Raw genomic sequence first — 98,704 nt, 5'->3', positions numbered from 1 at the left:
ATGGCGGAGAAGGAGGGATTCGAACCCTCGATGGGAGATAAAGCCCATACTCCCTTAGCAGGGGAGCGCCTTCGGCCACTCGGCCACCTCTCCGTTTTCTTGGCGCACATATTACTGTTTGAAGAAAATAAGTCAAACCATTTCTCCTAAACAAATTCTGTTTGAGCTGTTTTTAAGCAGTTATCCCTATTTCCCCTAAGCGCCTGTATGCTATGTCGCCGTTATGGTTAAAAAGCTGTCAGCCAAAAACAAAAAAGCCAGCAAACTTGCTGACTCTTATAGTGTAACGCCGGTTAAATCTATCGCTTAAAAATTGCCGCCTTCAGAAGAGCTACCTGACTTTTCAGACTGAATACGCTGATAAATCTCTTCACGATGAACTGAAACTTCTTTTGGTGCATTAACACCAATACGAACTTGATTACCCTTTACGCCTAAAACGGTGACAGTAACTTCATCACCAATCATCAGTGTTTCACCAACACGACGAGTCAATATCAGCATTTTTTGCTCCTTTAGTTCCTAATTCTGCTTATACGGCATTATTCCGTTATGACCTTATTATACGGTCAGCTTAGTACAAATTAATAGTGTTCTGATAAAAAACACCCTTTTATTGCATGTTAATTCGTTTAAATGTGCCGCACATCGCTGATTTATCGGGATCAGGCATGACAGATAACCAAGATAGTAATGGCAGTCAGTTAAACCAGCATTAAATTTAACACTTTAAACTGTACCTCAGCTTAAGCTTCAATCAATATGGCACAAAAAAAGCGCTCATGGAGCGCTTTTTTCTATTGAGGTAACTTAGGCCAAACGTTCTGACAACCAAGGGATAACAGAATCCAGTGCGCCTGCTAACTTCTCGGGCTCACTGCCACCGGCCTGGGCCATGTCTGGGCGTCCACCGCCCTTACCGCCCACCTGAGCGGCCACCATAGCCACCAGCTCACCGGCCTTGACCTTACCGGTCAAGTCTTTGGTTACGCCGGCAATCAGGTTCACTTTAGCGTCGCCAGCGATGCCAAGCACAACTATGCCAGATTGCAGCTTCTGCTTAAGCTCATCCTGCAGGCCACGCAGTGCACCGGCCTCAACACCTTCCAGCAGCTTAACCAGTACCTTAACACCGGCAAGCTCCTGAGCCTCACCGGCCAGATCGGCGCTGGTCGCGGCCGCGAGCTTGTCTTTAAGCTGAGACAGCTCTTTCTCAAGCTGCTTAGTCTTATCCAGCTGGGCTTTGAGCTTAGCCACTACCGAGGCGCTGTCGCCCTTAAGTAGCGCGGCAGCTTGTTCAAGCTGCGCCTGCTGCTCACCCACAAAGGCGATTGCTGCAGCTCCTGTGACCGCCTCGATACGACGGATACCGGCTGCGATACCGCCTTCAGAGGTGATCTTAAACAGACCGATATCGCCTGTGCGGCCTACGTGAGTACCACCACACAGCTCGATAGAGAAGTCACCCATGGTTACCACACGAACCTGTGAGTCATATTTCTCACCAAACAAGGCCATGGCGCCTTTCTCTTTCGCCTGGTCGATATCCATAACCTCGGCCTTCAGCTCGTGGTTGCGACGGATCTGAGTGTTAACCAGATCTTCGACCTGCTTAAGCTCTTCACGCTTAACTGCCTCGAAGTGAGAGAAGTCGAAACGCAGACGCTCAGGCTCAACCAGAGAGCCCTTCTGGCTCACGTGAGTGCCCAGCACCTGACGCAGCGCGGCGTGCAGCAAGTGAGTCACAGAGTGGTTCAACTCGGTGCGATGTCTGAGCTTCTTGTCTACTGCAGCGTTAAGGGTTTGACCCATAGCGATACTGCCGGCCTTAACCAGACCTATATGACCCATTGCCTGACCATATTTTTGCGTGTCCTTCACCTCGAACTCGACACCTTCTGCGCTCAGCTGGCCCTTGTCACCACACTGGCCACCAGATTCGCCATAGAATGGCGTGCTATCGAGCACCACCACACCTTGGTCGCCTTCGGCTAGCGCGTCGACCGCCTGACCATCGACATAGAGGCCGATGACCTTGGCTTCGCCATTAAGATCGCTATAACCGCAGAACTCGGTCTCGGCATCGATCTTCAGGCTGTCGTTGTAATCCGTATCGAACTGACCCGCCGCCTGGGCGCGACTGCGCTGCTCGGCCATGGCCGCTTCGAAGCCAGCTTCATTGACCGTGATGTCACGCTCGCGGCAGACGTCAGCCGTCAAATCAACCGGGAAACCATAGGTGTCGTACAGCTTAAAGGCGGTCTCGCCATCAAGCTCCTTACCCTCTAGCTGGCTCAGGGCATTGTCGAGAATACCAAGACCACGTTCGAGCGTACGAGCAAACTGCTCCTCTTCCGCCTTCAGCGCCTTTTCGACGATCGCCTGGGTTGCCACTAGCTCTTTAGCCGCATCGCCCATCACTTCGATCAGTGTAGGCACCAGCTTGTAGAAGAAGGCCTCGGTAGCACCTAGCTTGTTACCATGACGCACGGCGCGGCGGATGATGCGGCGCAATACGTAACCACGGCCCTCGTTTGATGGCATCACGCCATCGGCCACTAAGAAGGCGCAAGAGCGGATATGGTCGGCGACAACACGCAGCGACTTGTTCTCCAGATCGGTCACGCCGAGGATCTCGGCGGTCTTCTTGATCAGTGACTGGAAGATATCGATCTCATAGTTTGAGTGCACACCCTGCATGATAGCAGCGATACGCTCGATGCCCATGCCGGTATCGACAGAAGGCTTAGGGAGTGGATCCATGGTGCCGTCGGCTTGACGGTTATACTGCATGAAGACTATGTTCCAGATCTCGATAAAGCGGTCACCATCTTCTTCCGGCGTACCGGGACGGCCGCCCCAGATGTGTTCGCCGTGATCGTAAAAGATCTCGGTACAAGGACCGCAAGGACCGGTGTCGCCCATCTGCCAGAAGTTATCAGAAGCGTATGCCGCCCCCTTGTTATCGCCGATGCGGATGATGTTCTCGGCCGCGACGCCAATCTCTTTGTTCCAGATCTCGAAGGCTTCATCGTCTGTCTCATAGACGGTGACACACAGGCGCTCTTTTGGCAGCTTGAGTTCTTCGGTCAGGAAGGTCCAGGCGAAGCGAATCGCATCTTGCTTGAAATAATCACCGAAGCTGAAGTTACCCAGCATTTCGAAGAAAGTGTGATGACGTGCGGTGTAACCGACATTATCCAGGTCGTTGTGCTTACCACCGGCGCGCACGCAGCGCTGTGCCGTGGTGGCGCGGCTGTAGTCGCGCTTGTCTTCCCCAAGGAAAACATCTTTAAATTGGTTCATCCCTGCGTTGGTAAATAGCAAGGTGGGATCATTGCCAGGTACCAGTGAACTGCTGTCCACAACCTGGTGACCGTTTCTGCGGAAAAACTCCAAGAAAGCACTTCTCAGCGCTGCAGTGGTTTGATACATGAAATCATCCTGAATTTGATTATTTTAGCGATGAAAGCAAAAGGCTCACCGACGATGCTCAGTTAGTCCAGCATTATAAGCAGTCTATGGATGAACAACCAGTGGTTTAGCCGAGGATCCCCAAAGAAAGCGTAAAAAGCCTGAGTTTCAATTGGGTCTTATAGAGGCTGAGTACTAATGGAGATAAAACGAGATCAGGATAGTGAACTAGAGCCCAGTATTACTCCTGGTAAAGATGAGGATATTAGTCGAAGTCTGGATCTACCTCTAAGGCATAGGCGACCTGATCGAAGCCAAAACCTTGGGAGAGAAGATAACGCACTCGTTTGGCGCGCTCTTTCTGATCTTCGATGGGGCCGCTAGTGGCATATTTCTTAGCAGCCTTCTGTCTCGCCAGCTCGAACCAGTCGCAGTCGCTCTGATTGAGGCTAGACTCGATAATCTCTTTGGCCAGTCCCTTCTGGGACATAGATTGGCGTATCTTGTTCTGACCATGGCCTTTAGCGATATGAGAGCTCAGCAAGAGCCCGGCAAACCTGGCATCATCGAGATATCCCTGGCTTTCACATTGACCAAGGACAGCCTCTATCTCGCCGTCCAGAAAACCTTTCTGGTTCAGCTTACTCTTTATCTGATAGCGGGAATAATCGCGGCGAGCCAGCAGGCCCACCGCGACTTGCATCGCCGACATAGTCATTGAGAAACCATAGTCATAACAAAATCATTGTCATTACAAAGCCAGAGTCTTAAGGCAAGGCTTAGTTGACTCGGCGAGCTTAAAATACTTCACCGGTTTCCAGGTCGACGTTCTCATCGCCTGTGGCCGACTGAGCCACCGCTTGACCACCGCCCAGCAACATGGCGCGTAACGCCTGGTCGATTTCGGCGCCAATCTCTGGGTTCTCAACCAGGTATTTACCGGCATTGGCACGGCCCTGGCCAATCTTGTCACCCTTGTAGCTGTACCAAGCACCTGACTTTTCAATCAACTTGTGCATCACACCAAGGTCTACCAACTCACCGGTACGGTTAATACCTTCACCATAAAGGATCTGGAACTCTGCCTGTTTGAATGGCGCGGCAATCTTGTTCTTCACCACCTTAACGCGAGTCTCGTTACCAATGACCTCTTCACGATCCTTGATGGCGCCGGTGCGACGAATATCCAGACGAACAGAGGCGTAGAACTTAAGTGCGTTACCACCGGTAGTGGTCTCAGGGTTACCGAACATCACGCCTATCTTCATACGGATCTGGTTGATGAAGATCAGCAAGGTGTTAGATTGCTTGAGGTTACCCGCTAGCTTACGCATCGCCTGGCTCATCATACGCGCCGCAAGGCCCATGTGAGAATCACCGATCTCACCCTCAATTTCCGCCTTAGGCGTAAGGGCCGCAACCGAGTCGACGATGATCACGTCGACGGCACCAGAACGAGTCAGGGCGTCACAGATCTCAAGCGCCTGTTCACCGGTATCAGGCTGAGAACACAGCAGGTTATCGATATCCACACCGAGTTTTTGTGCATAGATAGGATCCAGTGCGTGCTCGGCGTCGATGAAGGCACAAACCTTACCTTCGCGCTGGGCCGCGGCAATCACTTCCAGTGTAAGGGTGGTCTTACCCGAAGATTCAGGACCATAGATCTCAACGATACGACCCAGTGGCAGACCGCCTGCGCCCAATGCAACGTCAAGCGACAGAGAACCCGTTGAGATAGTCTCAACATCCATAGAGCGGTTTTCACCTAACTTCATGATAGAGCCTTTACCAAACTGCTTCTCAATCTGCCCAAGGACCGCGCTCAGGGCTTTCTCTTTATTCGCATCAATCTTCATTCTGCTTTCCTCTCAATCACAGACGCTGCGCTGTGGGGTATCCGTTAAGTTAAAGCCCGCTGACCGTTTCCGCATCGCTTTAGGCTGTCTCAATATGCAACCTAGTATACTGTACAATCATACAGTATCAAGTACTGTATGCGATTATTTTTACCTAAGCTCAGACAAAGTCGGCTTACCAGCCCCAGTCGCATTAGCGCTAAATTTATCCAAACAGACAGGATAAATGCGCAACCTCCATCAATTTATTGTTAGTATTGTGGCCATTCATTCTGTGCTGGCCGCGGGGCTATGACAGACATTTTTGTAGCAGGATACCTTGGTTAATTCATGAACGCCGTCGATACTCAACATCTTGAAAAGCACACCCCCATGATGCGTCAATATCTGACGCTGAAAGCCGAAACACCCGATATGTTGCTTTTTTATCGTATGGGAGATTTTTACGAGCTCTTCTACGACGATGCTAAGCGGGCCTCAGAACTGCTGGGGATCTCCCTCACGGCGCGTGGCAAGAGTGGCGGCGATCCTATCCCCATGGCAGGCATCCCCTACCATGCGGTGGAAGGCTACCTGGCAAAGCTGGTGCAGCTCAGGGTATCTGTGGCGATCTGCGAGCAGATAGGCGATCCCGCCACCACCAAGGGGCCGGTAGAACGTAAGATTGTTCGCATCGTCACTCCGGGTACGCTTACAGATGAGGCCCTGCTGCAGGAGCGGCAGGACAACCTGCTGGCCGCCGTCTATCACGGCAAGGTGGGTTTTGGTTACGCGACCCTGGATGTCTCATCCGGCCGCTTCGTGGTCACCGAACTGGCCAGCAAAGAGGCGCTGGAAGCCGAGCTGCAACGCACCAATCCAGCGGAGCTGCTCTACAGCGAAGATTTCAGCGAGCCGGCTTTGATCGCCTCACTGTCGGGTAAGCGTCGCCGCCCCGAATGGGAGTTCGACTACGACACCAGCTACAAGCTACTGCTGGAACAGTTCGGCACCAAAGATCTCTATGGCTTTGGCCTGGGGGAAGTCAGGCTATCGCTACAGGCGGCCGGCTGTCTTATCCAGTATGTGAAAGATACCCAACGCACCGCCCTGCCCCATATCAACGCTATCACCCGCTTCAATCAGTGCGACAGCATAGTACTGGACGCGGCCACCCGTAAGAATCTGGAGCTGACCCGCAACCTGCAAGGCGGTAGCGACAACACCCTGGCCTCGGTACTGGATAACACGGCGACCCCCATGGGCAGCCGTATGTTGCAGCGCTGGATCCATGAGCCGCTGCGCAACCATAACATCATCCGCGCCCGTCATGATGCCATTGACGAGCTTCTGGACAACGGCTATCACGAAAACCTGCATGAACAGCTAAAAGCCCTGGGCGACATAGAACGTATCACGGCGCGTCTGGCCATTCGTAGTGCCCGCCCGCGTGACTTTGCCCGTCTGCGTCAGGCACTAGCCCTGCTGCCCGAGATACAGCAGCAGCTGGTAGACTGCAACAGCCAGCACCTCAAGGCGCTCTCGAGTCACCTGGGCGACTTCCCCGAGGAGCATGCCTTGCTCAGCCGCGCCATAGTTGATAATCCGCCTATGCTGATCCGCGACGGCGGCGTGATCAAAGAGGGCTATCACAGCGAGCTGGATGAATGGCGCAAACTCAGCCAGGGAGCGACCGACTACCTCGCCGAGCTGGAAGCCCGGGAGAAGGCTGCCACCGGCGCCTCGACTCTGAAGGTGGGCTACAACCGGGTGCACGGCTACTACATAGAGGTGAGTCGCCGCGAGTCTGATCTTGTGCCTATGAGCTACCAGCGCAGACAAACCTTAAAAAATACCGAGCGTTATATCGTCGCCGAGCTTAAAGAACATGAGGAGAAGGTACTCTCCAGTCAGGGCAAGGCGCTGGCGTTGGAGAAACAGCTATGGGAAGAACTGTTCGATCTATTAATGCCCCGCCTGCACGAGCTACAGGCCTTCGCCCGCGCCGCCGCCGAGCTTGATGTGATCACCAACTTTGCCGAGCGTGCCGAGCAGCTGGACTATCACAGGCCAGAACTCACGGCCCAGAGCGGCATACATATCGAGGCGGGAAGACACCCAGTGGTCGAGCGCGTCAGTCAGACGCCATTTATCGCCAACCCTGTCAGCCTCAACCCGGCGAGGCGCATGCTGATCGTCACCGGTCCTAACATGGGCGGTAAGTCGACCTATATGCGCCAGGTGGCTCTGATCACCCTTATGGCCCATATAGGTAGCTTCGTGCCGGCCCAGAAGGCCGCCATCGGCCCTGTGGATCGTATCTTTACCCGTATCGGCGCCGCGGACGATCTCGCCTCCGGCCGCTCGACCTTCATGGTTGAGATGACGGAAACCGCCAACATACTGCATAACGCGACGCCCGAGAGCCTGGTATTGATGGATGAGATTGGCCGCGGTACCTCGACCTATGATGGCTTGTCGCTAGCCTGGTCCGCCGCCGAGCATCTGGCGCAGAACTTAAAATCTATGACCCTGTTTGCCACCCACTATTTCGAGCTTACCCAACTGCCTGATCAGATGAAAAATGTGGCCAACGTGCACCTCGATGCCATAGAGCATGACGACACCATCGCCTTCATGCACGCGGTGCAGGAGGGGGCGGCGAGTAAGAGTTATGGCCTTCAAGTCGCGGCGCTGGCTGGTGTTCCGGCCAAGGTAGTTCAGGCCGCCAAGCACAAGCTGCATCATCTTGAGAGCCGGGATAGAGAGGAGGGGCTCCCCGAACTGAGACAGGCCCAGCTGAGTCTGACCATGCCGGAGACCTCAAAGGCGCTGGACAGGTTAGATACCATAGATCCCGACAGCCTGACGCCAAGACAGGCGCTTGATCTTCTCTATGAGCTCAAGCAGCTACGCTAAGCTTTCGAGCACTTATAAGCTAAGCTATTTGAGCTCTTAAAAGTCAATAGAACTACGACGAGTAACAAAACCTAGACAGCAAAAAAGCGCACCTTTTTGGATGCGCTTTTTTTAATTCTGGGGTCGGCCCTTCAAGACACAGGTTTACACCTTAAGGCGCTTTCCGCGAGTTTCTCCATAAGACGCTAGCATTGTTATCAACCTTTCAGTCTCTACCGACTGCTCACAAAGGCGATAACAAGAAAGCCGCGGTAATCCTTAGCCTACACCCCGATACACTTTTTATACTCTGAAGATAGCTTCTACCGATAATCCTTGAGCACTGAGCAGATCTCTAAGCCGCTTCAGGGCTTCCACCTGTATTTGGCGTACTCTCTCTCGGGTCAGGCCTATCTCTTTACCGACATTTTCGAGGGTCGATGGCTCATAACCAAGTAGACCGAAACGACGGGCAAGTACTTCTCTCTGCTTGCTGTTCAGCTCGTCTAGCCAACGCACAACAGACTTAGACATATCATCATCTTGCACCTTGTAATCCGGACCCACACAATCGTCATCGGCTAATACGTCAAGCAGTGCCTTATCGTTGTCACCACCCAGTGGGGTATCGACCGAGGTGATACGCTCGTTAAGCTTGAGCATCTTACTAACATCGCTGCTTGGCAGGTCTAACTGCTCGGCGATCTCTTCTGCGGTTGGCTCATGATCTAGCTTGTGCGCGAGTTCCCTGGCGGTACGAAGGTAAACATTCAGCTCCTTCACCACATGAATAGGCAGGCGAATGGTACGGGTTTGGTTCATGATGGCACGTTCTATGGTCTGGCGGATCCACCAGGTGGCATAGGTTGAGAAACGGAAGCCGCGTTCGGGATCGAACTTTTCGACGGCGCGGATCAAACCTAAGTTACCTTCTTCAATCAGATCCAGTAAGGCTAAACCACGATTGTTATAACGACGTGCAATTTTTACGACGAGTCTGAGATTACTCTCAATCATACGGTTGCGAGATTTTTCACAGCCTTTTAGGGCCTTACGTGAGAAATAAACCTCCTCTTCCGCACTCAATAGGGGGGAAAATCCAATTTCACTTAAATACAGCTGAGTGGCATCTAAGTTCTTTTGTAAGTCATCTTGTACTTGCTGTTCTAGTTCTGCGTCTTTCAAAACCTCCTTGCTGTTGGTCACTGATAGATCAGACTCATTCTTAGACAAGTCCACTAAGGGCTCCGCCACGGCGGTAGATTGTTTACGACCCATAATATGCTCTCCCAAATTTTACATGCTAATTTACTGCACTTTACTGTCCTCCAATTGCCAAAATGGCGCCTATAAAATTATGATTTAGGCAAAAATTTAAGTGGGTCGACGGATTTGCCGTGATACCGTATCTCGAAATGCAGCATCACCCTATTGGTACCCGTCTGTCCCATTTTCGCCACCGTTTGTCCCGCGGTAACGAACTGCTTCTCTTTTACTAAGATCTTATCGGCATGAGCATAAGCACTGAGATAGTCATCGCTATGCTTAATGATCACCAGATTGCCGTATCCCCTTAGCGCATTTCCTGCATACACCACTCGCCCATCGGCGGCTGCCTGAATGCGATCGCCTCGGGATCCTGCGATCTTAATCCCTTTATTACCTTGTTCCTTGGTAGAGAATGTGCCGATCAACTTGCCTTTAACGGGCCAATGCCAGCGCTGGACCTTCTTTGGTAGGGTGCTACTGGGCTTATGGATAACGCCGTTAACATTTTGTTGATCAGTTGTTACAGCGTACGCAGATTTATCGCCCCGATCAAGCGATTTTTTCGCCGGTGCCATTTTACTGACGCTAGCCTGCTGACTAGAATTAACTGTTTGTTTAGGTTGATTTTTAGCTGTATTTTGTTGCGTTTTTTTACTCAATACCTGAGTGCTACGCTGGGTCTTGCTATTTGTAACAGCGTTTGTCGATTTAAGCTTTAAAACCTGCCCTGGATAGATGGTATAGGGCTTGCGAAGCCCGTTATATCGGGCAATTTCGGAAAAATCTTTGTTGGCCGCCCAGGCGATCGAATAGAGGGTATCGCCGCGCTTGACCTTGTAGTGGTCGGAGGTGAGGCCTCCCTTTTTATAGGCTTTCTTCACCGGCGAGTTGACGTTCACCACGGGAGCGGGAGTATGGGCCTGAAAACTACAGCCGCTCAGTAGACAGCTAAGCATTAAGGCACACAGTATGCCTACTGGCTTTTGACAAATCCTCAACCGACTCGGGGCGCTTAGCATAGCGGCTCCCCTATTCCCTTAACGTCGGCGCACCAGATGACAGCCACCACTAGGCAAGTTCACCATTGACCAAAGGCACAAACTTCACCATCTCTATGGTCTGGGAATGAAATTGACCGCCCTTACGAACCACACGCATCAGTTGCTGTGTCTCCTCGCCGACAGGGATCACCAGCACGCCACCATCGGCCAGCTGTTGCAGTAGCGCCTGTGGCACACTGCTGGCCGCCGCCGTCACCATGATGGCGTCGAAGGGCCCCTTGTTGGCCCACCCTTTCCAGCCGTCGCCATACTTAAAGGAGACATTATGCAGATCGAGCCGCTTGAGACGCTGTCGCGCCTGGATCTGCAGACTCTTGATCCGCTCAACCGTGCATAGCTCATCCACCAGCTGCGCCAAGATAGCCGCCTGATAGCCTGAGCCTGTGCCTATCTCCAGCACCCTTTTGGGACGCGACTCTAACAGGAGTTCTGTCATGCGCGCCACGATATAAGGCTGAGAGATGGTTTGCCCCTGTCCTATGGGCAGAGCAGTATTTTCATAGGCCTTATGGCCCAGGGCCGCATCGAGAAATAGTTCTCTTGGCGTTTTCGCCACCACTGCTAAGACATCGGCATTAGCGATTCCCGCCCCCTGAAGGTGACGTGCCAGATTCAATGCCGCCGTAGTGGCTACCCCATTCATAATTGCTCTATCCATTGCTTTATCTTTGATACTTGTTCAAACGCGGTCAGATCCACCGTTAAGGGGGTCACCGACACATAGCCGTTGGCCACGGCATGAAAATCTGTGCCTTCGCTGGCGTCTTGCTCTTCACCCGGCGGGCCGAGCCAGAATATCTCCCGTCCGGCCGGGTCTTGCATACGCACCATGCCTTCGGCTTTGTGTCTGGCGCCCAGACGGGTCACTCTAATGCCCTTGATCTCATCGAGCGGCAGATCCGGCACATTCACATTTAAGATCTGATCCGACGCGATAGGGCTATCGATCAGACCCGCCACTATCTTACAGGCATAGTAAGCCGCCGTGTCATAGTGCTTTAGCTCTCGGCCCACCAGAGAGATGGCAATCGCCGGCAAGCCCAGAAAACGCCCCTCCATCGCCGCCGCAACCGTGCCGGAATAAAGGGTATCATCCCCCATGTTCGCACCGGCGTTGATGCCAGAAACCACGATATCCGGTTCATGGGCATAAAACTCGCGAATCGCCAGATGCACGCAATCGGTCGGCGTGCCACTGACGGAAATATAACCATTATCTAACTTATTAATTCGCAAAGGGTTAGTCAAGGTTAACGAGTTACTGGCACCCGAACAGTTGCGATCAGGACCGACCGTCATCACCTCATAGTGCTTCGCCAGGGCATTGGACAGCGCCGCGATCCCCGGCGCCGTGATGCCATCGTCATTGCTTACCAATATCTTAATCATGGGCTTGCTCGCTCGCTGCGGCCTTTCTGGCCTGATATTCCCGCTCTTTGACATCTTGATAATTCACCAGTTCCCGCAGCACAGAGGTGGCAAAGCTACCGGCAGGCAGGGCGAACTTAATCACTAAGGTGTCTTCCTGGATCTCATAGCTCAGCTGCTGCGGCACGAGAAGCAGCGGACGGCGCTCTTGATTGAGCCCCGCCTGCTCGAGGCCAGCAAGATCTTCAGGATACTGACCGCAAACGCCCTGCTCGAAGGCTAACGCCTCGGCCTCACTCAATGCCTGGCCCCGACCCCACATGGGCGCCGAGAGTTGAATATCGTTTTCCGCCAGACGAGCATAAAGCGCTTCATCCCAGGGATTGGCCACGAAGTAGCTCTTGCTGCCGGCCAACATCACACAGTCACCATCGAGTGTATTGAGCTGGTGTAGACGAAGTCGCTCACTCACTACCTGATTAAAGAGATGAGAGCGCACCGCCGAGAGGTAGATGCTACGCTTATTTCTGTCTTTCACCTTCTTTTTGCCCGAGAGCATCTGACGACCGAAAATCAGGTTCTTTCCGTCATGGCCGAAACGCTGCTCGCCAAAATAGTTAGGCACGCCTGTGGCTTTAATCAGCTCGATGCGCCGCACCAGAGCGTCCATATCAGACACGGCCCTTAAAGTCAGGATAAAGCGGTTACCGGCCAGGGCGCCGGTGCGCAGCTTCTTACCATGACGGGCGCTTGATAGCACCGTGAGCTGCTCGCTATTGAGCGACTCCCAGTCTGGCATGCTCTTGCCGGGAATACGCACCCCAAACCACTGCTCTGTAATCGCGTGTCTGTCTTTCTGGCCGGCAAAGGTCACCTCTTTTGGGTGCACGCCGGCAAAGCTTGAGAGCATGCGCGCCACATCGGCGGTATTTAACCCCTCCTTGCGGATGTGCAGCATGTGATGCTCGCCCTCGCCCGTAGGAAGAAATGGCAAGATCTCCTGCACGATAAAATCGCTGTTGAAGGTTCTTAAGTCGGCGCTCGCCTCAGGCTGGCCATGCAAATAATGTAGTGGGGTCATAACTCTCTCTTATCTCGGGGCGGTGCACATCAGCACCACGGCTTCCACCGCTATCCCCTCTTTGCGTCCGGTAAAGCCAAGCTTCTCTGTGGTGGTGGCCTTGACGTTGATCGCCTCTATGTCGCTTTCAAGATCCTTGCTCAGACACTCGCGTATCGCCTGAATGTGTGGCAGCATCTTAGGGGCCTGGGCAATTATGGTGACATCCAGGTTACCCAGCCTATAGCCCTTATCCAGCGCCAGCTGGTAGCAATGACGTAGCAGCACGCGGCTGTCGGCCCCCTTAAAGTCTGGGTCGGTATCGGGGAAATGTTTACCTATATCTCCAAGCGCCATGGCGCCGAGAATCGCATCTGAGATGGCATGCAGCACCACATCACCGTCCGAATGGGCCACCAAGCCAGTGTCATAGGGGACTTCAACGCCGCCTAAGATCAGCGGCAACTCGCCGCCAAATTTATGCACATCGAAACCATGGCCGATACGTATATTCATCTGTCATTCACCTGTACTGGAATTGGGGTCACTGGCGGCCGCCTGTAGATAGAGCGCCGCCAGTTGCAGATCCTCTGGATGGGTCACCTTGATGTTATCGAAACGCCCGCTTACCAACAGCGGCTGGCCACCGGCCCACTCCATCGCCGAGGCCTCATCGGTAATGGCGACCTGCGCCGCCAGGGCATCAAACAGATTCTGCTTAAGGCTGGTCACGGGAAACAGCTGGGGAGTGAGCGCATGCCAGAGATTCTCCCGGCATACCGTCTCTTGTATCGCGCCGCCTTTACCTGAACGCTTCATGGTGTCGCGTACCGGCATGGCGAGGATGGCGCCCTGCTCATGGCCTTCTTCTGTCTCACAGGCGGCGATCAGCTTATCGATATCGGCCGCACTTAAGCAGGGACGGGCCGCGTCATGCACAAGCGCCCAGGCAGATTGAGATGCAACCTTGAGGGCGCTTAGCACAGAATCGGCGCGCTCTTTGCCGCCAATAACAGTCGTCAATTTAGGGTGGTTCGCCTGACTCAGCTTGGCGAAATGGGTATCTTCTGGGCTTAGGGCAAGGATCACCTTGTCGATGCGTGGATGTTCCAGCAGGCGATCTAGGGTGTGCGCCAGGATAGCTTGATGATTTAACATCAGATATTGCTTGGGGATCTCGGCGCCCATTCGCGCGCCGATCCCGGCGGCGGGCACAATAGCAACCAGCTCTTGTATGCGACTAATCATAGATGTTAACTCGTGTCACTTTTTAGGCGAAACCGGCTGAGCCTACTGCTCGCCAATCTCGGCTTTACGCTGAGGCTCACCCACTACACGAAAGAAGGTCTCTCCCTGTTTCACCATCCCCAGCTCGTTACGGGCGCGTTCTTCCAGCGCCTCGGTACCGCGTCTAAGGTCGAGAATCTCTTCTTTGAGTACCTGATTTCGTTCGATGAGTTTGGCGTTACTCTCGCGCTGCAACTTGATCTGTTCCTGCAGCTGAAAAGATTCGGGAAGGCTATTTTGTCCCCACCAGAGTCGATACTGGAGCAGACCAAGCAGCACAAACATGGCGATAAGAAGTCGCTTCATCCTTAATGGGCTTTATCTCTGTTAAAAGGCTGAACTGATATTACAACAAAAAAGGCCACCTAGTGGTGGCCTTTTACCAAATTAACCGTAAAAACTCGGTTATGCTTGGCCTTTGATCTCGCTACGACCCTTGTAAGGTGCTTTTTCACCTAACTGCTCTTCGATACGTAGCAGTTGGTTGTACTTAGCAACACGGTCACTACGGCACAGAGAACCCGTCTTGATTTGGCCAGCCGCAGTCGCTACTGCCAGATCAGCGATGGTCGCATCTTCGGTCTCGCCGCTACGGTGAGAGATAACCACAGTGTAACCAGCGTCTTTCGCCATGCGGATTGCCGCCAGGGTCTCGGTCAGAGAACCAATTTGGTTGAACTTGATCAGGATAGAGTTCGCGATCTTGTTCTCGATACCACGGCTCAGGATCTTAGTGTTGGTTACGAACAGATCGTCACCCACTAGTTGGATCTTGTCGCCCAGGATTTGAGTCTGGTAAGCCCAGCCATCCCAATCTGATTCGTCGAGACCATCTTCGATAGACACGATTGGGTACTCTTCGGTCAGAGACTTCAGGAAGTCAGAGAAACCGTTTGAGTCAAATACCTTGCCTTCGCCAGACAGGTCATATTGACCGTCTTTGTAGAATTCAGAGGCTGCACAGTCAAGGGCCAGTGTCACGTCTTCACCCAGCTTGTAACCGGCTTTTTCTACCGCAACTTTGATAACCGCCAGTGCATCGGCGTTAGACGCTAAGTTAGGCGCGAAACCACCTTCATCACCCACTGCAGTGTTAAGACCCTTCTCTTGCAGAACCTTCTTCAGGTTGTGGAAGATCTCGGCGCCCATGCGTAGCGCTTCACGGAAGCTCTTAGCACCAACAGGCTGAACCATGAACTCTTGGATATCAACGTTGTTGTCGGCGTGCTCACCACCGTTAAGGATGTTCATCATAGGCACAGGCATAGAGTACTGGCCAGGAGTACCGTTTAGCTCGGCGATGTGCGCGTACAGCGGCATGCCTTTGAAGGCAGCAGCGGCTTTAGCAGCAGCCAGAGACACGGCTAAGATAGCGTTAGCGCCCAGCTTGTCTTTGTTTTCAGTGCCATCCAGGTCGATCATGATCTGATCCAGCTCGGCTTGCGCCGTCGCATCTTTACCCATTAGGGCATCACGGATCTGACCATTGATGTTAGCCACAGCGGTCAAAACGCCTTTACCCATGTAACGGCTCTTGTCACCATCACGCAGCTCTAGTGCTTCGCGGCTACCGGTAGATGCACCAGATGGAGCAGCTGCCATGCCTACGAAACCGCCATCTAGATGCACTTCCGCTTCAACCGTTGGGTTACCGCGTGAATCCATGATCTCGCGACCAATGACATTGATAATTTTAGCCATAATTTCCTCGACTTTAAGTTTAAGATTTAAGTTTAAAAGTTAATGCAAAACTAAAATTCTTATCGCTAAATTTACATCATCTGAAACAAAAAAGCCGCCTCCGAGAGTCGGAAGCGGCCCTTGTATAAAGATTAGCCTAAATCGCGTTTTTGGTACGCAACGGCTGCAGCAACGAAACCTTGGAACAATGGCTGACCATCGCGAGGCGTTGATGTAAATTCAGGGTGGAACTGACCCGCCACGAACCATGGGTGGTTAGGGAGTTCAATCATTTCAACCAGCTGACGATCTGTCGACAGACCGCTGAATACCAAGCCGGCTTTCTCTAAACGTTCTCTGTATGTGTTGTTCACTTCGTAACGATGACGGTGACGCTCTACACAGGTCAGTCCCTTGTAGGCTTCCGCCGCCTTAGTACCTTCGATCAGATGACACAGCTGCGCGCCTAGACGCATGGTGCCACCGAGATCTGATTCTTCATGACGTTGCTCGATATTACCTTTTTCGTCAATCCATTCTGTGATCAAGCCCACAACTGGATGCGGCGTGTCTTTGTTGAACTCGGTTGAATGCGCATTTTCTAAACCAGCCACGTGGCGCGCAAACTCGATCAGCGCAACCTGCATACCCAGACAGATACCGAAGTAAGGTAGGTTGTTCTCACGGGCGTACTGGGCCGCCATGATCTTACCTTCGACGCCGCGCTCACCGAAACCGCCCGGAACCAAGATACCGTCAAGGCCTTCCAGCACTTCAGTGCCCTTGGCTTCGATGTTTTGTGAATCGATATACTTGATGTTGACCGACACGCGGTTGAATAGGCCGGCATGTTTCAGCGCTTCGTTCACCGACTTGTATGCATCTGGCAGTTCGGTGTACTTGCCCACCATACCGATAGTGACTTCACCGGTTGGGTTGGCTTCTTGATAGATAACATTTTCCCACTCAGACAGATCGGCTTCTCTGCACTCAAGGCCGAAACGCTTGGTGACCAGATCGTCCAGACCTTGCGCCTTCAGCAGTGCAGGGATCTTGTAGATGCTATCGACATCTTTCAGGGAGATCACCGCGCGCTCTTCAACGTTACAGAATAGCGAGATCTTCGCCTTCTCGTTAGACGGAATCGCACGGTCACCACGGCAAACCAGTACGTCTGGCGCGATACCGATCGAACGCAGCTCTTTCACCGAGTGTTGTGTCGGCTTGGTCTTCACTTCGCCCGCCGCGCCCAGGAAAGGCACCAGGGTCAAATGCATAAACAGAGTACGATCACGGCCAAGTTCTACGCCCAACTGACGAATAGACTCAAGGAAAGGCAATGACTCGATATCACCTACGGTGCCGCCGATCTCAACGATCGCCACGTCGTGCCCTTCTCCGCCCTCAAGCACTTTCTCTTTAATCGCATTGGTGATGTGTGGGATCACCTGAATGGTGGCCCCTAGGTAGTCGCCACGACGCTCTTTGCGCAGCACTTCCTCATAGATACGACCCGTGGTGAAGTTGTTACGACGGTTCATCTTGGTACGGATGAAACGTTCGTAGTGACCCAGGTCGAGGTCAGTTTCAGCGCCATCTTCGGTGACAAATACTTCACCGTGCTGGGTTGGGCTCATGGTACCCGGATCCAAGTTAATATAAGGATCCAACTTCATAATGGTTACGTTAAGGCCTCTAGCCTCTAAAATTGCCGCCAATGATGCTGCTGCAATGCCTTTACCTAGTGATGAAACCACGCCACCAGTAACGAAGATATACCTTGTAGTCATGCTGAACCTGAGAAAATGAGTTGGAAATATGTGCTTGTAAGAAAGCACTAGGACGGGGCGTTATTATATCAAAGCCCTTTGGATTCGACAAATAGGTAACGGCAACTATTTTAGCCTTTTAGGGGATCATTTCGCTTGACTTGCTCCCAATAGGCATCCAGTTCAGTGAGGCTATGCTCCTGCATCGCTTTACCTGACTGGGCCGCTAAGGTCTCGACGCCGCGAAAGCGATGTTCGAACTTATTGGTCGCCCGGCGCAGCGCCTGCTCTGGGTCCAGCTTGAGGTGTCTGGCCAGATTCACCACGGCAAACAGCAGGTCTCCCAGCTCATCTTCCATCTTGTCTCTGTCCTGGGCGGCAACCTCCACCATCACCTCGTCAATCTCCTCATGGATCTTGGCCACCACAGGCCCTAAGTCATTCCAGTCAAAGCCCACGGTCGCCACTCGGCGTTGCACCTTGGCGGCGCGGGTCAGGGCCGGCAGTGAGCGCGGAATATCATCAAGCACCGAATGTAGCGAGCGCCCGGCGCGCTCCTTGGCCTTGATGCTCTCCCAAGTTTCACGTACCGACTCGCTGGATGCCTGAGTCATCTCGCCAAACACATGGGGATGACGCTCAGTGAGCTTAGTACAGATCTTGTCCACCACCAGGTCGAAGTCGAACCTGCCCTGCTCCTTGCCCAGCTGACAATAGAAGATCACCTGAAACAGCAGGTCTCCAAGCTCACCGGGCAGTTCATCCAGGGCGCCGCGCTCTATGGTGTCGGCTACCTCGAAGGCCTCTTCCAGGGTAAAGGGCACTATGGTCTGATAGCTCTGGGCCTTGTCCCAGGGGCAACCCGTCTGCGGATCTCTGAGCCGCTCCATGATGGTCAGCAGCCTTTGGATATCTGATTTACTCTGCATCGCTTACCTCATCAAAAAGGCGGCCTGGGCCGCCTCTTACTCTTATCATCTGTGAACTTTGTGATTTCTATCTGCGCTTAGATATTCGGGCTCACCAAGCCACTAAAGACGTCGCGCCTCGATGACGCCGCTCACCTGAGACAGCTTGGCAATCACTCTGGATAGACCTTCCAGGTTATACAGCTCAAGTTCCAGCTCGATAGCCGCCGTCTGGGTCTTCACATCCGACGATGAGCTCATGGCCAACACGTTGGATTTCTCCGCCGCCAGCACAGAGGTGAGGTCTCTCAGCAGACCGCTACGGTCATTGGCCAGCACCTTGAGCTTAAGTTTATAGCCACCTGAGTAGTTCTCACCCCAGACCACATCGACGCTGCGCTCTGGGTGCACCCGCATCAGTTCTTTAACCTGCTCACAGTCGGCCCTGTGCACAGAGATCCCCCTGCCTTTGGTGATAAAGCCGAAGATCTCATCCCCAGGTACCGGCTGGCAACACTTGGCGATATGGCTGAGCAGGTTACCGACACCGTTGACCTCGACTTGGCCCTTGCCTTTTCCGGTTGAGCGCGCCTGGTTTTTCTTCAGCAGATCTTCCAGCGCCTCCTCTTCGGAGACCTCGTTGACCCGCATGCGGCTCTGTACGTGGTTGACCACCTGGTTGAGGCGAACGTCTCCGCCGCCGATACCGGCCAGTAGGTCATCCATCCCCACCATATTGAAACGCTCCACGGCGCTGTGGGCATCTTTCAGGGTCAATCCAGAACGTGCCAGCTCGGCCTCGAGCATCTCGCGCCCGGCGACGATATTCTTGTCCCTGTCTTGCTGTTTGAACCAGTGCTGGATCTTAGAGCGTGTACGCGACGCCTTGATATATCCCAGGTTAGGATTGAGCCAATCCCGCTTAGGGTTAGGGTGCTTGGAAGTGATGATCTCGACCCGCTCGCCGGTCTCCACCTGGTAGGTGAAGGGCACGATGCGACCGTCCACCTTGGCGCCGATACACTTATGGCCTACCTGTGAGTGAATATAATAGGCGAAATCCAGCACGGTGGAGCCCATGGGCAGATCCACCACGTCGCCGTTCGGGGTGAAGACATAGGCTCTGTCTTCAAACACCTGACTGCGAACCTCATCCACCAGGTTGCCACTCTCGGCCACATCTTCCTGCCACTGCAGGATCTTACGCAGCCAGTTGATCTTCTCTTCGTAGCCGCTCTGCTTACCCGTAGTGCCCTCTTTATACTTCCAGTGGGCGGCCACCCCCAGCTCGGCATCTTCATGCATCTGCTCGGTGCGGATCTGGATCTCCACCGTCTTGCCCTCTGGGCCCACCACTATGGTGTGAATCGACTGATAACCATTGGGTTTAGGGTTGGCGACATAGTCGTCGAACTCTTTTGGAATATGGTGCCAAAGGGTATGCACCACACCCAGGGCGCCGTAACAGTCCTGCAGGCGCTCGGTGACGATACGCACGGCGCGCACGTCAAACAGCTCATCGAAAGTGAGATCTTTGCCACGCATCTTCTTCCAGATGCTGTAAATATGTTTAGGCCTGCCATAGACCTTGGCGCGGATCTGCTCCTCGTCCAGACGCTGCTGCAACTGATTGACGAAGTTCTCTATGTAGATCTCACGGTCCATCCGCTTACCATCGAGCTGCTTGGCAATCTCTTTATAGGTATCAGGATGCAGATAACGGAAGGAGATATCTTCCAGCTCCCACTTGAGCTGACCTATGCCCAGGCGGTTGGCCAACGGCGCATAGATGTCCGCAATCTCCCGCGCCAGCAGCACACGGGTCTCTTCGTCGGCATTTTTCACTTCCCGCAGCAGGCAGATACGCTCGGCCAATTTGATCACCACGGCGCGGACATCTTCCACCATGGCCAGCAGCATCTTACGTATGTTGTCTATCTGGGGCTCCGCGTTGCGGCTCTGCTCGTTGACCTTGAGGGCGCCGATGGCGTCCATGGTCACCACACTGTTCACTAGCGTGGTGAGCTTGTCGCCAAACAGCTCCAGCATCTGCTCCTCAGTCAAGAGGCCGGCATCGAACACCACGAAGATCACCGCCGCCTGCAGGGTCTCGATATCCATGTTGAGCGGCGCGAGGATCTCAATCAGCTCGCGGGCGCGGCCGATCAGCAGGGTATCGTTAGCATCATGTTTCGCCACCAGGGCCTCTACCTGCTTTATTAGCGCAAGTAAGGTGCTGGCGTCATCGGCGTCACTCAGATAACGATTAACCCATTCGGTCAATTGAAAATCTGTGTCTTTAAAATGTGCTTCTCTAACAGATACCATCTACTGCATGTCCTTAAACTTAAGTGCTTGCCCCTAAATATTGCTCGACCTGTTACGTCACCCAAACCACGCTGGCTGACATCGCCAATACCAAACTCACTATCTTGGGGATTCCCCCGCCAATGTCAATTGATATGCGTCGACTATTTGGCCGCTTAATCGACTTATTTCTCCAACTCAAACAAGGCCATGGCCTCGATGTGATGGGTCTGAGGGAACATATCGATGAGTCCCAGGCGACTAAGCTGATAACCCTGTGCCAGCAGCGGCTCACAATCTCTGGCCAGACTCACAGGATTACAGGAGATATAGACGATCGCCTTGGGCTTCATCTTCTTTAACCATTGTAGACTCTCATAAGCGCCGGCTCTGGCAGGATCCAGCAGTAACTTGTCGATGCGGCCAAGCCAAGGGGCAGCGGAGAGATCTGCGCTGAGGTCACCGTGGTAGAACTCGGCCCCCTCGACACCGCTCACGGTCACATTGCGTCTTGCCTGCACCACCATGGCCTCGACCCCCTCGACGCCCACTACCTGGGCGCCCGCCTTGGCCAATGGCAGGGTAAAGTTGCCCACCCCGCAGAAGAGATCCAGCACCCGCTCGCCCGGCTGAATCTGTAGCCAGTCGATCGCCTGGGTCACCATCTGTTGATTGATCTCGCCATTGACCTGAATGAAGTTGCCCGGCGAGAAGCCAAGCTGACTGCCATCCTCCAGAGTATAGAAGGGCAGGCCCTCATCCCCCCAGAGGGTCTCAAGCTTGCCGTCATCATCGAGTAAGACAAGCCTCACCTTATGCTGCTCGCCAAATGTAGCTAGCAGAGCCTTATCTTTATCGTTCAGGGGGCTGGTGATACGTAGCACCACGCATGGGCCAGAGTCCACAGACAACAGCTCCACATGGCCCAGGCTGCGCTTGGCACTGAGGCGATTGAGGCATTGATTCAGCGGCGCGATAAGCTCAGACAATGATTTTGCCAGCACAGGGCAGACGTCGATATTAACCACCTCGCTGCTGGCCAGGGCGCGAAACCCCAGATTGAGCTGCTTTGTATCACGCAGGTACTGAGTCGCCAGACGGGCGCGGCGGCGATAATGCCAGCCTTCGCCGCTTAGCGGCTGGCTCATGGCCTGAGGCTGGGTGCGGCCCATCTTGTTGATCAGGTTCTCAAGCGCAGCCTGTTTGGCATCGCGCTGGGCAGAAAGCTCAAGATGCTGCAGGTCACAGCCGCCGCAGCGACCATAGTATGGGCAGCTTGGTTCTATTCGCGCGGCGCTGGCGCTCTCGACCTTAATCAGCTTGGCCTTGGCATGACGCTTCTTCTGCTCGACTATCTGCGCGGTCACGGTTTCATCCGGCAGCGCGCCGGGAATAAAGACGATTTTTCCCTGATGTTCTGCTATCCCCGCCCCCAGATGATCCAGCTGGCTAACATGGAAACTTTGCTTGGCCTGGGTTTGTTGTGTCTTGCGGGGTTTAGCTTTATAAAATTGTGCCATTTAGGCCTCTAAAACAATAAAAATACTAGTAAAGACTGCACAAAGTCTGGCAGTCTAATGTAACCTATATCCATCGTAGATAAATAATACCAACTCAATGAATAGTGCAGACAATATGACTAAATACAGCCTGAGAGCCTGGGTTCTCGTGCTGGCCTTAGCGCCCACTATTTTGGTTGGTATTTTACTTGGCAGCTATTTTACCATAAATCGTTTCTATGAGCTGGAAGAAAGCTTAATCGAACGAGGCGGCAATATCATTGAGCCGCTGGCCATCTCCGCCGAGATAGGCCTGGAAACTAAAAACTTCGAGACCACCAAACGCCTGATCACCTCGGTGCAGCTCAATAAATCCAACCTGGTGCAGTTTATTGCCATCTTCGACACTAACAACCGGGTGATAGTGACCTCGCATCACTATAAGAGCCACGAGTTTATGCGCTACAACGAGCCCATCGACTCGCTGCAGACCACAGAGGTGGAGCAGTTTGGCGACAGCATCATCATGCGTAGCCCCATCTTCTCCAGTCAGCGCGAACTTGTGGTCAGCCCCTACGACAGCAACTCCATGGCCCAGCAGGTCAACTCCGCCAAGCTCGGCTATATCGCCGTGCTGCTCAACAAGGAGAACGCCCTGCTGGAGCAGCACAGGGCCGCGGTGGCCGCCTTCATTATTGTGCTGATCGGGGTGCAGCTGAACCTACTGTTTACCTTCCGCTTGGTGAAAAACGTCACCCACCCCATTACCGAGATGGTGCGGGTGGTGGCCAAGATCCGCGAAGGCAAGCTTGACACTAGGGTTGATGGCAACCTTATCGGTGAGCTTGACCTGCTCAAGCGGGGTATCAATGCCATGGCGGGCTCCTTATCGGAATACCATGAGGAGATGCAGCAAAATATTGATCAGGCGACCTCAGATCTGCGCGAGACCCTGGAGCAGATCGAGATCCAGAACGTCGAGCTGGATCTCGCCAAGAAGCGCGCCCTGGAGGCCAGCCGCATCAAATCAGAGTTCTTGGCCAACATGTCCCACGAGCTGCGCACGCCGCTCAACGGGGTGATCGGCTTCGCCAAACAGCTATTGAAGACGCCGCTACACGCCAGTCAGCAGGACTACATCAAGACTATCGAGAAGAGCGCCACCAACCTCTTAGGGATCATCAACGACATCCTCGACTTCTCTAAGCTGGAGGCGGGCAAGATGGAGCTGGAAAACATGCCCTTTGCCCTGCGTGAGGTGATCGACGACACCATCTCTCTTCTGGCCAACAGCGCCAAGGAGAAAGATCTCGAGCTGGTGGTAGATATCGAACCTAGCATCAACGACAACGTCTCAGGCGATGCCCTGCGGGTCAGCCAGGTGATCACAAACCTGGTGGGCAACGCCATCAAGTTTACCGACAGCGGCAGCGTGCACCTCAAGATGCGCCTGACCAGCGAAGAGGCCGAGAAGGTCAACGTGCGCTGCGAGATCACCGACACTGGCATAGGCATAGACAAGCCCCACCAGGCCCAGCTGTTCCAGGCCTTCGGCCAGGCAGACTCCTCTATCTCGCGTCGCTTCGGCGGTACAGGCCTGGGGCTTATCATCACCAAGCGTCTGATCAACCGCATGGGCGGTCAAATTGGCTGTATCTCGGCGCCGGGTAAGGGCTCGACCTTCTGGTTCACCCTGCCGTTGAAGCTGAGTCCCTACCCCATCAGTCAGCCGCTGGAAACCGACAACCTCATCGACAAGACGGTACTCTTGTTCGAGCCGCGGGACCTGTCACGCAAAGTCCATGAAAGCCTGCTTAGCCACTGGGGCATGCAGAGTGTCAGCATAACGACCCCGGAAGATCTGGCCAGGGTGGCGGGCGAAGAGGGCCGCCACTTCGACTATGCCATCATCAGCTGCAACGATTTGGCCAGCAGCCCTAACCTGTTAAACGTGCTCAATAAGATAGCCAAGATCAGCGACTACACCCTTTACCTGTGTAGCAGCACAGACAGCGCCGCCAAGATGAGCCTGATCCAGCCCAACGTGGATAAGGTGATGCAGGCGCCGGTGGGCGAGCGCGCCCTGGCCGTCACCCTGATCAATCCCCACCGCGCCCAATATGAGGCCATGCCTTTCCAGGAAGCGGTCAAAGAAACCCAGGAGCGCGAACCCATGAGCGTGCTGGCGGTAGACGATAACCCCGCCAACCTCAAGCTGATTAAGACCCTGCTCAAGGAGCTGGTTACTCAGGTGATGGTCACAGACAACGGCCAAGAGGCGGTAGAGATCGCCAAGGCCAAGAGCTTCGATCTCATCTTCATGGATATTCAGATGCCGGGCACCGACGGCTTTAGCGCCACCAAGCAGATACGTGAGCAATCACTTAATCGCAATACGCCGATTGTCGCCGTGACCGCCCACGCCATCGCCGAGGAGCGCGAGCGCATCGATCAGAGCGGCATGGATGGTTACCTGCCTAAGCCAATCGATGAGGCGGCGCTGAAGAGCGTCATCAGTCGCTGGAAGACCCGGCCGCAGTTTACCCATTTCGACCAGCACACCCTCAATTGGGATCTCTGTCTGACCCAGGCCAACCAGAAAACCAGTCTGGCGCTGGAGATGCTGCAGATGCTGGTCGACTCCCTGCCCGAGACCCGTGAGCACATCTCAGGCGCCCTCGAGCGTCAGGACGGCCAGGCCATGGTCAGCCATGTGCACAAGCTCCACGGCGCCAGCTGCTACTGCGGCGTGCCGACCACTCAGCGACTCTGTCGAGAGATTGAACAGTCACTCAAGCAAAATGCCAGCGTCGATCTGGTGGAGCCTGAAATACTTGAGTTACTTGACGAGCTTTCTAAGGTAGAATCGGCCGCAAATCAAGTAATAGCCCAGTTATCTATGGATGTGATCGATGAGTAATAAACCCGGGTTTTTCAAGCGCCTCAAGGCCCTCGAACCAGAACAGAAGAAGCTGTTCGCCATCGCCCTTTGCCAACGCATGTACCCTAACTACCAGCTGTTCAGCGAGGTCTGCGAATTTGGTGACCCACAGGTGCTCGATACCGTGCTCAACCTGCTATGGCAATCCATGTACGATCAGAAGCTGAAACTAAATATCGATCTCTACCTCGAGCGGCTGGATCTCAACACGCCCGAGCCGAGCGATTTCGACGTCTACGGCGTCTATCCGGCCATGGACGCCGCCGTCGCCCTCACCTCACTGCTTAGCGCCATTCAGAGCAAGGTGGAAGACGACATCACCAACATCAGCAAGCTCTCTTCTGCTACTGTGGCTAACTATATCGAGGCCACACTCGAGGAGGAGATGGATGAAGAAGCACTGGATGATCATATCTTCAATCACGAGGTGATGCAGGAAGAGAAGGCACTTCAGGCATCCTTGCTGGAGATTATCGAAGAGAACCCTAAGATCACCGCCGACTTCGTCAAGGCGCTGCGCAAGGAGTTAGTGCAGGCAGGCGTATCTAACATAGGGATATCGGCGGGCGCCTAATGCGCAAACTTATTTACCAGGGATTTGTGCTCACCAACCCAGATGGGTTAACAAATACCTGGTGCCTCACCCTAGGGGAGCAGCGACGCATCGGCTCCCTGTTTGAGCTCAGGCGCCAGATCCATTTCTACCAGGAGCTGGGGATATTGCCGCCACCTAAGCCATTCCATCGGCGCTCCAGCCCCAAGCATTAGACTTTAGCGTTATAGGGACGCGGCGGGCAAAGTGATACCCTAACGGCGTATTCGGTTTATCACCGCTCGGATCCAAGCCAAGGAAGTCGCCTCCCTATGTTAACCACTCTCTCGCCACTCTTTGTCGTGTTTGGCATCATGGTCACCGGCTTTATCGTGCAAAAGGCGCGGCTACTGCCCGAGGGCAGCGACAACGTCCTCAATCAGTATGTCTATTACATCGCCTTTCCGGCGATCATGATGATAGTGCTGGCCGAGACCCCGATCGAAGAGATTGCCAACTGGGGATTTATTGGCGGCTACAGCCTGGCCATGACACTTATCTATCTGCTAACCGGCCTGCTGTCACTCTGGTTACAGCCCAAGGATAAGCCCCTCGCGGCCATTCGCGCCCTCAACACCACCTTTGGTAACACCTCCTTCATCGGCATTCCGCTGATGATGATGCTGTTTCCCGGCGATCAACTGGCGTTGGCCGCAGCCGCCTTGGCTAGCCTTTTATCGGTAACCGTATTTGCCATAGTGCTGGCCCAGCTGGCGCTGTTTCAGGGACAGACAGATAGCGCACTCAAGACAGTATTTTTCGCCCTCATTCAAAACCCCATCATACTGGGAAGCCTGGCTGGCGTAGCGATATCCGCCGCCCATATAGAGCTTTATCGCCCCATCGCCGAGATCATCAGGCAGTTCGGCATGACCTCCAGCCCCTGCGCCCTGTTCGCCATCGGCATGGTGCTGTGCAAGGCCAATCAGGGGGGCAGAAACGCCGCCGGCATACAGTCACGCCTTGCCGAGCTGGCCATGCTCAACCTGAGTAAGCTGCTACTACAGCCGCTGCTGGCCTATCTGCTGCTGGGCGCCTTAGGGGTTAGCGGACAACTGCTGCAGATGGGGGTGATTCTGGCCGCCCTGCCCACCGCCGCCAGCGTCTACCTGCTGGCCCACAGATTCAACGTCGGCGCCACCAGTAGCGCCCAGACCATCAGTCTGGGGATAGTGATCAGCTTTGCCACCATTCCGCTACTGCACCATTGGCTGGACTCGGGCAGCGCAAGCTTTTTATAACGGATAGGCTTGTTCTAACGAACAGGCTTGTTTTGTCGGACTGCAGAGCCTAAAACTTATTTTCATGGGTAAAAAGCACACAGGTATTTACTGTATAAAAATTCAGTATATACTGTGCATGAATACAGTACTTTGTAAAAGGATGTCATCATGCTTTGTCAGCTCAGCATCAATAACTTTGCCATTGTCCGCTTTTTAGAACTCGACTTTAAGTCTGGGATGACCAGTATCACAGGCGAAACCGGCGCGGGGAAGTCGATTGCCATCGATGCCTTAGGCTTATGCCTGGGCAATCGCGCCGATGCCAATACCGTCAGACCGGGCGCCAGCAAGGCCGAAGTCAGTGCCCGCTTCGCCCTCGACGATATCCCGCTGGCCAAACGTTGGTTAGAAGACAATGACCTTGAGCTAGACGACGAATGTATCCTGCGCCGCACCATAGGCAGCGACGGTCGCTCACGCGCCTACATCAACGGTAACCCTGTACCCCTCAATCAGATGCGCGCCCTGGGCCAGCTGCTTATCGGCGTTCACGGCCAACATGCCCACCACGCTATGTTAAAGAGTGAGCATCAACTTACTCTGCTCGACAGCTATGCCAACCACAAGATGTTGCTCGAGGCCTGCAGTGCCAGCTACCAGCGCTTCAAGCTGATCCAAAAGGAGCTGAGCCAGCTACAGCAGTCGCAACATGAGCGCATCGCCCGCAAGCAGCTGCTGCAATATCAGGTCGAAGAGTTGGACGAATTCGCCCTGGGCGAAGAAGAGTTTGACGAGATAGAGGCCGAGCATAAGAAACTGGCCAATGGCACTGCCCTGATCCAGGCCTGCCAGCGCACCCTCTACCTGCTGCAGGATAACGAAGAGGGCGCCATAGAGTCGCTGCTCAACATGAGTCTAGATCAGGCCCAGGAGCTCGAAAGTTACGATCCTGAGCTTAAAGGGGTGGGCAACATGCTTAACGATGCCCTGATCCAGGTACAGGAGAGCAGCAGCGAGCTGCAACGCTACCTAGATAAGTTAGAGCTGGACCCGGATCATTTTGCCGCCCTGGAGCAGCGCCTGTCGAAGATCATGATGCTAGCACGTAAGCACCATGTGAACGCCAAAGATCTCTATCAGCATCACCAGGCGCTAAGCCAGGAGCTGAGCGAGCTGGACTCGGATGAGGAGAAGCTCGATGAGATCGCCCAGCAACTCGAGAGTTGCCGCGAGAGCTTCATCGCGCATGCCCAGAAGCTCAGCCAGAGCCGCCAGCGTTACGCCAAGGAGCTTGACAAGCAGGTTACCCGCTCTATCCATGAGCTCAGCATGCCCAAGGGCAAGTTTATCATCGACGTGCAGTTCAACCCCGAGATGATGTCACCCAACGGTTGCGACACTGTGGAGTTTCAGGTGACCACCAACCCAGGTCAGCCGCTACAACCCATCGCCAAGGTAGCTTCGGGCGGCGAGCTGTCGCGTATCGGTCTGGGCATCCAGGTGATCACCGCCAAGAAGGTCGCCACCCCGACCCTCATCTTCGACGAGGTCGACGTGGGGATCTCAGGCCCGACCGCCGCCGTGGTGGGCAAGATGCTGCGCGCCCTGGGCGAGTCCACCCAGGTACTCTGTGTCACCCACCTGCCTCAGGTCGCCGGCAATGGTCATCAGCATATGTTCGTTAACAAGCAGAGCAAGGCGGGACAAACCGAGACCTCTATGGTGCCGCTGGACAAGGGACAGCGTATCGAAGAGCTGGCGCGCCTGCTTGGTGGTGACGTCATCACCAACAACACTCTGGCCAACGCCAAGGAGTTACTGCAGGGCTAAGCCAGATAGATTAAAAAATTGGCGATCATTAGGCAGGTTAGCGAACGCAAGCGCGGCAAGATTCAAGCCGCGCTTTTCATTTCATAAGCACCTCTGAGGCGTGCCTATTGCGCCGCTAATGTAGCGCTGTTGCACCGCTAAGAGACTCTGATAAACTGAGGCCTTTGCCGTCGACACTAAGTTACAAGCCACAAGGATCTGAAATGCGACACTTTTTTCGTGCCCTGAAATGGATTTTATTTACCCTGCTACTCATTCCCGTCGGCGGCTATCTCATCTTGCTGCTAATTAATCTGCAAGATAGCGCGCCATCAGCGCAGGCCAGCGCCTTTCTTGAGCAGGTAAATGCCGAAGAGGCCGCCTTGAGTCAGCATCTTGAAAACAACCCTTATCTTTACGCCTTTGGCTTTGATGCGCCGAAAGATGATGACCCCATGGCGATCGGGCTTGAACGCTATCAAGTGCTCAGACAACTGGAGGCTATGCAAAGGCCATCACAGACGGCACATGAAAAATTCGAGCGCCCCGAATGGGCTATTCCCACTTGCCTCAAACAAGAAGACTATCTCGATGAGTGTGCTCCCCTATTGGCCGAACCAGAAACCCTTAAGGCCACACTCGATGACTATGCCTGGCTAATTGAGCGCTATCGCGCCCTGCTCTCTTTCGGCAAATGGCAGGATGATACCCGCTTCAACATGTATAGCGATCTGCTACCTATGCAACATTTGATCGCCGCACAGCAGCTGTTTCTTGTCGAGGCCTACTTCAATGGCACGGATTCAGCCTCTCTCATCGCCGCCATAGACAAGGATATGCAGTTCTGGCAGCTGGCAGCGATGCAGATCAACATGCTAGGCAATAAATTCCTCGCCATCTCGGCGCTCAAACAAAACATGAAACTGGGTGAACTGCTCATCAGTCAAATGCCAACAGAGGGTGAGGATACTAGCTTACCTAGCCTCTGGCTGGCCCCTATTCCAGGAGAGGTGCTAGCACTTGATCGAGCCAAACGTGGTGAGTGGCACTTCCTGACTAAGATGACACAATCTTTTGAGGCGGGTGAAAAGGCCGATTTTACCACTAAGATTACCGAAACCCTGCTCATGCCCCTGTTAAAGCAACAGGATACTGCTAACCGTTATGCAGATATCTTAACCGGCGAGGCAAACATCAAGCAGTGCCCTAACGATCTCTCGCTATCAACCCTAAAAGCCTATGCCTATAATCCCATGGGGAAATTTATCCTCTGCTCTGGCATCTCCTCATTCGAGAGTTACCAGGCAACGGCTAACAAGGTGGAATTGCTGCGCGCCGAGCTTGTTACCCGCTTAACGACTCCTGCCATCTCAGCAGAGATGGTGACAGAGGTTAGTGAAGAGAAACCTAGGGAGAGCTCACCAGAATAACGAGCCTACAGTTTCTTTTTCCTTCATCACAGCGGATCCCCTGATCAGCTTCAGGGGATACTAAATGCCAAAAATTTTCAGCGCTAAAATGCTATTCCGGTAGACGATCGAAACCGGGCACAAATGAGAGCTCCTTCCCCCAATTTGCCCGCTCTGCCATAAACAGCTTTGCCGTCGGCGCAATGGGCACCTCGACATCCAGACAGCCTGCAGGCACCACGACCAGATTTAACGCCTCCAGCCGATAAGGCATAGGCGAGCCACACACCTTACAGAAGCAGCGCCTATGACGACTGTTCGGCACCTTAAAGGTTTGCAGCAACGCCTCGCCACGCCGCCAGTCAAGGGCCAAATGATTGGAAAACAGATTGGCCCCATGCAGCGAGCCTGTGCCTTTTTGACAGCGGTTACAGTGACACAAATAAAATGCATCGAAATGACCCACTAAGCTAAAGGCCACGCCTCCACAAAGACAGCTGCCACTGAACTCAACGTCCGACCTGTTTTGATTAGGGCTCTCATCATCCATAACCTGTCTCCTCTTGCCTGAAAGCAACTAAAAGTTAAAACTGAGCATGCAGCCAGCGCAGCAACAAATCAAATCATTGCTGGTGTGTTAAAAACAAAAATCCCGACTGTCTTGACGCTGTGGCCTTCGACACTCGGGACTTAATTTGATCTAAATTTGAACTAAATTTGAACTTAACTTGAACTCAATTTGAACTTAACGACAGTTGGACAAGCCAATTACTATCCCGCCAGATAGACAATTCCCTGCAGGCACAAAAACGCAAACACGCCGGCGAGCACGTCATCTATCATGATGCCGATACCACCATGCACCTTGGCATCCAGTACCTTGATGGGCCAGGGCTTGAGGATATCGAAGAAGCGAAAGAGCCCGAAGCCAACCGCCACCCAGAGCCAACCCGCAGGGGCGGCGATCAGGGTAATAAGCAGGCCCGCCACCTCATCCCAAACAATAGCGCCATGGTCGTGCACCCCCATATCCTTAGAGGCCTTGTCGCAGATATAGAAACCCACAAGCACGCTAAGGAGCGTCAGTCCCAGATACCAGCCCAGGGGCAGCCCGGCCATGAGTAGATAAAGCGGAATTGCCGCCAGGGTGCCGAAGGTGCCAGGCGCCTTAGCGGCGAGGCCTGAGCCAAAGCCCAGGGCCAGGAAATGAACAGGGTTTGCTAGAGAAAGCTTTTTAAGAACCGGATCGGTGGACCATAACTGCATGTTTAAAAGTGCTCGAAACCAAATTGAGTCGGTGTGTAGGGCTCGCCATCCTTGATGAGACGCAGCTTATCGCCAGTGCCGATCTGGCCAACCTGTGTAAAACTCACGCCGGCATGGGCCAGGGCCGTCTCCAGTGCGCCGCGCTGAGCCTCGGGGACGGTAAACAGCAGCTCGTAATCCTCACCACCAGTTAGGGCATAACCCAGGGCCTCGGTCTCAGCCAAAGATTCACGCATCTGAGCCGACAAGGGCAGACGATCCACATCCACCACGGCGCCGACAGCCGAGCGCTTGAGGATATGACCGATATCCGAGACAAAACCATCGGAAAGATCGATGGCGCTCGAGGCCAATCCTCTAAGCGACTGACCCGCAAGCACTCTTGGAGTTGGGAAATAGTGGCGCTGAATAAAATACTCCCTCGCCTCCCCGTCGATATTGAGCTTATCGCCCAGAATCGCCAAGCCCACGGCCGAATCGCCGAGGGAGCCGGTCACATAAATCCAGTCGCCATTCTTGGCGCCCCCCCTCGTATGGGCCTTGCCCTCTGGCACCTGGCCATTGATGGTAATAGTGATCGACTTGGGGCCGCGGGTAGTATCACCGCCCACCAGGGCAACGCCGTAGTACTGCGCCGCCTCATTCAGTCCCTGACTAAATTCCTCCAGCCAGGCCTCATCTACCTCAGGTAGGGTAAGGGCAAGCGTCATCCAGGCGGGCTCGGCGCCCATGGCGGCGAGATCCGACAGGTTAACCGCCAGCGCCTTGTAACCCAGGGCCTTAGCCGGCATGTCGGCGTAGAAGTGTACATTTTCAACCAGGGTGTCGCAGGAGATGGCAATCACCTTGTTCTCGGCGGGCTGGACCAGGGCGCAGTCGTCGCCGATCCCCAGGTGCACATCGCGGCGGGTCTGGCCAAGGTTAGCAAAGAAATGATCGATTAATTTAAACTCTTTCACAGTCTTAAGAACCATAGTAAGGGTTAATCAGCTAGCACACTTTTAAGCGAAGACTACATCGAGCGAACGAAGGCGACGTCGAGGTTAAACCTGAATATAAAAAACGGCATCCTGGGACGCCGTTAATTGTATCACTTTTTAGCGACTATCTTGTCGAGAATGCCGTTGACGAACTTGTGACCATCTTCGGCGCCGAAGGCCTTGGCCAGCTCGATAGCCTCGTTGATGGCTACCTTGTAAGGCACATCCTTACGGAAGGTCAGCTCGTAGGTCGCGATGCGTAGCACCGCCTTTTCGATAGGCGAAACCTCATCGAACGGGCGCTCGAGGTGAGGCATAATCAACTCATCCAACTGAGCCGACTTGGTCGTGGTGCCTGATAGCAATTCACGGAAATAGCTAACGTCGACGCCATCGATCTTCTGCTCGGTGAGAAATTCATGCTCCACGTCGGCAACATTATTGCCGCTTAACTGCCATGAATAGATAGCTTGTACCGCTAGACGACGGGCTTTACGGCGCTCTGAAGGTTTCATCTTGGTTCCTAATCTTACAACTGCTGTTCTAGTTCTTGCAGAACATTGACCATCTCTAGCAGACCAAGTGCCGCTTCGCCGCCCTTGTTACCCGCCTTAGTACCAGAACGCTCGATAGCTTGTTCAATGGTATCTGTGGTCAATACACCGAATGACACAGGAAGGTCGAACTCAAGCGCTATTTGAGCCAGCCCCTTGTTACACTCGCCTGCAACAAAATCAAAGTGTGGCGTACCACCACGGATCACGGCGCCCAGCGCTATGATGCCGTCAAATTTACCACTTGCCGCCACACGACGGGCTGCCAGTGGCAGCTCTACGGCACCCGGTACGCGGACAACGGTAATGTTGTCGTCGGCGACCTGACCGAAGCGCTTCAATGTATCCACCGCGCCTTCTAGCAGGCTTTCAACCACGAAGCTGTTAAAACGTGAAACCACTATGGCCACTTTGGCGTTTTTCGACTCGATATTACCTTGAACTACGTTCATTTATCTTACCTAAATTAGCTTAACAAACCCGGCACGGGAAAAAAGAGGCGGTATGATACCACAGCCCACCGCGTTGATCCCCATGCAATTTAACTCAATTCGATGAATTACAAGCAGACTAGCTTATTCTGCAATGTATTCAGTCACTTCTAAACCGAAACCCGACAGCGAATGGTAACGTTTAGGCGAGCTGAGCAGACGCATGCTGGTCACGCCCACATCGGCCAGGATCTGCGAGCCCACGCCGACTTGACGTGAGGTGCCTTGCCACTGTGCCGGTGCGCCGACTTCGCCCTTGTCTTCCGCCTCGAAGGCCTTGACCTTGGCCACCAACTCTTCGTTGCTCTGCTGATGACCCAGCACCACCAAGACGCCGCCTTCATCGGCGATACGCGCCATGGCTTTTTCCAGCGGCCAGCTGCGCTTCTCATCGCGCTCTGAGTGCAGCAGGTCATTGAAGGTGTTTTGCAGATGCACGCGTACCAGAGCGTTAGGCTGAACTTCACCCTTCACCAGCACATAATGCAATTGGTTATCTATGGTGTCGCGGTAGGTGATCATGTCGAACTCGCCGAAACGGGTCGGCAGCTTGCACTTGGCCTCGCGCACCACGGTCGTTTCCTTGGTGTTACGGTATTCGATGAGATCGGCGATGGTGCCTATCTTAAGGCCATGCTTCTCGGCAAACACCTCAAGATCTGGACGACGCGCCATGGTGCCATCTTCGTTGAGGATCTCAACAATCACCGCCGACGGCTCATGGCCAGCCAGACGGGCCAGGTCGCAACCCGCCTCGGTATGACCGGCGCGGATCAGCACCCCGCCCTCTTGGGCCATCAACGGGAAGATATGGCCTGGCTGCACAATATCCGACGGCTTGGCGTCACGGGCCACGGCGGCCTGCACGGTAACAGCTCTGTCATAGGCCGAGATACCTGTGGTCACCCCTTCGGCCGCCTCGATAGACACGGTGAAGTTGGTAGAGAACTGAGCATTGTTGTTGCTCACCATCAGCGGCAGGTTGAGCTGCTCGCAGCGCGCCTTGGTCATGGTCTGACAGATGAGGCCACGGCCATAGGTGGCCATGAAGTTGATCGCCTCGGGCGTCACTAGGTTTGCGGCCATGATCAGGTCGCCTTCATTCTCTCTGTCTTCGTCATCCATCAAGATAACCATCTTACCCAGACGGATATCTTCGATAATCGCTTCTATGCTGTGTAGTGCCATTGTTAGACCTTGATTTATTAGAGCTTGAAATATTCTTATAGTAAGAGTTATTTAATCTGCTATTGGCTGGGATTGCCAGCGTCTATCTTAAAAAGCCGGAGCGAGCTAACAGATCCATGGTGACCTCTGAGCCTTTGGCTGGATTTTCCTCTGCCGCCTGAAAACTCAGTAGGCGCTCCAGATGCCGGGCGATGAGATCCACCTCAATATTGACCCTGTCACCCGCCTTAAGATCGATAAGCGTAGTTTCGCTGGCGGTATGAGGCACTATGGTCAGACGAAAACGCTCGCCATCCACCTCGTTTACCGTCAGGCTGACACCATCTATGGTGATAGAGCCTTTGTGGGCGATATAGCGCGCCAGCCCCTTGGGCGGCGTCAGCCAAAATTCGATCGCCTTGCCGCGATACTGTCTGTCATCCACGCTGGCCACACCGTCGACGTGACCGCTCACCATATGACCGCCGAGGCGGGTCGTGGGCGTCACCGCCTTTTCCAGATTGACCTTCTGTCCCACCTGATAATGGGCAAAGCCGGTAAGGGCCACGGTTTCGGCTGAGATATCGGCCACATAGCCATCGGCCATCTGCTCCACCACGGTCAGACACACGCCATTGGTGGCGATACTGTCACCGAGTTTGACGTCACTTAAGTCCAGCTTGCCGCTAGCCACCGTCAGGCGAATATCATCGCCGCGACGCTCAATTTTTCTCAGGCTGCCAACAGCCTCGATGATCCCAGTAAACATGACTAACTACTCTTTATCGCTCGGTAAATGATTGTGACTCAATTGAAAGGTGAGGCGTCTGTCGGCCCCGATAGCACGCTCGTCGCAAAGCTTGAGGCTAGGCAGCTGTGCCATCTCAGTATAGTCCGGCAATGCCAGCAGGTTACGGCCATGGCCGCCTAAGATTTTCGGCGCCTGATACAGCACCAGCTCGTCCGCCAGCCCTTGCGCCATGAAGGCGCCGGCCAGGGTCGCCCCGGCCTCGACCATCACGCTGTTAAGCTGAGATCCCAGATGTTCCAGCAGCGCCTTTAGCGGCACCTGCCCATTGTCGCTTGGCAGTTGCAACTGACTCACCTGCTCGGGCCAGGCGCTCGCCACGGCCTCGGGATAGGGCTGACAGCTCACCAGCAGCACGGGGGATTGTGTCTCAAACAGCTTGGCCTTGGCGCCGAGGCGCGCACGGGAGTCGAGCACCACGCGAAGTGGCTGACGAATATCCGCCTCGGTTAACTGCTCGCCCAGGCTACCTAGCTCCTGATGACGTACATTCAGGCTAGGGTCGTCGGCCAGAACCGTCTCTATGCCGGTCACGACGGCATCGAAACGGGCACGCATACGCTGCACGTCACGGCGCGCCTCTGGGCCTGTGATCCACTTAGAGACGCCGTTAGCGAGCGCCGTCTTGCCATCCAGGCTCGCAGCCAGCTTGATGCCGACCCAAGGCAGGCCGGTACGCATCCGCTTCATGAAGCCTGGGTTGAGGGCGGCGGCCTCTTCCTGGTGAAGGCCAACCTCGACCTGAATGCCGGTATCTTGGAGCATCTTGATGCCACGGCCAGAAACTTGTGGGTTGGGATCGGCTACCGCCACCACCACGCGGGCCACTTGAGCCTTGATCAGCGCCTCGGCGCAGGGCGGTGTTCGCCCATAATGGCTGCAAGGCTCCAGGGTCACATAAGCGGTAGCGCCTTTGGCCTTATCGCCGGCCATGCGCAGGGCATGCACCTCGGCGTGAGGGCCACCGGCGGCGATATGAAAACCTTCACCAACCAGGGTTTCCCCTTGGACTATTACACAGCCGACATTCGGATTGGGACGGGTGGTGTACTGGCCCTTGCGGGCCAACTGGATGGCGCGCGCCATCATCTGGGAATCAAATTTGGACCAGGCCATGCTCGTCGCCATCTCTTGAGAATAATTGGGGAAGCCCGATACACATCGATTACGACTTGCCCGCTTTGCTCTTATCGTTTTGCAACTTGGCAATCGCCTCGCCAAATTCGGAAACATCTTCGAAGGCGCGGTACACCGAGGCGAAGCGGATATAGGCCACCTTGTCGAGGTTGACCAGGTGATCCATCATCAGGTTACCTATCATCTTAGAAGTCACTTCACGCTCGCCCGTGGCTCTTAGGGTCGATTTGATCTTGCTGAGCGCCTGCTCTATTTGGTCCATCGACACAGGGCGCTTCTCTACCGCCCTCAGCATACCGCCACGCAGCTTGTCTTCGTCGAAGGGTTGGCGGCTACCATCTTGTTTAACCACACGCGGCATCACCAGTTCGGCGCCTTCGAAGGTGGTAAATCTCTCGTGGCAAAGCAGACACTCGCGGCGACGACGCACCTGATGACCATCGGCCACCAGACGAGAATCGATCACCTTAGTGTCTGTTGCGCTGCAAAACGGACAATGCATTGAGCCTCCAGCAAATGCTAATCGGTATCTTGGGGAGCTTTCCCTTGAAATAGATACAAAAATGGCCGCTACCAATGTTAAATCAGTAGCGGCCATCGGAGTTTACCCGATTTACCCCTTAAGGTTAACCGTAAACAGGGAACTTAGCGCACAATTCAAGCACCTGGTTCTTCACGCGTTCGATAGTGGCTTCGTTGTTGATGTCATCTAACACATCACAGATCCAGTTGGTCAGCTCAACCGCTTCGGCTTCTTTGAAGCCACGACGTGTGATGGCTGGAGAACCGATACGCAGACCCGAGGTCACGAAAGGTGAACGTGGGTCGTTAGGTACTGAGTTCTTATTTACCGTGATGTTGGCACGGCCCAGCGCCGCATCGGCATCTTTACCTGTGATATCTTTAGCGATCAGATCCAGCAGGAACAGGTGGTTTTCGGTGCCGCCAGAAACCACATCGAAACCGCGCTCGATGAAGGTGTTAGCCATCGCCTTAGCGTTAACCACTACCTGCTGTTGATATTCTTTGAACTCAGGAGATAGTGCTTCCTTGAAGGCTACCGCCTTACCGGCGATAACGTGCATCAATGGGCCCCCCTGACCACCTGGGAATACCGCAGAGTTCAGCTTCTTGTACAGGTCTTCATCGTTCGCCGCAGACAGGATAATACCGCCGCGAGGACCGGCTAGGGTCTTATGAGTAGTAGAAGTCACCACGTGTGCGTGTGGCACTGGGTTAGGATAGACACCGGCAGCGATAAGGCCTGCAACGTGCGCCATATCGACAAACAGGTAAGCGCCAATCTTGTCGGCGATTTCACGCATGCGCGCCCAGTCGACGATACCAGAATAGGCAGAGAAACCACCGATCATCATCTTAGGCTTGTGCTCTACAGCCAGACGCTCCATCTCGTCGTAGTCGATCTTGCCAGACTCGTCGATACCGTAAGGCACTATGTTGTATAGCTTGCCAGAGAAGTTTACTGGAGAGCCGTGCGTCAGGTGACCGCCGTGAGCCAGGTTCATACCCAGTACGGTATCGCCTGGTTGCAGTAGCGCCATGTAGACTGCGCTGTTAGCCTGTGAGCCGGAGTGAGGCTGAACGTTAGCATAGGTCGCACCAAAGAGTTCCTTGGCGCGTTCGATGGCCAGGTTCTCAACGATGTCGACATGTTCACAACCACCGTAGTAACGCTTGCCAGGATAGCCTTCGGCGTACTTGTTAGTCAGCTGAGAACCTTGAGCCTCCATCACGCGAGGAGAGGTGTAGTTCTCCGATGCGATTAGCTCGATGTGCTCTTCTTGACGACGAGTCTCTTCCTGGATCGCTTGAAACAGTTGCGGATCAAAGTCAGCGATGTTCATCTCTTTTTTCAGCATTGGTCACTCCAGCTGTGAAAGTCTTATAAGGTAGGGTTGCGCGGTATTCTACAGTGCATTCGATCACAATCCCAGCATTTGCGACATGAAATTAGTTGCGATTCAGGCTGAGAAATGTTCATCAAAATCCGCCTTAGGACAAAAGTGGGGCTAAGGTGGCCTGATTTGCCAAGACTCCTTTTTTGCAAGGGACAAAATGGCTGGTTTACAGTCTTTTGAACGAAAACACTGTTTTAATTACCCAACAAAAATGACGGCTCTGGGCCGTCATTTTGCATTAGTAATGGTAATCAGCAATCGTAATCAGTAATGGTAATCAGCAACCGTGATCAGTCATGGTACTCAGTAGTAGTATTCGAGTTGCAGCCAGCTGCGCTGCTCACTGTCATCGAGGCGGCTGTAGATCCCCGGATTGTCTATACCATGGATCTCACCGCTGCGGTCGATCCGCTCGTGGTGCAGGCTCAGGGTCAGATCCTTGCTGATGCCATAGCTGAGATAGATCTCATATCTGTCTCTGGCATCATCGAAGTCCAGATCGCTGTTGTTAGGGTTCCACTGGGGCGCACGCTCGTTCTCTTTGTCGTTGATAGAGCTCCAGCGCTGGGACTTAAGCTTCATACCTAATAGGAGGTTGCGATAACTGGCCTCCAGCGACAGATTAAAGGTATGGCCCCAGGCATAGCCATATTCCCCCTCCCACAGCACCGCCTTAGTGCCCCAGAAGTAACGTCCCTGGGAGAGATAATCTTTGGTGGCGAAAGGTTTCACCATGGCAAAGTCACCAAAGAGATCGCCGCGCAGGTCGATACAGATATCTTGATTGGACCAGTTGGCCCCCATCGACAACCCCAGCAGGTTGACCACGGCGTAGAAGTCTTCATCCAGCTCCAGCCCCAAGCTGGTGTATTCCATGCCGGTCGACGGACCAACATAGAAGCTATGGGACCAGTCGCTGGCGAGCCCGTTACCTTTATGCTTACGACCATAGCTTGCCAGCAGCAGTTGGGTGGCCATCTGCCACTCCTCCACGCCTTCCTGGGAGACCGCGGTCTCCATCATCATCTCCACCCGGCTGGGGGTGCCGCTGAGGGTGTCATATTTCCCCTCGCGACTGTCGATGGCCGCACGCATCCCCAGCATCGCCATGGTACTGCTAACATCCGCCTTGTCTTTGCTGGCGTAGCGCACGCCGGTATAGACGGAGAAGCTGTCTTGAGTCTGGCTGCGATCGAACCTGTTGGGGCTCGGGTAACCAAACCAGCCCCGCAGCGTGCGCGACGGGTTAAACAGGTAACTCAGGCCGGTTGGCAACCAGCCCTCTTTGGCGGCCAACATCTCAGAAAACTGAAACAGGCTCTCCCCCAGCACGGCGCCGCCCCAGGTGGTGACTATCTGATCATTGATGCTCACGACCTCCTTATACTCGGCAAACACCTCCCAGATAGTGGAGGCGGCAAAGGTGCCCAGGGTCGACTCGTAGTAGTTGAAACCGTGGTTTCGAAATGCCTGATAATAGAGGGCGCCGGCGTAGGCGTGGCCCCAGTTCATACCGATATCGTTATCGTCATACTTCCAGGAAGCCCCCGTAGTCAGCCTGTCGTAGAAAAACTCCGCCGCATTGCCGTCGATCTCATAATCGAAATCATCTTCCATGGCCTGTGAGCCTGTCTTGTAGAGCAGCTCGCCAAGCACCAGCACGGTAGAGAGCTCCAGTGTCGCGCCCCACCAATCCTTCTCGCTGGGTGAAAGTGGCAAGTCTATGGTCTCTACCGGCGCAATCTGCGCAGGCTTATCCGCTGGCGGCTGCACTTGAGACGCAGAGGCTAAGGCATACGCCAATTGGCCTTGAGCTGGCGCTTTTTGAACAGGCTTGGCCTGTGCTGGCTCGGCATGTGCGACAAGTGGCAATAACAAGCTGGCACCACCTAACAGGTAGGCGGCAATAACTGGTGATGTGGCTTTCAAGATCAATCCCTTATCTTTATCGTTATTCTTATTCTTGTGTTCTTTCTTCAACGCTTGAGGTCAAAGCTTCTGTTCGATGCTTTTTTATCAGAAACTCTGTTCATCCGCTCAATTCATGGCGCCTAGCGTTTAGCTATGCCCCCTTGAGCGGCTCAGGATGTTAACAATTTTTACAAGATGTCACAAAACAAAAACTTCTCATCGCAGAACTTGGCGGCGAGGCCAGCGAAAAGGGACCGAAAATCCGATTTAAGTTCTAAGGCGATTACAGTAGAATTGCCCCCATTGTTTCGTCAGTGAGTAAACTTTTTTATGGCTCAGTTTGTATACAGCATGCTACGCGTGGGCAAGATAGTCCCGCCGAAGAAGCAGATCCTCAAAGATATTTCCCTAAGCTTTTTCCCCGGCGCCAAGATTGGCGTATTAGGTCTTAACGGTTCGGGTAAGTCCACCCTGCTGCGCATCATGGCCGGTATCGATACCGAGATCGAGGGTGAAGCGCGTCCGATGCAGGATCTTAAGATAGGTTACCTGCCCCAGGAGCCTAAGCTAGATCCCCAGCAGACAGTGCGCGAAGCGATCGAAGAAGCGGTAAGTGAGGCCAAGAACGCCCTGACCCGTCTCGATGAGGTTTACGCCCTGTACGCCGAGCCAGATGCCGACTTCGACGCCCTGGCCAAGGAGCAGGGTGAGCTGGAAGCCATCATCCAGGCCCAGGATGCCCACAACCTGGACAACATTCTCGAGCGCGCCGCCAACGCCCTGCGTCTGCCGGACTGGGACGAGAAGATTGAGGTACTGTCAGGGGGTGAGCGTCGCCGTGTGGCCATCTGTCGCCTGCTGCTGGAAAAGCCAGATATGTTGCTGCTGGACGAACCGACCAACCACTTGGACGCCGAGTCTGTCGCCTGGTTAGAGCGCTTCCTGCAGGAATACACGGGTACCGTTGTGGCCATTACCCACGATAGATACTTCCTCGACAACGCCGCCGGCTGGATCTTAGAACTCGACCGTGGCGAGGGTATTCCTTGGGAAGGCAACTACTCTTCCTGGCTAGAGCAGAAAGAGGCCCGTCTGAAGCAGGAATCAGCTGCCGAGAGCGCTCGCCAGAAGACCATCGCCAAGGAACTCGAGTGGGTTCGCCAGGGTGCTAAGGGCCGTCAGTCTAAGGGCAAGGCCCGTATGGCGCGCTTCGAAGAGCTGAACACCAACGATTACCAGAAACGTAACGAGACCAACGAGCTGTTTATTCCGCCAGGACCACGCCTGGGTGACAAGGTGATCGAGGTGAACAACCTGACCAAGTCTTATGGCGACCGCGTGCTGATCGACAACCTGAGCTTCAGCGTACCCAAGGGTGCCATCGTGGGCATTATCGGTGCGAACGGTGCCGGTAAATCGACCCTGTTTAAGATGATCAGCGGCGCCGAGCAGCCAGACAGCGGCAGCATCGAAGTCGGTGATACGGTTCAGATCGCCTCGGTGGAGCAGTTCCGCGATGCCATGAACGACAAGGCGACCGTATGGGAGGAGATCTCCGGCGGTCAAGATATCATGCGTATCAACAACACAGAGATCCCGAGCCGCGCCTATGTGGGCCGCTTCAACTTCCGCGGCGGCGATCAGCAGAAGATCATCGGCACCCTGTCCGGTGGTGAGCGTAACCGTGTGCACCTGGCCAAGCTGCTCCAGGCGGGCGGCAACGTGCTGCTTCTCGATGAGCCCACCAACGATCTCGACGTCGAAACCCTGCGCGCCCTGGAAGAAGCCCTGCTGGAATTCCCAGGCTGTGCCATGGTGATCTCGCACGACCGTTGGTTCCTCGACAGAATCGCCACCCATATCCTGGACTACCGCGACGAGGGTCAGGTGAACTTCTACGAGGGTAACTACACTGAATATTCGACCTGGCTGAAAGAGACTCTGGGTACGGATGTGATTGAGCCGCACCGTCTCAAGTACAAGCGCATGAGCTAACGCGCGCATCTCGCACTCTCTAGTAATTTCAGTAGCACAAAGCACATACAAACGGAGGCAGCAGCCTCCGTTTTTTTATCTTCTCTTCCCAACGCCTGCTCCCCTCTTTAAAAGGGGCTAACACGGAAACAAAAGCGTGCTAGGATTGAACGCCTATCCGCCAACAACATCAGAATAATAAAAGGATTTGTCTTGAATAGATCACTCTGGCTAATGCCCCTAGACTCAGCGATTAAGGCGGCCAGCTTATGCCTGGCCGGTTTACTGCCCCTACAGGTTTTAGCCGTTCAGGCGCAAACTCAGCAAGAGACTAAGGCAGTGACTCAAGCCAGTACCAATTCAGGCATTAGTGACGGCCCCTATCTATTTCTCCAGCCACAGGCCGAGATAGCCGATTGGATCTGCGAAGGCGAGCATAAACAGACCCGAGTAAATCAAGGTAAGCTGAGTCGCCCCGAACATTGCGCTCAGCTCCCTGAGCCCAGCCTAAATCCGCAGGCTAAAGAGGTGCTGGCAGACAGCTATCAAGGGGTGGATAAGATAGTGGCGCTCAGCGACGTTCATGGTCAATATGAGGTGCTGCTGCAGCTGCTGCGCCGCCATAAGATCATCGACCAGAATGACAACTGGGCCTTCGGCGAGGGCCATATGGTGATGACGGGCGATATGTTCGACCGCGGCCCTCAGGTCAACGAGGTACTCTGGTTCATGTATAAGCTCGACAAACAGGCCAAGGCCGCTGGCGGCCAGCTGCACCTGTTGATGGGCAACCACGAACAGATGGTGATGCGCGGCGATCTACGCTACGTCAACGACAAGTACCAGACCGCCAGCAAGCTGCTTGATCGCAGCTATGATGAGCTGTACGGACAGGACAGCGAACTCGGCCAATGGCTCAGAAGCAAGCACACTATCGTTAAGATCAACGACACCCTCTTCCTTCACGGCGGCATCAGTCAGGAGTGGGTCGACCGCGGCCTGACACTGGCCAGGGCCAACAGCCTCTACCGGGAAAATATCGACAAGAGTAAGGCTAAGCTAAAGCAAGATGAGCTGCTCAACTTTCTCTTCTTCGGCAACGGCCCCACCTGGTATCGCGGCTACTTCAAGCCCGACTTCGATACCCAGGAGCTGGCCAACATCCTGGACTACTTCAAGGTCAAGCGCATCGTTGTGGGCCATACCTCACAGACTCGGGTACTAGGCCTGTTCGACAACCGGGTTATCGCCATCGACAGCAGCATTAAAAAAGGCCTGTCTGGTGAACTGCTCCTCATAGAGAAAGACCAGCTGATCCGTGGCCAATATGACGGCAGCCAAACACCGCTATGATATCCGCCGCCTGGCTAAGCGACTAATCGACTAGCTAGGCGACTTCTTAACTTAGCCATGCAGGGACTTGGCTAGGCTCTTGCCTTTCAGCAAGCTCTACACAACCTCTGAAAACAGCGTCTAAAAAGAGCCTAAAAACAGAGGCTTAAATCGAGAGCCTCACGCCTTGGCACCCTTCCTTTTCCACCTGTTCTACTGTCACCTCTTTCGCCTTTCACCAGACGCATTCACCAACTGTTTTTAGCCAACTGTTTCTAGCCAAAGTGTGACCCATTTCCATATGCCACAAGTTGAGAATGAAATTAATTCTCATTAGTGTTAAGCTGCGATTTTTATTCTTCTGCCCTGCCGCTCACACAGCGTGGAGCATGGCAATGGCGCCATAACGAAAGGTAATAATCTAATGCGTCGTCTCCTATGGAAATGGCATGGCTGGCTCGGACTCTTCGCCGCCCTGCCGCTATTTATCATCGCCCTGACCGGCAGTGTGCTGGTGTTTAAGAGCGAGCTCGAACACCTATTGATGCCGGAAAAGGTGCTCGCCGCCAACGAGACCCGCCTGAGTTTCACCCAGCTACTGAGGTCGGCAGACGAGGCGTTGCCGCAACATGAAATTCTTGGCTGGCAGTTTGCGTCTAACGCCGGCGAGGCAGACAAGCTCTATGTCGCCAAGCAAGGTACCTACGACTGGCAACTCCTGTTTGTCGACCCTAGCCAAGGCAGCTTACTGAGCCAACCGGTCGGCCTGAGTCACTACCTGCTGGACTGGCTGCTGGAGCTGCACTACACCCTGCTTGCGGATCATCTGGGATTGGCAGTTACCGCGATAGTATCTATCTTGCTGATCTTACTCTCCTTATCTGGGTTTATATTACACCGTCAGTTTTGGCGAACCTTCTTCACCCTTAGATGGGGCAAGAGTCTGCGACTGTTTCTCAGCGATAGCCACAAGATGCTGGGGATCATAGGTGCGCCACTGTTCCTGATCCTGGGCTTCACCGGTGCCTGGTGGAACATAGAGCACATCATCGAGGAGTGGCACGAACCCGACCCCAAGACCCTAATCATCACCCAGAGTTATTACAACAAGCAGCTGGATGTGGATGCACTTCTAACACAGGCGACTCAGGTGATCCCAGGCTTTCAGACCCACTATGTGCGCTTCCCCGACAAGAGCTATGCCGGCATCCACCTTTTTGGCGCCGCCCAAGATCGCGCCGCGCTTCGCAGCGACTATGGCTCTATCGTCAGTTTCGATGATAAATCCGGTCAGCTCAGTGCCAGTGTCGATGCCACCAAGGCCGGCACGCTTTATCAATTTGTCGATAGTTTCCGTCCGCTGCATTACGGCAACTTCGGCGGACTGGTCAGCAAAATCCTCTGGTGTGTAGTGGGCTTCTTACCTAGCCTGATGGCCCTTTCCGGTTACCTGATGTGGCGGGCGCGGCGTAAACCGCAAACACAGCACCGCGCAAAACAAACGATCGAGAGTCCTAGCAAACGAGACGCTAAAGAAGGCTTAGCCAAGGCCTGATATTTGAAAAGTCGCACTTGATAGATGTAAAAAGCCGGGTAATAACCCGGCTTTTTTTATGACGCCTCGATAGCGCTCTCAATGACACTCTTGACGGCACTCTCGATGACACTCTTAGTGGCAACTAACCTTCCATGGGCCAATTGTGCTCTAGCATGCGGCCCTGACTGGTACTAAACGCGTCTTCTCTCTTGGCACACTCATAGACACGCTTCACCGTCATGGGCTTACCGTCCGTGTGCGGCAACGCGGGCAGCTGACTACCGACGAGCTGCTTTTTGTATTGTGACGCCTTGCTGGGCTGCCAGGAGAAACGCACCAGCACCTGCCCCTTATTGGTGTCGATGAAACACTTGTAGTCTTCTCTAGGCTCGGCCTTGAGCGGCCCGGCCATTGCAAAACCAGCAACTAACGCCAGCAAAGTTAATTTATTCACGCTAATTCTCTCAATCATTCTCTTTATCATCTCATGCCTCGGCATCTCTTGCTCGAACAGCATCACCTACTCGAACTGCATCCCTTACTCACCAACTGCATCAACTACTCGCTATAGTAGTAGAGCTTTTTGGCTCGCAGACGACCACCTATGCAGCGGTTATCCCCGGCTGGACAATCGTCATCGGGTGCAACCTTCTCCATCTTCTCGGCGGCGTTACCTATGCCAATAAGATACATGTAGGCATCACCATCCTTTCCTTGTCCCCCCTTGTTGTCGGCAGGTATCACCAGCTGTGGCGTGTCTAATACCAAGTTACCCGCTTCGAGCTTAGTTGAGGTGTAGGTACTAGTACCATATTGAAGATTAAAGCTTCTTACATAGCCCTTACCTGAGCTCAAACACTGATTAGTATTCTTGGAATTTCCAGGAACGAAAGTGGTAAACAACACCTTACCCTTGATAATGGTCGCCGGTGACAGGTTCTTCTCACCTTTATCGGGAAATTTGAAATACCAACCCAGTTTCTTACCAATAGCCAGCTTATCGGGCGTGATCTTCGATCCCGACTCAGTATTTTCATAGAGATCGCCGATAGTCAAAGCCGCTGGCGCCTTAGGCCTGCCTGTACCGCCAAAGGTCTGAGACACCACGTTTCTGTCTTGCAGGACGAAGAGGATATCCTCTCGGGAAGTATCCGACGGCGCCGCCCTGTGACCACTGCCCACCACCACGGCATCGTAAGGCACATTCTGACTCGTGGTCACCTTTGTGGTCTTGCCATTGACCGTATGATCAACCACAGAGACGTTATTAATCAAGGTCTGCGCCACAGCAGGGGCCGAGTAGAAGCGACGATTCTGTGGCAGCGACTTGCCACCCAGATCGGCAAACTTAAAGGCAGACCAGCTGGCCTTATCCGCTTTTGGCAGATCCATGCGCCAGACGCTACCGCCGGTATCGACCGCATAGATACGGTCGGTATTGCCATCTCCGTCGGCATCGAGTACCGCCACACCGCTGGGGATGCTGTCCTGTACCCCTGGCAATGCAGTACCGCCACCGGCGCCAAACTGATGGATAAGTTTGCCGGTATCGGCATCGACGATAAACACGCCGCGTCCCTTATTGTCATTGGTTCCTACACTCTTGCTATCCTTGCCTGCTGGCGAGTAACCGGCACCGAAGATGAGCACGGGCTTATCCGTGCCGCTGGCGCTACGAATCGTGGTCACTACCGGCGTCGACCAGGATTGTCCCAGCTCACTCAGGCCCGGAGAGCTCGCATCGATACGCCACTTGAAGCTTGGTGAATCAGGATTGCTGATATCCAGGGCATAGTAACTACCACCACCACGGCGCATGCCAAAATAGAGCCAGGCTTTTTCTATGCCTGAGGCGCCATTTTTCACATAGGCCACTGGTGACCCATCGACACCATAGACGGAATGCACGCCCGTCGGCACATTGTTTCTCAGGGTCTGAATATTTGGCAGCAGTTCATAAGGCATGAAGGCCCAGCTCTCGCTAACCTCATTGGCAGTGGTGTCATCCTTGAACATATGCATGAAACCATGGTTGGTGCCAACCAGGATACGTATATCCGGGCTGGACTTACTGCCGAAGTTCAATGCCAGAGGCTTAGAGTGCAGGGCATCGCCCATGATGTCACTGCGCCAATTCTTGGTGGGATTGGCAATGCTAGACTGATTCTTCTCGTTGTCCACATCCAGTCCCTTGGTCCAGTCGAAGAGTTCCTTGAGCTGACTCTTATCCACCCCCATGAAATTGGCGAGGTCATCCTTACCACCAGCCTTACTGGCCGCCGCCGATAGACTGAGCTTGTCCATGCCGCCCCCCAGATTACTGTAGAGGGTTCGGCTATCTGCGCTCTGCATGGCCGACAAAACACCGCCCTTGCGAACATCGTTGCCATCGCCGCAAAGCTTCTTAGGCGTCCAATAGGAGCAAGCGCTATCTTTAATATTACCGTCTTTACCGATCGCCAGATTACCCTCGGCGTCGAGCACCTCGCCTTCAGAGTCGACTCTAAACTTCTTAATATTCCCCGTCCAGCGCGGACCTCTGTCCGGCAGGAACATGGAGTAATAGGCATAGTTAAAGGTCTGGGTACGATTAAAGTTGTTGCTGGCCACAGAAGGCGAGGTAAAGCTGGCGCTGTTGGCCAACACCTCATTCACCGCCTGTTGAATCGAGCCCTGCAGCTTAGTCGCGTCGGTGGCATCGAAATAGCTTCCGCCCCCCTTGCTCGCCACCTTCTTCAGCAGATCTTCGGCCTTTTTCGCCCCCTCACTGAAGCCAATGGTGTGGGTGATCACATGTTGATCACCATCCACTTTATCATTCACATCTTTGCGATACATCCAACTCGACAGCGCGCTCATGTAACTGGTGCTGTGCTTGTCGACACCTCTGGTCAACTGCTTTACATATCCGTCAGCGGCACTGTCTAGGGTCGGTTCACCATCTGTAATATAGACAATATAAGCATTATTCTGACACTTCTTGAAAGGACTTTGATAGGTATTCGTGTTCTCTTTGAGCGCATCGGAGTCAAAGCTAGGGTTGTCATTGACGTCATACCACCATTGGTAGTTTTTATCTTGATTGCCAAAGAGCATAGGCTTTCCAGCGAAGTAGAGATATGCCTCGTAGAGGGTTTCACACAGGGGGGTATTCCAGCCATACGCGATTTTCTTAACACCGTCTAACAGAGTCTTTTTTTCTGCGCTCGATAGGGTCTTAATCGCCTTGATGATACGGCCACCGTTACGGCCATTCAATAATGTATCGTCCGGGCCATTCATGTTAAAAATCGCCAGGCCGAAATCCACTCCTGGCGTGGTTAAGATAACGTTTTTTATTGCATTTTTGGCCAAATCCATTCGAGTCATATTTTTCGTTGCCTTCTTACTGTGATACCAACGAAGGTAATCCGCGGTATACACAGTCAGCACCCGCCCGGTACCAAAGCCTGTGAGCTGCGACAACTCTTTGGCTCTCTCCTTGACACTCTCATCAGAACCCTCGCTGGCTGGGGTATACATGATTGGCGTGGTGGGAGAGCCTTGGCTGTCGATCGGCAGCCCCTTAGTTAGCCCACTGGCGTTGAGATACTTGCCATCTTGAATGTCTTCATAGCAATCCACCGCCTTGGCATTCAGACCGTTGTTGTCGCCAAACTCACGCCAGGCACCATTGGCGCCGCTGTAGGTATACTTACGGAAGAAACCAGTAAAGATGCCATAGTCGTTCAGCAACTCCCAAGAGCTCTCGCAGCCGTTAATGGACGCGGAAAATTTACGCCGCTCGTTAGGATCATCTGGATTGGGCAACTTATTCTTACCCTGATCACCTTTTACGTAATAGAGCATCCCTTGCTGGCCATTATTAACACTGGAACTACCACCAGCCCCCGGCTTATAAGGCACATCCACATCATAGACTGTGGTGCCCATACTGCCTGAGTTATCGAAGATGATCAGGATCTGAGGCCTGGCCCCAGTACGGGCGCTCGCCTCATAGACATATAACTCGGTATCGTCGGCCCACGAAGAAGCCGAGAGAAGACTCATGATGGCAGTCAATAGAGCAACAAAGCTTTTCACAAGCTCTCCCTTTCGCTGCATTATGATATTTGCCAGAGCAGACTGACCAGCGCGCAAAATATCCATTTCACTAAACCTATTACTTCAAATTTTTTTAATTTTTTAAATGACCCCCTACCCCACTCCCACGGCTCAACTCTCAATCCTAGATGACAAAGGCTATCAACCAAAGACAGACTTTCAGACAAGAGAACACTAGCCGGAAGCATGAATTTGGCAATACAAGATGAGACAAAAGTGCGATAGAAAGCGGATTTAACACGCCATTGATACAAAATGCAACATTTTTAACCAAATTGAATCATGCAAACAGGAGGAACATCGAATTTTGAATGAATAGCGGACTTAGCCAGCAGGAGTGCTATTTTATTGACACTGGCATGACCAGTTTAATAAACAAACAATTCCAAACTAAAGCAAAAACTCCAACATAAATTAAACAACTGAGAAAAAAGGATTTATTAGAAAGCAGGTGGCGTTAATTAAACAACTAGCCAGATGAAAACAAGATAGAGTCAGCCGTCGTATTAATGACACTCGCTCCATCTCAGTTATTATGGTGAATATTTAATCAACAAAACCTGTGAAATATTCACTTTTTCTTTAAGATGTAAATTTTTCAACTTAATGGCTATTTAGGCCAAACATAGAAACATGAAATTAATCTAATGAATTGTTTGAGGTAATCATCTCTTATGACAATCACATTTTATGACAATCATCTTTAAGACAACAAATTTAGAAACGATTATCAATGTGAAATAATAAGTAAAAGATAATCCAACGCCTCAATTTTATCGGCAATTCGTCAGCTCCATCTTTAAATCTGCTCTTCCTAACTAATGCCTTTGAATAACACTCTCTGTATTTAAGGAAACAAGTTAGCAAGCCAAGAGTTGGCAACTTACAGGGTCAACCGGCTCAACATCGACCTCGACAGCATTGGCACTGAGACAAGTTCTCTGTGAAAGGCATTTTACCTTTACCCCCTAAGGATCAGATGAAACACAGCGAAGGTCTTGTCTCTGTCTTTTCTCTGTCTTGCCCCTATCTCACACAGAGGCAAGACAGGAGCGTCACTCTTGCATCGAGTCGTCTAATCTAACAATCAGCCACTCAGGCGCCGCTTGACTGCTGTTTGGCGATGGCGGTCTCAAGCTGGGCGGCGACGAAACCCGGTGAGCGGGTGCGACCCGAGATCAGCCGATACATGGCAGGGATCACCAACAGGGTCACCAGGGTGGCGAACGCCATGCCGAAGAACACCACTGTGCCCACGGCGATCCGGCTCTCAGAACCGGCGCCGCTCGATAGAATCAAGGGCACGGCACCGACCAAGGTGGTGAAGGCCGTCATCAGGATGGGGCGCAGGCGACGCGCCGAGGCGTCCAGTATCGCCTGATCCAGCGAGGCGCCCCTGTCCCTGAGCTGATTGGCAAACTCGACGATTAAGATGCCATTCTTAGTCACCATGCCGATCAGCATGATCATCCCGATCTGGCTATAGATGTTGAGCCCGAGCCCCATCAGATAGAGACCGATGAATCCACCGAAAATCCCCATGGGAACCGTCAGCATTACCACCAGCGGGTTGATGAAGCTCTCGAACTGGGCCGCCAACACCAGGTAAGCCACCAGCAGCGCTAAACCGAAGACCAGCATGACGCTGCTCTGATTTTCCTTAAACTCTTTCGACTCCCCCGTGTAGCTGATGCTGATATCGCCGGGTAAGATCTCGATAGCCTTGGCATCGAGGAAGTCCAGCGCCTCACCTAAGGTATAGCCCTCACCGAGGTTGGCCTTGAGGGTTATCGACTTCTGCTTATTGGTATGGCTTAGCTTATGGGCCGAGGCGACCTCTTCGATATGGGTGATGGCATCTAAGGTGATCAGCTCACCGTTGGCGGCGCGCATATAGATCTGACTCAGGTCCGCCATGCTGTTAAAGCTCTCCTCCTTGCCCCGCAGATATACGTCATACTCTTCGCCGCGCTCGATAAAGCTGGTCTCGCTGCGTCCACCTAGCATCACCTCCAGAGTCTGGGACACCTGAGCAACACTTATTCCCAGCTCCGCGGCGCGCTGCCTGTCCACGCTCACCACCAGCTCTGGGGTGGTCTCGGCATAGTCAAGATCGGCCCCCGTGACGATTGACGAGGCATCGGCGATCGCCTTAAGCTCGCTCGCCCACTTGAACAGCTCATCATAGTCACTGCCGCCCAGCACAAATTGCACCGGCTCGCTGGACTTGCCCCTAAAGCCGGGCAACATGGGCCGCACCATCACATCTGGGATCCCCTTAAGCGCCTTAGCCACCACAGCCAGCGCCTGCTGCGCATTGATATCGCGGGCCTGCCAATCCTCTAGCTGCATGATCACAAAGCCGGTTTGATCACCTGCCCGTCCCCCGAACGCCGGCGCCTGTACGCTAAAGGATTTGATCACTCCCTGACTGAGCAGCGGCATCAGGCGCTGCTCGACGATATCCATATTGGCCGTCATCCGGTTGTAGCTGGTGCCCTCCGCCCCCTTGACGAAGGCGAAGATCACGCCTCTGTCTTCCTGGGGCGCCAGCTGCGCAGGCACCTGGTTCATCAGCAGACCGCTACCTATGACACAGGCGACAATCACCACAGGCGCCGCCAGGCGGTAACGCACCGCCCAGGCCACGGCGCGGCGATACCAGGCTTCGAGTCGGGCGAAACCGCTGTCCATCAGACGATTAAGGGCATTGGGCCTGTGTTTGCGCTTGAGGAGCTTACTACCAAGCACTGGGGTCAGGGTTAGGGCGATAACCGAAGAGAAGATCACCGCCATGGCCAGCATCACGGCAAACTCGGTAAAGAGACGCCCCACCATGCCATCCATAAAGGAGATAGGCAGAAACACCATCACCAACACGGCGGTGGTGGCCACCACGGCAAACCCCACCTCTCTGGCCCCCTTATAGGCCGCCAGAATCGCAGGTTCACCCCGCTCGATATGGTGAAAGATGTTCTCAACCACCACGATGGCATCATCCACCACCAAGCCGATAGCCAGGATGAGCGCCATCAGGGTCAGTAGATTGATAGAGTAACCCAGGTAGTTTGCGGCGATGAAGGCCGAGATCAGCGACACTGGTACGGTCACCGCGGGGATCAGCGTTGCCCTCGCCTGACCGATAAACAGATAGAGCACCAAGACCACCAAGGCCCCGGTGATATAGAGGGTGTTGTACACCTCGCCGATAGACTGGTCGATAAAGACGGTCGAGTCATAATCCACAGACAGCTGAGTGCCCTCAGGCAGGAATTTCTGTAGCTTATCCACCTCCTCGCGCACCCGCTGCGCCACCTGCAAAGGATTGGCGTCCGACTGCGCCACAATTCCTAAGCTGAGGTTAGGCACACCGTCACTCTTGAAGGTGGAGTTTTCATTCTCGGCGCCGATAAACACCCGCGCCACGTCCTTAAGATAGATGGGGCTGCCGTCGCTGGCGGTTCGCACCACCAAGTAATCGAAGTCTTCAGGGTGCAGGTATAGTCTGGCGGTGCGTACCGTCATCACAGTCGTGTCGTTGCGCACCTCACCGCCTGGGCTCTCCACGTTCTCGCTGCGCAGCGCATCGGTAATATCTGTGGTGGTCACCCCGCGCCCGGCCATCAACTTAGGATCCAGCTGCACATACATCACCTTATAGAGACCGCCGGAGATATTGACCGAGCTCACCCCGGTGATCAGGCTAAACCTGTCCTCAAGCACTCGCTGGGCATAATCGGTCAGCTGAGTCCTGTCCATAGTGCTGGAGCTGAGGTTGATGTAAACGGAAGGCTCGCCCGACCCATTGTCCTTGGAGACGATAGGCTCATCGGCCTCGTCCGGCAGACGACGCTGGGCGCGGGCCACGGCGTCGCGCACATCGCTCACCCCTTCGGTTAGGTTCCAGTCCAGATCGAAGCTGATTGTGATGCGTGACATGCCGTTGCGGGTCACAGAGGTGATCTCGTCGATGCCGCTGATCCCCGTAAGCTCATCCTCGAGCACTGTGGTGATCTGACTCTCCATGATGCTGGCCGAGGCGCCGCTGTAACTGGTCATCACAGTCACCACGGGGCTCTCCACATCCGGCATCTCTCGCACCGCCAGCTTGGAGAAACTCACCAGACCAAATACACACAGCAGCAAGCTTAAGACGACCGCCACCACGGGGCGTTTTACCGACACATCCGACAGCAACATTAGCTCTGCCCCCGCGCGGTGTCAGTCTCGCCCGTCTGAATCTGGGCCTGAGTCAAACGCCTGCCTCCCGGCCCCTCGGCGAGCTGGCCGGTTTCAACATCTTCCACCTTGATGCCATCACGCATGTTGACCAGTCCCTTGACCACGATTCTGTCGCCCAAGGATAAGCCATCATCGATCAGCACCTGATCGTCGATACGCGCCCCCAGAGTCACCTGAGTGCGGCGCGCGATATTATCGGTGTCGATCACATAGATGAAACGTTTGGTGCCTGAGTACTCCAGCGCCTGAACCGGCACTACCGCCTGGGTCACAGGAGCAAAATTAAGCCGCGCCGAGATCAACATGCCGGGCCTGAGCTGAAGGCTGGGGTTATCAAAATTCACCCTCACCTTAAGATTAAGGGTCTCGGGATTGATCCGCGGCGCCATGGCCACCACCTGACCATGAAACTCGGCGCCGGGCCAGGCGCTGCTGCTGGCCACCACAGGCATGCCTAAGTAGATCTGCGACAGATAACGTTCGGGGATCTGCAGATCCAGACGCATGCTGGAGAGATCGTCCAGGCTGACCAGCTCGCTGCCCACGCTCACCAGCTTGCCCAGACTAAAGTCCACCAGCCCGATCACACCGTCGAAGGGCGCCTTGAGGGTGTGATAATCTAAGTCAGCCTGGGCGGCCTGGAGCCTGGCCTCGGCAATATCGACGCTGGCCAGCTGAGCATCTATCTCTGTCTGGGTAATGGCGTGCTGTTCTATGAGCCGCTTGTACTCGCCTAACTTGCGCCGCTCATCGTTCAGATAAGCCTTGGCCTCTGCAAGATTCGCCTTGGCCTTGGCATCTTCAAGATGTACCAATACCTGCCCCTGAGACACCGCCTGATTGTCGCTTAAGTTGATCGCCTGCACCTTACCCGATACCTCGGCAGCTATCTGTACCGAGCGATTGGCGGCAAGCTTGCCCACCAATGAGAGATGCTGAGCCACTTCATGGGACTCGACCCGGGCACTGGCAATCGGCACGGCTCTGGCCTCAGCTTTGGCATGAGAGGGTTTGCCATTTATAGCTTGGGCCGAAGAATTAGGGGACTGACTCTTAGCCTGATTGGCATTAACGGCAAAGGTGAGCAAGGCGGCTAGCGCCAGCATGCCAAGGGGAATGTACAGGTATTTTTTATCCATTGGGGTGGTATCTTATCCATGGGCTTTTCGACAGCCCCTATTGTAAAATGGCGCCGCCCTTAGGTGGGTAAAGCAATGTAAAGCTGCGCAAAGCGTCACATTCATTGAAGCGTAAGAGTGCAAACAGATGTGTCGGCTAGCCTTTACCTATCGCCAAAACTCATTCAGACGCCCAGACTTCACTTTTGTTGAACCCTGCGCATCCCCTCTTCCAGAGCCATAACTTGGAACGGCCAAACGAGCCGCCCACTTGAGTTTTTCTGCAATAACATTAAAGTAAAGCCACCATAACAATATCAAAACACCCTACAGAAGGTGGCGCTGTTGCATCAATCCTGTTTCGATAGACCCATTATCATCATCTCGGCGCCGCGATCCGGCAGCACCCTGCTTTTTGAACTCTTAAGCCATAGCGAATCACTCTGGACCATTGGTGGCGAGAGCCACGCAGTAATAGAAAAGCATAGGCAGCTCAATATCACCGCTAAGGGATTTGCCTCCAACGCGCTGGATATCAGCGACTGGGATGCGGACATTGACCAGCAGCTCAAGGCAGATTTTGAGGCCGCACTAAGAGATCATCAGGGTAAGGCCTACCAGAAGAGCTTAGGACCGATCCGCTTTCTGGAGAAAACCCCAAAGAACAGCCTGCGTATCGACTTTCTCGCTAAGCTCTTTCCCGACGCCCGATTCATCTATCTGGTCCGGGATCCCAAGGAAAATGTTGCCAGCATAATGCAGGCCTGGCGCAGCGGCCGTTTTCGCACCTACCCTGGCCTGCCCGGCTGGGGCGGCGACTGGTCACTCCTGCTGCCTCCGGGTTGGCAGGCGCTCAGAGGAAAGCCACTAGAACAGGTCGCCTGCTTCCAGTGGTGTCAGGCCAACGAGCACATCATGGCCTCGCTGGACAAGCTGCCCCAAGAGCGCTGGCACTTAGTCAGCTATCATGATCTGGTTGCCGATCCTAAGGGCACCACCCAGAAGATAGTCGAGTTCTGCCAGCTTCCTTTAGACGCCTCATTGGCCGAGCGCTGCGAAGGCAAGCTGCTTCACTCACGCTACACAGTCTCGGCTCCTAAGGCCGATAAATGGCTGGCCAACTATGCGGCCATCGCCACCATCTGGCCACAAACACAGGCTTGCCTGCATAAGGTAAATCAGCGACTGGCATCACGAGACATCTTGCCTTTTGCGACAAATCTGCCCTCGCCACCAGAGGACCAACAAACGCCAGCGTCAACTCCCCCTTATAAGGTAGAGACCAAACCCGAGCAAGCGAATGCCCTGTCAACCGAGGGTTCGCGCACTCGCTACCCAAATACCGCCCGCAATGCCCCTTGCCCCTGTGGCTCTGGGCTGAGATACAAGGCCTGTCACGGCAAACTGCAATAGGGATAAAAGAGAGATTATGAAGTTAGCAAAAGAGTTCTACCGTCTGCCCCTAAGCTTTGATGTCGAGCGCCTGCAACAGGAGCTGTCGGTCTTCACCGAGGAAGACTGGCGCGCCCATCATGAAAGCTTTAAAGGCAATTCGGCCATCGCCCTCATCTCGGTCGGCGGCAGCTTTAACAACGAGTTTAAGGGCCCCATGAGTCCCACTCCGGCGCTGCTGCAGAGCCCCTATCTTCAGCAGGTTATCGCCTCCTTCGGTGAGGTAATTGGCCGCTCTCGTCTGATGCGCCTGGCCCCCGGCTGCGAGGTGCCGCTGCACAGCGACATCAACTACCATTGGCACAACCGGGTACGCATCCATATTCCCATCGTCACAGACGACGCCGTGCAATTTCACTGTGACGATAAGCAGGTACACATGGGTGAAGGCGAATGCTGGATCTTCGACTCCTGGAAATATCATAAGGTAGTGAACGACAGCGACAAGATGCGGGTGCATCTGGTTATCGACACCATGGGCTCGAGTCGTTTTTGGCAGATGGTCAACGAGGCATCGCTAGCCTATGGCAACCTAGAAGACCCAGACTTTAAGCCTAAACACCTGAGTTACACTCCAGAGAAATCTACAGAGATCATCACAGAGAAAGTGAACTTCCCCTTGGTGATGCCCCCCAGCGAGGTACGTCTGCTAACCCAGGAGCTCTGTGCTCAGATCCAAAGCGCAACGGGAAATAGCTCAGTGGCAAGCCAAGCCTTTATCAAGTTACTCAATGACTTCGCGCTAGATTGGCAGGCACTCTGGTCACAGTTTGGCGATGATAAGGCCGGCTGGGACGTCTTCCATCGACTGCGGCAACAAACTTTGGCGCAGGCGGCGCCGCTAGAGCAGCAGGTGATGGTGGACAGTCAGACATCGGCAATGAAGATACTGGTGCATCTGATCATGGGGCCGGCCATGAGCCCAGAGTTGGCTCAGGTAAATACAGCCGCACCTCAACCTGTGCCGACACCCAGCGCCCCCATATCTTCACAAACAAGACCCGCACCATCGTCGCAAGCCGCTAGCACTATGAAGAAACCGCAACCCGAGCCTGGACTGACTCGCAACAGCCCCTGCCCCTGCGGCTCTGGCAAGAAATATAAGCAGTGCCACGGTCAGCTTAACTAACCCCTAGCCGTTCGTAATGGCCGTTAGCGATGGCCGTTAGCGATGGCCGTTCGCATTAGCCAATCGGCTTCAGCCATACAACAAAGGGCGACACACTTGTGTCGCCCTTTTTTACTGTGTCAGCGCTTACTTAAGACACCTAATTCAAGACATCTAATTCAAGACATCTAATTCAAGACATCTAATCCAAGACATCTAATCCAAGATAGCTTAGGTTATCGCCCCATCAACTCAAGAAGGTCTTTTGAGCCCTATCGGCAATCTCGGTCAGGGTACGATAGGCATTGGGAATGAATGCCGCGTAGGCCTCACTCTGACCTATCGCCTTAACATTCATCGGCCTTCTTACCTGACTGGCACTAGGGGTCAGCACGCTGCGCTTTGACTCATAGAACTTAAGACAGGCAGGCTCGAGTGCCAAACCGACATAGTCCACCATGGCCGGGATCTGCTGATCCGGCGCCTTTACCAACTGCTCGAAACAGAGGTGATACAGGCTATCGCCATAGGTCTGCTGCCAATGGGCCATCAACTCCAGATATAGCTGCCAATAGTGGCATATATCATCCAGATGGTAGGAGTAGTCATGACCATGGCTAAAGTGCTGCTTATAGACCCCCATGGCGTTGTCTCTGGCATCGCGGATCACATTGATGATCTTGGCCTCAGGAAACAGTGTCTTGATGAGACCAATATGGATGAAATTGTTGGGGTTCTTGTCTATCACTAAGCTTGGCACCAGGCTTGGCGACACTTCTCCTTGGGACTGGAGATATTGATTCACCTGCTCGATATACTGCTGACGCATCTGGGCTATCTGCTCATCTGACAGCCGGGGCAACATGGCGCCATAGCCTCCCTTCATCTCCAGACTCAATGCCAGACGCTCCATGAAGGGCAGCTCATCAGTCGCGGCAACTTGAGAGTGGCTGGCAAGGATCTGCTCGCACAGGGTGGTGCCCGAGCGCGGCATGCCGACAATAAAGATAGGTGTCCAAGGCCCGCTAGTCTCTGCACCGCGCGGCTTCACCTCAACCGACTTGAGGCTATCGACCAAGCGGGTAAAGGCCTCTCTCTTAAAGGGGCGTAGTGGACGCATCAGCTGGTTGGCCATTCGCACTGCATCGAAGGCCTGCTCACCCTGCTTGCGCTGCTCATAGACACGATTCAGGGCGAAATGAAACAGCGACTGACTCGCCTGAGAGAACTCCTCGGCAGCAATATTGGCCTTAAGGGCGGCTTCATCTTGCTCGGTGAACCGATAGTTTTTCAGATCCGCCAGACTCCAGTAGGCGGTCGCCTGCTGACTGGGCGCCAAACGAATATAATCATGGTAGAAGGCTGCGGCCTTATCTGTGTCCCCCTTGGCCTTGTAGACATGCCCAAGGTTGAGGCTTGCCTGCGCCGCCTGCTCATCACCCGCTAACCCAGCAAGTAGCGCCGACTCGGCCGTCGCCATATCGCCGGTGCGGCTGGCGTTTATCCCCAGGCGAAGCTGCAGGCTTAGATCTTGCGGCGTTTCTTTAACCAGCTCCCTGAGTAAGTTGACGGCATCGAAGAAGGCCTCGCGGCACTCATGCAGGGTCACCAGATTTAAGCGCAGTTCTTGATCTTGAAATCCAGCCGCTTGGGCCTTTAGGTAGCAGCTCAAGGCTTCTTGATGCTCACTACTTCGAAAAGCGAGGTGGCCCAATAGCGCCTGCGCCTCACCATTACTGGGTTCTCTGCGAATCACCTTACGGGCATAGATGCCGGCAGAGGAGAATTTTCCACTCTGATAAAAGCCTCTGGCTTCCTCTAAATAGCGCGCTTCTCGACTCAAGTCATACTCCTGTTGTTATCGTTATTATTTAAGTGACTGCGACTGTGATCTTGGTTTGCAGGCCTATTCTAAACATCGCCCCCAGACAAAAGCAACGAAGTGTTAACAAAGCCTATTTATTCCCCTGCCCCTTCCCCTCATCAAGCCACTAAGTTAAGGTCAAGCCATGACTCAACAAGCTAAGCTGTCAAATTGAAACGGATCGCCCTCTTTGTCGATGTACAAAACATCTATTACACCTGCCGCCAGGCCTATGGTCGTCAGTTTAACTACCACGCGCTGTGGCAGAGACTTAATGAGCAGGGGGAGATAGTTACGGCGTTAGCCTATGCCATCGACCGGGGCGATGATGGTCAGATAAAGTTTCAGGACGCGCTAAAACATATCGGCTTCGAGGTCAAGTTGAAGCCCTTTATCCAGCGCAGTGACGGCAGCGCCAAGGGCGACTGGGACGTGGGGATCACCATAGATATCATGGAACACGCCCCTGAGGTGGATACTGTCATCTTGCTCTCGGGCGATGGCGACTTCGCGTTGCTGCTCGAACATATCGGCCGCAAGTATCCCCTAGAGACAGAGGTTTATGGCGTGCCTGAGCTCAGTGCCAAGGCGCTGATGGACGCAGTCACCCAGTTTCATCCCATAGAAGGTGAACTGCTACGCTAGTCGAGCATCTCGGGAGCTAGCTGCTCAAGCTAGCCCCTGACGTTAACCCATCACGATAGCCCCTCACATTAGCCCCTGACGTTAACCACTCAAGTTAGTCCCTCAAGGTCAGTCATTATCGCCAGAGGCTTACAGGCAGTAGAGGTGCTGACAGTAACGCTTTGCCGAGGCGCCCCAGCTGAAACGCTTCTGACTGGCATTGTCACAGATAACATGCCAGGCCTCCTTGCCGATGAGCGGCAAGGTCTGCGCCAGCACCTCCAGCAAGGCACTCGCCTGCTCCGCCAAGCTATCGCCGTAGAAGACGAAACCGTCTTCGCCATGACTCACCGTATCTTTGAGGCCCCCGACGCCATGAACCAGACAGGGCTGAGCGGCCCGCATCGCCAGCATTTGGCTAATGCCGCAGGGCTCGAAGGAGCTGGGCATGATAAACAGGTTACCGCACTCGTACAGGGTGTCAGACAATGGCAAGTCGAAGCCGTTGACAAAGAGCAGGTTCTGATAGCGCCCGGCAAGCTTTGCCAGTTGCGCCTCTATCGCCTGATCGCCGCTACCCAGGATAGCCATCAGGCCGTTAGGGGCGTGATCAGCCAAGAGCTTTAGCAGATATTCTAGGGTGCTGATACCCTGCTCATCACGATAGCAGAGGATCGCCATCTTCTGATCCGTCAGGCGCCCTACAGAGGTCAGCAGCAGCCTAGGGGCATCCTGAAACTCCGATTGTCGCCTCAGCCGGGCAAGGGTCATCAGCGCCTGCTGATCCACGCTGCGCACCCAAGGTGTCTGGCATAACCAACCTTGTATCGCCCGCTCGGCGCTATCGATGAGCGGCAACAGCTTGTCGGTGTTGCCCCTGAGCAGCGCCTGACGTTTGCTGAGCTGACCCGAACGTTTCAACTTACTCGGATACTCGCAGCCGTTTAAGATGCCATGCAGCGCGCCCGCTTGCTGCTTCTGCTGAAGGTCCGCCTCCAGCCCTTCGCCGCCAATAAACCCCTTGTCGGGCGATGAGGGACGCAGCACCTCCTGGGCATAGCTGGGGGACACCAGATGCACGCGATCGCTCAGCACTATGGCGGCGCGCAGTGGATTGAAACATTGGGGATACCTGGGATCTGTCACCTGATTGAGCGCATCACTGCCAAGCGAGGCAAACAGACTCGGCAACCAGGCCTGCAAGGAGGAGTGCTCCTGAGTTAAGGGGCGCGCCCCCTGAATCGCCAGATTGTGGATAGACAGCACACAGGGGATCGCCTGCAGCGCTGCATACTCGGGGGCAAAGGCCCGCAGCAGCGCCAGCACGCCGCAGTGCCAGTCGTGCAGATGCAGATGGTCCGGCCGAGGCATCAAGCCGGACAACACCGCCTTGGCGACCCCGAGGCAGAACAGGGCGAACTTGTTGGCGTCCTCGGCGAAAGGGCGATCGCTCGCCCCCGGGGTGTAGATCTTACCGCCCTGATCGAACAGCGGGTGATCCAACAAGAAGAGGTTCACCTCAGGCAGACTGGGATGCGCCGCGCGGTAGAGGGTCAGCCAGTGGGGCTGACCATAGAAGTCGACCACCAGTTCACCCAGCGGCTCGGCTTTCTGCTGACGATGCAGAAAACCATAGCTTGGCATGATCACATCGCTACACACACCCAGCGGATAGAGGGCGCCCGGCAGGTCACGGATCACATCGGCCATGCCGCCCACCTTGGCGCCCTTGAGCGCGCCATTTTCGGCGGCGACCATCAACACGCGCTTCATGGCGCTCTCCCCTTGCGTCTTACTCATAACCCACCGGTAGCCCCAACATGTCACGGGTCACCAGGGTGATCCCACCTTCCGAGACCCTAAAGCCCCGCGCCCTGTCGTGATCATGGTCATGGCCAATTACCGTACCCTCGGGGATGATGCAGCCTCTGTCTAAGATGGCGTTCTTGATCTGGCAGTGACGCAGCACCACCACATCGGGCAGCACCACAGCGTTTTCCACCGTAGAGTAGGAGCAGACCTGCACCTCGTTGAACAGCACGCTGCGTCTCACGGTCGAGCCCGAGATGATGCAGCCACCGGAGACGATGGAGTCCACCGCCATGCCGCGGCGCTCGTCGTCATCGAAGACAAACTTGGCCGGCGGCAGCTGCTCCTGGAAGGTCCAGATGGGCCACTTGGCATCATAGAGATTCAGCGCCGGGGTGGGCGATAGCAGCTCCATGTTAGCCTGCCAGAAGGAATCCAGGGTACCCACGTCGCGCCAGTAGGCCTCCTCATCGGTGAAGCCGCTTCTGAACGGGTGGGCGTAGACCTCGTGGCCCTCGATGATCGATGGGATGATATCCTTGCCAAAGTCGCGATCCGAATTCTCGTTCATGGCATCTTTCTTGAGCTGCTCGAACAGGAATTCAGTGTTAAACACATAGTTCCCCATAGACGCCAGACACATCTCGGGATTTTCCGGCAGATGCTTGGGCAGCTCAGGTTTCTCTTCGAAACCGAGGATCTTGTTGCGCTCATCCACCTCGACCACCCCAAAGGCGCCCGCGGCCTCGGCCACAGGTACCTCGAGGCAGGAGACCGTCATATCGGCGCCCGACTCGGCATGGGCGGCCAGCAGGCCCGCATAGTCCATGCGATAGACGTGATCGCCCGAGAGGATCATCACATACTTAGGCAACTCGTGGCGTATGATGTCGATATTCTGAAATACCGCATCGGCCGTGCCCTTATACCAGCTCTCGGAATAACGCTGAGAGGCGGGCAGGATCTCCACCGACTCACCCAGCTCCTTCTTGAAGTGGCCCCAGCCGCGCATCACGTGGCGGATCAGCGAATGCGACTTGTACTGGGTCACCACGCCGATGCGGCGAATGCCCGAGTTGATGCAGTTCGACAGCGGGAAGTCTATGATGCGGAACTTGCCCCCGAAATAGAGCGACGGCTTGGCGCGCCAATCGGTCAATTCATGCAGACGTGAACCTCGCCCCCCGGCCAAGATTAATGCATAGGTTTCTCGGGTTAAATTACTGATATAACGTGGGCTAGGATTCATGTTAGGCATAGGTACTCACTCCTTGAGATAAAAAACACACCAGTTGCTTGGGCGCCGCGGCGACCCGACTTAGCTCGATAAACGTCATTAGGCTATCCCCCAGATCTCGTCTCGATATTGACCAATGGTGACATCGCTGGAGAAGCGACCACTGGCGGCGGTATTGCGTATGCTCATCTGTGTCCAATGGTGGGGATCCCGGTAGGCCTTGGCCGCCTGCACCTGAGCGAGCCGGTAAGACTCGAAATCGGCGGCGGTCATCCAAGGGTCCCGAGGACAACGTATGCTGTTAATGATGGGATCGAATATCCCAGGCTCAAGCAGATTAAAGTGGCCACTCTCCAGCAGGCTCATCACCTCGGTCAGCGCCTGCGACTTGGCGATAAAATGCTGGGGATCGTAGTGGGGTCTCAAAGCCTCCACCTCGTCGGCCCTCAGGCCGAAAAGGAAGAAATTATCCTCACCCACCTCTTCGAGCATCTCGATATTGGCGCCATCAAGGGTGCCTATAGTGAGGGCGCCGTTCATCATAAACTTCATGTTGCCGGTGCCCGAGGCCTCCTTGCCGGCGGTAGAGATCTGCTCGGAGAGATCCGTCGCCGGGCAGATACGCTCCATGGCGCTGACGTTATAGTTGGGGTAGAAGGCAAAACGCAGATAAGGGGTCACCAGAGGGTCTGAGTTGACCATATGGGCCACATTATTAGCGAGCTTGATCAACAGCTTGGCCATGGCATAGCCAGGGGCCGCCTTGCCGCCGATCAGCACGCACCTAGGGGTGATATCCGTGAGTTTGCCCTGCTGGATCTGGTGATACAGGTGGATCACATGCAGGATATTGAGCAGCTGACGCTTATATTCGTGAATGCGTTTCACCTGCACATCGAACATCATCTTAGGGTCGAAGCGAACATCGCACTCCTGCTCCACCAGCTCGGCCAGCTGCTGCTTGTTGCCATGCTTGACCTCCTGCCAGGCCTTGAGCAGCCCCTCGTCATCGGTGAAGGCGTTGAGGGCGCTGAGACGGCTAAGATCTTTCACCCAGCCTTCGCCTAATCGCTTGCCCAGCAGCTCGGCCAGCGCGGGATTACTCTGGGCCAGCCAGCGTCTCGGCGTCACACCGTTGGTCTTGTTGTTGAACTTCTCGGGCCAGAGGGCATAGAAGTCCTTAAACAGGCCAGAGGTTAACAGCTGAGTGTGCAGCCCGGCGACACCGTTCACCGAGAAGCTGGCGACAATCGCCAAGTAAGCCATGCGGATATGGGGCTCATCGCCCTCTTCGATGATCGACATGGCTCGCAGCTTGTCGCCATCGCCCGGCCAATGGTGAGCTACCATGTCCAGGTAGCGGGCGTTGATCTCATAGATGATATCCAGCAGCCTGGGCAGCATGTGGGCGAACATGCGCACCGGCCAGCGCTCCAGCGCCTCGGGCAGCAGGGTGTGGTTGGTGTAGGCCATGGTCTGGCTGGTGATCTCCCAGGCCTGATCCCAGGAGAGACCATACTTGTCCATCAAGAGGCGCATCAGTTCGGGGATCGCCACACTGGGGTGAGTGTCGTTAAGCTGCATCACATGCTGGCGGGCAAAATCCCTAAAGTCGGGACCGCGCTGGCTCACCCAGGTATTGAGCAGATCCTGCAGGCTGGCAGAAGAAAGAAAATATTGCTGGCGCAGCCTCAACTCCTTACCGTTCTCGCTGGCGTCATTGGGATAGAGCACCATGGTGATCTGCTCCGCCAGGTTCTTACGGGCCACCGCCTCCGTGTAATCCCCCTGGTTAAACTCCTCGAGATCGAAATCGTCGGTGGCCTCAGACTTCCACAGTCTGAGGGTGTTTATCCGCTCGTTACGATAGCCGGGCACAGGGATATCATAGGCCACCGCCAGCACATCCTGAGTCTCCACCCAGGTGTATTGACGCTTACCGTCACGGTCGATATAGGACTCGGTATGGCCGAAGAAAGGCACAGTCACGTTGTGGCTTGGCACCCTCACCTCCCAGGGATTACCGTCCCTGAGCCAGCGGTCGGGGCGCTCCACCTGATAGCCGTCACACAGCTTCTGGGCGAACATGCCGTACTCATACCTTATGCCGTAGCCGGTGACATTGAGATCCAGGCTGGCGCAGCTGTCGAGGAAGCAAGCCGCCAGGCGTCCCAGGCCGCCGTTGCCCAGCCCGGCGTCATGCTCCTGAGCCTCCAGAGTCTCCAGCGCCACCGCATAGTCTTTCAATACTTGGGCGCTCTCGTTGTTCATATCCAGATTCAGCAGCGCATTGCCAAGGGCCCGCCCCATGAGGAACTCCAGCGAAAGATAGGCGACCTTCTTGTTGCCCGTCTCACGATCCAGCTGGCGGGTGGCGCGCCACTTGGGCAGCATCTGATCTTTCACGCTCATGGCGAAGGCGTAAAACAGCGCCTGCTCGTCGCGCTCCTTGGGGGTCAGGCTCTTGTCGATATGACGCTCGAAACAGGCCCCCAGGGTCTCACAGGGATCGCAGATAAGGCTGTCGACCTTGGCTTCAACCTTTACCACAGGCTTGCTGCTAGTCTTACTCGTTTTAGTGGACTTCACCGGCTTAGCTGTCGAACTCATCTAGACTCTCCTTTGGCTGAAGGCTCTTTTAGCGCTGAGGGCTCTTCTCTCGCTGAGGGCTCTCCCGTCACCAAAGGCGCCGAGGTAAATTGGGCGTAATAGATCATCAGGCTGCGGTCCTGCAGCACCAGGCTGGCGCCCTGTAGCAGGGCCTGATAGGTGGCGGACTCGCCATACTGGGGACTGTCCTGGGTACTGAGCAGACACTGCCACTGCACAATCCCCTCGAGGCTAGGGAGGGTGAATTGTTGGGGCCTGTTGTCGGCGTTAAACATCAGCAGCAGCGCCTGACGGCAACCGGCCTGGGCCTCCAACTCGCCGCTGATCACCAGGCTCAGGGTGCGGGTCTGCGCCTCGCCCCAGTGGGCCTTGGTCATGGGCTCGCCCTGCCTACAGAACCAGTCCAGCCCAGGCGAGGTATGGTTGGCACTCTCGTGGATATAGTCTCTGTGGCATAGCATGGGGAAGCGGCGGCGCAGCTTGATGAGGTTAGTGGTGAAACTCAGCAGTTCGTCGCTATCGATATCCTTGCGCCAATTGAGCCAGCTAGCGGGATTGTCCTGGCAATAGGCGTTGTTGTTGCCCAGCTGGCTATGGCCCACCTCATCGCCGGCAAGCAGCATGGGCACACCCTGAGACATAAACAGAGTGGTGAGCATGTTGCGGCACTGGCGGGCACGCAGTGCGGTGAGCGCCAGCTCGTCGCTCTGTCCCTCAAGGCCATAGTTGTCGCTGTAGTTCTCGTTGTGGCCGTCGCGATTCTGCTCGCCGTTGGCCTGATTATGCTTGTGGCGATAGCTCACCAGATCCATCAGGGTAAAGCCATCATGGCTGGTGATAAAATTGATGCTGGCGGCGGGCTTGCGGCCGGCGTGTTCGAACAGATCGCTGGAGCCATGAAAGCGGGTGGCGAACTCGGGCAACATGCCGGCATCGCCGCGCCAGAAACGGCGCACCGTATCACGATACCTGTCGTTCCACTCGCTCCAGCCAATGGGGAACTGCCCCAGCTGATAGCCACCTGGGCCTATGTCCCAGGGCTCGGCGATAAGACGCACCCGGCTAAGCACAGGATCTTGGCTGATGGCATCGAAGAAGCCGGAGCCCACATCGAAGCCGTGATCCTCACGCCCCAAGGTACTGGCCAGATCGAACCTGAAGCCGTCGACCCCCATCACCTCGACCCAGTAGCGCAGCGAGTCCATCACCAGCTGTAACACCCTGGGATGGGACAGGTTGAGGGTGTTGCCGCAGCCGGTGTCATTGATGTAGTAGCGCGGCTCGCTGGGGTGCAGACGGTAGTAGCTGAGGTTATCTATCCCCTTGAAGCTATAGGTGGGCCCGAGACGATTGCCCTCGGCGCTATGGTTGTAGACCACATCCAGGATCACCTCTATGCCAGCGCCGTGCAGGGCGCTGACCATGTCGCGAAACTCCTCTATCGCTCCATCGCCCTCAGACTCGCTTATTGACTCGCTTAGGTAGGCCTGATGGGGCGCGAAATAGCCTATGGTGTTGTAACCCCAGTAGTTCGTCAGCCCCTTCTGCTGTAGGAAGGCCTCGGTGACAAACTGCTGCACGGGCAGAAGCTCGACGGCGGTGACCCCAAGGCTTTTCAGGTGTTGTAGGCTGGCAGGGTCGCCGAGGCCAGCGAAGCGGCCACGACGCTCACTGGCCACCTCGGGATTTTGCTGACTAAAGCCCTTCACATGCAGCTCGTAGATCACGCTGCGGCGCAGGGACAGCGGGCTATCACCCTGATCGAAGGGATTCACCAGGGGCGTTATGGGCTTGAGGTTTTCGAGATCTACCACCACACACTTGGGCATCCGCTCGGCGTTATCCAGCTCGCAGAAGCTTAAGTCTTCCTGCTCGTGACCAAACTGATAGCCGTAGTGGGATTTATGATCTTCGATGGCGCCGCTCAGGCGCCTGGCGTAGGGGTCGAGCAGCAGCTTGTTGACGTTAAATCTGTGGCCAATCAAGGGCTGATAGGGGCCATCGACCCGATAGCCGTAGCGGCAACCCGCCCTGAGCCCAGACACATGGCCGTGCCAGATCTGCTGGGACTGACGCTCGAGACGCAGCCTGGCCACTTCCCTATCCTCCTCGTCAAACAGACAGAGGTAGACGGCAGTGGCATGGGCGGAAAACAGCGCGAAGTTCACCCCCTCGCTATCTAAGGTTGCCCCCAAGGGATAAGGCTTGCCGTGGGTCAGTCGCATGACGTACTCTCGTCCAGTTCCAGCACCAGACAGGCTAGCGGCGGCACACTGATGCAGGCACTCTGGGCCTGACCCTGATAGGTCTCCTGCTCGGTGTGGATGACGCCCTGATTGCCCACGTCGCTGCCGCCATAGTAGTGGCTGTCGCTGTTGAGGCGCTCATGGTAGCGACCAGGCTGCGGCAGGCCGATGCGAAACTCGCGGTAGACCTCTGGGGTCATGTTAACGATAAAGATCAGCTGCTTGTCACCGCTCTGGCGGATAAAACTCAGCACGCCGGCGCTGGCGTTATCGCAGTCGAGCCAGCTAAAGCCCTCGCCGTGGTGATCGTCGCCATAGAGGGCCACGCTCTGACGATAGAGGCTGTTGAGATCTTTCACCCAGCGCTGCATCCCCTGGTGGGGCTCGAACGCCAGCAGGTGCCAGTCCAGGCTATGCTGATGGTCCCACTCGTCGCGCTGGGCAAAATCCGCGCCCATGAAGAGCAGTTTCTTGCCCGGATGGCCCCACATGAAGCCCAGATAGGCCCGCAGGGTGGCAAACTTCTGCCAGTCATCGCCGGGGATCTTATGCAGCAAGGAGCCCTTGCCGTGCACCACCTCGTCATGGCTCAGCGACAGGATGAACTGCTCGGTAAAGCAGTACATCAGGCTGAAGGTCAGCTCGTTATGATGATGGCTGCGATGGATGGGGTCCCGGCCAATATAGCTCAGGCTGTCGTTCATCCAGCCCATGTTCCATTTGAAGCCGAAGCCCAGGCCGCCCTCATCGACCCGCTTGGTAACGCCGGGCCAGGCGGTGGACTCTTCGGCGATCATCATGATGCCGGGAAAGCCTTGGTAGAGGCGGGTGTTGAGATCCTGCAAGAAGGCGATGGCATCCAGATTCTCGCGCCCACCATGGGAGTTAGGCAGCCACTGATGGGGCTCGCGGCTGTAGTCGAGATAGAGCATGGAGGAGACGGCATCCAGGCGCAGACCATCTAAATGAAACTCCTGCAACCAGTAGTGGGCGTTGCTGAGCAGATAGCTCTGCACCTCGCCGCGGCCGTAGTTGTAGATAAGGGTGTCCCAATCTGGATGCTCTCCCTGACGGGGATCCTCATGCTCATAGAGGCAGGAGCCGTCGAAGCGGGTCAGCCCATGGGGATCCTTGGGGAAATGCGCCGCGACCCAATCGAGGATCACCCCTATGCCGGCCTGATGACAGGCATCGACGAAGGCCTTGAGTTCGTGAGGCTGGCCGAATCTGTGGGTCGGCGCAAACAGGCCGACCGGTTGATAGCCCCAGGAGCCGTCGAAGGGATATTCGCACAGGGGCATCAGTTGCAGATGGGTGTAGCCCATCTCGACCACATAGGGGATCAGCTGATCGATAAGCTGGCTATAGCTGAGGTACTGCTCGCCGTTTTCCCCCTGGCGACGCCAGGATCCAAGATGCACCTCATAGATGGAGATGGGCTGATCGTGCCAGCTCTGCTTAGCCCGCTTCGCCAGCCAGCGCTTATCCTGCCAGGCATAGTCGAGCTGGGGCGGTACGATTGAAGCGTTGCCCGGTGCGCCCTGCATGGCGCGGCCGAAGGGATCGGCCTTGAGCAGTCGCTCTCCCTCCTGGGTGACAATCTCATATTTATAGTGAGTCAACGCCTTCATCGAGGGGATGAAGATCTCCCACACGCCATTGGCCGGATGGTGGCGCATCACCTGACGGCGACCGTCCCAGTCGATGGCATCGTGCACCAGGGAGACCCGCTTGGCATTGGGCGCCCAGACACAAAACTGCACGCCGCTCACCCCATCGACCTCACGCCAGTTGGCGCCCATGAAACGATAGGCCTGCTCCTGACGTCCCTCGCTGAAGAGGTACAGCGCCTCATCACTCAGCAGGCTGGCATATTGGTAAGGGTCGTTTAACTCCTCGACGCTAAAGGGATAATGCACCCGCAAGCGATACTCGAAGGGGTTGATGCGCCGCCCGGCGAGTCCGGCGAAGATCCCCTCATCGTGGCACTTGTCCAGCTCGGCCACCTTACGGCCATCCTGCTTGGCGATCAGCTCGACGCGCTCGGCCCCCGGCAGAAAACAGCGCACCACCAGGCGTTTGACCAGGCTTACCGCCTTAGCCTCCTTGACGCCCTTACCCGCTTTAGTCGCCGGGGCCATCTCGATGGCGTGCATCCCCAACAAGGCGAAGATATCCACGTAATCGGCAGCCAGCAGGGCTTCAATTTCACTTGGCGCTATCAGTGGTGTCGGCGCAATCACTGGTGTCTGCGCAGGTCTCTGCACTGGTATCTGCTTAGTCATCTGGTTATCCCTTTGCTTGTCTGTTTCATAGGAGTGTCATAGCTGTGTCATCGGCTGAAAACAGGCTGACGAAGGCGATCGCCTGCCCGGCAAAATTGCTCGCTGGCCTCGGCCGAGCTGCGTCCCTCGACGATGCGGCGTAGCAGGCGCTTTATCGAGGGCGACTGTCTCAGGCTGGTCAGGCTATAGGGCAGCCGTCGCTGCCAGTTGGCATATTCCTGCCAGGTGCCGGGGATGTTGACCCCGTGCCGCTCGCAGCAGAGATCCGCCAGTTGCACGCTAAACAGGCGCGAATGAGAACGCGCCGCCACCGTCACCCAGGCGCTGAGCAGAAGCAGATAGTCTTCCTCCAGCGAGGCCGTTTCACCGTTGGCCTCGAGCCAGGCCAGCAGCTGCTGGCGCTCGCCGTCGCGTCGCGCAAGGGCATGCTCTAGCGCCTGGTCACTTTCAAGAAGTTCCAGTTGACGCTTAAGATGCAGGTCACTCTGAGACCACCAGGCCAGTAGCGTAGGCACGTCATGGTTGGCCAGCATCATCAGGCTGTCGGCCCTGTGATCTTGTGGCGACTTGAAGGCCTCGCCCTGCCTGCAGAAATAGAAGAGTTCGTTGGCATAGATGCCACCATCGCTGAGCTTGGCGCGCACCTCGTCCGGCACTATGCCGAGATCTTCGCCTATCACCACACAGTTGCTGCGCATGCTCTCAAGGCGCACGATCGCTAGCAGGGTGTCTATGGGGTAGTACACATAGGCCCCGGGAGCCTCTTTGGGCTCACTCGGCCACCACCAGAGACGCAGCAGCGCCATCACATGATCTAGCCTGAGGGCGCCGTAGTAGCGCATGTTGCTGCGGATAAGGGCAATAAAATGGCTAAAGCCCGACTGGGCCATGGCGATAGGATCCGGCGGCGTCAGCCCCCAGTTCTGCCCCTTGGGGGCAAAATCATCCGGCGGCGCACCTATGCTGGCCTGCTGGCAATAGGCATCTCGATTGTGATGCACCTCGGCGCCATCGCCGCGCACGCCAACCGCCATGTCGCCGATAAGGCCAATGCTCATGCCCGCCGCCAGTGCCTGATGCTGACAGGCGATTAGCTGCTCGTGGGCGACAAACTGTAAGTAACGATGCAACTGGGGATCTGCGGCCATTTGCTCTCCCTGGGCCGAGGCCTTGTCAGCCTCCAGCTGGCAGAAACTGCTCAGCGCCTCCCCTTCCTGGGCCACAAACTGCATGAAGGCCTGCTCGCGCGCCCCACCACTGCCCAGCACATCGCGGCTAAACACCTGATAGAGGGCGATAAAGAGGCGATACTTGAGCTGGGTGAGCTTGGGGTAATCGAGCCAGTTGTCGCGGTTGAGACGCTCGCGATCCAGGGCGAGAGTTTGCAGCAGCGGCGCTATCTCATTGGCCTCGGGGACTTGCTCGATATGAATATAGAGGGGATTGAGCCTGCGTCTGTCGCTCGGGCTGTAGGGGCTGATATAGGCCTCTTCCAGATTGAAGGAATCCCCCAGGGCATGGAGCGGATTGAGCTGAATAAAGTCGCAGCCATAGCCCCCGAGCCAGGCGATCAAGGCCCCCAGATCGCCAAAGTCCCCTATGCCCCACTGACTGTCGCTGCGCAGGCTATAGAGGGCAATACTCACCCCCCAGGGTTTATCCGTCTCCCGTAGCTGTTTAGCCTTGGGCGGCGCCAGTAGCCAAGTGCCGTGATGGCCCTCGGTTTGCCAATCTAAAACACTGGCATCAACGGCGGCTTTACTGAAAATCACCTGCAGCTTGTGATAGCCCATGGGCAGGGATTGCCCCTGAGTCAGGTAAGGCGCGATGGATACCTTATAGCGGTAATAGAGGTGAGGTTCACAATAATAGTCGCCCACCCGCTCCAGCGCCGCAAAAGGTATGCTCATCTCGAGTTGAGTACCGCCTTCGGTGAGGATGTGCACCCTAAGATCGCCCTGCATCTCGGCCGGCAGCGATAAGATAAAGCTTGGCTCAGTCAGACAGGCAAATTGAAAGACCGCCAGGGGGCGCTGCCAGGGCGCGACGTCGAGGTCGAAATTACGTTCTTCAATCGCCTCACCATTGGCGGCGACGAAACCATCTGGGCTGAGATCATCCAGATGAAACTTGGGCTGAGTACAGTTAGCCAGCAGACAGGCGAGAAGCCCTAAGCGCTCGGCCTGGCTATGGTGCACCACGCGGCCCGAGTAGTCGCTATAGCTGGCGCCTACGCCCTGCAAATAGAGTAACTTTTCTAAGCCCATCGCCCATTTCCCTGCTAGTCAGTCAAACTGCCCTATTTCCTTGAGCAGTAAACATGCCAAGCACAGGTAACAGCTTGACGACAGATTTATGTCAATCCGATGAACTCTTTTTAAGCATAATAATCAACAATTTATAAAACTAGCTTTTTGGGTAAGGCTGATGAGGTGACTGGACGATCGGGCGTTTGATGAAAATCAGCCTGCACAAATATTGTGCAAGCGACCTAATTAGATGCACAGAAAATAAACAGCTAATTATCGGGTGCTTTGGCCGCAATGAGTCAATTTCAACTTATGAAAGTTAACGTGATAGATTTTCGAAATTGAAAATCAGTCAAATTTCGTATTTGTCATAAATTTACAAATTTAGTCGTATTGATCTAAGTTTTTGCCATGCTTTCGACTGGATAACCGCTATTTATGAGGAAGATCACACCTTTGCGATAACCGCGTTGGTACTTTAGTTACCAGAAAAGATAACAACTTTTAACTTTAAGCATAAAAAAGGTGATTTTATGGCTGCTAAATTTTTTATCCCATCAGTCAACGTATTAGGACAAAATGCTGTTGACGACGCAATTGGTGATATTAAAACCTTAGGCTTTCAGCGCGCGCTGATCGTCACCGACAAGCCACTGGTAGAGATCGGCCTTGTGGGTCAGATCGTCGAGAAGTTTGGCGCGGCGGGTATCACATCGACTATCTTCGATGGCGTGCAACCTAACCCAACAGTAGGCAATGTCGAGGCGGGTCTGGCGCTACTCAAGGCAAATGACTGTGACTTCGTGGTATCTCTGGGCGGCGGCTCACCACACGACTGCGCCAAGGGTATCGCCCTGGTTGCCACCAACGGCGGCAACATCAAGGACTATGAAGGCCTGGATATGTCGGCCAAGCCGCAACTGCCGCTGGTCGCCATCAACACCACAGCCGGTACCGCCAGTGAGATGACTCGTTTCTGCATCATCACAGACGAAGCCCGTCACATCAAGATGGCAATCGTCGACAAGCACACCACGCCTATCCTGTCGGTAAACGATCCCGAACTGATGCTGCTCAAGCCTGCTGGCCTGACCGCCGCAACCGGTATGGACGCCCTGACACACGCCATCGAGGCCTATGTCTCTATCGCCGCCAACCCTATCACAGATGCCTGCGCTATCAAGGCGATCGAGCTTATCAAAGATAACCTGGTAGAAGCGGTTGAGAATGGTAAGAGCCTTGAAGCACGCGATCAGATGGCTTACGCTCAATTCCTGGCAGGTATGGCCTTTAACAACGCCAGCCTGGGTTATGTTCATGCCATGGCGCACCAGTTAGGCGGTTTCTATGACCTGCCACACGGCGTCTGTAACGCCCTGTTGCTACCACACGTTCAGGCCTACAACGCACAGGTTGCCGCGCCGCGTCTTAAAGATGTTGCCAAGGCAATGGGTGTCGATGTCAGCGCCATGACAGACGAGCAAGGCGCAACGGCCGCAATCGATGCGATCAAGGCGCTGTCTGTTGCGGTGAAGATCCCTGAGAACCTCACCAAGCTGGGCGTGAAGGCAGAAGATATTCCAACGCTTGCCGACAACGCATTGAAAGATGCCTGCGGTCTAACTAACCCTAAACAGGCGACCCACGAAGAGATCTGTCAGATCTTCACCAACGCGCTATAGGCTAGCCTAGCAAGTTTCGAATTTCTCCCTGCAAGTAGAAATTCCCCAAGGCCCACCTCTGGTGGGCCTTTTTAATCACCGCACAGCTATTCCTTCTCTTTCAGCCAAAACTGCTTTCTCTCGATCAGTTTTTTATCATCAGGTGTACTGGCTGGTTAAAATTTACCCCACTCGAGTGAGGTCACTCTTATCGAGCTTCCCGAGTCAAAGCCTCGGCAAACGGCCGAGATACAAACAAAATCACTCATCTAGCAATGAAACACCCGGCTTTTCGAAGTTTTTATCATAAAAATCCAGCACTAATAGCTAAATACTCTTTTCATGTCACACTTTTGGACTAGTCCCTTCGGATACATGTGTTATAAAATGGTGTTAGCTCGCTTTTTCCCTGCAAAGATTCAGCTAGCTAAAAGGCTCGTCGGCAACTATTGCCGGCGAGCCTTTTTCTTCTCCCTGATGTTCCGCACTATCACTCAGCCACAACAAATGACAAAGAGAGACCTAAAGTACCCGAGAGGCAGTAACTTTTTTTATTACCATAAGCCCATGAAAGCACTGCCATATAAATTTTGCGCAACAGGTATCCTCCATGATGGCGAAAATAAACCCTAGGTAAATGGCTAAAGTGTGTTATCTTAGTCGGGCTCTGTTGTTCAGGGTTATTAGTTTAAAGTATCAAGTAAAAGTCAAAACCTTAGTCAAATCTTCACCATTTTTGTCCTCAGTTTTCCCTTAGCTTCATCGTAATACTCAATAATTCAACGGCTCGGCATACCGCAACGTCGCGGATTTTTTAAATGAATTGAATAAGGGACAAATATGTCTAATACAACTGGTACCGTTAAGTGGTTTAACGAAGATAAAGGTTTTGGTTTCATCGAGCAGGCAAATGGCGGCGCTGATGTGTTCGTGCATTTCCGCGCTATCGTATCTGACGGATATAAGACGCTAGCCGAAGGCCAAAAGGTCACCTTCGATGTTGAGCAAGGTCAAAAAGGCTTGCAAGCTGCGAACGTAGTTCCGGCTTAATCGAACGATTCGATAAAAAAAGGCGACTTCAAGTCGCCTTTTTTGTGCCCAGATTTTAAGGTTTAACTCAAGTTTTAACTATTGGCTCGTTGCGCCTTCACCCTTCATGCGCTCACGCAGCTTCTGCATGATGACGTAAAACACAGGCACTAACAGGGTGCCCACCAGGGTCGCCGCCATCATACCGCCAAAGACGGAATAACCCAGGGCGCGACGACTACCGGCACCGGCGCCTGTGGCAATCACCAAGGGTAATACCCCCAGCAGGAAAGAGAAGGCGGTCATGAGTACGGCGCGAAAACGCAAACGCGCAGCGGTTTCTGCCGCATCCAGAATACTCTTGCCCTCCTCCCTGAGCTGTTTGGCAAACTCGACGATCAGGATAGCATTCTTACAAGCCAAACCTATCAAGAGCACCAGGCCTATCTGGGCGTAGAGGTTGAGCTCGCTTCCCACCAACAAGATGTTGAGGAAGGCCCCCAAGATGGCGATCGGCACCGCCAGCATGACCGCGAAGGGAATGCTCCAACTCTCATACTGGGCCACCAGGAACAGATAGGTAAACACCAGGGCCAGGGCGAAGATCAGCGGCGCCAGGTTGCCCACCTTGATCTCTTGGTAGGTCTGCCCCGTCCACTCAAACTTGTAGCCTGCCGGCAAGGTTTCAGCTGCCGCCCTTTCCATTGCCGCAATGGCATCTCCCGAGCTAAAGCCTGGGGCCGGGAAGCCGTTGATGGTAGTCGAGCTGAACATGTTATAGGCGTTCATCACATCCGGCCCCAGGATAGGCGTCACCTTCACCAATGTGCTCAGGGGCACCATCTCGCCACTCGCCGAGCGGACATAGAAGCTCGCAATGTCTTTGTCGGAATTTCTAAACTCGCCTTCGGCCTGGAGTATCACCCGGAACACCTTACCAAAGCGGTTGAAATCGTTGACATACATAGAGCCGAGCATGGTCTGCATGGTGGAGAAGATCTCATTTAAGGAGATCCCCAGCGCCTTGGCCTTGTCTCTGTCCACATCCACATACATCTGTGGCACGTCGGCGCGGAAGTTACTAAAGGCCATGGCGATTTCACTCTGCTCGTTGGCCTTCATGATAAGCGCCCGCATCACAGAGGCTAACTCCTGGGGCGAACGCCCTTGGGTATCCTGCAACACAAACTCGAAGCCGCCGACACTCCCCACACCCGGGATAGGTGGCAGCGAGAAGGCCATCGCCTTCACCGACGGATTGGCGGCGTACTTGGCCTGTAACCTGGCGACGATCGCCTCCTCCACCATGTCGGGCGAGTCTCGCTCCTCCCAGCTCGACAGGGTCACGATCATCAGGCCGCCGTTAGAGGAAACAGAACCGGTCAGGATGCTAAAGCCACTGGCATGGATCACATTCTCCACGCCAGGCTCAGCCAGCGTCAGCGTCACCAGCTCACGCATCACCTCTTCGGTGCGATTGAGTGAGGCACCATCGGGCAACTGAATATCCACCATGAAGGCCTTCTTATCTTCCATGGGCACGAAGCCCGATGGCAACACCTTGGCGATACCGCCGGTGACGCCGATCAAACAGGCGTAGGCCACCCCCACCAGCACCAGCTTACGCACCAGTGAGGAAACCAGCTTCATATAGCCGCCGGTAAAGCGCTCAAAATAGGTGTTAAACAGGTAGTGGAAGCCATGGGTGTGTTTCTTGGGTGGCTTCAACAGGGAGGCGCACAGTGCCGGACTCAGGGTCAGGGCGTTGACCGAGGAGATGAGCACAGAGATACAGATGGTCACAGAGAACTGGGCATACATCTGCCCTGTGATCCCCGGCATCACAGCCGTGGGGGCAAACACCGCCAGCAGCACTAAGGTGGTGGCGATAACGGGGCCCGTCACCTCTTTCATCGCCTTGGAGGTCGCCTCGGTGGGCGACAGCCCCTCATCTTCCATCAGGCGGGTGACGTTCTCCACCACCACAATGGCATCATCCACCACGATACCGATCGCCAAGATAAGCGCGAACAGAGAGACGGTATTGATACTCATGCCGAAGGCCAACAGGAAGGCGAAGGTACCTATCAAAGAGACGGGAATGGCGATCCCAGGCACTAGGGTCGAGCGCGCATCCTGCAGGAAGATATAGACCACAAACACCACCAGGGCGACCGAGATAAACAGGGTCTGCACCACCTCGGTTATCGAGGTCTCGACAAATTCTGTGGTGTCATAGAGCACCTTGTACTCGAGGTCGTCCGGGAAGCGGCTGGCGAGGGTCTCCATCTCGGCCTTTATCGCATCGGCGACCTCCAGGGCGTTGGCGTCCGGCGCCTGATAGATGGCGATGATGGCAGAGGGTTTGTTGTTAAGCTTACCCTGGGCATCATAGGTCTGAGAGCCCAGCTCGACCCGGGCGACATCTGAGACGATCACCTTAGAGCCATCGGGATTAGCGCGTATCATCACCCGGCCAAACTCCTCGGGATCTTTCAGGCGTCCCTTGGTCTGCAGGGTATATTGAAACTGCTGCTGGGGGTCCACAGGCGCGGCGCCGATACGACCGGCGGCCACCTGAATATTTTGCTCTCTCAGGGCGGCAATCACATCGCTGGCGGTCACGCCGAAGCTGGCCATCTGGTTGGGATCGAGCCAGATACGTATGGCGTAGTCCAGGGCACCTATCACCTGCACCTTAGAGACCCCCTTCTGCCGCGCCAGGGCGTCTTTGACGTTCAGGCCAGCGTAGTTGGTGATAAACAGGGAATCGAAGGTCTCGTTGGGGCTAACCAGGTTTACCACCATGAGGATGTTGGGGCTCTGCTTCTCAACCTTAACCCCCTGACGTTTCACCTCCTCGGGCAGTCTGGGCATCGCCTGCTGCACCCGGTTTTGCACCTTCACCTGGGCCATGTCGGCATCTGTGCCCACATCGAAGGTGACGTTGAGGGAGTAGCTACCGTCGTTGGCGCTCTTGGACTGCATGTAGAGCATCCCCTCGACGCCGTTGACCTCCGCCTCTATGGGCTGGGCTATTGTGTCTTTGACTATGTCGGCGCTGGCCCCGGAATAGCTGGTGCTGACGCTCACCTGTGGCGGCGCAATTTCGGGGAACTCGGCCACCGACAAGATGGGGATGGAGATCAAGCCCACCAGAGTCAGCACGGTTGAGATCACGAAGGCAAATTTCGGCCTATGAATAAAAAACTCACTGATCATAATGACCCCCGATTAGGCATCGTTAGCTTCTTGGAAAGGCACCGCCTGCTGCTCGACAGCCTTCACCTCGATACCCGGACGGATCTTCTGCAGACCATCCACCACAATACGTTCGCCCTCGTTGAGGCCACTGAGCACACGCCAGTCGACACCGAACCTGTCACCCAGCTCGACCACCCGCTTCTGCACCTTGTTGTCACCATCCAGCACCATGACGAAACGTCCCTGCTGATCTTCCTGCACCGCCGCCTGTGGAATTAAGATGGCCTGCTCGCTAATGGGCGACTCGATAACCAGAGTCACAAACAGCCCGGGCAGCATCAGCTTACTCTCATTGTTGAAGGTGGCCCTCAGTTCTAGGGTACCGGTGGCGGCGTCGACTCGGTTGCTGACAAAGTCGATATGCCCAGTCTCGTCAAACATGGTGCCGTTGGGCAGGCGCAGACGTATCACGATATCCGAGAGCTTCACCTCATGTTTGGCGGCCTTGGAAAAGTTCTGTTTGGCGGAGATGATGGTCTTCTCGGCGACTTGGAAGTTGACCCACATGGGCTGCAACTGCACCAGGCTGGCCAGCTCAGACTGAGGCGTGATGATATCCCCCTGGCTCACCTTGGCGCCGCTGATACGGCCAGAGATGGGCGCGTAAACCTTGGTATAGCTCAGCTGCAACTCGGCGGCCTTCACTGCCGCTTCGGCCTGCACCACCCCCGCCGCCGTGGTCAGCTTACGACTGGTAAGCTCATCCATATCCTGGGCGCTGATCATGCCATCGGGTAGCAGGCGACGGCCACGCTCCCAGTTCATCACTGCCACATCGCGCGAGGCGATCGCCTGCTTGAGCACCGCCTGTTGCTGCGCCAACTCGGCCTCGAAGGTGGAGGGGTCTATCTCAAACAGCAGCTCGCCCGCATCTATGTCATCACCCTCGACAAAGGTGCGCTTAAGCAGCTGTCCCTGGATCTGCGACTTGATCACCACATCTTCCGATGCCCGGGTGCGACCGACGATCTCCGTCTTGGCGCGGATCTCCTTCACCTGGGCGGTGTTGACCACCACGCTGGGCATAACCGCAGGCCCGGGGGCCGGCGCCTTGCCACAGGCCGCGAGCAGCAGCGCCGAGCTAAACAGGGTGAGTATAGAAAGAGGTGAAGCGTTTCTACCAAGCATTAGGGCCTCCAGAGCGCCAAGCGACAATTCATGGATAACTTTCATCAGACGGCAGACAGATGAGAATGACGGGCAGCGTCATTTACAACTGCTTATCATATTAGTAACAAGCTAATGCTTTCACCAGGAATAGCAAGGCCAATTAACTGACTCATTTGGCATTTTTTAAATTTTTCATCTTGGATTAGCGGCGCGGGTCAGTGGATTTTTCTGAGCGTGAGTTTGAACAAAATAGGCCGATTCGGGTTAAAAACGTCTATTAGCTGATGCTTTATTAAGCAGATGGCAAAATGGGCTTAAAAATGAGACACAGCACAAGGTTATGGCCAATCCTATCGTGCTACAACAGGTCAAGGGTCTTCTCCCATGGCCGGGTAAATCGGCAAATACAGGACGAATAGTTGTTGACCCTAAAGAAATGCAGTGCCTATGATGGCCCTTGTATCCATAATCAGGAAGGTAATTTATGACAGCCATTTCTCATGTCTATAACTATACAGTCAGATGCCCGCACATTAAGGATCCCGCTCACCCAACTACATGGCAAAACCATATTGAATTCAATCAGTCATGCGAAATCGGTCTGAATCGCATCACCAAGTGGCACGACAGATCCGGCCACCGTATCTTCGAACAAGATGGCTTTATCGTCAGAGAAGCCGATGGTGAGAGTGCCTACTTCTCGATGCAGAGTGATCGCCTGAAAAATGATGGTCACATCTTAGTGACCTTTAAGATCTTCATGGACGATGCCACCAAAGACAGCTCGGTGCAGGAAATCATGGCGCATCTGATCAAAGACTATCACCAGAGATTATCTAAGCTCGACTCTGCCGCGTAGCCATCCCCCTGAGCCAGATCACACACAAGATCTGGCTCACATTTTTCTGCTCACAAAACAATCTAGATCACATTTACGCCGCACCAAAATGTGACAAACACTAGATAAAATCTCAAAAAATAGAAACAACATCACTTGCAAAACAATTTGTTATATACAAAACCGCTATTTTTACCCGCTTAATCACGCCAATTTAGGCTAATTGCCAAAACATCACCTCAAGCTTACACTTTTCTCGATTCAAGACAATTTTGCTGGCAGAACAATGCCGGTCAATCATCAACTTAAGCTGAATATAGGAGCAATAGCCTCATGGGTGCAGTGGCCAATATCGTCATCGTTGGCGGTGGTGCGGGTGGGATGGAGATAGCGACCAAGCTGGGTCGTAAACTGGGACGTAAGGGCAAGGCCAAGATCACCCTTATCGACTGCGCCGACAGCCATATCTGGAAACCCCTGCTGCACGAGGTCGCCACTGGGGCGCTGGATATCGGCATAGACGCCATCAGCTACCGAGGTCATGCCGCCGCCCACGGCTACCATTTTCAGCAGGGGGCGATGACAGATATCGACCGCGAGCACAAGCAAGCGATCCTGGCGCCCATCCTAGACGAAAAGGACAATGAACTCCTGCCCGCCAGGCGCATAGACTACGACTATCTGGTGCTGGCCATCGGCAGCATCGCCAACGACTTCAAGATCCCTGGGGTCAGGGAGCACTGCGTCTTCCTCGACAATACCCAACAGGCGATGCAGATCCGCACCATGCTGCTCAACAAATTTATGCGTTATGCCAGCCACCACCAGCTGGACGACAAGATCAAAATCGCCGTGGTCGGCGCTGGAGCGACCGGAGTCGAGATGTCGGCCGAGATGCACCATGCGGTGGAGCAGCTCAGTGGCTTCGGCTACAAGATAGATACCAGCCTATTAGAGGTCACGCTGATCGAGGCAGACTCGCGCATCCTGCCCAAGGTGGAGAAGCAGGAGATCTCCCAGGCGGTAACGGATCAGCTCAATCAGATAGGCGTTCGGGTCATGACCAATACTCGCATCGACCGGGTGGATGAGACTGCGCTGCATACCTGCGACGGCCAGACCATCGCCAGCGACATGACTATCTGGTCCACCGGGGTGAAGGCCCCCGACTTCATGCGTGAAATTGGCGGCCTGGAAAGCAATCAGATCAATCAGGTGATGGTTAAGCCCAATATGCAGACCACCCGGGATCCCCACATCTTCGCCATCGGCGACTGCGCCGCCTGCCCGCAGCCAGACGGCTCCTGGGTGCCGCCGAGAGGCCAGTCGGCGCGGCAGATGGCGCTGATGACGGCGGACAACATCAGCCTGATGCTAGCCGGGCAGCCTCCCAGAAAGGAGTACCTCTATAAAGATCTCGGCTCCCTGGTAAACCTGTCCAAGTTCCATACCGTGGGCAACCTGATGTCCTTCATCGGCGGTGGCGTATTGGTGGAAGGCAAGATAGCCAGGTTCGTCTATACCTCACTCTATCGGCGCCATCTAATTGAACTACATGGGATATTTAAAGGCACCCTGTTGATGTTCGCCAAGGGGATAAGCCGTATCATCCACCCTCACCTCAAGCTGCACTAAGACGTTAACCAAGTGACAATCGAGGTGCACGTCGAGCGCCATTCGAATGCCTAGGCCTGCTTATTACTAGCCTCCCTTTTGGGGAGGCTTTCGCTCGATGGGCTAACAGGTTAAAATGTGACAACTTTCGTCAATTTGAGATCATTATGAAAAAAATTATTAGCGCAGTTATGATCCTTGGCGCCCTCAGCGCCTGCGCCGACCTTAAGCATGCTGGTCGCTCAATAGGTCACACCACCAAAGAAGTGACCACAGATATCGGTCACGCCACCCGTGACACCACCAAGGCGATAGGTCATGCCTCGCGCGATGCGGTCAAATCGGTCAAAGAAGACCTGAGCAAAGAAAATTAAATCGGCTTAGGCCTTAGTGGCTTTAAGTTAAAGATAAAGAGGGCATGTCTGCCCTCTTTTTTATTGGCTATTTCTAACTCAGCTTTAGACTCTATTAAGCAGCAACTAAGTAGCTCTATTAGGCAGCATTAGCCCGCATACCATGAGGCTTGGGCAGGCCGTTCTCATCCACGTTAACGAAGATCATCTTATCTATTGTCACCACAGGCAACCGAGTCGCCTTGTTACGCACCTCGCAGCAAACGGTGATGGAGCTGACCCCGGCGCTGATGAGCGCTAAGCCGAACTCAATCACATCCCCCTGGCGCGCCGGCGTCATAAAGTTGATCTCTGAGATGATCTTGGTGACTATGCTCTGGCTATTCATCTGACAAGCCGCGAAGATGGCCGCCTCCTCATCTATCCAGCTTAATAACTGTCCGCCGAACAATGCATTAGCCGGATTTAAATGTTCGGGTTTAATAAAGCGTCGACTGTAATATTTCATTTGGGCTCTCCCTGATAGACTCAGACGAAAGCGTTACAAGAAACAGACCAAGAATTAAACGCAAATAAAAACAATAGGTTAAATTTACACCTTCGGCACTTATCTCACTGTTTTAGTGCCCTTTGCACCAAGTTAACTCAGGCATAAAAAGGGTTTAGACATCTTAGCTTCATATAACTGCAATCTTAATTCATCAATTCTGTCATCTGGATACCTGACAATCAGGCCGCTTTATCTCAAATAGCGAACAATTTACTTCAACCCAATACGGATGATGAAAGTGATGATGATAAAAAGATTAGCTGCGTTGATCTCTTGCAGCCTAGTAACCATGGCCGCCAACAGCGCCGTGTTACCCAGTGTTCAGACAGACAGCCATTGGTATAAGGAAAGTGCCGAGCGGGTGTCAGACAAGGCCACACTAGAAACCAAAGCAAAGGCCAAAAACGTCATTCTATTTGTGGGCGATGGTATGGGGATCTCTACCCTGACCGCCGCGCGTATCTACCAAGGCCAACAGATGGCCGGTAACCAAGGCGGTGAAGAGAACTTCCTAAGCTTCGAGAAGTTCGACCATACCGCCCTGATCAAAACCTACAACACCAACCAACAGACTCCTGACAGTGCCGGCACCATGACAGCCATCGCCACGGGTGTTAAGTCTAAGGCGGGGGTTATCTCTGTTTCAGACCAGTCACTGCGCGGCAACTGCCTGTCATCTAAAGGCAACGAGCTGGTCACCCTGGTTGACCTGGCCAACGCTAAGGGCCTGTCTACCGGTGTAGTTTCTACCGCCCGTATCACCCACGCCACACCAGCGGCTACCTATGCCAACAGCCCTGAACGCAACTGGGAATCAGACGCCAACCTGCCTGCCGAGGCCGTGGCTAACGAGTGTAAGGATATCGCCTACCAGATGGTAATGCGCGATAAAGACAATGCCCTGACAGTCGCCCTGGGTGGCGGTCGCCGCGCCTTCATCCCTAACACTGTTACCGACGGTGAAAACAAGAAGGGTCAGCGTAAGGATGGCATGGATCTGACCAAGGCTTGGGTTGAGAACTTCGATAACGCCGCCTATGTGTGGAACAGCGAAGAGTTCGACGCCATCGATGTTGCCAACACAGACCACCTGCTGGGCCTGTTCAACTCGTCTCACATGGAATATGAAGCCGATCGCGCCGACGATGTAGGTGGCGAGCCTTCACTGACCGAGATGACTGAAAAGTCTATCGAGATATTGAAAAAGAACGACAACGGCTACCTGCTGATCGTCGAATCGGGTCGTATCGACCATGGTCACCACGCGGGCAACGCCAAACGCGCCCTGGCTGACGCCGTCGAACTCTCTAACGCCGTTAAGGCCGCGGTAGAAAACACCGACCCGGATGAGACACTGATCCTGGTTACCGCCGACCACAGCCACGTGTTCACCATCGCGGGTTATCCAAAGCGCGGTAACCCTATCCTTGGCCTGGTACATGGCGTAGACGGCACTGTTTCAACCGCCCTGGATGGCAAGCCATATACCACCCTAGGTTACACCAATGGTCCTGGCGCCGTTGTGGGTAATCGTGACGACCTATCTTCAGTCGATACGCAAGACAAAGACTTTATGCAGCAGTCACTTATCCCTATGGGTAGCGAGACACATGCCGGTGAAGATATCAGCCTGCACGCCACTGGCCCAGGCTCAAACCTGGTACAGGGCGTGATGGAACAGAACGTCATTTTCCACATCATCAACCAAGCCCAAGCGCTTGGCGGTACTAAGTATTAATTGGGAGCAACAAAATGAATAAGAAACTACTAGTACTGTCTCTAGCAGCCATTCTAGGCCTAGCGGCTTGTGGAAGCGACGGTGATAACGGTAAAGATGGCACCGCAGGTACGCCAGGTACCGACGGTAGCAATGGCACTAACGGCAAAGACTGGACCGGCGTTAACCAGTGGTATATCGATGGCCAAAACCGCGTCACTAAGGCGTCGGGCATGAGCAAGAACAACGAAACGGGCGCCGCCAAGAATATCATTCTGTTTGTGGGCGACGGCATGGGCGTGTCTACCGTGACGGCGGCGCGCATCCTCGACGGTCAGCTAAAAGGTCAGACAGGTGAAGAGAACTCACTCTCTTTCGAAACCCTGCCTCACCTAGGCCTGGCTAAGACCTATAACGTCGATGGCCAAACGCCTGACTCTGCCGGCACCATGACCGCCATGGTCACAGGTGTGAAGACAGACGTAGGTGTGATCTCTCAGGCTGAAGGCGTCGAGCGCGGTGTCTGTTCATCGACCTCGGGCCAAGACCTGGTCACCTCACTTGAGCTGGCCGCCATGGCGGGCATGTCTACCGGTGTGGTCTCTACCGCCCGTATCACTCACGCTACCCCTGCGGCGACCTATGCCCATGTGCCAGAGCGTAACTGGGAAGCTGACAGCAACCTGCCGGCCGAAGCCGTTACCAATGGCTGTAAAGATATTGCCGCCCAGATGCTGGACTTCAACGACGGCAAGGGGATCAACGTGGTTATGGGTGGTGGTCGACGCGCCTTCATCCCTAACACCACTGTCGATCCAGAAGGCAAGACGGGTAAGCGTAACGATGGTCGCGACCTGACCGCCGAGTGGATGGCGCAGTACCCTAACGCCGCCTATGTGACCGACCGTGACAGCTTCCTGGCCATGGACACAAGCACCACAGAGCACGCCCTGGGTCTGTTCAACTCGTCTCACATGGAATATGACTATGACAGAGTCGAAGATGGCGTCAAAGGCGAGCCTTCACTGGCCGAGATGACGGCTAAGAGTATCGACATTCTGAGCAAGAACGACAAAGGCTTCGTGCTGATCGTCGAAGCCGGTCGTATCGACCATGCTCACCATGCCGGTAACGCGGCCCGTGCCCTGCACGACACCATCGCCCTGTCTGAGGCAGTACGTGTTGCCATGGAGAAGACCTCGGCTAACGACACCCTGTTGATGGTGACCGCCGACCACAGCCACGTGTTCACCATCGCAGGTTATCCAACCCGTGGTAACCCTATCCTGGGTCTGGTTAAGAGCAACGACTCAAACGGTCAACCGTCTGTGACTAACTCTACCGATGCCAACGGCATGCCATACACCACTGTCGGCTATGCCAACGGTCTGGGCTTTGGCTCACTGGAAACTGGTGGCGACGAGCGTTACAACTACGCCGCCGAGCCTGGTCGTGTGGATCTGAACTACATCGACACCCAGAGTGCCGGTTTCCACCAGGAAGCCCTGGTACCGCTGGAAAGCGAAACCCATGCCGGTGAAGATGTGGCCATCTTCGCTCGTGGCCCAGGTGCAAGCCTGGTTGAGGGTACCGTAGAGCAGAATCACATCTTCCATGTGATGAACTATGCCGGTGACCTGGTCAAGAAGGCAGAAGCCGCCGCGGCGCAATAAGGCGCAGCGACTCGCAGCCTGACGCCTATGAAACTAGGCTGTCAGGCTGCTTATTTGGTTAATAGAGAAATATCAGTAGGTCTATTATGTCTCGCTCAACATTCAAGTCAGTCTCACTCTTCTTAGGCGTCACCGGCAGCCTGCTAATGGGCAACCTGCTCGTTGGAAAACTAGCCATGGCTCACGCTCAGTCAGACAGCCAGGGGCATCAGCATGCCGCCAGTACGCTGATCTGCGACAGCGCCGCTCAGCCAACACGCTTTCAAGCCAGCTATCAGATAACCGCTGGAAATGATGATAAGGCGCAAGCCCACCAGCTGATCCTGACCCGCTTCGACGACACCATCATCTATCAGCGCGGCCCGGTAAGCTATGAGGCCTGGCAGAAGAATGGCGAGTATGTACGCTACTTCCCCGAGCAGAAACGCTCTATCAGCTATCGCCGCAGCGATCTGCTGGCCCTTAATATTCATACGGATATCGACAAGCAGTTTCATCTGATCGCCCCCGCCGCCTTGAGCCAATTCGATAAGGGCGAGCAACATCAGGATGCCTGCTTTACCCAGCAAAGCTACACTCACAACAGCGACTCCCATAAGGGCAAAGCACAACCCCAAGGCAAGCAGCAGTCTCTGGAACTTGACTGGATAAACGAACTCCAGCTACCCGCCAGCCTGACCATTACCCAGGGCAAGCAGCAGCTTCACTATCAACTCACTAAACTGACCCCTATCAACAAGCAAGGCTTCGACCTGCTGATCTCGGGTTACCAAGATCTCGACTTTGCCGATGTGGGCGACAGCGAGTCTGACCCTTTCATCGCCAAGATGATCACCCAGGGCTTCATTCAACACGGTAGCTCAGGCTTCTACTCGGCAGACGGCAAACAGCTCGAGGGCGGCAACGACCATCATCACTAGTGATGCCAAGCACTTAGAGAGCTAACTTTTCCTTTAAGAGCGTTTTCTTGAAATAGTGTAAAAGTAAAAAAGCCATCCTGAGGATGGCTTTTTGCTTAATAGCTTCTGGCTTAGCGCTTAGCTGCGCACCGCTAGCCTTAGAGCAGCGACTTGAGCTTATCGATAAAGAGATCGATATCTTCACGGCAGATATCGGCGTGAGTGACCAGCCGCAGCGTCTTGCCCGGGCTGATGAGGATACCAGATGCCTTCAGTGACGCGGCCAGCTTGTCGATGGCGACACCTTCTGCCACCCGGGCAAACAGCATGTTGGTCTGCACCTCAGCGAGATCCACCTCGAACTCATCCAGACAGCTTAACTGCTCGGCCAGATAGCGGGCGTTTTCATGATCCACAGCCAGGCGAGATACCTGCTCGTTCAGGGCGATTTCACCGGCGACCGCCAAAATCCCCGCCTGACGCATGCCGCCACCTAGCATCTTACGCCAGCGGCGGGCCTTGTTGATCAGCCGCTCATCACCAAGCAGCAACGAGCCCACGGGGGCGCACAGTCCCTTAGAGAGACAGATAGAGACGGAGTCGAAATACTGGGTAATTTCGGCGATATCCAGGTTCTGGGCCACAGCCGCGTTAGCGATGCGGGCGCCATCTAAGTGGATTTTGAGCCGTTTGTTGAAGGCCAGCGCCTGAGCCTCGGCCAGATAGGACTGAGGCAGCACCTTGCCGCCTATGGTGTTTTCCAGACTCAGAAGACGAGTGCGGGCAAAATGGAAATCATCCGGTTTGATGGCCGCCTCAATATCAGACAGCAAGATGCTGCCATCAGGCTGATTGGTGAGGGGCTGAGGTTGAATGCTGCCCAGTACAGCCGCTCCGCCACCTTCGAACTTATAGTTGTGGGCCTGCTGACCACAGAGATACTCATCGCCACGATCACAGTGAGACATCAGCGCCAGCAGGTTGGCCTGGGTGCCCGAGGAGGTAAACAAGGCACTGTCGAAACCAAAACGCTCGGCCGCCATCGCCTCCAATCGGTTAACACTGGGATCGTCTCCATACACATCGTCGCCAACCTGGGCATCTGCCATGGCACGGCGCATCGCCGCCGTGGGCTGAGTTACTGTGTCACTGCGAAAATCAATCATCTTCCCCATCCTACTCATCTTAAAAATGATACACCGAGCGCAAATAGTACTCCTCACCGCCCGCCCTCGCTAGAGCCTGCCCTAACGCCAGCTGAGAAAATTATCATCAGGCGTCACCTACTCTTAGCTTTAACCTGAATAAACTAATAGGATGAAAACCCCAATTAGCGATTATTAAGGAAACAAACTACTAACAAGCCAAGATTTCCCAAAAGATAGAATTAAAAAATCTAATCCGAATTTTTCAAAAAATCTCGCTGTCATTTCCCGTGAGAGACTGGCAATATGCGCACTCTTTTTTCCCGACTGAATCGACAATGCAAGAAGCTGAATTTATCACCCTCCTCTGGCTCATCGGCATACTGGCCGAGGCCATGACAGGTGCGCTATGCGCCGGCAGAAAACAGATGGATCTGTTTGGCGTGGTCATCATAGGCTGTGCCACCGCCATCGGCGGCGGTACCCTACGCGACATCCTCCTGGGCAATTATCCCCTCATCTGGGTAGAGAATATCCACTACCTGCTGGCCATCGCCTTTGCCTCGCTGCTGACGGTTATCATCTCGCCCGTGATGCGCTATCTCTCCAAACTGTTTCTGGCCATAGACGCTTTGGGCCTGGCGGTATTTTCCATTGTCGGCGCCCAGAAGACCCTGCTGCTGGGCTTTAGCCCGACACTGGCTATCGTCATGGGGGTGGTCACCGGCGTCTTCGGCGGGGTGATCCGCGACATCCTCTGTAATCAGGTGCCGTTGATCTTCAAGAAGGAACTCTACGCCCTGGTCTCGCTGACCACCGCTAGCCTCTACATGCTGCTTCGCAGCTTTGAGGTGACCGAATGGATCAACCTGGCCATCAGCCTGAGTGTTGGCTTTAGCTTCCGCATGCTGGCCATTCGCTACCACTGGGGCATGCCCAAGTTCGACTATCAGCATGGCGATCACGGCAACCAGGACAGTCAGGCCCACTAAGAAAGTTGGCGCTCAGCCCTGAATTCAAGGTGACCGAGTGGGTCAACCTGGCCATCAGCCTGAGTGTCGGCTTTAGCTTCCGCATGCTGGCCATTCGCTACCACTGGGGCATGCCCAAGTTCGACTATTAACATGGCGATCACGGCAACCAGGACAGCCAGGCCCACTAAGAAAGTTGGCGCTCAGCCCTGATTTCAGGCACAAAAAAAGGTCGGCAAATGCCGACCTTTTTACTGTCAATCGAGCCAAGGCTTAAGCCGCTGGCGTCTCTTTGACATAGATATCCATCTGTGGATATGGAATACCGATATTGTTCTCGTCCAGCGCCAGCTTGATCTGCTCTAGGATCTCGAAACGGGCCGGCCAGTAGTCGCTACCCTTAACCCAAGGACGTACCACGAAGTTAACTGAAGAATCCGCCAGTTCGGTCAGTGCCACTGTGTAGGCAGGATCTTTCAGAATGTAGGCGTTGTTGTCCAATACCTGCTTAAGTACTTCCTTGGTCTGCTTAAGGTCGGCATCGTAAGACACGCCGATAACCAAGTCGATACGACGGGTTTCCATGGCTGAGTAGTTGGTGATGGTGCCGTTCATGATTGATGAGTTAGGCGCCACAATCACCTTGTTATCTGGGGTGCGCAGCTTAGTCGAGAAGATGGTGATCTCATCGACCGTACCCGCGATACCTGCCGCCTCGATGTAGTCGCCTACGCGGCAAGGACGGAAGAGCACCATAAGCACGCCAGAGGCGAAATTAGACAGCGAGCCCTGCAGCGCCAGACCAACAGCCAAACCGGCGGCACCGATAACGGCAACCAGAGAAGCCGTCTGAACACCGATCTGCCCAAGCGTGGCGATCACTGTGAAGACAAACACCAAAGCCCAGGCCATGTTAGCTACGAAAGAGACCACAGTCTTGTCGATCTTACGCTTATTCATCAACTTAGTAGTAAGCTTCTTAGCCACATTAGCCAGGTACTTACCAATAATAAAGATGATAATGGCGAAGACCACCTGCAGACCATAGGTCACGATCAGCTCAGGCGCTTGCTCGATATATTTATCCAAATTTTCCATGTAACGCTCCCTAATAAAATGGACCAGTATTACCTGGCCTCAACCATAAACTCGACTCTACGATTCAATGCCCGCTCGCCTGGACCCAAGTTATCGGTCACGGGCTGACTGGCGCCTTTGGCGACTATCGACAGTCGCTCCGCCTTAACACCGTAATCTTGTACAAAAATCTGTTTCACCCGCTCTGCGCGCTGGCGTGACAAACTAAGATTCACCGCCTCGCTGCCTATATTATCCGTGTGCCCGACCAGGGTGAGCCTTGCATTTGCATCACTCGCGCTAAGAAAGTCGCGCACTTTGGCCAGCTGCGGCCACTGGTCGATACTCACCTCGGCACTGGCGAAGGCAAAGTAGACGCGCACGACATTGGACTCGCCTATCGGCCTCTTAACCTGCTCGTCTTGCTTATTCTGTCTGGCTTGCCCATTTTGGGCTGTCTGAGCGGCCGGTTCACAAAAGCTCAGCAGCTCTCCCTCGGGCGCGATGCAAGCTATTTCATCTCGCCTTATCTCGCAGCCCTTGGCATCGACCACGGCATTGGGGCGAGAGTGCGGGCAGGCATCTTTACTGTCTGGCACGCCATCTAAATCGCTATCGACCCAGCCAAGAGCCAGCGCGGCACCACTGATGCAGAGGCCGCAGACAACACAAATTAAGCCTAGGCTCAGCTTAGTGGCAAACGAACTGCTTCTAACCGGCATTTTGCGGGCATAGACCCTTGGGTCACTCATATCTGTCATATAAAGCACTCATGCCACTCTCTCAAACAACTAACTCAAGCAGAGCTATCTCAAGCAGAGCTATCTCAAAACGCATGAAAAACAATCAAATATAAAGATGCAGACAGGGATACATTTTATATCCTTCTGCCTGCATCTCCAATATAAGAATATCTATCTAGTGAAATTAATTCTCATTTTGGCCATCACCTAGCCGCCGCGTGCACTCCCCTAGTTAAGCCTTCGCACGCTGCCCATAAAACTTAGATCTTGCCCAGTCAAAAAGCCAGTTAAAGATAATGGCATAGAAGAAAAACACCACTAAGAAAACCGCCTCCAGCATCAAAGATTGCCATATGGTGATCCCCAGAAACCAAGCCACCACAGGCACGGTCACGAAGACTAATCCACCTTCGAAGCCCAGGGCATGCACCACCCGCAGTTTAAGCGAGCGCTTGGTACGATCTTCACCGAAATAGTTGTCGAATCCCAGGTTATAGAAGTAGTTCCAGGTGACGGTATAGAGGCTAAGACCAATACCGACGGCGGCCATCTCACCCACACCATGGCCGGTGAACCAGATGGCGATGGGCACCACTAAGGCCAGGGCAAAGATCTCAAAAAGCACCGAATGTAGAATTCTCTCTATAGTAGACATGGTCGTCGCTCCGCAAATTTAACTTGCGACCATTTTTATCCATATTTATGATACATAAAAGTTAGATACCATCTCATTTTACGATATGCCGACACTCGAGCAGCTACAACTCTTTCTGGCGACTGTGGAAACCGGTTCCTTCTCTGCGGCCGCCCGGCGCCTCAACAAGGTGCAATCTGCGGTGAGCCAGCAGATCATCAACATGGAAATAGATTGCGACAAGCAGCTGTTCGACCGCAGCGGCCGCTATCCTGTGTTGACCCCGGCCGGTCAGACCCTGCTGCCCCAGGCCAAGGCGGTGATTGCCCAGCACCTAAGGCTGCAATCCCTCATAAGCTCGCTGGACGCCGGTCTGCCGCAGCAGTTTCGTCTGGCGATCGATGAAGGGGTCCCCTTCTCCGAGCTCAGCCAGCATCTCAACCTGTTTGCCGACAAATACCCCCTGATGCAGCTCGAGCTGCGCATGCTGCCCAGCAAGGAGATCATCGAGCAGGTGAGGCAGCAGAACGTCGACATGGGGGTGATCTTTAGCGAAGAGATCTATCCCCAGCAGATAGACTTCGAATCTTTGGGGTCGGTGAAGTTTGAGCCTGTGGTCAGCCCTAATCACCCGCTGGCCAAGGCGGAGACCAACAACCTCGACCAGTTGAAGCTTCACCGTCAGCTCACCATAGGCAGCAAGCAGACGCAGCAATCGAGCTTTCAGGCGGAGCACTCGCCTCAGCTCTGGCTGGCCGACAGCTACTACGCCCTGCTAGATCTGGCCAAGTCAGGCTTCGGCTGGACACTACTGCCGGAGCACCTAGTACAGGACGCCCTGGCCCAGGGGCAGCTGTGCCCGATTCCGCTGAATATGGAGCAGATGGGCTGGATTGCCAATGTGGATCTGATCCAGCACAGCAGCGTCAACCAGGAGGTGAGTCAGGTGTTCCGTCAAATCTTAAGCGCCGCCATCGCCTAATCGGACTAAGACGACCTATTCGCGGTGCAGCTGAGGTAGGAGAGCGAGGTTGAAGAAAGTAGATAGGAGAGCTGAGATAAGAGAGCCGAGTTAAAAGATAGGCGTGGCGAGCCGGAAGACTCGCCAGCGATGAACCAGCTATTGGCAGATACTCTTGAGTAGCAATCTAATTAGCGAGCGAGGCCTGCTGATACCAGTGGCTCCAGGCAGGTCTGGCATGGATTGCCAGCTGAGACTGCATCCCCTCTAACAGGCGGATCAGCAGCGCCCTGTCTTCACTCTTGCTGGAATAGAACAAAGGATCGTAGAAGCAGCGACGCTGCAGGGGTTCAAGCTGAGTATCGAAGCCGCGATCCACACCGGAGACACAGAGATCCCGCGCCTTGAGTTGCAGCGCCAGGGCCGCCTCGTCTTCCAACAGATGCGCCACCGGTCCCATGAGAAGAATAAGTGCCAGACGCCCCGGCGGATTCTTCTGCCAGTGCTCCAGCTCACCCGACTTGGCACCCACCAGCAGCTGCTGCCAATGACTCAAGGTCTCCTGGCTAAGCTCCTTGGCCTCGACGCCTTCGCCCTTCTCATAGTGGTGAAACCACTGCTGTAAAAACTGTTCCACGCTGCCCCCTAGATACGATTAAATCATGAGTTTAAAAAATCCTGGTCGAGGCAGCATAACACCAGGCCAGCGGTGGAATAACTAGGACTTTGGTCGAAGGAAGGTGCAAATGCGCCCCTGGCCGCGCCACCCGGGTCACACTTCTTAGTGATGGGACAGTTTTCAGGCTAGAAGCATTAGCCTCGAAATGCCGGCAAGAAACTACAGAGACTGACTGTAGAGAGAAATGATAGAAAGTAGGAGATTAAAAAAGCGGCCTGTTGGCCGCTTTCATCTTAACTCTTAGCTCATAGAGAGGCTATTTCGCCTCTTTCTGTGGTGGGTAGTTAAGCATCATGGCCGCTACCGCCTTGTTGACCACCTCGACGCGCTCCTCTGGGGTGCTCTTGTCACGAATGGTATCGGCCACAGAGCCGCGCCAGATAAGCTTACCCGTCTCTTTGTTGATCATGTCCAGCACCAGGGTGCCCACCTCATACTCACGTACCGTGGTCTGGGTGTGAACGCTACCGCCCCAGCCCCAACCCGGGCCATAGTAGTAAGGGTCATAACCGAAGTTTGTATTAAAGGTATCGACATTGATCTTCTTGTCGACCTTAGTGAAGTAGTTCACCAGCACGTCGGCGTTGTCCGCCTCGACCTTGCTGATCCCCTTCATCTGCAGCTCACGGTCTACCGCCTCGCGAACACGCTGATCCATCAAGCCATCTAAGTTGTAGGTGGTATCGTCAGTCTTCTTCACCACCCATGCATAGCTCTTCACATCATCGAAGTTAACCTTGGGATCATAATCAGAGCTGGTTTTCAGTGTGCTACAGGCCGACAGGGCAAGTGCAGCGGCTAAGATAATCACCTTTTTCATAGACTCTCCAGCATGTTTCAGGCATGACTTAAACAGGAATTTATCCTAAAGCTTACATAGCAAACCTCTGTTCTACAACTCTTCTTTATTGTAAATAGCGTTTCGTTCAGCTTGACTTCAGCAAAAGCCTAAATGATAATTATTATCAATTAGTGTTATATGAGATCTGTCCCATGACTTGGTTTATCACAGCATTTGTTATCGCCAGCGCCATCTTCATGTTTGCCCCTAAATCTTTAGCCACGCCCATGGCGGAGAGCCCCAAGGTAAAGACCTCCCAGTGGGTGCTCTTTACCCTGCCCCTGCTGGCCTTGGTCATCATGATGATCGCCATGGCGAAGGGCTATAGCTCGAGTCATGCCAGCATCGCCATCGGCTTCGCCCTCACCGCCTGCAGTGTGGCCATCAGCCGTTTTCACCGATTCATTCTCCCCTGCGCCGCCTACACAGGCCTGTCGCTACTGATGTTGGCGCTGCAGTACCTCTAGTCTCTAGGTTTCGCTAAAAGGGTTTTCGCTTAAAGAGTTTTGCTCACTGATTGCGCCAGCTCGCCCGGCGCCTTGGGATGTTAGGGTCTGTTGACCTTTCCTGTTTGTTTTTGCAGCATTTTGTAGGGCATTTATACCAGGCAGAGGCCTGTGTAGTGGTTCCTATAAACCAGAGTGACATGAACGGACGATAACGCCGTTGAAATGGCCTACAAAAGCTGCCCGAAGGGTTCATCTAAACTCGCCTTGCCCTGTGTTGCGTGCTATTTGCATAGAATACTATGCGCCACAGCGCGCGCCTTGAGCAAAACGCGTTTAGATTGAACAAAAATTAAACCTGAAAGATAAACAGACCCTAGTACCGATACCTCCCTGCATTTGGTATCGATGCTTATCCATGACCACCCTTGGGTGGTCTTTTTTTTCGTATCTAAGAATTACTCCTCCCACAAGGGAGTTTCAATTTGATAGACTCAGGGTATCTTAGTTAAGTGTGTGACAGATGATGAGAATCGATCCCAATATTGCCCTGGTGTACAGCACTGATGGCGGCAAAATCGACCAACCCAAGGAAACCAAGGCCATCCCAGAAGGCGATGGCATAGTGCGCATTCATAAAGACAGCAAGGGCCGCAAAGGTAAAGGCGTCTCTGTGATCAAGGGCCTTGGCCTGGACGAGAAAGAGCTCAAGGCACTGGCGCAGAAGCTGAAGAAACAGTGCGGCTGCGGCGGCACGGTAAAAGAGTTCAACATAGAGATCCAAACAGACAACAGAGAGCAGCTGAAGACACTGCTGGAAAAACTGAATTATCAGGTGAAACTGGCGGGTGGTTAACCCATTGGAGCGCTAGATGGATAGTTTGCAAAATCATTTACTCATTGCCATGCCCTCGCTTAAGGACACCTTCTTCGAGCGCAGCGTGATCTACCTGTGTGAGCACAACGAACAAGGCGCCATGGGGCTGATGATAAACCGCCCCATAGGGGTCGATGTCAATGAGCTGCTCAGGCAGATGGAGCTGGATGATTTTCACACCATAGAGAGCATCAACAGCAAAGTCTTGGTAGGTGGCCCCGTGGGGCAAGAGAAAGGCTTCGTGCTGCATACGCCGCAGCCACAGTGGAGCAACAGCCAGCAGATCAGCGACGATCTCATGCTCACCACCTCAAGAGACGTGCTCACCTCCCTGGGCAGCAAAGAGGCGCCCGAGCAGTTTATCGTCGCCCTCGGCTACGCTGGCTGGGGCCGTCATCAGCTGGAACAGGAGCTGGCCGACAACACCTGGCTCTCCATCCCGGCCAATACCGACCTCATGTTCAACACAGATCATGAGAGCCGCTGGCAGAAGGCCACAGAATCATTGGGCTTCGACATCTGGCAGCTCTCCTCCCAGGCCGGTCACGCCTAACAGTAAAGGATAAAATTCACTATGAGTTCAGCAAGTGTCTTGGGCTTCGACTTTGGCACCAAGAGCATAGGCGTCGCCATCGGGCAGCAGATCACCGGCAGCGCCACCCCCCTCGCCTCCCTCAAGGCCAACGACGGCATCCCCAGATGGGAAGAGATAGAGGCGATCATCAAGGAATGGAAACCCGACCTCATCGTCGTCGGCCTGCCCCTCAACATGGATGGCACAGAGCAGGAGATGACCCAGCGAGCCCGCAAGTTCGCCAACCGCATCAGCGGCCGCTTCGGCGTCAAGACCGCCACCCAGGATGAACGCCTCACCACTGCCGACGCCAAGGCTAGGCTGTTCGAGATGGGCGGCTACAAGGCCCTGTCGAAGGGCCAGGTCGACTCCATGTCGGCGGTACTGATCATCGAGAGTTATTTCGAGAATCTCTATTAAAATTTGAACGTTCGATGGCGGCCAAACAAGGCCGCTTTTTGCTGCGCGGAAACTCGCTCTCTGAGTTTTTCTCTGGTTGTAGCCCGTACCTTCATGACAGTTTCGATGTCATTTGATGGCCAACCGTTACAGTTTTGAATTGCTTGCAGCAGGTGCGGTGCAAGGATGCACCAATGTCGCGAACACAGGGATGTGTAAGAGTGACCTCTTTGTGTATCGGAAAGTACACAACCAAACCTTAGTTTGTTCCTAAGCAAGGCTAATTGCAGCGTTAACCGTAGCTGTTTTGAATTGCTTGGCAGCAGGCTTTTTGTGCAGATACACCTGTGAGACGCCGACTCTTTGTTTATGGAGAATAGTCCCTTTAGGCTCTGCCGAAACATCTGATGTGAATGGACTCACGAATGCCGCAATGACATGGATGTCAAAGAGCGCCCCTGTTTCGGAAGCTCACCGGCGTATCTACACCCAGTTATCCATCTCTTCGATTTTAAGGTATGGGAAGTTTCAGCCAGAACAAATCTGATTTAGGTATTTGACTCAGTCCCATCATCATATTAAGACTCACCACTGTAGAGACAACACCCTAAGCAGCAGCGCGATTAGCCTTTGCTGACTTTGCTTGATATGCCTTTGGCATTTTCGGCAATCGACTCTGATTGTTTATCAATAGCCTTTTCCAGATGTTGTAACTTTACATCCAGAACATCTACCTTTCTCTCCAAAGTATTTACCGATAGCACAGAGCTTTTAACATCAGAGACATCAGATTCAATGCTTTTTATTTTCTCGACTGCGACAGATATTTCTTTCTTATTTTCAGCAATATCGGTTTTCACCGAGATAAGGGATGAGAAATATCCAATAACACCTGTTAAAGCCATACTTACTAATAAAACGCCCCAACTATTGAAATCAAAAGAGTGACTACTACCACTTGGTAAAGCGGGGCTTTGTGGTTGAATATAGTTCTGCGCAGGCGTAGCTGTAGATGATGAACTAGTATTAGCATACGGAGGCGTAGTTGATGTATTAATCATTTTATCAACGCCTCTATCTCACTCTCAGAAATTCTAGGAGCGTATTTTTGTGAGATTTTCAAAAGTGTTTCGAAGTCAAGATGCTTACCTTGAATTGGCGTGTTATTAATGTCTCTTTGGATAAAAATACCTTTTTCGACTCTTCCATCTGTAACTGCTTCTGCCGCATTTATTTCGTGTATATCATTAATTTTATAGCCGAAGGATTCACTTATTTTATTAAATCGTAAGCTTAATTCTTCCGCACCATCTGCTGCACCAGAGAAAAATTTATTTCTAAGAGTTCTAACAGCTGTATTATCTTGATGAAAGTAACGTGCAACCATTCCAAAGCGGATTACTTCTTGCTTTGATGTTATTGCTTTTGTCAGGCCAGCCACTTTAGAGTTGAAGTCTTTTAGTAAATCGATATTCGACTTCTCATCATTGGTACGCTGTAAAATAAAGTCTATTCTTGACCTTGAAATATTACAGGTATATTCCTTCCTTTCTGAACTCAAGATCATAACGGGAAGCTCGACAGGAAGTTCTCGTGGAACAGGTATCATTTGAGGCATGGCATCAAATATGTTAAGCATTTCAGAGTTTAACGTGGAAAACTCTAGATCTGGACGACTCACTATATCTCTAAGAAAATAAGCAAATTGTAAAGAGATAATCCTAGTTTTCATCGTCGCTCCATCTTTGAATAGGTTTTAGGCATAACATTTATTAGTGCTCATTCGCGTTTACTGCATTAGATCAGTAAGATCTAGCATCACTAAGTATCTATATTAAAAAGAACTTATCAGATTAGTATCAAATATGCCATCCCAAAAAACGCGCATGCGCGTATACCAAAACTACCACCGCGCCAGAATCAAGGTTAACACCTTGATTAATTTAAAGTTTATCTTTAATTTCATTAAAAAAACGCACAGATTTCGACTTGAAATCACCCAAAAGTCACATCATTTAAATACGACTGTATACCTGTCCAGTTTCAACTACTCGTCATGAGTTGCTTCAAATAAGCAAAGATGCGCTAAATCTTTCCCATCTATCAGCAACAAATGAAGTCAAATCGAAGAGATAATTAACCCGGTGTAGATGCATCTGCGGACGTCGATGGCAGGGATGCCATCGTCGAGCCTCCACGGATGATGAGATGGACACCTCTTGTGAAGTCGGCGTCAAAAGCGCCATATTGAATTTGCACGTTCAATATCAACAAAAGGTGTCCACTATGAAAG

The 98,704-nt window shown here is 54.1% G+C and carries 78 protein-coding genes and 1 tRNA gene; 28 read left to right on the top strand and 51 right to left on the bottom strand.

Annotated elements, in window-relative coordinates; all coding sequences use genetic code 11:
- Position 1: 1 nt before the first annotated feature.
- The 5 genes from AYI87_RS14675 to recA all read right to left on the bottom strand — a co-directional run bounded on the left by AYI87_RS14675 (position 2) and on the right by recA (position 5,273).
- Positions 2 to 93 (bottom strand) — tRNA-Ser (locus tag AYI87_RS14675).
- Positions 94 to 306: 213 nt separating this feature from the next.
- The gene (gene csrA / locus AYI87_RS14670; protein WP_011865020.1) at positions 307 to 504 is read right to left on the bottom strand and encodes a carbon storage regulator CsrA; all 198 of its coding nucleotides are present in this window, start codon (positions 502 to 504) and stop codon (positions 307 to 309) included.
- A 306-nt stretch (positions 505 to 810) separates the two neighbouring features.
- Positions 811 to 3,435: an alanine--tRNA ligase gene (gene alaS, locus AYI87_RS14665; protein ID WP_144203342.1), complete on the bottom strand. Its 2,625-nt coding sequence runs from the start codon at positions 3,433 to 3,435 to the stop codon at positions 811 to 813.
- A 244-nt stretch (positions 3,436 to 3,679) separates the two neighbouring features.
- Positions 3,680 to 4,132 (bottom strand): recombination regulator RecX, encoded by a 453-nt coding sequence (recX, locus tag AYI87_RS14660; protein ID WP_144203340.1) that lies wholly within the window; start codon positions 4,130 to 4,132, stop codon positions 3,680 to 3,682.
- Between the two features lie 79 nt (positions 4,133 to 4,211).
- The gene (gene recA, locus AYI87_RS14655) at positions 4,212 to 5,273 is read right to left on the bottom strand and encodes a recombinase RecA (protein WP_011865017.1); all 1,062 of its coding nucleotides are present in this window, start codon (positions 5,271 to 5,273) and stop codon (positions 4,212 to 4,214) included.
- A 330-nt stretch (positions 5,274 to 5,603) separates the two neighbouring features.
- Here recA and mutS point away from each other — a divergent pair, with 330 nt between their 5' ends.
- Positions 5,604 to 8,171 (top strand): DNA mismatch repair protein MutS, encoded by a 2,568-nt coding sequence (mutS, locus tag AYI87_RS14650; protein ID WP_144203338.1) that lies wholly within the window; start codon positions 5,604 to 5,606, stop codon positions 8,169 to 8,171.
- 282 nt (positions 8,172 to 8,453) lie between these two features.
- Here mutS and rpoS read toward each other — a convergent pair whose 3' ends face one another.
- The 13 genes from rpoS to rlmD form a co-directional block, all read right to left on the bottom strand.
- Positions 8,454 to 9,428, bottom strand: a complete 975-nt coding sequence (gene rpoS, locus AYI87_RS14645; protein WP_011865015.1) for an RNA polymerase sigma factor RpoS — start codon at positions 9,426 to 9,428, stop codon at positions 8,454 to 8,456.
- A 77-nt stretch (positions 9,429 to 9,505) separates the two neighbouring features.
- Complete coding sequence (locus tag AYI87_RS14640) at positions 9,506 to 10,438, bottom strand: peptidoglycan DD-metalloendopeptidase family protein (protein ID WP_409928977.1); 933 nt, start codon at positions 10,436 to 10,438, stop codon at positions 9,506 to 9,508.
- Between the two features lie 49 nt (positions 10,439 to 10,487).
- Complete coding sequence (locus AYI87_RS14635; RefSeq protein ID WP_144203497.1) at positions 10,488 to 11,123, bottom strand: protein-L-isoaspartate(D-aspartate) O-methyltransferase; 636 nt, start codon at positions 11,121 to 11,123, stop codon at positions 10,488 to 10,490.
- Positions 11,120 to 11,869: a 5'/3'-nucleotidase SurE gene (surE, locus tag AYI87_RS14630; protein WP_144203337.1), complete on the bottom strand. Its 750-nt coding sequence runs from the start codon at positions 11,867 to 11,869 to the stop codon at positions 11,120 to 11,122. The genes AYI87_RS14635 and surE overlap by 4 nt, the downstream gene beginning before the upstream one ends.
- Positions 11,862 to 12,929: a tRNA pseudouridine(13) synthase TruD gene (truD, locus tag AYI87_RS14625; RefSeq protein WP_144203336.1), complete on the bottom strand. Its 1,068-nt coding sequence runs from the start codon at positions 12,927 to 12,929 to the stop codon at positions 11,862 to 11,864. The genes surE and truD overlap by 8 nt, the downstream gene beginning before the upstream one ends.
- Positions 12,930 to 12,938: 9 nt before the next feature.
- Positions 12,939 to 13,424, bottom strand: a complete 486-nt coding sequence (ispF, locus tag AYI87_RS14620; RefSeq protein WP_144203334.1) for a 2-C-methyl-D-erythritol 2,4-cyclodiphosphate synthase — start codon at positions 13,422 to 13,424, stop codon at positions 12,939 to 12,941.
- A gap of 3 nt (positions 13,425 to 13,427) precedes the next feature.
- A complete protein-coding gene (gene ispD, locus AYI87_RS14615) occupies positions 13,428 to 14,156 on the bottom strand; it encodes a 2-C-methyl-D-erythritol 4-phosphate cytidylyltransferase (RefSeq protein ID WP_144203332.1) in 729 nt (242 codons plus the stop codon).
- A 42-nt stretch (positions 14,157 to 14,198) separates the two neighbouring features.
- Entirely contained in the window at positions 14,199 to 14,501 is a 303-nt protein-coding gene (gene ftsB, locus AYI87_RS14610) for a cell division protein FtsB (RefSeq protein ID WP_144203330.1), read from the bottom strand.
- Positions 14,502 to 14,600: 99 nt separating this feature from the next.
- Entirely contained in the window at positions 14,601 to 15,896 is a 1,296-nt protein-coding gene (gene eno, locus AYI87_RS14605) for a phosphopyruvate hydratase (RefSeq protein WP_011865007.1), read from the bottom strand.
- Positions 15,897 to 16,027: 131 nt separating this feature from the next.
- Entirely contained in the window at positions 16,028 to 17,665 is a 1,638-nt protein-coding gene (locus AYI87_RS14600) for a CTP synthase (RefSeq protein WP_011865006.1), read from the bottom strand.
- A 110-nt stretch (positions 17,666 to 17,775) separates the two neighbouring features.
- A complete protein-coding gene (mazG, locus tag AYI87_RS14595; RefSeq protein WP_144203328.1) occupies positions 17,776 to 18,573 on the bottom strand; it encodes a nucleoside triphosphate pyrophosphohydrolase in 798 nt (265 codons plus the stop codon).
- Between the two features lie 102 nt (positions 18,574 to 18,675).
- Positions 18,676 to 20,880, bottom strand: coding sequence for a GTP diphosphokinase (gene relA / locus AYI87_RS14590; RefSeq protein ID WP_144203326.1), 2,205 nt, complete (start codon positions 20,878 to 20,880; stop codon positions 18,676 to 18,678).
- 164 nt (positions 20,881 to 21,044) lie between these two features.
- Positions 21,045 to 22,379 (bottom strand): 23S rRNA (uracil(1939)-C(5))-methyltransferase RlmD, encoded by a 1,335-nt coding sequence (gene rlmD, locus AYI87_RS14585; RefSeq protein ID WP_144203324.1) that lies wholly within the window; start codon positions 22,377 to 22,379, stop codon positions 21,045 to 21,047.
- A gap of 97 nt (positions 22,380 to 22,476) precedes the next feature.
- On the opposite strand from rlmD, the gene barA reads away from it, so the two are divergent.
- The 6 genes from barA (at position 22,477) to AYI87_RS14555 (ending at position 30,353) form a co-directional block, all read left to right on the top strand.
- Positions 22,477 to 25,278 (top strand): two-component sensor histidine kinase BarA, encoded by a 2,802-nt coding sequence (gene barA / locus AYI87_RS14580; RefSeq protein WP_144203322.1) that lies wholly within the window; start codon positions 22,477 to 22,479, stop codon positions 25,276 to 25,278.
- Complete coding sequence (locus tag AYI87_RS14575; RefSeq protein WP_144203320.1) at positions 25,271 to 25,873, top strand: YjaG family protein; 603 nt, start codon at positions 25,271 to 25,273, stop codon at positions 25,871 to 25,873. The genes barA and AYI87_RS14575 overlap by 8 nt, the downstream gene beginning before the upstream one ends.
- Positions 25,873 to 26,067 (top strand): hypothetical protein, encoded by a 195-nt coding sequence (locus AYI87_RS14570; RefSeq protein ID WP_144203318.1) that lies wholly within the window; start codon positions 25,873 to 25,875, stop codon positions 26,065 to 26,067. The genes AYI87_RS14575 and AYI87_RS14570 overlap by 1 nt, the downstream gene beginning before the upstream one ends.
- Before the next feature lie 96 nt (positions 26,068 to 26,163).
- The gene (locus tag AYI87_RS14565; RefSeq protein ID WP_144203316.1) at positions 26,164 to 27,132 is read left to right on the top strand and encodes an AEC family transporter; all 969 of its coding nucleotides are present in this window, start codon (positions 26,164 to 26,166) and stop codon (positions 27,130 to 27,132) included.
- A 150-nt stretch (positions 27,133 to 27,282) separates the two neighbouring features.
- Positions 27,283 to 28,944, top strand: coding sequence for a DNA repair protein RecN (recN, locus tag AYI87_RS14560; protein ID WP_144203314.1), 1,662 nt, complete (start codon positions 27,283 to 27,285; stop codon positions 28,942 to 28,944).
- 203 nt (positions 28,945 to 29,147) lie between these two features.
- A complete protein-coding gene (locus AYI87_RS14555; RefSeq protein ID WP_144203312.1) occupies positions 29,148 to 30,353 on the top strand; it encodes a hypothetical protein in 1,206 nt (401 codons plus the stop codon).
- 91 nt (positions 30,354 to 30,444) lie between these two features.
- Here the strand turns inward: AYI87_RS14555 and AYI87_RS14550 are convergent, their stop codons facing one another.
- From AYI87_RS14550 to AYI87_RS14500, 11 genes are all read right to left on the bottom strand, one after another.
- Positions 30,445 to 30,882, bottom strand: a complete 438-nt coding sequence (locus tag AYI87_RS14550; RefSeq protein WP_144203310.1) for a GFA family protein — start codon at positions 30,880 to 30,882, stop codon at positions 30,445 to 30,447.
- Positions 30,883 to 31,103: 221 nt separating this feature from the next.
- Entirely contained in the window at positions 31,104 to 31,598 is a 495-nt protein-coding gene (locus AYI87_RS14545; protein WP_144203308.1) for a phosphatidylglycerophosphatase A, read from the bottom strand.
- Positions 31,599 to 31,600: 2 nt separating this feature from the next.
- Positions 31,601 to 32,557, bottom strand: coding sequence for a thiamine-phosphate kinase (gene thiL, locus AYI87_RS14540; protein ID WP_222116779.1), 957 nt, complete (start codon positions 32,555 to 32,557; stop codon positions 31,601 to 31,603).
- 131 nt (positions 32,558 to 32,688) lie between these two features.
- Positions 32,689 to 33,093 (bottom strand): transcription antitermination factor NusB, encoded by a 405-nt coding sequence (nusB, locus tag AYI87_RS14535; RefSeq protein WP_011864993.1) that lies wholly within the window; start codon positions 33,091 to 33,093, stop codon positions 32,689 to 32,691.
- Positions 33,094 to 33,107: 14 nt separating this feature from the next.
- Positions 33,108 to 33,584: a 6,7-dimethyl-8-ribityllumazine synthase gene (gene ribE, locus AYI87_RS14530; RefSeq protein ID WP_011864992.1), complete on the bottom strand. Its 477-nt coding sequence runs from the start codon at positions 33,582 to 33,584 to the stop codon at positions 33,108 to 33,110.
- A 123-nt stretch (positions 33,585 to 33,707) separates the two neighbouring features.
- Complete coding sequence (gene ribBA, locus AYI87_RS14525) at positions 33,708 to 34,811, bottom strand: bifunctional 3,4-dihydroxy-2-butanone-4-phosphate synthase/GTP cyclohydrolase II (protein WP_144203305.1); 1,104 nt, start codon at positions 34,809 to 34,811, stop codon at positions 33,708 to 33,710.
- Positions 34,812 to 34,893: 82 nt separating this feature from the next.
- Positions 34,894 to 35,559: a riboflavin synthase gene (locus AYI87_RS14520; RefSeq protein ID WP_011864990.1), complete on the bottom strand. Its 666-nt coding sequence runs from the start codon at positions 35,557 to 35,559 to the stop codon at positions 34,894 to 34,896.
- Between the two features lie 6 nt (positions 35,560 to 35,565).
- Positions 35,566 to 36,726 (bottom strand): bifunctional diaminohydroxyphosphoribosylaminopyrimidine deaminase/5-amino-6-(5-phosphoribosylamino)uracil reductase RibD, encoded by a 1,161-nt coding sequence (gene ribD, locus AYI87_RS14515; protein ID WP_144203303.1) that lies wholly within the window; start codon positions 36,724 to 36,726, stop codon positions 35,566 to 35,568.
- A gap of 37 nt (positions 36,727 to 36,763) precedes the next feature.
- On the bottom strand, positions 36,764 to 37,237 hold the full coding sequence (gene nrdR / locus AYI87_RS14510; protein ID WP_144203301.1) for a transcriptional regulator NrdR: 474 nt from the start codon (positions 37,235 to 37,237) through the stop codon (positions 36,764 to 36,766).
- Positions 37,238 to 37,361: 124 nt separating this feature from the next.
- On the bottom strand, positions 37,362 to 38,615 hold the full coding sequence (glyA, locus tag AYI87_RS14505) for a serine hydroxymethyltransferase (RefSeq protein ID WP_011864987.1): 1,254 nt from the start codon (positions 38,613 to 38,615) through the stop codon (positions 37,362 to 37,364).
- 342 nt (positions 38,616 to 38,957) lie between these two features.
- A complete protein-coding gene (locus AYI87_RS14500; protein WP_144203299.1) occupies positions 38,958 to 40,583 on the bottom strand; it encodes a DUF3943 domain-containing protein in 1,626 nt (541 codons plus the stop codon).
- Positions 40,584 to 40,895: 312 nt separating this feature from the next.
- Between AYI87_RS14500 and ettA the strand changes: the two genes are divergently transcribed.
- The 3 genes from ettA (at position 40,896) to AYI87_RS14485 (ending at position 45,426) form a co-directional block, all read left to right on the top strand.
- The gene (gene ettA, locus AYI87_RS14495) at positions 40,896 to 42,560 is read left to right on the top strand and encodes an energy-dependent translational throttle protein EttA (RefSeq protein WP_011864985.1); all 1,665 of its coding nucleotides are present in this window, start codon (positions 40,896 to 40,898) and stop codon (positions 42,558 to 42,560) included.
- A 213-nt stretch (positions 42,561 to 42,773) separates the two neighbouring features.
- Positions 42,774 to 43,892: a metallophosphoesterase gene (locus AYI87_RS14490; protein ID WP_144203495.1), complete on the top strand. Its 1,119-nt coding sequence runs from the start codon at positions 42,774 to 42,776 to the stop codon at positions 43,890 to 43,892.
- A gap of 403 nt (positions 43,893 to 44,295) precedes the next feature.
- Positions 44,296 to 45,426, top strand: a complete 1,131-nt coding sequence (locus tag AYI87_RS14485) for a PepSY-associated TM helix domain-containing protein (protein WP_144203296.1) — start codon at positions 44,296 to 44,298, stop codon at positions 45,424 to 45,426.
- Positions 45,427 to 45,550: 124 nt separating this feature from the next.
- Here the strand turns inward: AYI87_RS14485 and AYI87_RS14480 are convergent, their stop codons facing one another.
- The 4 genes from AYI87_RS14480 to AYI87_RS14465 all read right to left on the bottom strand — a co-directional run bounded on the left by AYI87_RS14480 (position 45,551) and on the right by AYI87_RS14465 (position 54,893).
- Complete coding sequence (locus tag AYI87_RS14480; RefSeq protein WP_144203295.1) at positions 45,551 to 45,862, bottom strand: TapY2 family type IVa secretion system protein; 312 nt, start codon at positions 45,860 to 45,862, stop codon at positions 45,551 to 45,553.
- A gap of 104 nt (positions 45,863 to 45,966) precedes the next feature.
- Positions 45,967 to 49,512 (bottom strand): pilus assembly protein, encoded by a 3,546-nt coding sequence (locus AYI87_RS14475; protein ID WP_260865153.1) that lies wholly within the window; start codon positions 49,510 to 49,512, stop codon positions 45,967 to 45,969.
- Positions 49,513 to 50,607: 1,095 nt separating this feature from the next.
- Entirely contained in the window at positions 50,608 to 53,712 is a 3,105-nt protein-coding gene (locus AYI87_RS14470; protein WP_144203290.1) for a multidrug efflux RND transporter permease subunit, read from the bottom strand.
- A complete protein-coding gene (locus AYI87_RS14465; protein WP_144203288.1) occupies positions 53,712 to 54,893 on the bottom strand; it encodes an efflux RND transporter periplasmic adaptor subunit in 1,182 nt (393 codons plus the stop codon). The genes AYI87_RS14470 and AYI87_RS14465 overlap by 1 nt, the downstream gene beginning before the upstream one ends.
- Positions 54,894 to 55,217: 324 nt before the next feature.
- Between AYI87_RS14465 and AYI87_RS14460 the strand changes: the two genes are divergently transcribed.
- Both AYI87_RS14460 and AYI87_RS14455 read left to right on the top strand, forming a co-directional pair.
- Positions 55,218 to 56,285 carry a sulfotransferase family protein gene (locus AYI87_RS14460; protein WP_144203286.1) on the top strand — a complete coding sequence of 356 codons (1,068 nt, stop codon included), beginning with the start codon at positions 55,218 to 55,220 and terminating at the stop codon, positions 56,283 to 56,285.
- 16 nt (positions 56,286 to 56,301) lie between these two features.
- Positions 56,302 to 57,453 (top strand): aspartyl/asparaginyl beta-hydroxylase domain-containing protein, encoded by a 1,152-nt coding sequence (locus AYI87_RS14455; protein WP_144203284.1) that lies wholly within the window; start codon positions 56,302 to 56,304, stop codon positions 57,451 to 57,453.
- Between the two features lie 226 nt (positions 57,454 to 57,679).
- Here the strand turns inward: AYI87_RS14455 and AYI87_RS14450 are convergent, their stop codons facing one another.
- Positions 57,680 to 59,275 carry a tetratricopeptide repeat-containing sulfotransferase family protein gene (locus AYI87_RS14450; RefSeq protein ID WP_144203282.1) on the bottom strand — a complete coding sequence of 532 codons (1,596 nt, stop codon included), beginning with the start codon at positions 59,273 to 59,275 and terminating at the stop codon, positions 57,680 to 57,682.
- A gap of 192 nt (positions 59,276 to 59,467) precedes the next feature.
- Between AYI87_RS14450 and AYI87_RS14445 the strand changes: the two genes are divergently transcribed.
- Complete coding sequence (locus AYI87_RS14445; protein ID WP_144203280.1) at positions 59,468 to 59,941, top strand: NYN domain-containing protein; 474 nt, start codon at positions 59,468 to 59,470, stop codon at positions 59,939 to 59,941.
- A 129-nt stretch (positions 59,942 to 60,070) separates the two neighbouring features.
- On the opposite strand, the gene AYI87_RS14440 is transcribed toward AYI87_RS14445, so the two are convergent.
- From AYI87_RS14440 to malQ, 6 genes are all read right to left on the bottom strand, one after another.
- Positions 60,071 to 61,720 carry a glycogen synthase gene (locus AYI87_RS14440; RefSeq protein ID WP_144203278.1) on the bottom strand — a complete coding sequence of 550 codons (1,650 nt, stop codon included), beginning with the start codon at positions 61,718 to 61,720 and terminating at the stop codon, positions 60,071 to 60,073.
- Positions 61,713 to 62,987, bottom strand: coding sequence for a glucose-1-phosphate adenylyltransferase (gene glgC, locus AYI87_RS14435; protein ID WP_011864973.1), 1,275 nt, complete (start codon positions 62,985 to 62,987; stop codon positions 61,713 to 61,715). The genes AYI87_RS14440 and glgC overlap by 8 nt, the downstream gene beginning before the upstream one ends.
- 78 nt (positions 62,988 to 63,065) lie before the next feature.
- Complete coding sequence (locus tag AYI87_RS14430) at positions 63,066 to 65,576, bottom strand: glycogen/starch/alpha-glucan phosphorylase (protein ID WP_144203276.1); 2,511 nt, start codon at positions 65,574 to 65,576, stop codon at positions 63,066 to 63,068.
- Positions 65,573 to 67,801 carry a glycogen debranching protein GlgX gene (gene glgX, locus AYI87_RS14425; protein WP_144203274.1) on the bottom strand — a complete coding sequence of 743 codons (2,229 nt, stop codon included), beginning with the start codon at positions 67,799 to 67,801 and terminating at the stop codon, positions 65,573 to 65,575. The genes AYI87_RS14430 and glgX overlap by 4 nt, the downstream gene beginning before the upstream one ends.
- Positions 67,792 to 70,107, bottom strand: coding sequence for a 1,4-alpha-glucan branching protein GlgB (glgB, locus tag AYI87_RS14420; protein WP_144203272.1), 2,316 nt, complete (start codon positions 70,105 to 70,107; stop codon positions 67,792 to 67,794). The genes glgX and glgB overlap by 10 nt, the downstream gene beginning before the upstream one ends.
- Positions 70,108 to 70,154: 47 nt before the next feature.
- On the bottom strand, positions 70,155 to 72,374 hold the full coding sequence (gene malQ, locus AYI87_RS14415) for a 4-alpha-glucanotransferase (RefSeq protein WP_144203270.1): 2,220 nt from the start codon (positions 72,372 to 72,374) through the stop codon (positions 70,155 to 70,157).
- Positions 72,375 to 72,889: 515 nt separating this feature from the next.
- Here malQ and yiaY point away from each other — a divergent pair.
- Together yiaY and AYI87_RS14405 are read left to right on the top strand one after the other, a co-directional pair.
- Complete coding sequence (gene yiaY / locus AYI87_RS14410; RefSeq protein ID WP_144203268.1) at positions 72,890 to 74,038, top strand: L-threonine dehydrogenase; 1,149 nt, start codon at positions 72,890 to 72,892, stop codon at positions 74,036 to 74,038.
- Positions 74,039 to 74,857: 819 nt separating this feature from the next.
- Positions 74,858 to 75,067, top strand: a complete 210-nt coding sequence (locus AYI87_RS14405) for a cold-shock protein (RefSeq protein ID WP_144203266.1) — start codon at positions 74,858 to 74,860, stop codon at positions 75,065 to 75,067.
- Positions 75,068 to 75,145: 78 nt separating this feature from the next.
- On the opposite strand, the gene AYI87_RS14400 is transcribed toward AYI87_RS14405, so the two are convergent.
- Both AYI87_RS14400 and AYI87_RS14395 read right to left on the bottom strand, forming a co-directional pair.
- Positions 75,146 to 78,268 carry an efflux RND transporter permease subunit gene (locus tag AYI87_RS14400; RefSeq protein ID WP_144203264.1) on the bottom strand — a complete coding sequence of 1,041 codons (3,123 nt, stop codon included), beginning with the start codon at positions 78,266 to 78,268 and terminating at the stop codon, positions 75,146 to 75,148.
- Positions 78,269 to 78,280: 12 nt separating this feature from the next.
- Complete coding sequence (locus AYI87_RS14395; protein WP_144203262.1) at positions 78,281 to 79,438, bottom strand: efflux RND transporter periplasmic adaptor subunit; 1,158 nt, start codon at positions 79,436 to 79,438, stop codon at positions 78,281 to 78,283.
- A gap of 466 nt (positions 79,439 to 79,904) precedes the next feature.
- Between AYI87_RS14395 and AYI87_RS14390 the strand changes: the two genes are divergently transcribed.
- From AYI87_RS14390 to AYI87_RS14380, 3 genes are all read left to right on the top strand, one after another.
- Positions 79,905 to 80,279: a cytoplasmic protein gene (locus AYI87_RS14390; protein ID WP_144203260.1), complete on the top strand. Its 375-nt coding sequence runs from the start codon at positions 79,905 to 79,907 to the stop codon at positions 80,277 to 80,279.
- 312 nt (positions 80,280 to 80,591) lie between these two features.
- The gene (locus AYI87_RS14385) at positions 80,592 to 81,893 is read left to right on the top strand and encodes an NAD(P)/FAD-dependent oxidoreductase (protein ID WP_144203258.1); all 1,302 of its coding nucleotides are present in this window, start codon (positions 80,592 to 80,594) and stop codon (positions 81,891 to 81,893) included.
- 146 nt (positions 81,894 to 82,039) lie between these two features.
- Positions 82,040 to 82,246, top strand: coding sequence for a hypothetical protein (locus tag AYI87_RS14380; protein ID WP_144203256.1), 207 nt, complete (start codon positions 82,040 to 82,042; stop codon positions 82,244 to 82,246).
- Between the two features lie 118 nt (positions 82,247 to 82,364).
- On the opposite strand, the gene AYI87_RS14375 is transcribed toward AYI87_RS14380, so the two are convergent.
- On the bottom strand, positions 82,365 to 82,733 hold the full coding sequence (locus tag AYI87_RS14375) for an acyl-CoA thioesterase (protein WP_011864961.1): 369 nt from the start codon (positions 82,731 to 82,733) through the stop codon (positions 82,365 to 82,367).
- A gap of 283 nt (positions 82,734 to 83,016) precedes the next feature.
- Between AYI87_RS14375 and AYI87_RS14370 the strand changes: the two genes are divergently transcribed.
- The 3 genes from AYI87_RS14370 (at position 83,017) to AYI87_RS14360 (ending at position 87,085) form a co-directional block, all read left to right on the top strand.
- Positions 83,017 to 84,513 (top strand): alkaline phosphatase, encoded by a 1,497-nt coding sequence (locus AYI87_RS14370; RefSeq protein ID WP_144203254.1) that lies wholly within the window; start codon positions 83,017 to 83,019, stop codon positions 84,511 to 84,513.
- 14 nt (positions 84,514 to 84,527) lie between these two features.
- Positions 84,528 to 86,165, top strand: coding sequence for an alkaline phosphatase (locus AYI87_RS14365; protein WP_144203252.1), 1,638 nt, complete (start codon positions 84,528 to 84,530; stop codon positions 86,163 to 86,165).
- A gap of 86 nt (positions 86,166 to 86,251) precedes the next feature.
- Entirely contained in the window at positions 86,252 to 87,085 is an 834-nt protein-coding gene (locus AYI87_RS14360) for a hypothetical protein (protein ID WP_144203250.1), read from the top strand.
- A 137-nt stretch (positions 87,086 to 87,222) separates the two neighbouring features.
- Here AYI87_RS14360 and ltaE read toward each other — a convergent pair whose 3' ends face one another.
- Complete coding sequence (gene ltaE / locus AYI87_RS14355) at positions 87,223 to 88,230, bottom strand: low-specificity L-threonine aldolase (RefSeq protein ID WP_144203248.1); 1,008 nt, start codon at positions 88,228 to 88,230, stop codon at positions 87,223 to 87,225.
- 317 nt (positions 88,231 to 88,547) lie between these two features.
- Between ltaE and AYI87_RS14350 the strand changes: the two genes are divergently transcribed.
- The gene (locus tag AYI87_RS14350; RefSeq protein ID WP_011864956.1) at positions 88,548 to 89,201 is read left to right on the top strand and encodes a trimeric intracellular cation channel family protein; all 654 of its coding nucleotides are present in this window, start codon (positions 88,548 to 88,550) and stop codon (positions 89,199 to 89,201) included.
- A 5-nt stretch (positions 89,202 to 89,206) separates the two neighbouring features.
- Complete coding sequence (locus tag AYI87_RS14345) at positions 89,207 to 89,332, top strand: hypothetical protein (protein WP_409928976.1); 126 nt, start codon at positions 89,207 to 89,209, stop codon at positions 89,330 to 89,332.
- A gap of 121 nt (positions 89,333 to 89,453) precedes the next feature.
- Here the strand turns inward: AYI87_RS14345 and AYI87_RS14340 are convergent, their stop codons facing one another.
- The 3 genes from AYI87_RS14340 to AYI87_RS14330 all read right to left on the bottom strand — a co-directional run bounded on the left by AYI87_RS14340 (position 89,454) and on the right by AYI87_RS14330 (position 91,655).
- Complete coding sequence (locus tag AYI87_RS14340; protein WP_144203246.1) at positions 89,454 to 90,278, bottom strand: mechanosensitive ion channel family protein; 825 nt, start codon at positions 90,276 to 90,278, stop codon at positions 89,454 to 89,456.
- Between the two features lie 29 nt (positions 90,279 to 90,307).
- On the bottom strand, positions 90,308 to 91,018 hold the full coding sequence (locus AYI87_RS14335) for an OmpA family protein (RefSeq protein ID WP_144203244.1): 711 nt from the start codon (positions 91,016 to 91,018) through the stop codon (positions 90,308 to 90,310).
- 214 nt (positions 91,019 to 91,232) lie between these two features.
- Positions 91,233 to 91,655, bottom strand: coding sequence for a PACE efflux transporter (locus AYI87_RS14330; protein ID WP_144203242.1), 423 nt, complete (start codon positions 91,653 to 91,655; stop codon positions 91,233 to 91,235).
- A gap of 85 nt (positions 91,656 to 91,740) precedes the next feature.
- On the opposite strand from AYI87_RS14330, the gene AYI87_RS14325 reads away from it, so the two are divergent.
- Positions 91,741 to 92,616: a LysR family transcriptional regulator gene (locus AYI87_RS14325; RefSeq protein WP_144203240.1), complete on the top strand. Its 876-nt coding sequence runs from the start codon at positions 91,741 to 91,743 to the stop codon at positions 92,614 to 92,616.
- 166 nt (positions 92,617 to 92,782) lie between these two features.
- On the opposite strand, the gene AYI87_RS14320 is transcribed toward AYI87_RS14325, so the two are convergent.
- Positions 92,783 to 93,232 carry a DUF924 family protein gene (locus AYI87_RS14320; RefSeq protein WP_144203238.1) on the bottom strand — a complete coding sequence of 150 codons (450 nt, stop codon included), beginning with the start codon at positions 93,230 to 93,232 and terminating at the stop codon, positions 92,783 to 92,785.
- Positions 93,233 to 93,530: 298 nt separating this feature from the next.
- Positions 93,531 to 94,094 (bottom strand): DUF4136 domain-containing protein, encoded by a 564-nt coding sequence (locus AYI87_RS14315; protein WP_144203236.1) that lies wholly within the window; start codon positions 94,092 to 94,094, stop codon positions 93,531 to 93,533.
- 173 nt (positions 94,095 to 94,267) lie between these two features.
- On the opposite strand from AYI87_RS14315, the gene AYI87_RS14310 reads away from it, so the two are divergent.
- From AYI87_RS14310 to ruvX, 4 genes are all read left to right on the top strand, one after another.
- Positions 94,268 to 94,582, top strand: a complete 315-nt coding sequence (locus AYI87_RS14310) for a hypothetical protein (protein WP_144203234.1) — start codon at positions 94,268 to 94,270, stop codon at positions 94,580 to 94,582.
- A gap of 505 nt (positions 94,583 to 95,087) precedes the next feature.
- Positions 95,088 to 95,417 carry a stress response translation initiation inhibitor YciH gene (gene yciH, locus AYI87_RS14300; RefSeq protein ID WP_011864948.1) on the top strand — a complete coding sequence of 110 codons (330 nt, stop codon included), beginning with the start codon at positions 95,088 to 95,090 and terminating at the stop codon, positions 95,415 to 95,417.
- Positions 95,418 to 95,433: 16 nt separating this feature from the next.
- Positions 95,434 to 95,991: a YqgE/AlgH family protein gene (locus AYI87_RS14295; RefSeq protein ID WP_144203232.1), complete on the top strand. Its 558-nt coding sequence runs from the start codon at positions 95,434 to 95,436 to the stop codon at positions 95,989 to 95,991.
- Between the two features lie 21 nt (positions 95,992 to 96,012).
- Positions 96,013 to 96,432 carry a Holliday junction resolvase RuvX gene (gene ruvX, locus AYI87_RS14290; protein WP_144203230.1) on the top strand — a complete coding sequence of 140 codons (420 nt, stop codon included), beginning with the start codon at positions 96,013 to 96,015 and terminating at the stop codon, positions 96,430 to 96,432.
- A gap of 602 nt (positions 96,433 to 97,034) precedes the next feature.
- Here ruvX and AYI87_RS14285 read toward each other — a convergent pair.
- Positions 97,035 to 97,472, bottom strand: a complete 438-nt coding sequence (locus AYI87_RS14285) for a hypothetical protein (RefSeq protein ID WP_144203228.1) — start codon at positions 97,470 to 97,472, stop codon at positions 97,035 to 97,037.
- Positions 97,469 to 98,143, bottom strand: a complete 675-nt coding sequence (locus AYI87_RS14280) for a hypothetical protein (RefSeq protein ID WP_144203226.1) — start codon at positions 98,141 to 98,143, stop codon at positions 97,469 to 97,471. Before AYI87_RS14280 ends, AYI87_RS14285 begins: the two co-directional genes overlap by 4 nt.
- Between the last annotated feature and the right edge of the window lie 561 nt (positions 98,144 to 98,704).

Source organism: Shewanella sp. KCT (assembly GCF_007636505.1).
Taxonomy (GTDB): Bacteria; Pseudomonadota; Gammaproteobacteria; order Enterobacterales; family Shewanellaceae; genus Shewanella; species Shewanella halotolerans.
This window is presented reverse-complemented; position numbering and strand designations above follow the sequence as displayed.

Excerpts from the sequence above, each read along its gene's own strand:
- glyA (WP_011864987.1), bottom strand. The coding sequence starts at position 38,615 with ATGCTGAAAAAAGAGATGAACATCGCTGACTTTGATCCGCAACTGTTT.
- AYI87_RS14330 (WP_144203242.1), bottom strand. The coding sequence starts at position 91,655 with ATGTCTACTATAGAGAGAATTCTACATTCGGTGCTTTTTGAGATCTTT.
- AYI87_RS14370 (WP_144203254.1), top strand. The coding sequence starts at position 83,017 with ATGATGATAAAAAGATTAGCTGCGTTGATCTCTTGCAGCCTAGTAACC.
- AYI87_RS14485 (WP_144203296.1), top strand. The coding sequence starts at position 44,296 with ATGCGTCGTCTCCTATGGAAATGGCATGGCTGGCTCGGACTCTTCGCC.
- AYI87_RS14340 (WP_144203246.1), bottom strand. The coding sequence starts at position 90,278 with ATGGAAAATTTGGATAAATATATCGAGCAAGCGCCTGAGCTGATCGTG.
- recA (WP_011865017.1), bottom strand. The coding sequence starts at position 5,273 with ATGAAGATTGATGCGAATAAAGAGAAAGCCCTGAGCGCGGTCCTTGGG.
- AYI87_RS14555 (WP_144203312.1), top strand. The coding sequence starts at position 29,148 with ATGCGACACTTTTTTCGTGCCCTGAAATGGATTTTATTTACCCTGCTA.
- ftsB (WP_144203330.1), bottom strand. The coding sequence starts at position 14,501 with ATGAAGCGACTTCTTATCGCCATGTTTGTGCTGCTTGGTCTGCTCCAG.
- glgC (WP_011864973.1), bottom strand. The coding sequence starts at position 62,987 with ATGCCTAACATGAATCCTAGCCCACGTTATATCAGTAATTTAACCCGA.
- relA (WP_144203326.1), bottom strand. The coding sequence starts at position 20,880 with ATGGTATCTGTTAGAGAAGCACATTTTAAAGACACAGATTTTCAATTG.
- AYI87_RS14295 (WP_144203232.1), top strand. The coding sequence starts at position 95,434 with ATGGATAGTTTGCAAAATCATTTACTCATTGCCATGCCCTCGCTTAAG.
- nrdR (WP_144203301.1), bottom strand. The coding sequence starts at position 37,237 with ATGCATTGTCCGTTTTGCAGCGCAACAGACACTAAGGTGATCGATTCT.
- malQ (WP_144203270.1), bottom strand. The coding sequence starts at position 72,374 with ATGGGCTTAGAAAAGTTACTCTATTTGCAGGGCGTAGGCGCCAGCTAT.
- AYI87_RS14315 (WP_144203236.1), bottom strand. The coding sequence starts at position 94,094 with ATGAAAAAGGTGATTATCTTAGCCGCTGCACTTGCCCTGTCGGCCTGT.
- recN (WP_144203314.1), top strand. The coding sequence starts at position 27,283 with ATGCTTTGTCAGCTCAGCATCAATAACTTTGCCATTGTCCGCTTTTTA.
- AYI87_RS14440 (WP_144203278.1), bottom strand. The coding sequence starts at position 61,720 with ATGAGTAAGACGCAAGGGGAGAGCGCCATGAAGCGCGTGTTGATGGTC.
- AYI87_RS14325 (WP_144203240.1), top strand. The coding sequence starts at position 91,741 with ATGCCGACACTCGAGCAGCTACAACTCTTTCTGGCGACTGTGGAAACC.
- AYI87_RS14575 (WP_144203320.1), top strand. The coding sequence starts at position 25,271 with ATGAGTAATAAACCCGGGTTTTTCAAGCGCCTCAAGGCCCTCGAACCA.
- ispD (WP_144203332.1), bottom strand. The coding sequence starts at position 14,156 with ATGATTAGTCGCATACAAGAGCTGGTTGCTATTGTGCCCGCCGCCGGG.
- glgX (WP_144203274.1), bottom strand. The coding sequence starts at position 67,801 with ATGCGACTGACCCACGGCAAGCCTTATCCCTTGGGGGCAACCTTAGAT.
- ribBA (WP_144203305.1), bottom strand. The coding sequence starts at position 34,811 with ATGGCACTACACAGCATAGAAGCGATTATCGAAGATATCCGTCTGGGT.
- AYI87_RS14455 (WP_144203284.1), top strand. The coding sequence starts at position 56,302 with ATGAAGTTAGCAAAAGAGTTCTACCGTCTGCCCCTAAGCTTTGATGTC.
- AYI87_RS14545 (WP_144203308.1), bottom strand. The coding sequence starts at position 31,598 with ATGCAGTTATGGTCCACCGATCCGGTTCTTAAAAAGCTTTCTCTAGCA.
- AYI87_RS14285 (WP_144203228.1), bottom strand. The coding sequence starts at position 97,472 with ATGATTAATACATCAACTACGCCTCCGTATGCTAATACTAGTTCATCA.
- AYI87_RS14550 (WP_144203310.1), bottom strand. The coding sequence starts at position 30,882 with ATGGATGATGAGAGCCCTAATCAAAACAGGTCGGACGTTGAGTTCAGT.
- AYI87_RS14380 (WP_144203256.1), top strand. The coding sequence starts at position 82,040 with ATGAAAAAAATTATTAGCGCAGTTATGATCCTTGGCGCCCTCAGCGCC.
- AYI87_RS14470 (WP_144203290.1), bottom strand. The coding sequence starts at position 53,712 with ATGTTGCTGTCGGATGTGTCGGTAAAACGCCCCGTGGTGGCGGTCGTC.
- alaS (WP_144203342.1), bottom strand. The coding sequence starts at position 3,435 with ATGTATCAAACCACTGCAGCGCTGAGAAGTGCTTTCTTGGAGTTTTTC.
- AYI87_RS14350 (WP_011864956.1), top strand. The coding sequence starts at position 88,548 with ATGCAAGAAGCTGAATTTATCACCCTCCTCTGGCTCATCGGCATACTG.
- mazG (WP_144203328.1), bottom strand. The coding sequence starts at position 18,573 with ATGCAGAGTAAATCAGATATCCAAAGGCTGCTGACCATCATGGAGCGG.
- AYI87_RS14465 (WP_144203288.1), bottom strand. The coding sequence starts at position 54,893 with ATGGATAAAAAATACCTGTACATTCCCCTTGGCATGCTGGCGCTAGCC.
- ltaE (WP_144203248.1), bottom strand. The coding sequence starts at position 88,230 with ATGATTGATTTTCGCAGTGACACAGTAACTCAGCCCACGGCGGCGATG.
- AYI87_RS14430 (WP_144203276.1), bottom strand. The coding sequence starts at position 65,576 with ATGAGTTCGACAGCTAAGCCGGTGAAGTCCACTAAAACGAGTAAGACT.
- AYI87_RS14475 (WP_260865153.1), bottom strand. The coding sequence starts at position 49,512 with ATGCAGCGAAAGGGAGAGCTTGTGAAAAGCTTTGTTGCTCTATTGACT.
- ruvX (WP_144203230.1), top strand. The coding sequence starts at position 96,013 with ATGAGTTCAGCAAGTGTCTTGGGCTTCGACTTTGGCACCAAGAGCATA.
- AYI87_RS14490 (WP_144203495.1), top strand. The coding sequence starts at position 42,774 with ATGCCCCTAGACTCAGCGATTAAGGCGGCCAGCTTATGCCTGGCCGGT.
- AYI87_RS14635 (WP_144203497.1), bottom strand. The coding sequence starts at position 11,123 with ATGAATGGGGTAGCCACTACGGCGGCATTGAATCTGGCACGTCACCTT.
- AYI87_RS14395 (WP_144203262.1), bottom strand. The coding sequence starts at position 79,438 with ATGCTTGGTAGAAACGCTTCACCTCTTTCTATACTCACCCTGTTTAGC.
- yiaY (WP_144203268.1), top strand. The coding sequence starts at position 72,890 with ATGGCTGCTAAATTTTTTATCCCATCAGTCAACGTATTAGGACAAAAT.
- AYI87_RS14360 (WP_144203250.1), top strand. The coding sequence starts at position 86,252 with ATGTCTCGCTCAACATTCAAGTCAGTCTCACTCTTCTTAGGCGTCACC.
- AYI87_RS14565 (WP_144203316.1), top strand. The coding sequence starts at position 26,164 with ATGTTAACCACTCTCTCGCCACTCTTTGTCGTGTTTGGCATCATGGTC.
- AYI87_RS14405 (WP_144203266.1), top strand. The coding sequence starts at position 74,858 with ATGTCTAATACAACTGGTACCGTTAAGTGGTTTAACGAAGATAAAGGT.
- AYI87_RS14400 (WP_144203264.1), bottom strand. The coding sequence starts at position 78,268 with ATGATCAGTGAGTTTTTTATTCATAGGCCGAAATTTGCCTTCGTGATC.
- csrA (WP_011865020.1), bottom strand. The coding sequence starts at position 504 with ATGCTGATATTGACTCGTCGTGTTGGTGAAACACTGATGATTGGTGAT.
- surE (WP_144203337.1), bottom strand. The coding sequence starts at position 11,869 with ATGATTAAGATATTGGTAAGCAATGACGATGGCATCACGGCGCCGGGG.
- ispF (WP_144203334.1), bottom strand. The coding sequence starts at position 13,424 with ATGAATATACGTATCGGCCATGGTTTCGATGTGCATAAATTTGGCGGC.
- yciH (WP_011864948.1), top strand. The coding sequence starts at position 95,088 with ATGAGAATCGATCCCAATATTGCCCTGGTGTACAGCACTGATGGCGGC.
- glgB (WP_144203272.1), bottom strand. The coding sequence starts at position 70,107 with ATGACTAAGCAGATACCAGTGCAGAGACCTGCGCAGACACCAGTGATT.
- rpoS (WP_011865015.1), bottom strand. The coding sequence starts at position 9,428 with ATGGGTCGTAAACAATCTACCGCCGTGGCGGAGCCCTTAGTGGACTTG.
- nusB (WP_011864993.1), bottom strand. The coding sequence starts at position 33,093 with ATGAAACCTTCAGAGCGCCGTAAAGCCCGTCGTCTAGCGGTACAAGCT.
- AYI87_RS14570 (WP_144203318.1), top strand. The coding sequence starts at position 25,873 with ATGCGCAAACTTATTTACCAGGGATTTGTGCTCACCAACCCAGATGGG.
- AYI87_RS14390 (WP_144203260.1), top strand. The coding sequence starts at position 79,905 with ATGACAGCCATTTCTCATGTCTATAACTATACAGTCAGATGCCCGCAC.
- AYI87_RS14310 (WP_144203234.1), top strand. The coding sequence starts at position 94,268 with ATGACTTGGTTTATCACAGCATTTGTTATCGCCAGCGCCATCTTCATG.
- truD (WP_144203336.1), bottom strand. The coding sequence starts at position 12,929 with ATGACCCCACTACATTATTTGCATGGCCAGCCTGAGGCGAGCGCCGAC.
- AYI87_RS14385 (WP_144203258.1), top strand. The coding sequence starts at position 80,592 with ATGGGTGCAGTGGCCAATATCGTCATCGTTGGCGGTGGTGCGGGTGGG.
- eno (WP_011865007.1), bottom strand. The coding sequence starts at position 15,896 with ATGGCTAAAATTATCAATGTCATTGGTCGCGAGATCATGGATTCACGC.
- mutS (WP_144203338.1), top strand. The coding sequence starts at position 5,604 with ATGAACGCCGTCGATACTCAACATCTTGAAAAGCACACCCCCATGATG.
- AYI87_RS14280 (WP_144203226.1), bottom strand. The coding sequence starts at position 98,143 with ATGAAAACTAGGATTATCTCTTTACAATTTGCTTATTTTCTTAGAGAT.
- recX (WP_144203340.1), bottom strand. The coding sequence starts at position 4,132 with ATGACTATGTCGGCGATGCAAGTCGCGGTGGGCCTGCTGGCTCGCCGC.
- ribD (WP_144203303.1), bottom strand. The coding sequence starts at position 36,726 with ATGGCGACGAGCATGGCCTGGTCCAAATTTGATTCCCAGATGATGGCG.
- AYI87_RS14520 (WP_011864990.1), bottom strand. The coding sequence starts at position 35,559 with ATGTTTACTGGGATCATCGAGGCTGTTGGCAGCCTGAGAAAAATTGAG.
- AYI87_RS14600 (WP_011865006.1), bottom strand. The coding sequence starts at position 17,665 with ATGACTACAAGGTATATCTTCGTTACTGGTGGCGTGGTTTCATCACTA.
- ettA (WP_011864985.1), top strand. The coding sequence starts at position 40,896 with ATGGCTCAGTTTGTATACAGCATGCTACGCGTGGGCAAGATAGTCCCG.
- AYI87_RS14375 (WP_011864961.1), bottom strand. The coding sequence starts at position 82,733 with ATGAAATATTACAGTCGACGCTTTATTAAACCCGAACATTTAAATCCG.
- AYI87_RS14335 (WP_144203244.1), bottom strand. The coding sequence starts at position 91,018 with ATGACAGATATGAGTGACCCAAGGGTCTATGCCCGCAAAATGCCGGTT.
- barA (WP_144203322.1), top strand. The coding sequence starts at position 22,477 with ATGAATAGTGCAGACAATATGACTAAATACAGCCTGAGAGCCTGGGTT.
- AYI87_RS14365 (WP_144203252.1), top strand. The coding sequence starts at position 84,528 with ATGAATAAGAAACTACTAGTACTGTCTCTAGCAGCCATTCTAGGCCTA.
- rlmD (WP_144203324.1), bottom strand. The coding sequence starts at position 22,379 with ATGGCACAATTTTATAAAGCTAAACCCCGCAAGACACAACAAACCCAG.
- ribE (WP_011864992.1), bottom strand. The coding sequence starts at position 33,584 with ATGAACGTAGTTCAAGGTAATATCGAGTCGAAAAACGCCAAAGTGGCC.
- AYI87_RS14640 (WP_409928977.1), bottom strand. The coding sequence starts at position 10,438 with ATGCTAAGCGCCCCGAGTCGGTTGAGGATTTGTCAAAAGCCAGTAGGC.